The following is a 115,343-nucleotide window of genomic DNA, read 5'->3' as shown; positions in this document are numbered from 1 at the left end:
GAGCGGCACGACATGCTGCGCGCCACCGTCCACCGGGAGGGTTACCAGGTCACCGCCCCCCAGCGGCCGCGTTACCGCATCCAGGTCGCCGACCTCACCGGCCGCCCGGACGCCGAGGTCGAGGCTCACCTGGCGGCCACCAGGGCCGCCATGGACAGCCGCGTCTACGACCCGGAGAGCTGGCCGCTGTTCGAGGTGCGCGCCACCAGGACCGGCGGGCGCGACCTGCTGCACGTCTCCGTCGACTTCCTCATCACCGACTACCTCGGCATTCAGCTCCTGCTCACCGAGCTGAAGCGCCTCTACCTCGACCCGGACGCCGCACTGCCGCCACTGGACATCACTTTCCGCGACTACGTGCTGGCCATGCGGGGCCTGCGCGACAGCGCGGCCTACGAGCGCGACCGCCGCTACTGGGAGGACCGGCTGGACGACCTGCCGGGCGCTCCCGAACTGCCGCTGCGCGAGGACCGCGAGGCCCTGGCACGCGGCTCGTTCACCCGCCACCGGGTCACCTTCACACCCGGGCAGTGGCGAGGACTGCGCGAGCGGGCGGCGGCGCACGCGGTCACCCCCTCCACCGCCGTGCTCGCCGCCTTCGCCGAGGTCGTCGGCCGCTGGAGCCGCCAGCCCGCGTTCTGCCTCAACCTCACGCTGCTCAACCGGCAGCCCCTGCACCCGCAGGTCGGCTCGCTGGTCGGCGACTTCACCACGGTCAGCCTCCTGGAAGTGGACGGGGCCGCGGGCGGCAGCTTCGCCGCCCGCGCCGCCGCGCTGCAGCGGCGGCTGTGGGAGGACCTCGACCACCGGCTCTACTCCGGGGTCGAGCTGATGCGCGAGCTCGCCCGCCGCCGCGGCAGGGACGCCGCGCTGATGCCGGTCGTCTTCACCAGCACCGTGGGCCTCGGCGACGAGCACGAGGGCATGCGGGGCCTGGCCGAGGTGGTGTACGGCAGAAGCCAGACGCCGCAGGTGTGGATCGACTGCCAGGCCGTCGTCGAGGACGGCGTCCTGGAGGTCAGGGCGGACGTGCGCGACGGCGTCTTCCCCGACGGGCTCGTCGAGGACCTGTTCGGCGCCCTGCGCGTCCTCCTGGCCGAGCTGGCCGAATCCGGCGCCGCCTGGGAGTCGGCCTCGCCGGTCCGGTTGCCGGCCGGGCAGGCCGAGCGGCGTGAGCGCGCCAACGCGACCGCCGCTCCGCGCCCGGACGGACTGCTGCACGAGCCCGTCGTCGCGCAGGCGGCGGCGACCCCGGACGCGCCCGCCGTCATCACCGGGGAGCGCATCCTCACCTACGGCGAGCTGCTCGCCCGCGCCACCGCCGTCGCCGAGGGCATCCGGAACGCCGGGGACACCGGGGACGCGCCGGTCGCGATCCTCATGGACAAGGGCTGGGAGCAGGTCGCCGCGGTACTCGGCACCCTGCTCGCCGGCGGCGCCTACCTGCCCCTGGACACCGGGCAGCCGCCCGCCAGGCGCGAGCGCATCCTCGCCGACGCCGGGGTGACCACCGTGCTCACCCAGTCGTGGATCGGCGGGCGCCCGGCCGGAGTCCGCTGCCTGGACGTCGACACGCTGCCGCCCGCCCCCGCCCCCGCCCCCGCCTCCGCCCCCGCGAGCCCGGCCCGCCCGGACGACCTGGCCTACGTCATCTACACCTCCGGCTCCACCGGCGACCCCAAGGGCGTGATGATCTCCCACGGGGCCGCGCTCAACACCGTCGCCGACGTCAACCGCCGCTTCTCGGTCACCGCGGACGACCGCGTGCTGGGACTGGCGAGTCTCGGCTTCGACCTGTCGGTCTACGACATCTTCGGCCCGCTGGCCGTCGGCGGCGCGCTGGTGCTGCCCGACGCGGCCGGCCGCGGCGACCCGGAGCACTGGGCCCGGCTGATCGCCGCCCACGGGGTGACGGTGTGGAACTCCGTGCCCGCCCAGCTGCAGATGCTGGAGCACTACCTGGCCGCCCAGCCGGAGACAGACCTGTCCACGCTCAGGCTGGCCCTGCTCAGCGGGGACTGGATCCCGGTCACGCTGCCCCCGGCCGTCCGCGCCCGGCTGCCCCGGCTGAACCTGGTCAGCCTCGGCGGCGCGACCGAGGCGTCGATCTGGTCCATCTACCACCCGATCGGCGACCTGTCGCCGGACTGGACGAGCATCCCGTACGGCAGGCCGCTCGCCAACCAGACCTTCCACGTGCTCGACCGGGCGCTGCGCCCCTGCCCGGACTGGGTGGCGGGGGAGATCTACATCGGCGGGGCCGGGCTGGCCCTGGGCTACCTGGGCGACCCGGAGAAGACGGCGCAGCGTTTCATCCGCCACCCGGAGACCGGCGAGCGCCTCTACCGGACCGGCGACCTGGGACGCTACCGCGAGGACGGCGTGATCGAATTCCTCGGCCGCGAGGACAGGCAGGTCAAGATCCGCGGACACCGGATCGAACTCGCCGAGATCGAGGCGGCCATGCAGGAGCATCCGGCGGTCGCCGCCGCGCACGTGCTGGTGGACGGCGACGGGATGGAGCGCCGCCTGGCCGGTTTCGCCCGGCCCGCCCGCCGTGCCCCGTCGGAGACGGGCCCGGACGGATCGGCGCAGGAGCCGGCGCAGGAGCTGGCGGAGGAGCTGCGCGCGGCGGGGGCGCGGGCCGGGGACCCGCACACCGCGCACATCGACCGCGACGAGCTCATGGAGTTCATCGCCCGGCTGGACAGGGCCGCGGTCGTCGGCATCATGCGGGCCCTCGTCCGCCGGGGCCTGTTCGGCGAGCCGGGGGCCACGGCCACCGTCGAGGAGGTCATCCGGGCCACCGAGGCCGCCCCCCGCCACCACCGCCTGGTGCGCCGCTGGCTGCGCGTGCTGGAGAACGAGGGCTTCCTGGAGCGCGAGGGCGACGTCCTGCGCGCCGTACGCGGCGCCACCGCCGACGACCTCGACGACGCCTGGCGGGCGGTCGACGAGCTGCAACGCGAGGACAGCTACCCGGCCGACCTGATCGGCTACTTCAAGACCAGCACCGAGCACCTGCCCGAACTGGTGCGCGACGCGATGGACCCCCTGCCCCTGCTCTTCCCCGAGGGCCGCCTGGAGATCTCCGAGGCCGCCTACCGGGAGAACATCATCAGCCGCTACGTCAACCACGCCGCCGTGGAGATCCTGCGCCGCATCGCCGCCCGCCACGGCGGCGGCCTGCGGGTGCTGGAGGTCGGCGCCGGCGTCGGCGGCACCAGCGCGCAGATGATCCCCGCGCTCGCGGAGTACGACGTCGACTACCTGTTCACCGACGTGTCGCCGTTCTTCCTCACCGAGGCGCGCCGCCGTTTCGGCGACCGGCCGTGGGTGCGCTACGGCCTGTTCGACATCAACGAGGACGTCCGCGAGCAGGGGTACACGGCCAACGACTTCGACGTCATCCTCTGCGCCAACGTGCTGCACAACTCCCGCCACGCCGGCCGCGTGCTCGGCAGGCTCGTCGAGATGCTGCGCCCCGGCGGCTGGCTGGTCTTCATCGAGACCACCAAGGACAGCTACCAGATCATGACCTCGATGGAGTTCATGATGCCGGAGAAGGACCCGCGCAAGTGGGACTACGAGGACCTGCGCAAGGGCCTCGACCAGACCTTCCTCGGCCGCGACCAGTGGCTGGAGCTGCTGCGTGAGGCGGGCGCGGACGCCACCGTCTGCCTGCCGGGACCCGGCGACGTGACCGGCCCGCTCGGTCAGAACGTCTTCGCCGCCCGCTTCAAGGCCGACCGGCAGCCGCTGGACGTCGCCACGCTGGCCGGCCATCTGGCCGGGCGGCTGCCCGAGTACATGATCCCGGCGCACCTGCAGATCGTCGACGAGCTGCCGCTGAACCGCAACGGCAAGGTGGACGCCGCCGCGCTGCGCCGCTGGCTGCCGCGCGCCGCGGTGAACCGGGCGTCGGCGGGCGGGCCGCCGCGCGACGACCTGGAACGCGCGCTGGCCGCGGTGTGGGCCGAGGCGCTCAACGTGGCGCAGGTCAACCGCGACGACGACTTCTTCGACCTCGGCGGTGACTCCCTCGTGGTCGCCAAGCTGGCCGCCCTGCTGCGTGAGCGTGTCCCCGCCGCGTCCGGGATGCACTGGGACGACCTGGTCCGCCAGATCCTGCACCGGCCCACGGTGGCCGCGCTCGCCGAGGAACTGCGCCGGGGCGGCGCCCGGGAGGAGGACGGCGGACGCGTCGAGCGCCCGCCGCTCATCCCGCTCGGCGGCGGGCCGGAGGACGACGGCCCGCTGCGCGTGCTCGTGCACGAGGGCGGCGGCACCCTGGCCCCCTACCGCGCGCTGTCACGGCTCCTGGCGGCCAAGGGCGGCCGGCTGGCCGGGCTGGCGGTCACCGACGTGGACGCCTACCTGGCCGAGGAACCGCGTGGGCTGATCGAGCGCCGCGCCGCGCGCTACACCCGCGCGCTGCTCGACACCGGCACCGACTCCTTCCACGTGGTCGGCTACTGCATGGGCGGACTGCTGGCCACCGAGGTCGCCAGGCAGCTCACCGAGGCGGGCGCCCACGTCGCCGGCCTCACAGTGATCAGCAGCTACACGCTGCCCAGGATCATCGAGGACGAGCTCGTGGTGGAGTACGTCTTCGCCAAGGTGCTGGGCGCCGACCCGGCCGAGGCCGGTTACCCCGCCGACGAGCGGCTCATGTCGAAGGTCTTCGAGCTGCTCCTGCGCGAGGACCCGCGCCGGGTGCCGCCGGGACGCGTCACCGCGCTCACCGGCGAACTCGCGCCCGCGGCCGAGATCTTCCGCGCCCAGGCGGCCCGCCCGCAGGCCGAGCGGCTGGCGGCCATCGGCCGTGCCGCCGCCCGCGACGCCGCCCGCGACGCCGCCCGCGACGCCGGCGGTGAGGCCGCCGGCCATGGTGACCCCGGTCACGGCGACGCCGACATCGAGCGGCACATCGCCACCTCCTTCCAGGTGGTACGGCACAGCCTGCTCGCGGTCGGCTCGCACGATCCGGAACCGTACGCCGGTGACATCACCTTCCTGCGCCAGCTCGGCGACACGCACTTCCTGCCGTGGCTGCGCGACGACATGACCGGCTTCTGGCGCGAGCTGTGCCTGGGCGAGCTGCGGGTGGCCGACATCCCCGGCGACCACTTCAGCTGCCTGCAGCCGCCCAACGTGGAGGAGGTCGCCACCCTGCTGGCCGGAATCCCGGAGCGGTCATGACCATCGGGGTGATCGGATGCTACGGCGCGGTGGGCCGCGCGCTGGTGCGGCGCCTGCCGGAGCCGCTGCGGCTGGGCGGCAGAGACGCGGCCCGGGTCCGCTCCGTGGCCCGGCCCGGCGACGAGACCGTCACCGTGGACATCGCGGACGGCGCCCGGCTGGCGGAGTTCTGCGCCGGCTGCGCGGTCGTGGTGAACTGCGCGGGCCCCTCGGCCCGCATCCTCGACACGGTGGCCCGTGCCGCCCTGGAGGCCGGAGCGCACTACGTGGACGTGGCCGGTGAGCGGATCGGCCACGCCCGCCTGACGGACGCGGCCCGGTCCGCGGGACCGGCCTCCGCCGGTGCCCGCCGCGGGCGCGCGGCGGTGCTGGCCGCCGGGATGATGCCCGGCCTGTCCGCGCTGCTGCCCCGGGCCTTGGCCGCGGGTGCGGACCGGCCGGTCCGGCTGGTCGCCCGCGTCGGCGGCCGGGACCGTTTCACCCCGGCCGCCGCGCTCGACTACGTCGCCTCCCTGTCGGACGGTCAGGCCACGCCCCTGGCCGCCTGGCGCGGACACCAAGTGATCCGCGGCGCCCTGCGGCCCGCCGAGCGCGTGTCCCTGCCGTACTTCCCCGGCCGGGTCAGCGCCTATCCCTACCTGAGTGAGGAGACCGAGCGGCTGGCCCGCGCCGTCGGTCTGGCGGAGGTGGAGTGGTGGGGCGTCTTCGACGGTGAGCGGACCCTGCGCGCCCTGTCCGGAGCGCGGGACAAGGAGCCCGAACGGGCCGCCGAGGACCTGGAGCTGGCCGCCCGCCTCGACACCCTCGGGCGCGAGCCGTACTTCCAGCTCGCGTTCGAGCTCGACGGCAGGGTTCTGCTGGCCCACGCCGCCGACAGCTACGAGCTGACCGCCGCCCTCGCCGCCGTCGCGGCCCGCGAGGTCGCCGCCGGCCGCGTGCCGCCGGGCGTGTACGACGCCGCCGACGTGCTCGACCCGGCCCGCGTGCTGGACGAGCTGCGTGCCGACCACGCCGTGCGGATCGTCGGGCCGTCCGCCGCCCCCGACGGGGGGGTCGCGGAGACCGGGGAAGCCGAGCAGGTCGAGGAGGGAGTGCTGTGAGAGCGGACGGCGTCGCGGGAGCGGAGAACGCCGCGGGAGCGGAGAACGCCGCGGGAGCGGGGGGTGCTGCCGGCGGACGCCCCCGGGTGCTGGTCTGCGGCACCGGGTTCGGCCGGGTGCACCTGGCCGCCCTGACCGCGCCGGGATCGCCCTTCGAACTCGCCGGCATCCTGGCCAGGGGCGGCGAGCGCTCGCAGGCGTGCGCCGAGGAGGCCGGAGTGCCCCTCCACACCGGCGTCGAGACCGTGCCCGGCGACATCGACCTGGCCTGCGTGGTGCTCCTCGGCGACGTCAACGGCGGCCCGGGCAGCACGGTGGCCAGGCGGCTGATGGCGCGGGGCGTGCACGTCCTGCAGGAAGGGCCGCTGCTGCGCGACGAGCTGGCCGCCTCGCTGCGCGAGGCCCGCGCCCATCGGGTGATCTATCAGGTGAACAGCCACTACGTGCACTTGCCGTCGGTCCGGCGCTTCATCGCCGCCGCTCGCGTGCTCCGGCCGCTGTACGTCGAGGCGGCCTGTGGCGTGCAGGTCTCCTACCACCTGTTCGACATCCTCGGCAGGGCGCTGGGCGGCCTGCGCCCCTACGACCTGCCCGCACCCACCGGTTCGGGCCCTTTCCGGACGATCGACGGCACGCTGGCCGGCGTCCCCTTCACGCTGCGCGTGCAGAACCAGCTGCACCCCGCCGACCCCGACAACCACGCCCACCTGCTGCACCGCATCACCATCGGCGCGGAGGGCGGCACGCTCACGCTGGCCGACACCCACGGCCCGGTGTTGTGGTCGCCCCGCCCGCACCTGCCCGCCGAGGCCAGGAAGACCACCCGGCTGGATGCCGCGGCCGATCCCGGCCTCGACCTGCCCGCGACCACCGTGATCGGCCCCGCGGACGCCCCGGCGTACCGGGAGCTCCTCGCCACCGTCTGGCCGGAGGCCGCCCGCCGCGCGATCACGGACACCTGGAAAGCCGCGCGGGACAGGATCGATCCGCTGCGTTCTGGGCAGTATTACCTGTCGGTCAGCGGGGTCTGGCAGTCGATGGCCACCGCGCTCGGATTCCCCGAGCGGCTGTCGGGTCCGCCGCCCCGCCCGATGCCCGCCGACGAGCTGATCGCCGCCGCGAGAACGGAGCTGGAGGAACCACCGGCATGACGATCACGACCACCCGTCAGCGCGAGCTGTGGCTGCGGCCGCTGCGCACACAGGACGTGCCGAGACTGCGCCTGGTGTGCTTCCCCCACGCGGGCGGGGCCGCCGGCTTCTTCAAGACGTGGGGCGCGCGCCTGCCCGACGGCGTCGAGCTGTACGGCGTGCAGTACCCCGGCCGCCAGGACCGGCTGCGCGAACCGCCGGCCCGGACCATGGAGGAGCTGACCGAGCCGGTGACGGCCGCGCTGGCCGCGCTGGGCGAGGTGCCGCTCGCCCTGTTCGGCCACAGCATGGGCGCCGCCGTCGCGCACGAGACGGCCAGGACGCTGGAGGCCGCCCTCGGCCGCCCGCTGACCGGGCTGATCGTCTCCGGCCGGCCGGCTCCCGACCGGCTCCGCCGTACCGCCGTGCACCGCGGTGGCGAGCAGGCGCTGCTGGAGGACCTGCGCAGGCTGGGCGGCACGGCCGAGGAGGTCCTGCGGGACCCCGCGCTGCGCGAGCTGGTCCTGCCCACGATCGAGGCCGACTACCGGCTGATCGAGACCTACCGGCCGCGGGACACGGTGCCGATACGGACTCCGATCTGCGCCTGCGTCTCCGACGCCGACCCCGAGGTGGACCGCGACGAGGCGGCTGCCTGGGAGCGCCACACCACGGGACGGTTCCGGCTGCGGGTCTTCCCCGGTGATCACTTCTACCTGGTTCCGCAGGAAGACGCGTTGGTCGGGCAGGTGCTGTTGTGCTGCGGACTGCCCGGCCGCTGGCCCTCGACCCCGTGACCCCGGAACGGCACCCCCGTGATCCGGAACGCCACCCCCGTAACCCCGACACGAGAGGAGCACGCGAGATGACCATCGAGAAGGAACTGCGCGAGCTGGAGGAGAAGGGCTGGGCGGCCATCTCCGTCGGCAACGGTGCGTTCTATCGCGATCTGGTCACCGAGCGCACGATCTGCGTCGAGCCCGACGGGCTGCAGACCGGTCGCGAATTGGCCGACGACATCGACGCCAACAAGGCGCCGTTCGACGACTACCGGCTCGACGACGTCAAGGTGCTGCCGCTCGGCCACGAGTCGGCCCTGATCACCTACCGGGCCACGGTGCGGCTCAGCCAGTCGGACTTCTCCTTCCAGCTCTACATGACCAGCGTCTACGAGCGCAGCGGCAGTGCCTGGAAGCTCGTCTTCCACCAGCAGACCCCGGTGAAACAGGAGGACTGACGGGGCACGGATACCAGGGAGCACTGGCATGACGCCAAAGACGTAGACGGCTGACACGGAAGGCGGCGCGCATGTACGGAGGGGGAGTCGAGGTCGAGCACCTCCGCAAGGTTTTCGGCAGGAAGACGGCGGTGGAGGACGTCTCGTTCACCGTCGAGCCGGGTGCCGTGGTGGGGCTGCTGGGCCCCAACGGCGCGGGCAAGACCACGGTGGTGAACTGCCTGAGCACGCTTGTGCCGCTGGACGGCGGCCGCGCCTCGGTCGCCGGGCACGACGTGGCCGGCGACCCGGCGGGCGTGCGCGCGTCCATCGCGCTGACCGGTCAGTTCGCCGCCGTCGACGGCGTGCTGACCGGCCGGCAGAACCTCGTGCTGTTCGGCAGGCTGCTCAAGCTGGACCGCCGGGCGGCCGCCGCGCGGGCGGAGGAACTGCTGACCGCCTTCGGCCTGGGCGAGGCGGCCGACAAGCCCGTCGCCTCCTACTCCGGCGGCATGCGCCGCCGCCTCGACCTGGCGGCCAGCCTGGTGGTCAAACGTCCGGTGATCTTCCTGGACGAGCCGACCACCGGGCTGGACCCGGCCGGCCGCCAGGAGATGTGGGAGATCGTCTCGGGTCTCCGCGAGGAGGGCGCCACGCTGCTGCTGACCACCCAGTACCTGGAGGAGGCCGACCGGCTGGCCGACAGGATCGTGCTCATCGACCACGGCAGGGTGATCGCCGAGGGGACGCCCGGTGAGCTGAAGAAGCGGGTCGGCGGCCAGGTGTGCGAGGTGCGCGCCGAGCCGCGCGAGCAGGTGCTGCGGACGCTGCGGGAGCGGTTCGGCGACGTCGTGGAGTCCGGCGGCACGGTGACCGTGCGCGGGGCCGACTCCGAGACGCTGGCCGAGGTCGTCGCGGTGCTGCGCGAGGCCTGCGTCGAAGCCGACGACATACAGCTGCGCCGCCCCACCCTGGACGAGGTCTTCTTCGTGCTGACCGGCAGGGCGCCGGCCCGGCGGACCGGGGAGGAGGCCCGCTCGTGACGACCGGTACCGAAGCCGGCCTCGGCAACCTGTTCGGGCAGGGCCTGCTGCTGGCCGGGCGCAACATCAGGCTGAACTCGACGGCCGACACCATCAGCACGATGGTGGTCTTCCCGGTCATCTTCGTGTTCGGCTTCCTGGCGCTGTTCGGCAACCTGCTGGAGGCACGCGGCATCGTCTACGCCCAGTTCCTGCCCCCGGCCATCGTCGTGCAGTGGATGTTCTCCGTGGCCATCACCGCGGCCTTCTGCTTCGCCTCCGACCGCCGCAACGGCATGCTGGCCCGCTACCGCTCGCTGGCCATCAGCCGCGGCGCGGTCGTGGTGGGCAGGATGGCGGCCGACAGCGTGCGTGCGCTCCTGGCCATCGCGGTGATCATCGCGACCGGCTACGTGGCGGGCTTCCGTTTCCAGGCCGGGCTGCCGGCCGCGCTGGGCTTCGTGGCGCTGTCGGTGGGCTTCGCGCTCACGGTGTCCGCGGGCACCAGCGCGCTGGGGCTGGTCTCGCGGGACCCGGAGGCGGTCTCCGCCACGCTCCACGTCGTCTACCTGCCCCTGCTGATGATCTCCTCGGCCTTCGTGCCCGCCGACGCCTTCCCCGGCTGGATCGAGCCGTTCGTACGGCACCAGCCGGTCACCGCCGTGCTGGACGCGCTCCGGGCGCTGGCCGGGGGCGGACCGACGGCGGGACCCGTGCTGACGGCGGTGGCGTGGCTGGCCGGGCTGCTGGCGGTCTTCTCGGCCGCGGCCGTCCAGGCGTTCCGGAGGGCGACATGAGCACCATCACCGAGACGGGCCTGCTGGCCGGGCGCAATCTGCGGCGCTTCGCCAAGAGCCCGCAACTGGTCGCCGACGCGGTCATGTTCCCGCTGATCCTGCTCTTCCTGATGCTGCTGGTCTTCGGCGAGCTGGTCGGCGCGGCCACACACGGCGGCCGCTACATTGACCGGCTCGCACCGGTCATCGTGCTGTTCAGCGCCGCCTACGGCGCGGTCGGCACCGGCGTGGGCTTCTTCACCGACCTGCGCAGCGGCATCGTCGACCGGTTCAGGTCCATGAACATCAGCCGGTTGTCGGTGCTCGCCGGACGCATCGTCGGCGACCTGGTCCGGGCGGTGCTGGTGGCCGCGGTCACCACGGCGGTCGCCCACCTGGCCGGGTTCCGCTTCACCGGGGGACCCCTCGCCGTGCTCGGCTTCTTCGCGGTCGTCGCGCTGTTCGCCTGGATCTTCCTGTGGCTGGCGGTCGTGGTGGCCATGGCGGCCTCCAGCGAGCAGGCGGTCAGCGGGGCCCTCAACACGCCGGTGACGCTGCTGCTGTTCCTGTCGTCGGGGTTCGTGCCCGTCGAGCAGTTCCCCGGGTGGCTGCAGCCGGTGGTGCGGGCCAATCCGCTCTCGCTGGCCGGTGACGCGCTGGTCGGCCTCTCCGGCGGCGGCCCGGTCCTGCTGCCGGTGCTTTTCACCGGGGCGTGGGCGGTGGCGGCGACCGTGATATTGGTGCCGTTGGCCGTACGGCTCTACAAATGATTGACAAATGATTTGCCCGGACCTCCCCGAGGCGCTGGAAGCCTTTCCCGGAGAGGTCCGGGAAAGGCTTCCGAGGAGGTGGGGGAAAGGTCCGGCAAACCATTCAGCCGGCTTGCGTGAATTCGAGGAGCCGATATTCGATGTGCCCGTTTTCTGTGCCGCATTTCGCGGCGCGCAGCAGGGCGGGACGCCAGCCGTGCTCCGCCGCCAGGGCGTGCACGCGACGCTCGTCGCCCAGGTCGGTGAAGCCCAGCAGCAGCCTGCCGCCCGGCTCCAGGTGCGCCGAGGCGCCGCGGAAGAAGGCGGCGTGCGCGGCGTAGCCGGGGTCGAAGAAGGCCCGCTCCAGCGCGTCGGCTGGTTCGCCCTCGACGAAGTTGGAGTTCCAGTAGATGACGTCGAACCTGTCTTCGCCGGTCAGCGGCTCGAACATGTCACCGCGGGCGACGCGCACCACCGAGTCGACGCGGTGCCGCTCGGCGTTGCGCCGGGTGTTCTCCACGGCCGCCTCGCTGATGTCCAGGGCGGTCACCGAGGCGCAGCCGCGCAGCGCGGCCAGCACCGAGATGTAGCCGGTGCCGCTGCCGACCTCGCAGAAGGAGCCGTGCACGGGGTAGGGCAGCCACTCGGCGTACAGCGCCGAGGACTGCGACAGGTGGGGGGCGTAGACACCGGGCAGGAGGTCCCATTCCATGCCGAGCAGCTGGAATGTGCGGGGCGTGGTTATTTCCCGGTGACGGGTCAGGAGGGTGTATGCGAGTTCTTGCATGACGACGATTATAGGCAATAGAGTCTGAATGGCGAGAGAATGATTGGACATGAAATGCTGACACAGTTAGCGGCCGATCCGCTGCGTCAGTTCCTGCTCTGGGAGGAGGAGTGGCGGGCGGCCGATCCCCGGATGCCCCTCTCGGCCGTGCTGGCCACCGCCGACCACCACGGCCGCCCCTCGGCCCGCTGGGTGGACGTGGCCTACGTCGACCACGGCTTCGTCTACTTCACCAACCACGCCAGCCGCAAGGCCGCCGACGTCGCGGTCAACCCGGTGGCCGCGCTGTGCTTCGGGTGGCTCGACAGAGGCCGCCAGATCAGGGCCGAGGGCCCGGTCGTCCGGCTCGGCGAGGTGGAGTCCGACTCCCACTTCGCCACCCTGCCCCGCTCCCTCCAACTGCTGGCCTGGAGCAGCGACCAGAGCGCCGAGATCGACGACCGCCGGGTCGTGCGCGAGCGCTTCGACCTCCAGCGCGCCCGCTTCACCGGCCAGGAGATCCCGCGCCCCCGCCACTGGGGCGGTTACCGGCTGGTTCCGGAGGAGATGGAGTTCTGGCAGCGCAGGGCCGACGAGATCCAGGACCGCGTCCGTTACCGACGCCAGGACGAGGGCTGGCGTGCGGTGCGGATCGCGCCGTGAGGAGGACGTGATGACCCCCGGATGCGTACCCTGGCCCGCCGAGACCGCCCAGCGCTACCGCGAGCTCGGCCTGTGGACCGGCCGGACGCTCGACACCCTGGTGCGCTCCCACGGCGAGCGCACCGCTCTCGTCTGGGACGGCGGCCGCCGCACCTACCGTGACCTGGCCGACCGCGCCGCCCGCCTGGCCGTGGGGCTGCACGGCCTGGGGATACGGCGCGGCGACCGGGTGATCGTCCAGCTGCCCAACACCCCCGAGCTGATCGACACGCTCTTCGCGCTCTTCACGCTCGGCGCCGTGCCCGTGCTGGCGCTCCCGCCGCACCGCCACGACGAGATCGGCCATCTGGCCGCGCACACCGAGGCCGTCGCCTACATCGTCCCCGACGCGCACCAGGGCTTCGACCACCGTGAGCTGGCCCGCCGGATCAGCGGCCCGAAGCATGTGATCGTCGCCGGCGAGCCGGCGGAGTTCACGTCGCTGGCCTCCCTCTACGCAGGACCGCCGGGGTCCGCGGAGACCGGGGAGCTCGGGTTCGAGCCGCCGGAGCCGGGCGACGTGGCGCTGTTCCTGCTGTCCGGCGGCACCACCGGACGCTCCAAGCTCATCCCGCGCACCCACGACGACTACCTGTGCAACATCAGGCTCAGCGCCGCCAACGCCCGCCTCACCCCGGACGACGCCTACCTGGCCGCGCTGCCCGTCGCCCACAACTACGCGCTGGGCTGCCCCGGCGTGCTCGGCACGCTGTATGCGGGCGGCCGCGTCGTCCTCACCCGCACGCCCAGCCCCGACGACGCCTTCCCGCTCATCGAGAGCGAGCGCGTCACCGTCACCGGTCTGGTGCCGTCGCTGGCGCTGCTGTGGGCGGAGGCGGCGGGCTGGAGCCCGCACGACCTGTCCAGCCTGCGGCTGGTGCAGCTCGGCGGCGCCGCCGTCAGTCCCGAGCTGGCCCGCGCCGTCGGCGAGCGGCTCGGCCGGGTGCAGCAGTCCTACGGCATGGCCGAGGGACTGCTCAGCCAGAGCCCTCCCGACGACCCGCCGGAGCTGCTGGCCACGGTCCAGGGCAGGCCGCTGTCCGAGCACGACGAGATCCGCATCGTCGACGAGTCGGGCGCCGACGTGCCCGCCGGGCACTCCGGCGAGCTGCTGGTCCGCGGGCCGTACACGATCAGGGGCTACTTCCGCGCCGAGGAGCACAACGCGCGCTCCTTCACCTCCGACGGCTTCTTCCGCACCGGTGACCTGGCCCGCCGGACGGAGACCGGCCACCTCGTCATCTGCGGCCGGGTCAAAGACGTGATCAACCGCGGAGGCGACAAGGTGCCGGCCGACGAGGTCGAGGAGCACCTGCTCGCCCACCCGGGCGTGCGGGCGGCCGCCGTGGTCCCCGTCCCCGACCCCTATCTCGGCGAGCGCACCTGCGCCTACATCGTCGCCGACGGCCAACCGCCCACGCTCGCGGAGATAGGGGCCTTCATGCGGGAGCGCGGCGCGGCCGACTACAAGATCCCCGACCGCGTGGTCACCGTCCCCAGCCTCCCCCTCACGCCGGTCGGCAAGATCGACAAGGCCCGGCTGCGGAACGAGGCGTCGTGAGGGGCCCGGCTGTGGAGCGGGAGTCCGTGAACGGCACGGCCGCGCAGCAACCGGACTGGGGCGACCCGGTGCTGCTCGATCACGTCACCCGGACCCTGCACTCCGCGCCACCGCTGGTCACCGCGGCCGAGTGCGACCGGCTGAGCGCGGCCGTCGCCCGCGTCGGCCGCGGTGACGGTTTCCTGCTGCAGGGCGGTGACTGCGCCGAACGCTTCTGCGAGTCCGGACCCGCCGAGGTGCGTGCCAAGCTCGCGCAGCTGTACGGCCTGGCCGAGGTGATCCGGGCGGGCACCGGCTGCATGGCGATCCCGCTGGGCCGCCTGGCCGGGCAGTACGGCAAGCCCCGCTCGGCCTCGCACGAGCGCACCGCCGCCGGTGTCGTCGTCCCCTCCTACCGCGGCGACGCGGTCAACAGCCCCGCCGACGACCCGCGCGCCCGGCACCCGGACCCCGCGCGGCTGCTGCGCGCTCACGAATGCGCCCAGCGGGTGCTGCGGGTGGTGCGGGACTCCTGGGCCGGCAGGCCGGAGCCGGAGCGGGCCTACGTCTCCCACGAGGCGCTGCTGCTCGACTACGAGCGCCCGCTGCTGCGCGGCGGCTACGCCACCTCGGCGCACTCGGTGTGGATCGGCTACCGCACCCGGCAGCCCGGCGGCCCGCACGTGGCCTTCGCCCGCTCCGTCGCCAACACCGTCGGCGTCAAGATCGGCCCCGGTGTCACCCCCGCGGAGGCCGTACGGCTCAGCCGCCTGCTCAATCCCGAGAACAGGGACGGCCGGCTGGTCTTCATCGTGCGCCTCGGCAGCACCCTCGTACGCAGCCTCCTGCCGGAGATCGTGGGCGAGGTCGCCAGGCGGGGCAGGACGGTGGTCTGGTTGTGCGATCCGATGCACGGCAACACGACGCGCCTCGGCTCCGGGCCCAAGACCCGGCCGATGGAGGCGATCCTGGAGGAGGTCGTGGCATTCGTCCGCGTCATGCGCGCCCAGCGCGGGCACCCGGCCGGCCTGCACCTGGAGATGACACCCGAGGACGTCACCGAGTGCATCACCACGCCCAGGCCGTTCCGGCGCCCGCCCCCGCTGCCGCGCTACCGCACCGCGTGCGACCCCCGGCTGAACGCCGCCCAGGCCGCGGAGGTCGTCGAGCGCTTCACCGGCCTGGTGTGAACCCGTCAGGCGGGAAGGACGACCGGGCAGGCAACCGTGAGGAGGAAGGCATGAAGGAGGGGGAAGTGGCCTTCGACGGCATCCCGGGCAGGGCCTTCGAGTTCTACCGGGAACTGGAGGGCGACAACACGCGCGAATACTGGCACGCGCACAAGGCTGACTACGACAGCGCGGTGCGCGGGCCGCTCCAGGCGCTGCTGGCGGAACTGGAGGAGGAGTTCGGCCCGGCCAAGCTGTTCCGGCCGCAGCGCGACACCCGGTTCAGCGCCGACAAGTCGCCCTACAAGACCACACAGGGCGCCACCGTGGGCGGCGAGGGCTCCGCGGGGTACTACCTCCAGCTCGGTGCCGACGGCCTGTTCGCGGGCGCGGGCTTCCATCCCTTCTCCTCCGAGGCGCTCGGCCGCTACCGGAGCGCCGTCGACGACGACAAGGCGGGCCAGGAACTCCAGGCGATCGTGGACCGGCTGGAGAAGAAGGGCTTCTCGCTGGTCGGCGAGCGGATCAAGACCCGGCCGCGCGGCTGTCCGGCCGATCATCCGCGCGTCGGACTGCTGCGCTACACCTCGCTCGGCGCCGAGAAGCGCATCCCCAAGACCAAGGCCACCGGCAGGCAGGCGCTGCGGGAGGTGCGCGACGCCTGGCGCGAGCTCCGCCCCCTGGTGGACTGGTTCGGCGCCCACGCCTGAGCCCGCGGCGGCCGGGAGGACACGGCCGCCGCCGGGATGGGAGAAGGAGGCATGGCCCGCAGAGCAGTGGGCATATCTCCACACCGCTGAAGGGCGGTGAAATGATCGAAATCTGGCCGGGTGACCCTTATCCCCTGGGGGCCACCTACGACGGCGCGGGGACCAACTTCGCGCTCTTTTCCGAAGCCGCGGAACGGGTCGAGCTGTGCCTGTTCGACGAGGACAACGTGGAGACCCGAGTGCCCCTGACCGAGTGCGAGGGGTACGTCTGGCACGGCTACCTGCCGCGCGTCGGTCCGGGGCAGCGGTACGGCTACCGCGTGCACGGCCCCTACGACCCGCCGCGCGGGCGGCGCTGCAATCCCACCAAGCTCCTCATCGACCCCTACGCCAAGGCCATCGAGGGGGATGTGAAATGGGACGAGGCGGTGTACGGCTACCGCTTCGGGCGGCCGGACAGCCGCAACGACGCCGACTCGGCCCCGTTCGTCCCGCGCTCCATCGTGATCAATCCCTTCTTCGGCTGGGGGCACGATCGCCCGCCCGCCACGCCGTACCACGACACCGTGATCTACGAGGCGCACGTCAGGGGTCTGACGATCAAGCACCCGAAGATCCCGGAGCGGATCAGGGGGACCTACGCCGCCATCGGGCACCCGGAGATCATCGACCATCTGGTCGCGCTCGGGGTGACGGCGATCGAGTTGATGCCGGTGCACCAGTTCGTCAACGACCAGCACCTCGTGGAGCGGGGACTGACGAACTACTGGGGCTACAACACCATCGGCTTCTTCGCCCCGCACAACGCCTACTCCTCCAGCGGGCAGCGCGGCGGGCAGGTGCTGGAGTTCAAGGCCATGGTCAAGGCGCTGCACGAGGCGAACATCGAGGTCATCCTCGACGTGGTCTACAACCACACCGCCGAGGGCAACCACCTCGGCCCGACGCTGAGCATGCGCGGCATCGACAACGAGGACTACTACCGGCTCGTCGAGAACGACAAGCGCTACTACATGGACACCACCGGCACCGGCAACAGCCTGCTGATGCGCTCCCCCCACGTGCTCCAGATGATCATGGACTCGTTGCGCTACTGGGTGACCGAGATGCACGTGGACGGCTTCCGCTTCGACCTGGCCGCCACCCTCGCCCGCGAGCTGCACGAGGTGGACCGGCTCAGCGCGTTCTTCGACCTGGTCCAGCAGGACCCGGTGCTCTCGCGGGTGAAGCTGATCGCCGAGCCGTGGGACGTGGGGCCCGGCGGCTACCAGGTCGGTAACTTCCCGGCCCGGTGGACCGAGTGGAACGGCCGCTACCGCGACACGATCCGCGACCTGTGGCGGGGCGAGCCCGCCGCGCTGCCGGAGTTCGCCTCCCGGCTGACCGGCTCCAGCGACCTCTACCAGGACGACAGCCGCCGGCCGGCCGCCTCGATCAACTTCGTCACCTGCCACGACGGGTTCACCCTCACCGACCTGGTCTCCTACAACCACAAGCACAACGAGGCCAACGGGGAGGGCAACCGGGACGGCAGCGACGACAACCGGTCGTGGAACTGCGGCGCCGAGGGACCCGCGACGCTCGCCATCGAGTCGCTGCGCGAGCAGCAGAAGCGCAACTTCCTCACCACGCTCTTCCTGTCCCAGGGCGTGCCCATGCTCTCCCACGGCGACGAGCTGGGCCGCACCCAGAAGGGCAACAACAACGTCTACTGCCAGGACAACGAGCTGAGCTGGGTCGACTGGTCCGACATCAGGGAGAACTGGCTGCTGGTGGAGTTCACCCGCAAGCTCGCCAAGCTCCGCGCCGAGCACCCGGTCTTCCGCCGCCGGCGTTTCTTCTACGGCAGGCCGGTGCGCGGGTCGGAGGACGAGCTGAGCGACATCGCCTGGCTCACCCCGCAGGGCAAACGGATGACCGACTCCGACTGGAACGTCGGCTACGCCAAGTCGCTGGCCGTCTTCCTGAACGGCGAGGCCATCACCGAGCCGGACCGCAGAGGACGGCGGATCACCGACGACTCGTTCCTCCTGATGATCAATGCGCACCACGACGTCATCAAATTCACGATCCCGAAGGACTACGGCGAGATGTGGCTGACGGAGATCGACACGGCGATGCCGATCACGGTGGACACCCGGCTCTGCCGGGCGGGCGAGCGGGTGCCGGTGGTGGGCCGGTCGATGCGGGTGATGCGCCGTGTCTGACCCGATGTCTGACCCGATGTCTGACCCGACGACGGGCTCCGCGCCCGGTGCCGTGCCCGGCCACGCGGCGGATCCCGGTGCGGACCTCACGGCCGGCCGGCTCGCGGCCGCCGCGGGCCGGCCCGCCTCCACCTACCGCCTCCAGCTGACCCCCGACTTCGGGTTCGCCGAGGCGGCCGCGCTCGCCCCCTACCTGCGGGACCTCGGGGTCGGTCACGTCTACCTCTCGCCGATCCTGCAGGCCGTACCGGAGTCGAGGCACGGCTACGACGTCACCGACCATTCCCGGATCCGCGCGGAGTTCGGCGGGATCGAAGGGTTCCGGGAGATGGCGGGCGCGTTCTCGGCCCACGGGCTGGGGATCGTGGTGGACATCGTCCCCAACCACATGACGGTCCCGGTGCCGGAGTCGGGCAACGCCCAGCTGTGGTCGGTGCTCGCCGAGGGGCCCGCGTCGCCGTACGCCTCGTGGTTCGACATCGACTGGTCGGACGGGAAGGTGAACATGCCGGTGATCGGCGACGACACCGAGCCCGTCGCGGACGGCGACGTGCTGCGCTACCACGACCACGTCTTCCCCCGCCCGGACACGCACTACCGGCTGGTCGACTGGCGGAAGGGGCCGGGCTACCGGCGCTTCTTCGACGTGTCGTCGCTGATCGGGCTCCGGGTGGAGGACCCGGAGGTCTTCGGCGCCACCCACAGGGTGATCCTCTCGCTGGTCGGGGAGGGACTCGTCGGCGGGCTGCGGGTGGACCACCCCGACGGGCTGGCCGACCCGCGCGGTTACCTGGCCCGGTTGCGCGCCGCCTCCGGCGGGGTGTGGACGGTGGCGGAGAAGATCCTGGTCGGCGAGGAACGGCTCCCGGCCGACTGGGACTGTGACGGCACCACCGGCTACGACGTGCTCAACCGGATCACCGGGCTGTTCGTGGACCCGGCCGGAGCCGGTCCGCTGACCGATCTGTTCGTCCGGCAGACCGGCATGCCGCGCGACTACGCCGAGGTGGTCTACACGTCCAAGAAACAGGTCCTCGACCTGTTCTTCGGCGCCGAGCTCAACCGGCTGTCCGTGATCACCGGGGCCGGGCGCGACGTGCTCGCCGAGTTGCTGGCCGCGATGCCCGTCTACCGGGCGTACGCGGTGCCGGGGGAGCCCGTGCCCGCCGCCTCGGCCGCGATCGTGGAGGAGGCGGGCCGGATTGCCGCGAGGCGGCTGCCGGAGGGCGCGCCGGTCGAGGAGGCGGTGGAGAAGGTCCTGTACGGCCCGGCCGAGGCCGTGATCCGCTTCCAGCAGCTCTGCGGCCCGGTGATGGCCAAGGGCGTGGAGGACACCGCGCTCTACCGGTGGTACCCGCTGTCGTGCCTGAACGAGGTGGGCGGGGAGCCCGACCGGTTCGGCGGGACGGTGGAGGAGTTCCACGCGTTCTGCCGGGAGATGTCCCCGGGCACGATGACCACGCTCTCCACCCACGACACCAAGCGCTCGGAGGACGTGCGGGCCCGGCTGGCCGCGCTGTCGGAACTGCCCGGACGGTGGGCGGAGGCGGTCGGGGAGTGGTCGGCCAAGGTCTCCTTCGACCCGCTCCTGGACTATCTCGCCTGGCAGAACCTGATGGCCGCCTGGCCGATCGAGCCGGACCGCTTCTTCGACTACCTGTTCAAGGCGGCCCGCGAGGCCAAGACCTCGATCTCCTGGGTCAACCCCGACCCGGCCTACGAGGAAGGGCTGCGGGCCTTCACGAACCGGGCGATCGGCGAGTGCGGCCCCTCGATCGCGGAGTTCGCCGCCTCGATCGAGCCCTACGCGCGGTCCAACTCGCTGAGCCAGAAACTCGTCCAGCTCATGCTGCCCGGCGTCCCCGACGTCTACTGGGGCAACGAGATCACCGACTTCTCCCTGGTGGACCCGGACAACCGCCGCCCGGTCGACTTCGAGCTGCGCCGGCGGACGCTCGCCGGGTCGCGACCGGACGGGGGAGGATCCCCGGGGAGCGGGCGGGGATCCTCCTGGGACGAGGCCAAGCTGCTCGTCACGGGCCAGGCGCTGAACCTGCGGCGGCGGCTCGACCCCGCGGCGCCGTACATCCCGCTGGAGGCCGACGAGCACGCGATCGCCTTCGCCCGCGGGGAGCAGGCGGTGACGGTGGCGACCCGGCTCCCGGTGGGGCTGGAGCGGCGCGGAGGCTGGGGGAACCGCACGCTGACACTTCCGCACGGGCGCTGGCGGGACCTGCTGTCCGGCGCCGAGCACACCGGGCGCGTCCCCCTGGCCCACCTGCTGTCACACCACCCGGTCGCGCTTCTGGAGAGGGAGAGGGGATAACCGATGTTCGAGGTCTGGGCACCGGAGGCGGAGTCGGTCGAGGTGGAGATCGGCGGGGCCCGGCACCCCATGCGGCCCGGCCGGGGCGGCTGGTGGACGGCCGAGGTCCCGGGAGCCGGTCACGGTACGGACTACCGCTTCCGGCTGGACGGCGGCGACCCGCTGCCCGACCCGCGGACCCGCTGGCAGCCTGAGGGGATCTTCGGGCCGAGCCGGGTCTACGATCACGACCGGTTCGTGTGGAGCGACGACCTGTGGACCGGCCGGAGCCTGCCCGGCTCGGTCGTCTACGAGCTGCACATCGGCACCTTCACCCCGGCCGGGACCTTCGAGGCCGCGATCGAGAAGCTGGACCACCTGGTCGAGCTGGGGGTCGGCTTCGTGGAGGTCATGCCGGTGCCGCCGGTCCCGGGCAAGCGGAACTGGGGCTACGACGGGGTCGACCTGTGGGCGGTCACCGACAACTACGGCGGCCCCGACGGGCTCAAGCGCTTCGTGGACGCCTGCCACCGCCAGGGGCTCGGGGTGATCCTCGACGTCGTCTACAACCACCTCGGACCGTCGGGCAACTTCCTGGCCCCCTTCGGCCCCTACTTCCACTCCTCCGCCTCGTCCTTCTGGGGGCAGGCGGTCAACCTGGACGGTCCCGGCTCCGACGAGGTGCGCCGCTACTTCATCGGCAACGCGCTGCAGTGGCTGCGCGACTACCACATCGACGGGCTGCGCCTGGACGCCGTGCACGCGCTGCACGACACGCGCGCCACCCACTTCCTGGAGGAGCTGGCCGTCGAGGTGGACGCGCTGTCGGCCGCGCTCGGCCGCCCGCTGACGCTCATCGCCGAGTCCGACCTCAACGACCCCCGGCTGATGACCCCGCGCGAGGCCGGCGGGTACGGCCTGGCCGCGGCCTGGGACGACGACGTCCACCACGCCCTGCACGCGGCGGTGACCGGCGAGCGGCACGGCTACTACGAGGACTTCGCCGTGACGTCGCCGGCGTCCCTGGCCAAGGTGCTGACCTCGGCCTACTACCACGACGGGACCTACTCCGCCTTCCGCGGGCGCGGCCACGGCCGCCCGGCCCGGCACGTCCCCGGCCACCGGTTCGTCGTCTGCGTGCAGAACCACGACCAGATCGGCAACCGGGCCGAGGGCGACCGGGTGGACCCCGAGGCGCTCCGCCTGGCCGCCGGGCTCCTGCTGACCTCGCCGTTCACGCCCATGCTGTTCATGGGGGAGGAGTGGGGCGCGCGCACGCCGTTCCTGTTCTTCACCGACCACGTCGAGCCGGCGCTGCGGGAGGGCGAGGCCGACCGCAGGCGGCGGGAGTTCGTGGGCCACGGCTACGACGACTGGGCGGAGAAGGCGCCCGACCCGGGGGAGGAGATGACGTTCCTCCGTTCCAAGCTCGACTGGAGCGAGCTCGACGACCCCGCCCACCGCGCTCACCTCGACTGGTACCGGGCGCTGATCGCGCTGCGCCGCGCGCACCCGGACCTGTCGGACTCCCGGCTCGACCGGGTCCACGTGGAGTACGGCGACGCCTGGCTGGTCGTCCACCGGGGGGCCTTCCGGGTGACGGCCAACCTCGGCCGGGCCCCGCTCACGCTCCAGACCGAGCCCGCCGAGATCGTGCTGGCCTCCGACCCCGGCGTCCACCTGGGACCCGATCTCGTCCTCCCGCCCCGCTCCCTGGCGATCCTGCGCGTCTGACCGGTCGCCCACCCGGAGAGTGCAACCGCCGGGGACCGCGCCGGCGAAGAGACCCGTGTGAGCGATGGCGAACATTCCGGCTGTAGCGGATATTCCGAGGGGCGGGCGCGGTGCGGAGCGTGAGCGCGGCGGTGTGCGGGCGCAGGGGCAAGTGGGTGGTCCTGGTGGTCTGGCTGCTGCTGGCGGCCGGGGCGGGGATGCTCGGCGGCAGGCTGGAGGAGGTCCAGAGCAACGACCCGGCGTCGTTCCTCCCCTCCGGGGCCGAGTCCACGGTGGTGCAGGAGGCCCAGCGCCGCTCCGCGGCCGGGAACCAGGTCCCGGCGATCGTGGTCTACGAGGGGCGGCCGGTCGCCGAGGCCGCGACGGACGCCGAGCGGTTCGCGGCGGTGGAGGGGGTCGCCGGGCGGGTGTCGTCCCCGGCCCCGGCTCCCGGCGGGGAGGCCGTGCAGGTGGTCGTGCCGCTCGACGGGAGCGACTACGAGGTGCTGACCGCGGCGGTCGACCGGATCCGGGAGATCACCGGCGACCGCGCGTACGTGACCGGCCCGGCCGGGCAGAGCGCCGACACCATCGAGGTCTTCGGGTCGATCGACGCGACGCTCCTGGCGGCGACCTCCGCCGTGGTGATCCTGGTGCTGCTGCTCACCTACCGCAGCCCGCTGCTGTGGCTGATCCCGTTCCTCGCGGCGGGTGTGGCGCTGGCCTGCTCGCGGGCGGGCAACTACCTGCTGGCCGAGTACGCCGGCCTGACCGTGAACGGGCAGAGCGGCGGCATCCTGCTGGTGCTGGTCTTCGGCATCGCCACCGACTACGCGCTGCTGCTGGTCGCCCGCTACCGCGAGGAACTCGCCCTGCACGAGGACCGGCACGAGGCGATGGCCGCCGCGCTGCGCCGGGCCACCCCGGCGATCACGGCCAGCGCGGCGACCGTGGCGGCCGGGCTCTGCTGCCTGCTGGTGGCCGAGCAGAACGCCACACGCGGGCTCGGACCGGTCTGCGCGGTGGGAGTGGCCTGCGCGCTGGCCGCCATGCTCACCCTGCTGCCCGCGCTACTGGTGATCTTCCCTCGCGGGGTGTTCTGGCCGAGGGTCCCGGTGTACGGCGGCGCGGCCGAGACCGGTTCCCGGCTCTGGGACCGGATCGGCCGTGTGATCGCCCGCCGTCCCCGGACCACCTGGATCGGGACGGCCGCGGTCCTGGGCGGACTGGCGCTGACGCTGACGGCCGTGACCGTCGGACCGCTGGCCGAGGCCGACGCCTACCGAACCGTGCCCGAGTCCGTACGCGGCGCGCAGGTCGTGGACCGGTACTTCGGCACCGGCCAGGAGGGATCGCTGGTGGTGCTCGCCCCGGCGGACGAGGCCGAGCGGGTCGCGGCGGCGGTGGCCGCGGATCCGGGCGTGGAGCGGATCGGCGACCGGGGCGGGGACGGGCGGCCGGACAACACGGGCGGGCAGCCGGACGGCACGGGCGGGCGGCCGGGCGATGCCGCCGTGACCGTGGACGGCGGGGTCCTGCTCCGCGGCGCGTTGAAGGACGCACCGGACAGCCCGGCCGCCTACGAGACGGTCGAGCGGCTCCGGCAGATCCCCGGCGCGACGGTCGGCGGCACCGCCGCGGTCAACCTGGACGGAACCCTCGCCTCCGAACGCGACCTGCGGGTCGTCGTCCCCCTGATCCTGGGCGTCGTCCTGGTCATCCTGGTGCTCCTGCTGCGCGCGCTGGTCGCGCCGCTGCTGCTGATGGCAACCGTCGTGCTGTCCTTCGCGGCGGCACTCGGGGTGAGCGGCCTGATCTTCACGGAGCTGTTCGGCTTCGCCGCCGTGGACACCGGGGTGCCGCTGCTGGCCTTCGTCTTCCTGGTGGCGGTCGGCGTCGACTACAACATCTTCCTGATCACCCGGGTCCGGGAGGAGGCCGCACTCCGCGGCACCCGCGAGGCCGCCCTCGTGGGGCTCTCCGCCACCGGAGGAGTGATCACCTCGGCGGGTGTGGTGCTCGCGGCGACCTTCGCGGTGCTGGGCGTGCTGCCCCTGGTGGTCCTCGCCGAGCTGGGTTTCGTCGTCGCGTTCGGCGTCCTGCTGGACACCTTCGTGGTCCGCTCGGTCCTGCTGACGGCGCTGACGCTGGACGTGGGCCGGTGGATGTGGTGGCCGGACCGGCGGCTCACCCGGGTGCGGGAGGGCGGTTCCGGCGGCGCCGTACCGGAGACGGCGAAGAGCACGGCCGGCCGGTGGCGGTGAGGGGAACGGCCGGTCCGTAACGGACCGGCCGCGCCCGCGGCCCGTCCCGGGACGGCAGCGCGGGCGTCCGCGGCTCAGGCCGGGACGTGGTTGCGCAGGCGGAGCTCTTCCGGGTACGGGGCGAAGTACGTCTGGTCGCGGACGTACTCCTTGCCCTCGCCCCACGCGTCGTGCAGAAGCAGAGCCGTCGGCACGCTGAGGGCCACCCGTCCCTCCTGGTAGGAGGTGATGACCTTGTCCAGGTCGGCCCGCCGGGCCGGATCCAGGGAGTCGGCGATCATGCCCGCGCAGTGCTGGAGCGCGTTGACGTTGCGGCCGATGCTCGCCTTGTGGGAGAAGGCCGTCCGGAAGGCGTGGCCGTATCTGGTCGCGAGCTCCCGGCGGGTGAGCACGCCGGCCAGGGCCACGGCCCGGCCCGCCGTGTTGTAGGCGACGGGGTCGTGGGCGAGGAGCTGCATCTTGTGGCGGGTATGGAACTCGATCAGCTCGCGCGGGCCCCAGTCGCTCTCCAGGAACGCGCGCAGCCGGGCATGAGCGAAGATCCGCTCGACGAAGGTCTCGCGCAGCAGCGGGTCGTGCAGCCGCCCCTCGTCCTCCACGGGCAGCAGCGGGTGGGCGTCCATGATCCGGGCCGCGAACAGGCCCCGGTTCCTGCGGTCGGCCGCCATCTCCCCGGCGTAGATCGGGACGCCGTGGATGCCGCAGCTGGGGCTCTTGGCCTTGAAGACGTAGCCGTCCACGTCGAGGGTGCGGGCCCGCTCGGCGGCGAGGGCCGTCATCCGGGCGGTGTGGTCCGTCCGCGACTTCGTGGCGACGAGACGGGGACCCTCGGGAGAGCGCTCGAGATGGAGGCTCTCCCGAGGGGCGCCGAGGCCGATCTCCATCTCCGGGCAGATCGGTACCCAGTCGACATACGGGTCCAGCTCCCCGCTGAGGAACCGGTCCCGGCTGTGCCCGCCGTTGAAGCGCACCAGCTCACCGATCAGGCAGCTCGACACCGCCACGCGAGGCCTGACCTCGTCGGTGGGGGCGGTGGGAAGGCCGTTCATGTTGATCACACTTCCTTCAGGCCGACGTGGCGGCGAGGACGTTCGACAACCGGCGCAGGCCGCGTGAGGTGCGGGCCTTGACGGTGCCGAGCGGGACGCCGAGGAACTCGGCGATCTCCCGCTGCGTCAGCTCGCCGTAGTAGGCCAGCTCGATGGCCTGGCGCTGGGGTGCGGGCAGCTCGGCCAGCGCCCGGCGGAGCTGGTCGCGGTCGGCCACGCCGTCGTCGGTGGCCCGGCCGTCCGCGCCGGGCGGGTCGGCCACCGCCTCCAGCGGCACCGTCGGCAGGGTGCGCACCCGCAGGTGGTCGACCGCGCGGTTGCGCGCGATGCCGAGCAGCCACGCGGGCAGGCTCCGGGTCGGATCGAACCGGTGCCGGGAGCGCCAGACCTCGGCGAAAACCACCTGCCGCACGTCTTCCACGTCATACGGGGGCACGAGACGGCGCAGGTAGGCGCCGATGAGGGCGGAGTGGGTGCGGAGGCATTCCGCGAACGCGGCGTCGTCGCCGGCGGCGAGTCGCACGTTGAGGGTTTCCGCGGTCATGGCGACCTCCTCATAAAAACCTATTCAAAACTTATTCATACCGACTCCTCCTCCATGAACACAAGGCGCGCGCCCGGGCGGACACGGAAAGTGGACAAAATTGGGCGCGAGGATGGGGAAAAGCAGAGACGGGACAGATGGGGCAGGAGGGGTGAAGGCCGTTTCCCGGCCCGGGTGGCGGAGATCCGGGAGATCTCGGTTCAGGGCGCCGGGGACCGGAGGGAGGACCTGGGCCCAGGGCGGCGGAGACCGGAGGGGAACCCTCAGCTCAGGGCGGCGGAGATCCGGGTGAGGGCCTCACGGAACGAGGTGACGTGCGGGACCGACGGTGGCAACTCGCCCCACCATCCCGGGCCGCCCGCCATGACGCGGCTCGCCGGGCGTGACACCGGCAGCCCGCCGAGCGCTCCGGGATCACCGGTCGACGACTGCTGGGACCAGACGAACACCACCGCCGGGGCGAGGCGGCGCATGGCTCCGGCCAGCGCGGAGGAGGGCGTCCGGGCGCCCAGGACGCGCGTCTCGATTCCGTGCTCGGTGGCCAGCGCCGCGGCCAGCGCGTAGATCGGCAGGCTGTGCTGCTCGTCCTCCGCGCAGGCCAGCAGCACCGGCCGGTCGTTGACCGGTGCCCGGGGCGTCCTGGCCAACGGGAGCAGGGCGGCGAGCAACCGGTCGGAGAAGACGTGCTCGACCTCGACGGCGGCGCCGGTCGCGGCCTGCCGCGCGCAGATCGTCCCGAACACCGGGAGGACCAGGTGCTCCCAGGTCCACACGACCCCGTGCCGGGTCAGCGCGGCCGTGAGCCAGCCGGACAGGGACGAGCCGTCCAGCGCCATCGCGGACCGGGCCAGCATCGCGGGCGTCGGGATCTCGTGCCGCGGCTGCGGCACCGCAAGCCCATCGGGTACGGCGTCATCGCCGCCGATGGGATCCTCCCTGGAGGTCTCCTCGACGACCGCCGCGGCAGCCGCCTCCCGGGCGGCCACGGCAGCCGCCTCCCAGGCGGCCGGGACGCCCGCCTCCGCCCCGGCGGGCCGGGTCCGCAGCACCTGCCTCGCGGCGTCGGCGGCGGGGACACCGGTTTTGATCAACCGGTTCATCTCCTCCAGCCGCCTCAGATCACCGGAGTCGTAGCGGCGGTGCCCGCCGGGACTGCGGCGGCTCGGGCCGACGCCGTACCGCAGGTTCCAGGTGCGAAGCGTCGGGGCGGGCACGCCGAGCCGCCGTGCGACGGCGCCGATGCCGTAGCCCGGTTCGTCTTCACTGGTCGGTCGCTCGTCCATCGCTCTCGTCTTCCACGCCTGAACCGCGGGGGATCGCCCACACGCTCAGAACATTCTTTCGCAACCGGCTCCCCGGCGGATGCAACCGCGGACGAGCCGGTCGACGAAGAGCCTGGTGACGGACACCGTCATCGTCGAGCGGCTCGCCGGGTGGTCGCGGAGGGGCGACGCGGGCGGGAGGCCGCGACCGGGACGTCGGAGCCGGAGGGACGGAACTGTTCTAGAACCCCGTTCAGGCAGGCGTTCCGTGAGTTACGATCTGCGCCAGAGTGATCCTGGTGGGCGCGGCGTCGAGGCAGGTGCGTGTGAACGATCGGAACCCCTACGGCATCGACGTGAGTACGGCCAACGTCGCGCGGATCTACGACTACATGCTCGGCGGGAAGGACAACTTCGCCGCCGACCGCGCCGCCGCCGAGGAGATCCTCAGGGCGTTCCCCGAGTCGCGCGAGGGTGTCCGGCTCAACCGGGAGTTCCTCGGCAACGTGGTCCGCCACCTCGCCGAGGAGGCGGGAATCCGGCAGTTCCTCGACATCGGCGCCGGTCTGCCCACACAGAAGAACGTGCACGAGGTCGCGCACGAGGTGGACCCCGAGGCCCGTACGGTCTACGTCGACAACGACCCGGTCGTGTGCGTGCACGGCAGGGCGCTGCTCGCCAGCACCCCGACGGTCGCCATGGTCGAGGGCGACCTGCGCGATCCCGGGGAGATCTGGGCCGGGGCGACGCGGACCGGCCTGCTCGACCCCGGCAAGCCGGTCGCCGTGCTCATGGTCGCGATCCTGCACTTCCTTGACGACCCCTACGACGAGGTCGCCAAGGTGCGGGAGCTGATGGCCCCCGGCAGCTTCCTGGTGATCACCCATCTGTCGATGGCCGAGCGCCGGGCCAAGGACACCGACGCGGTGAAGAACGTCTACTCCCGGGCCAGCTCGGGCGTGGTGCCCCGGACGCCGGAGGAGATCCGGCGTTTCTTCGGTGACTTCGAGCTCCTGGACAACAGGAGGTTCATCGCGCCCAACGCGCTGGAGCGCATGGCGGTCCTCGGCGCGGCCGGGGTCGGCCGCAAGTCCTGAGAGCCCTGATGGGCTCCTGCGCGCCTTCGCCCGCCGCGCCCGCCGCGGCCGTCCGGGCGTCCGGGCGTCCCGCCACGTCGCCGCCCTCGCCAGCGCCCCTCGCCGGCGCCGACCGCGCGGGCGGACGGGCAGGCGGGCGGGTGGGGCGGGCAGGCGGAACGATTTGATCGCCGTACACGTCGCACAGGTGTGACCCCCTTCGACAGCACCGATGACGACCTGCGCGCCGCCCGTGAGAGAGCGCGCCGCCTGGAACGACTGACCGGGCAGCGTCGGGCCGTGGCCGCGCAGATCGAGGAGACGGAACAGCTCGTCGCCGAGCTCGAGGCGCGGCTGGCGAAGGAGGAGGGCGACGTCTCCCGCCTGGAGGAGGGCGGTTTCGCGGCGTTCCTGTCGGGCCTGGCGGGCTCCAGGCAGGAACGGCTGGCCCGGGAGCGGGCCGAGGCGCAGGCCGTACGGGAACGGCTGCGCGGGCAGCGGACCCGGCTGGAGTGGCTGCGCGCCGACCGGGTGACCGTGGAGAGCGCGCTGGCCGAGGTCGGCGGGGCGCGGGAGGAGTTCGACGCCCTGCTCAAGCGCAAGGAGCACCTGCTGGTGCAGTCAGGCGACCCGCGCGGCCGTGAGCTCGTCGAGCTCGGCCGGACCCTCGCCGACACCGTCGCGGACCTGCGGGAGCACGAGGAGGCCCACCGCGCCGGGGCGGTCGCGGCCGAGGCGATCGGCCGGGTCCTGCGCTGCCTCGGCGGCGCGCGCGGTGCGTCCACCTGGGACGTGATCGGCGGAGGCCTCATCGCGGACATGATGGAGCACGGCCACCTGCGGGACGCGGACGAGGCGGCCTGGCACGCCCAGCGGGCACTGGACGCCTTCGCCCGGGAACTGGCCGACATCGGCGTGCACGTCGCCCCGGCCCTGCCCGAGGTGGACACCCGCATGTTCGCCGACATGTTCTTCGACAACATCATCACCGACGCCCTCAAGCACCAGCGGGTCACCCGCACCGGCGAGGCCGTGGCCGAGATGGCCCGGTGGGTGAACGACACGATGGGCAACCTGGCCGCCCGCGGCACCGAACTGGCCGGTCGGCGCGACTCTCTCGTCGCCCGCAGACAGGACGTCCTGACGGGCTGAACCGCCGAGTCACCCCTGGGACGGGGGGCCTTGCCGGTGGACGCCGCGAAGGTGACAGGAGGGGCCGTTCCCGCGGTGGGAGGGGCCGGACCGTGGGCTCGGTGAGCTCCGCGGTCCGGCCCCTCGTCACCTGTCCGGATCAGTGGCCGTGACCGTGACCATGTCCGTCGTGGTCGTGGTCGTCATCCTCGTCCGAGGGGCCGTCGGAGGGCTCGACGCTCAGGATGGCCTCGCGGGGCTCGACCTGGTCGACGTGCTCGATCAGCGACAGGACGTGGTCCGGCTCGATCAGCCACTGCAGCGCGGTCGCGCCGGTCTCGTCGGCGGAGACCATCTCGGCCTGCTCCCGGCGCTCGTCGTCGTCCAGATCGGCGTCGGGGTGCTCGATCTCGCTCAGGGCGGCGGCCTGCAGGGCGCCGAGGTCCTGCACCTCCACCGTCAGCTCGACCGTCAGCCGGAGGTAGCGCTCGGTGCCCGAATCATCACTCATGGTGAGATATCCTAGTGCCCTCGGCGGCGTGAGATCAGCTTAGGGCAGTTTCCAGTCGACGGGTGCCACACCCAGCTGCTCCAGCAACTGGTTGGCCCGGCTGAACGGGCGTGAGCCGAAGAAGCCGCTGCGGGCGGAGAGCGGGCTCGGGTGCGCCGACTCGATGGCGGGGGTGTCGCCGAGCATCGGCACGAGCGAGCGGGCGTCCCGGCCCCACAGGATCGCCACCATCGGCTTGTCGCGGGCCACGAGCGCCTTGATCGCCTGCTCGGTGACCTCCTCCCAGCCCTTGCCGCGGTGCGAGGCGGGCTTGCCCGGCATGACGGTGAGAACCCGGTTGAGCAGCAGCACACCGTGCTCGGCCCACGGGGTCAGGTCGCCGTTGCTCGGCATCGGCAGGCCGAGGTCCTCGGTGAGCTCCTTGTAGATGTTGCGCAGGCTGCCCGGGATGGGGCGCACGTCGGCGGCCACGGAGAAGCTCAGGCCGATCGGGTGCCCCGGCGTCGGATAGGGGTCCTGGCCGACGATCAGCACCTTGACCTGGTCGAAGGGCTGTTTGAAGGCGCGGAGGACGTGCTCCCCGGCGGGGAGGTAGCCCCTGCCCTCGGCGACCTCCTTCCGGAGGAAGTCGCCCATCTCGGCGATCTTTCCTGCGACGGGTTCGAGGGCTTCGGCCCACCCGGGTTCCACGAGTTCGTTCAGCGGTCGTGCGGCCATGCTCGGCACCCTATCGGGATCTACCGACATTACGGGGAGGTACACGTCACTCCGCAGGATCCCGTGCGTGCACCGAGGACCACGATCCCGTGCGCCCGCCGAGAAGCACCCGGTCTCGGTGTCCGGATGCCGGGCAGGTCTCGCCGTCGGCCCCGATCTCCTCGATCATGTACGTGCTGCCCTGACCGCGGTGCGACCGTCGGCCGGGAGGCGGTGCGGCCGTCGGCCGGGAGGCGGGGACGGGCCTGAGCGAGGAGGGTCGATTGCGGAGTTCGAGGCGGCGACGGGTCGTGGTGTGGACGGCGGTCGCGGCGGCGCTGCTGGTGTTGTGCGGCGGGGTGGCGTGGAGCCTGACGCGGTTCGAGGCGCGTCGGGAGGCCCTGACCGCGCCGCCGGCCGATCTCATGATCCAGCCGGGGGTCTCCGCGGCCGAGGTGGAGGCGGTGAAGGACGGCCTGCGCGCGGCCGACCGTTATTTCAGGTCCGCCCTCGGCCGGGGAGTGGACGAGCGCGTGGAGGTCCGCCTCGCCCGTGAGCGGGGTTGCCGGTGGCCGATGAGCGCCACCGGTCCGGCCACCGCCTGGGCGGAGTCGCACTTCCTGTGCGTGAACACCATGTCGCCCACCTGGCGTGAGGTCATGGCCGGCGACCCCGCCGCGGCGCGCAGCATCGTCGCCCATGAGCATGTGCACAACCTGCAGGGGCAGGTCGGCTGCCGCAGATCCTCCGACGAACACGAGTGGCTGTGGTTGTTCGAGGGCATGGCCGTACACCTGGCCTACCAGGCCATGGTGGCCGAGGGCCGGTGGAAGGACGAGGAGGCTCTGAGCCAGATCCGCCGGTGGGGGGTGGACGACCCGCAGCTGGGAGCGCTGTCGGCCTACGAGCGTACGGGCGCCGGTGCGGGGGATCCGGCCTACGCCCTGTTCCACCTGGCGACCCGCTCGCTGGTCCAGCAGGCGCAAGGGCCCTCGTCCCTGCTGGCGTTCTGCCGCGAGGTCGCGCGGGGACGCCCGTGGCGCGAGGCGTTCGCCGGGGCGTTCGGGCTGTCGGTCGATTCCTTCTACGCCCGGTTCGAGCAGGAGCGGCAGCGGGTGGTCGGCCGCCGCTAGAAGGACCGCCGGTGGAAGAGCCGCCGGTGGAAGAGCCGCCGGTCACCGGGACGGCACGTGGTCCCCGCAACGGGTCCGAGCTCCGGTACGGGCCCGAGCTCCGGTACGGCCGCGTTGGAGGCTCCGCCCCCGGCGGTCCGTACCGGAGCTGCCCCCGCGAGTGCCCGGCGGCGGAGCATGCGCTCTCCGCCGCCGGGCACGCCTCATTTCACCGATCCCGACAACATTCCCTGCACGAAGTAGCGCTGGAAGGCGAAGAACAGGATCAGCGGAATGATCAGCGACAGGAACGCGCCCGGCGCGAGGATGTCGACGTTGGTTCCGAACTGCCGCATCTGGGACTGGAGAGCCTTGGTCATCGGCTGGTTCTCGGTGTTGGCGAAGACCAGGGCGACGAGCAGGTCGTTCCAGACCCAGAGGAACTGGAAGATCCCCAGCGAGGCGACCGCCGGCTTGGCCAGCGGGAACACCACGGTCGAGAAGATCTTCCACTCTCCCGCGCCGTCCATCCGGGCCGCCTCCAGCAGCGAGGCGGGGATGCCCGCGAAGAAGTTGCGGAGCAGGAAGATGGCGAAGGGGAGCCCGAAGGCGACGTGGAAGAGCACCACGCCGGGGATGGAGCCGAAGATGCCGAGGGCGCCGTACATCTTCGCGATCGGGATGAGCGCGATCTGGATCGGCACCACCAGCAGGGCGACCACCACCAGGAACAGCGCGTCCCTGCCGGGGAACTCCATCCAGGCGAACGCGTAGGCCGCCATGGCCGCGATGCCGATCACCAGGATCGTCGAGGGCAGCGCGATGAGCACGGTGTTCCAGAACGACGAGGTGAAGCCGCTGGACAGCAGGCTGCTGTAGCTGGACAGGGTCAGCTCGGCCGGCTTGGTGAACACGGTCCACCAGCCGCTGGAGTTGTTGGCGGCCTCCTGGCGGATGGAGACCACGAACAGGCCGAGGGTGGGGACCAGCCAGAAGATGCCGATCAGCACGAGCAGCACCTGGACCACGCCGCCGCCCACCCGGTCGACGATCCGGCCGAGGGTGCTGCGCGGCGGTGCGCCGAGAGTGGGGGCCGTCACTGGTTGTCCCTCCTGAACCGCCGGATGTTGAGGATCATGAAGGGCAGCACGAGGATCAGCAGGAAGATAGCCAGCGCGCTGCCCAGCCCCTGGTTCCCGCCGCCGCCGAAGGAGACCCGCCACATCTCCAGCGCGATGACGTTGGCGTTCGGCTGCACCGATCCCGGCGCGATGATGAAGACCAGGTCGAAGACCTTCAACGTGTTGATGATCATCGTGACGAGCACGACGAGCAGCACCGGGGAGAGCAGCGGGACGGTGATCCGGCGGAACACCTGCCACTCGGTGGCGCCGTCGATGCGGGCGGCCTCCAGCGCGTCACGCGGGATGGCCGAGAGCCCCGCCGCGATCAGCACCATGGCGAACCCGGCCCACACCCAGATGAACGCACCGATGATCGCCGGGGTGATCAGCGTCGGGCCGAGCCAGCTGAGGCCGTTGAAGGACGCCTCGAAGTTCGACTGCGGGAGCCGTACGACGTAGTCGCCCGGGGCCAGGCCGGTCAGCCGGAAGGTCCCGTCGGCCTCGGTGGTGGCCTCCGCCCTGACCGCGCCGTTCTGGACCGCCTCGACGGTCATCCCCGCCAGGCCCTTCTCGGTGCCGTCCACCTGGTTGGGCTGTCCGCCGCCGCCCTGGGTGAAGTCCACCCACACGGTCCCGGTCAGCTCGCCCGGGGCCGGCTGGGCGGCCTTCGCCGGGGCGGCCGAGGCGAGGCCGGCGGGCTTGACGCCGACCAGCGGGAGGAGCACGGGCTGTCCCGGCTGGGCGGGCTGCTTGGTCACCACCGCGCGGCCCTCGGCGGCGATCGGGGACTGGTCGCCGCCCCGGGGGCGGGCGTCCGGATACCCCTGACCGCCGCCGAACACGCCCGAGACCGAGGAGATCACGGCGTTGGCCACGCCGCGGTCCGGGTCCTGCTCATAGACCAGGCGGAAGATGACACCGGAGGCCAGCAGTGAGACCGCCATGGGCATGAACACGATCAGCTTGAACGCGGTCGCCCAGCGGATCCGCTCGGTCAGCACCGCGAAGATCAGGCCTATCACGGTGACCAGCAGGGGGGCGACCACGACCCAGATCAGGTTGTTCCTGATGGTGGTCAGGGTCGAGGCGTCGGTGAAGATCGTCGCGTAGTTGTCCAGGCCGACGAAGTCCCGTTCGTTGGCTCCGTAGAAACTCCGGTAGATGGAGTAACCGATCGGATAGAGCACCATCGCGCCGAGCAGCACCAGGCTCGGAAGCAGGAACAGGGCCGCCAGCGTCGGCCGCGGTCCCAGCCGGGAGCGCCGGGCCGGTGCCGGAACGGCCTCCGGGGCGGCGGGCCCGGCGGTCGCGACCTCCGGCTCGGCGGCGGGGACCAGCGGATCCTCGGAGCGGACGTCGGACAGTGCGGGATGCACCTTCCCGTCGTCACCGGCGGCGGGGGGAGCGTCGCCGGGCGTGGGGTCGGCGTCGCCGGATGCGTCGTGCGGTCCGGGGGAGGACCCGCGGGCGTGGCCGCCACGCGGGTCCTGCGGGCCGTCCAACCTGTCGGTCACGGCCGTCTCCCCTTACTTCCAGGCCTTCTTGGCCTCGGCCTCAAGCTGGCGCTGGATGCCCTTGACGTCGGACGGATTGCGCAGGAAGTCCTGAAGGAGCTTCCACTCGCCCTTGCCGTCGGTGCCGCCGAAGGCGCTGGGCGCGAGGTCGGACATGTCGTAGCGGACCGACTCACCCGCGGAGATGATCGTCTGAGCGAGCTGCTTGGTCAGGTCACTCGGGTAGTTGTCCGGGGAGACGTTGCGGTTGGGCGACAGGTAGCCGGGGAGCTTGGCCCAGATCTCGCCGCCCTCCTTGGAGGCGAGGAACTCCAGCAGCGCCATCGCACCCGGGCTGTCCTTCATCGCCACCGCGACGTCGCCGCCCAGCACGACCGGAGCGGTGTCGCCGGCCTTGGGGAACGGGAAGTACTTGGCCTCCTCGCCCAGCTTGGCGTCCGACTCCTCGGCCGTGGTGCCCACGAAGTCGGCCTCGATGATCATGGCGGCCTTGTCCTGGCCGTAGACCTGGGTCACGCAGCCGGGGAAGTCGGTCTGCAGGGCGCCGGAGCTGCCGCCGAGCATGAACTCCTGCTTGCCGAAGATCTGCGCCATCTTCTCCAGCGCGGTGGTCACGCTCGGGTCGGTCCACGGGATCTCGTGCTTGGAGAGCTTGGTGTAGTTCTCCGGCCCGGCGGTGGACAGGTAGACGTTCTCGAACAGGTCGGTCAGGGTCCAGCCGGACGCCCCGCAGAGGGCGAACGGCGCGGTCCCGGAGTCGGCGACGGTCTGGGCGGCCGTGATGAGCTCGTCCCAGGTGGTGGGCGGCTGCACCCCGGCGTCGGTGAAGGCCTGGTCGCGGTACCAGATGAGCGACTTGTGGGCGGCCTTCACCAGCACGCCGTAGACCTGGCCGTCGGCCGAGCCCAGCTCCTTCCAGTACGGGGTGTAGTTCTCGTCGAGCTGCTTGATCACCTCGGGGGTGAGCGGCTTGAGCGCGTCGTCGTCGGCGTACTGCTGGACCAGGCCGGGCTGGGGCAGGATCGCGACGTCCGGCGGGCTGCCGCCCTGGATCCGCGGCCCGAGGTAGGCGCCGGTGTCCTCACCGGTGGAGGAGTAGGTGACCTTGGCGCCGGTCTTGGCGGTGAAGGCGTCCAGCACCTTCTGGAAGTTCTCCTGCTCCGCCCCGGTCCACTTCGCGGCGACCTCGACGGTCTGGCCCTCCAGGGTCTTGCCCGCCGCGGGGGCGGAGGTGGCGCCGCCCGTCGCCGGAGAGGTGGGCTCGGCGGTCTCGCCGCCGCCGCCACCGCACGCGGCGAGCGCGACGGCGAGACCCGCTACGGTCGCCAGGGTGATGGTTTTGCGCATGTCGAACAGACCTCCTGTGCTTTCGTAACTCCCTGCGGGTCGGACCGGCGGGTTCGGCGGCTCGCCGGGCGGCTCCGGTCAGCGAGCCCGGATGATCTCGTTGAGCTGGTCTCTCATGGAAGCGACGACGTCGCCGCTGGACTCCTCGAAGGGCGGGATGAGCGCGTTGGAGACCGCGCTGGCGATCGCCAGGCTCACCTGGTCGTAGTTGGCGGTCGCCGGCCTCGGCGTGGCGGACAGGATGCTCTGCTTGAGGACCGGCAGGTAGGGGAAGCGTTCGATCAGGGCGGGATCGTCGTACAGCTCGGTCCACACGGGTGGGAACGAGCCCTCGGTGAGCACCCGCCGCTGGTTCTCCAGGCCGGTGAAGTAGCGGATGAACTCCACCGCCGACTTCTGCCGCTTGGAGTAGGCGCTGAGCGCGAGGTTCGCCCCGCCCAGCGAACTGGAGCCCGGCCCGTCGAGGCCGGGCAGCCTGGTGACGGCGAACTTCTCGCCGATCTCCGACTGGGTGGCCGGGCCGTAGGCGTGCGGCCAGTTCCGGGCGAAGGCCAGGCGGCCCTCCTGGAAGGCCAGTCTCGACTCCTCCTCCTTGAAGGAGAGCGACTCGGCCGGGATCCACCCCTCCCGGAACCCGTCCATGAGGAAGTCCAGACCGGTCTCCGCCTTGGCCGGGTCCATGGTCACCTGCGTGCCGTCCCGGCTGAGGATCGGCCCGGCGCCCGCCGACTGCACCGCCTCGGCGACGTTGACGGTCAGCCCCTCGTAGGCCAGGAACTGCCCGGCGTAGCCGCCGATGCCGTACTCGTCGTGCAGGGCGCGCGCCTGCTCGCGCAACTGCGCCCAGGTCGTGGGCGGGGTGAAGCCCTCCTTGGCGAGCAGGTCCTTGCGGTAGTAGAGCAGCCCGGCGTTGCTGGTGTACGGCACCGCCCAGAGCTTGTCCCGGTAGACGGCCGTGCCCACGGCCGGCTGCAGGAACCGGTCGAGCGGGAACAGGCTCCGGTCCAGCGGCACGATCCAGCCGGCGTCGGCGAACTCCGCCGTCCAGACCACGTCCAGGCCCAGCACGTCGTAGCGGTCGCTCTTCGCCTGGAGGTTGGCGACCATCTGCGCGCGCTGCTCGTCGGCGGCCTCGGGAAGCTCGAGCAGGGTGACCTGCTCGGCGGGATGATCCCGGTTCCACCGGTCGAGCAGCGGTTGCAGATAGGCGGTCGTGTCCCGCCCGATCACCAGGGTGAACGGGCCGCTCCCGCCGGACCGCGCCGTGAGCTCCGCGGGCTCCCCGAGGTCCGCGGGGTCCGTCTCGCCGGCCGCCCCCGCCGCGCACCCCGCCAGCGTGATCGCGGCGAGTGCGGCGAGAAGCAGACGATGCACCGACGACCTCCGGGTTTCGGGGCGGTTACATACGTGTTAGGTACCTGCATTCATGTTATGCACAGCGTTAATGTGGACGTCAACGGATGCATCCGTAACGCTCACATAACGTGAGCACGATGAGGAGGTGGGCGTGCGGCTGTTCCTGCTGGCGCTCCTCGCGAAGGAACCTGCCCACGGATACGAGCTCAAACAGGCGCTTGAACAGATCTTTGGCAGTGCCTACCCGTCACCGAACATCGGCCAGATCTACGTGACCCTGGGGCGTCTGGAGAAGGACGGCCTGGTACGCGCGGTGGACGTCGAACAGTCCAACCGGCCGAACAAGAAGGTCTACTATCTGACGGCCGCCGGCCGGGAGGCCCTCGACGCCTGGGCCGACGAGCCCACCGAGGGGCCGAGGGTCCGCGACGAGTTCTTCATGAAGCTCGTGCTGGCCCCGATGACCGGAGTCGCCGACCGGATGGCGTTGATCAATCGCCAGCGCCGCCACTACCTTTCGATCATGCGTGACCTCAACGGACTCGCCGAGCGGACCGCTCCGGAGGACCGGGTCGCGCTCCTGCTGATCGAGGGGGCCATGCTGCATCTCCAGGCGGATCTGGACTGGCTCGAACGATGCCAGGAGGATCTCAGCTGAAGCGGGGGGCGGACGAAGCGAGTGAGGAGGGGTGAGCGACCGATGAGAGCAGACCCCGTGGTCACCACCGTCAACCTCGTCAAGATCTACCAGAACGGCGGCGTGCCGGTGCCCGCCGTACGGGGGGTGGACCTGCGGGTGGAGCGGGGGGAGTTCGTCGCGATCATGGGCCCCTCGGGTTCGGGGAAGTCGACCCTGATCCATATGCTCGGCGGCCTGGACCCCCGGACCAGCGGCGAGATCTGGCTGGACGGCAAGCGGGCCGACACTCTCGGTGAGAGCGCCTGGGCGCTGCTCCGCCGGAAGAAGATCGGCTTCGTCTTCCAGTTCTTCAACCTGGTCGCCAACATGACCGTCGCGGACAACGTCGAACTGCCCGCGCTGCTGGCCGGGGCCTCCCCGCGCGAGGCCCGCGAGCGCCGGGAGCGGCTCCTCGACGCGCTCGGTCTCACCGGCTGCGCCGACGCCGCCCCCGCCCAGCTCGCCGGCGGTGAGCAGCAGCGGGTCGCGCTGGCCCGCGCCCTGGCCAACCGGCCCAGTCTCCTGCTGGCCGACGAGCCCACCGGCAACCTCGACAGCCGCAACACCCGCGACGTGCTGAAGCTGCTCGGCGAGGTCCACCGCGACGGGCAGACGATCATTATGGTCACCCACGACGCCCGGGTGGCGAGCCTCGCCGATCGTGTCGTCTCCCTCCTCGACGGCCAGATCGTCGACGACGGCGCCGTCGCCGCCCCCCGCCGCCGTCCCCGGGGCACCGCCGGCGACGTGGTCGAGCTGAGGGGCTGAGGCGGTGGGCACGGTCCGGGCCTCGGCGCGGTGGATCAGGGCGGACCTGCGGGCGCGGCGGGGACAGGCGATCCTCACCGTCCTCGCCGTGACCGGGATCGTCACCGCGCTGATCACGTCGGCGACCCTGCTGGAGGACGGGACCAACCCGTGGCGGAGGCTGTTCATCCAGACCAAGGGCGCGCACGTGTGGATCCACACCGAGGACGCGCCCGACGTCGCCGCGCTGTCACGGCTGCCGGGCGTGGAGCAGGTCGCCGGGCCGTACCGCACGGCGCCGGTGACCCTCGTGCTGGACGGGAAGAAGTCGCCGGTCGCGCTGCGAGAGGCGACCGCCGAACCGCCCCGGGTGGCCGCGCCGCTCGTCCGCGAGGGCCGCTGGCTCCGCCCCGCCGACGGCGGCGGCGTGGTCGCCGAGCGCTCCTTCGCCCAGGCGCTGGGCCTGCGGGTCGGTGACCCCTTCCCCGTCACCGCGCTCAGCGGCGCCTCCCACCCGCTGGTCGTGGTCGGTCTCGCCGACAGTTCCGACCAGGGCTTCTATCCCGAATGGACCCCCGGCCTCGCCTGGACCCTGCCGGAGACCCTCAACGAGATCGAACCGGCCCAGGGCCGCAGCGAGTCGGTCACCGGGCTGCGGCTGGCCGACGGCGAGGACACCCTCCCGGCCGTCCACGGCGCCGTCACCCTGCTCGACGAGCGGATCCAGCGCATGTCCACCTGGCGGGAGGTAAGCGCGTCCATGGAGCTGGACAACCGGCTGCTCGGTCTGCTGCTGGCGCTCTTCGGCACCGCCGGGCTGGTCGCCGCCGCCCTGGCCCTCGCCAACGCGACGGGTGGCCGGGTGCTGACCCAGACCCGGGACATCGCGACCCTCAAGTCCCTCGGCTACACCCGGGGGCAGGTCTTCGCGGTCCTCGTCACCGAGCACGGCGCGCTCGGCCTGCTCGGTATCGCCCTCGGCCTGGCCTGTGGCCGTCTCGTCGCGACCTTCACGCTCGACGGCCTGCCGATCCTGCCGCTCTCCCCGGTCCCGCTGCTCGCGATCACCGGAGGCACCGCCGCGGTGGTCCTCGTGGCCGTGGCCCTGCCCGCCTGGCGCGGCGGGCGCACCCCGCCCATCCCCGCCGCGCCCGCCGCCCCGCCCCGGGGACGCCTGTCGCGGCTGGCCCGGCTCGCCCTCCTGGTACGGCTCCCGCCCGCCCTCGTGCTGGGCACCCGCGACGCCTTCACCCGCAGGACCCCCGCGGTGCTGAGCGTCGTCGGCCTGGCCGTACCCATGATGATGATCACCATCGGCCTCGGCTGCTGGGCCACCCTCGACGACTTCCTGCGCCACCCCGAACGGGTCGGCCAGGCCGCTGCGCTCACCGTCCACCCGGGACGGCTCCCGGCCGAGGTCGCCGCCCGCCTGGCCGGAGCCGACCCGGACGTCGCGGCCGTCTACCCCGGGGCCGAGGTCTCCGCCCTGGAACCGGAGCAGACCCGGAGCGTGCTGGCCCGCGCGCTCGGCACCTCCGCCGAGCCGTACCCCTTCTCGGTGGTGGAGGGCCGGATGTTCGCCGCGCGCGGCGAGGCCGTCGCCGGCCAGGGGCTGCTCGACCTGCTGGGCGCGGAGATCGGCGACCGGGTGCGGATGACGGTCGGCGGCACGCCGCTGATCGTGCACATCGTGGGCCGGGTGGTGGAGCCCGAGCACGACGGGGAGGTCCTCTCCCTCGGCATCGACAGCCTCGCGGCCAAGGACGCCGTGCCGCCCCAGTTCTACGGCCTGGTGCTCAGGCAGGGCGCCGACCCCGCGACGGTCCGCGCCCGGCTGCTGGCCGCCTCCGGGGAGGCGCTGGAGGTACGGGCGGCGGTCAACCCGGCCGAGCGGCTCGCGGTGATCCGGGTGGTGATCGTGGCGCTGACCGTCGTCCTCGCCCTGCTGGCCCTGGCCAACCTGCTCACCGCCAGCGCCCTGGGCCTGCGCGACCACGCGCTCGACCTGGCGGTGCTCAAGGCCATGGGCCTCACCCCCCGGCAGGTGGCCGCCACCCTGGTGACCGGGACGGGGCTGCCGGCCGTGCTGGGAGTGGTGGCCGGTACGGCGGCCGGGGCCTCGGTGGTCGCCGGCCTGATCGACCTGCAGGGCCACACGAGCGGGGTGGGCGCGGGCATCGGCCGCACCCCGTCCGCGCCGACCCTCGCGATCGCCGCGGGCACGGTGATCGGGGCGGCCCTGCTGGTGGCGTTGATCCCCGCCCGCAGGGCCGCCCGGGCCCAGGTCCCGGTCACCGCCCGGTAGCGCCCGCCTCCACGGCGCCGCCGCGGACCGGCCGGATCACCGTTCCAGGTGGGTGAGCTGGAACCAGAAGAAGCCGTGACCCGGCAGGGTCAGCACGTACGGCGGGTCGCCGATCACCGGGAACGGCACCCCGCCGCGGGCCTCGACCGGGGTCATGCCCTCGTAGCGGCGCAGGTCCAGCTGGACCGGCTGCGGGTGCCCGGACAGATTGTTGACGCACAGCATCGTGTCGTCGCCGTCCTCGCGGACGAAGGTCAGCACCGCGGGGTTGTCCGACCACAGCTCGATGTAGGCGCCGGTGCCGAAGACCGGGTGCCGCCGCCGGATGCCCAGCATCTTCCGGGTGAAGTGCAGCAGCGACGACTCGTTCTTCTGCTGGGCCTCGACGTTGACCGCCTGGAAGCCGTAGACCGGGTCCATCACGGCCGGAAGGTAGAGCCGGCCCGGGTCGGCCGTGGAGAAGCCGGCGTTGCGGTCCGGGCTCCACTGCATCGGGGTGCGGACGGCGTCGCGGTCCTCCAGCCAGATGTTGTCGCCCATGCCGATCTCGTCGCCGTAGTACATGACCGGGGAGCCCGGCAGCGAGAGCAGCAGCGCGGTGAACAGCTCGATCCGGTCGCGGTCGTTGTCCAGCAGCGGGGCCAGGCGGCGCCGGATGCCCAGGTAGGCCCGCATACGCGGGTCCTTGGCGTACTCGGCGTGCATGTAGTCGCGCTCGTCGTCGGTGACCGTCTCCAGGGTCAGCTCGTCGTGGTTGCGTAGGAAGATGCCCCACTGGGCGCTGTCGGGCAGTTTCGGAGTCCGCGACATGATCTCCGAGATGGGTTCGCGGCTGCCGCGCCGTACCGCCATGAAGATCCGCGGCATGAGCGGGAAGTGGAAGGCCATGTGGCACTCGTCGCCGCCGGCGGCCGGGTCGCCGAAGTACTCCACCACGTCCTCGGGCCAGCCGTTGGCCTCGGCGAGCAGCACCCGGTCCGGGTAGAGCCGGTCCACCTCGGCGCGGACCCGCCGCAGGTAGGCGTGGGTCTCGGGCAGGCCGGAGCAGGTGGTGCCCTCGCGCTCGAACAGGTACGGCACCGCGTCCAGGCGGAAGCCGTCGATGCCCAGGTCGAGCCAGAACCGCAGCACCTCCAGCATGGCCTCCTGGACCGCCGGGTTGTCGTAGTTCAGATCCGGCTGGTGGTGGAAGAACCGGTGCCAGTAGTACTGCTTGCGGACCGGGTCGTAGGTCCAGTTCGACTCCTCGGCGCCGATGAAGATGATCGGCGCGTCGGGGTAGCGGGACGGGTCGTCGCCCCAGACGTAGAAGTCCCCGTAGGGGCCCTCGGGGTCGTGCCGGGACGCCTGGAACCAGGGGTGCCGGTCGCTGGTGTGGTTCATCACCAGGTCGGTGATGACGCGCATGCCCCGTTTGTGGGCCTGCTCCACCAGTTCCACGAAGTCCGCGAGATCGCCGAAGTCCGGCAGGATCTTCATGTAGTCCGAGATGTCGTAGCCGCCGTCGCGCAACGGCGACTCGTACAGCGGCAGCAGCCACAGGCAGTCCACGCCGAGCCACTGGAGATAGTCCAGCTTCTCGATCAGGCCGCGCAGGTCTCCCGTGCCGTCCCCGTCGGAGTCCTTGAAACCCCGGACCAGCACCTCGTAGAAGACCGCGCGCTTGTACCACTGGGGGTCCGCCGAGACGAAGTCCTCGGCAACCGCTTCGGGGTGGGGGGATGCGTTCATCGTTCACGCTCGCAGTGGAGAAGGGCAGGACGAAGTCACCCGGTGACCCGGCTGATGATGTGTTGGTGACCGCGCTGGAGGGAGCCGTCATCCCCACAGCTCCCTGCCCTCGGACAGACCGAATCCGCGATTCGGGCCGACCGTTCTGGCGCTTTCTGGGGCGAAACACTACCAGTCGGGCGCTCTGCGGGAGGGCTGATCAACAAGGAAGCTGGGGGAGGAGTAGGGGACGGCGAGGCGTGCCCGGCCCCGCAGGCCCCGTGCCTCCGAGGCGGCCGGTCCGGCGCTTCGCGAATCATCACGACTTCCGGCTTCCTTGTCCGGCGTGCAGAAGGAACCGGATCACCGGTATTTCGGTCCGACAGAATTCCTATTAATGGTGCATTTAAGTTAAAACTGCTCCATTTGATGAAATTTGGCTATTGTGGGTCATGTCTGGCCGGCCAGCCGCGCATCAAAAGGGATGGTTTACTTCACGGGGAGAACACATGCCGAATACGCGGCTGCACAGTAAGAGAATCACGGCTGCCGGTGGCGCCGCGCTGCTCCTGGTCCTGCTGGGATCCACCGCCGCGCAAGCCGCTCCACCGCCCGCCGACGAGTCCGCCTCCGGTAACGTCGTGCAGCTGGGGGAGCCCACTCCTCTGGGGACGTGTACGGGCCCCCTCTGTGGCAGGGTCAAGAACCACAGCAATTCCGACACGGATCTCTGGATCATCAACAACTGGCCGCCGGAGACGGCGAACGGTGCATTCGTGAAGCCCGGTGAGACTTCCACCAAATACTTCAAGGACACCGACGGCTTCTACATCCCCACCGGGTGCAAGGGGGTCCGTTCCTGGGCGCCCGATCTCAAGGGCGGCTACTGGTACAAGATCAATGATCTGCACTCCGGGACGGTCAAGGTCGACTGCTGAGGGGTGCCCCGGGTGACCGGTGGGGATCGGTGACCGGGGACCCGGGAGCGTGCACCGACCTCAGAGGATCATGGAGCCGCACCGGTGGGTTCACCGGTGCGGTCTCCACGTCCCGCAACGCCCGTCGCGTCCGCCGGGTCGGCCGGTGCGCGCCGTCAGCGTCTGCGGTGGCGGTAGAAGATCCACGCCCCCGTGCCGTAGGCGCCGAGGCCGAGCAGGATCATCATGGCGATCACCGGCCACTGGAACACCTCGGGCAGGTGGAGCGCGAGGAACCAGCTCCTGGTCCCACCATCGTTGATCTTGATTAGGGCCGGCACGACGCCCTGCGGGAACAGCGGGATCGCCGCGATCGTCATGCAGACGCCCACGATGATCCGCTCGCGCTTCGGCAGTTCGTCGAAGCCTCCCCCGTTCCCCCGGCTTCCCGGCCCGGCCGCGGGGCGCTTGCCCGTGCGCATCGTCTGCAGCAGCTCCGGCCCCCGGGCGTGCAGCCGCCGCTGGGCCAGCAGCCCGAAGCCCCACCAGCACAGGACGCCGGTCGCCACGCCGACGGCCACGCCCGCCCAGCCGTACAGCGCGACGGCCACCGCGGCCGGGGCCCCGGTGAGCGCGACCAGCGCCAGTACGGCGTAGGCCATGCCGGTCAGCGCGCCGTCGTCCTCGCTGACGCGCAGCGGGTTGCCGCCGCGCCGGTGCGGATCGGTTCCGGGGACGAGCGCGTAGACCGACATCAGCGGGACGATCCCGGCACCGCCGCCGAGCAGCGCGGCGGTGAGCGCGAGCACCATGGGCCAGGGACCGCCGGTCACCGCGGTGCAGGCCAGGGCCAGCGCCGCGGCCACCGGGCCCACGACCAGCAGCCAGGCCCGCTGCCTGCCCCGCACGTCGGCCGCGCCCGGGACCGTCAGGGTGAGCCAGAGCGCGGTGCCGTCGACGGCGTAGAGCCCGGCCGTCATGGCGGCGGCCATGACGATGAAGATCGGACCGGCCCAGGGCAGCATGGCGTCGATGCCCAGGACCAGCGGGGCGGCGGCGAAGAACACGCCGTAGGCGACGGAGAAGGTGAGCTGGTGGGTCCGGACCAGGTCACGCGACCAGGCGCGCAGTTCCTTGGCCACCACGGCGCCGGACGCGGTCGAGGCCGTCATGGGACGCCGGCTCCGGGCGGACGCCCGCGCCGCGCCCACCCGCCGGGTGAGCAGGGCGGCCCAGGTGGCCAGCAGCAGCGCGACGAGCACCGCCGTCGCACCCAGCACCAGGCCCGCGCGGCCCCAGTTCCCGGCGCCCGCCGCCTCGACCGCGGCCAGTCCCCACCCGGACGGCAGGTAGCGCAGGACCGCCGAGGCCTCGGGGGTGATCCCGCCCGCCTGGCCCAGGGCGATGACGAAGACCCAGCCCTGGCCGAGCGCGGCCAGGATCACGCCGTTGACGAGGCCGGTGCCGATCGCGCCCACGCGCGAGCGCAGGGCGATGCCCAGGGCGGCCACCGCGACCCTCGACAGCAGGACGAAGACCGCCAGCTGCAGGAGCGTCGCGGGGAGCGCCACCAGGACGGCGGCCGGGCCCCGCCGCACCCCGGAGACCGCGAGCCCGGTGAGAGCGAGCAGGCTGATCGCGGGCGCCACCCCGACGAAGGCCCCGACCAGCAGGCCGACGGCCAGACGGCGCGGGGGGAGACCGAGGAGGGTGAAGTACTCCGGGCGCAGCGTCTCGTCGCCTCCCCCGGAGAAGACCGGGCCGAGGATCCAGCCGAGCATCCAGACCGCGTAGGCCGCGGCGAGCAGGTCGCCGCTCTGGAACGCGGCGAACAGGGTGCCACCGGCGAGGACGAGCCCGAGCGTGCCGCCGGTGGCGACCAGGCCGGCCTTCTGCCCGCTCATCGAATGGCGCAGTACGGCCAGCTTCATGCCGGCCATGGTCCGGGCCGCGGTCACGGCAGTGGCCGCGGCCGGGGCCGGGGTCAGCGTGACAGCCATGAGAGCTCCTTCGTCCCGGTGCCGGCCGACCCGACGAGCCCGACGAAGGTGTCCTCCAGGGAGCGGCCGCCCCGGACCTGCTCCAGCGTCCCGGCGGCGGCCACCCGGCCGCCGTCGATCACCCCGACGTGGTCGCAGAGCTGCTCGACCAGGGCCATGACGTGGCTGGAGAGCACGATGGACCCGCCCCCCGCCACGAAACCCCGCAGAATGGTCTTGATCGTGGCCGCGGAGACGGGGTCGACGGCCTCGAAGGGCTCGTCCAGCACGAGCAGCCGGGGGGCGTGCAGCAGCGCGGTGGCCAGACCGATCTTCTTGCGCATGCCCGTGGAGTACTCGATCACGAGGGTCTTCTCCGCCACGTCCAGCTCCAGCACCGACAGCAGTTCCTCGGCGCGCTCGGCGACGACCGCCTTCGGCAGGCCGCGCAGCAGCCCGAGGTAGGTGAGCACCTCGCGCCCGGTCAACCGTTCCGGCATCGCCAGACCGTCGGGCAGCACACCGACCATCGACAGGGCGCGGGAGGGGTCGGACCAGACGTCCGCTCCGAAGATCCGGGCGCTGCCGCCGTCCGGGCGGAGCAGGCCCACGGCCATGGACAGGGTGGTGGTCTTACCGGCTCCGTTCTGCCCGACCAGTCCGTAGAACGAGCCCTGGGGGACGGTCAGGTCGACGTGATCGACCGCGATCTTCTCGCCGAAAGTCTTGGAGAGGCCGGTGATCTCAAGGGCTGGAGTCATGGGGGGCTTCCGGGTGCGGGGAGCAACACTGAGTACAGATAGGCCCAAAAGGGGCGGACCGGAAGCATTCGATCATGTATGGCCGGAAAGTGTCCAGCTCCTCTGCGGCCCGCCGCCGGTGCGGCGTTCGGGACGGTCCGGCCGGGCCGGGAAAGGGGTGGTCAGGCGGGGCGCGAAAGGGCCGGTCGTACATGACAGAGAGAGGGGAGGCCGGACGAAATGTCGGAATGTTATGATCTCCGCATGGTGGGAGTCCGGCGATTTATCCGCCCCCGGCTGGCCGTGTCAGCCGCTGGGGCGAATCGGCGTGCTCTGACCTGACTGAAGGCGGCATCCGCATCGGCGCCCGGCGGCGGGTCGGCCGGGGGAGATCTCCCCGTCCGCTGCGAACCGATCGGAATCACGATGCCTTCCACCCCTCCGTCCTCTGCTTCCCCTGCCTCCTCTGTCTCTTCTCGTCCCTCCTCTGTCTCTTCTCGCGCCGACGGCTCTCTCCGTCCCGAAGGCGGAAAGCCCCGCCCGGATGCCCTCAGCCCCGACGAGCTCGCTCGCGCGCTGACCATCCGCGACCTGAGCGACCCCGCCCACGGGGCGCACGCCGTTCAGCTGGTCGTCGACATCCTCGTCCAGGCCCTCCGGACGGCCGGGGGCAGCCGGGTCCGGCTGACGGGCCGGCCGGCTGGATTCCCGTGTCAGGTCAGGGCCCGGGAGCTGTGGTGGCGCGATCGTGCGTCGCAAACATGGCGTCAATCGCGCAATAACCGATTCGCGAGATCGTTGATGGATCCTTTTCGTCCTTGGCCGAGTTCGTAGTTCTGCAGGACGGTGACCGCCTCGCACGGGTCACCGGCCGGTGAGAGCGGTGAGGCCGGTGACGAGGGCGTCGATCGCGGCGGTGACCCGCTCGGTCGGCAGGGCGCCGAAGCCGACGAGGAATCCCGCGACCGATCGGGGCTCCTGGTAGGTGCGGCGCAGTGAACCGACCAGGACACCGTGCCGCAGCAGGGCCTGGCACACATTGGCCTGCGCCGCCGTCTCCGGACCGGCCACGGCCACGTGCAGTCCGGCCTGGACCGGCAGCGGCCGGTATCCCGCCGGGAGCCGGTCGAGCAGTTCGCGGTGGATGCGGTGGAAGCGCGTGGTGTAAGCCGCGCGCATCCGCCGCAGGTGGCGGCCGAGGTGGCCGGCGTCGATGAAGACGGTCAGCGCCTGCTGGGTGGCGAGCGGAGGACACCAGTCGACCGCCTGGCGCACGGTGGTGATGGCCGGTACCAGCGCCATCGGGGCGACCAGGAACCCCGTTCGCAGCCCGGGACTCAGAATCTTGCTGAAGCTGCCGATGTAGATCACGCGCCCGTCGCGGTCAAGGCGGTGCAAGGGCTCCAGCGGGCGCGCGGTGTGCCGGAACTCGCTGTCGTAGTCGTCCTCCACGACGGCCGCGCCGTGGCGGCCGGCCCAGCGCAGCAGCTCCAGCCGGCGGCGGCGGGACAGCACCACGCCGAGCGGGTACTGGTGGGAGGGGGTGACGTAGACCAGACGCGCATCTGATGGGATGGCGTCGACCACGATGCCGTGCTCGTCGACCGGCACGCCTGCCACCTCGACGCCGTGGCAGCGCAGCAGCTCCCGCACCGGCGGGTAGCCGGGTTCCTCCACGGCGGCCACGTCTCCGGGGGAGAGCAGGACTCTGGCCACGAGATCGACCGCGTGCCCGGTGCCGGCGGTCACCACCGCCTGGTCCGGCGTCATGGTGATGCCCCGCGAGCCGGCCAGCCAGCGCGTCAGAGCGGCGCGCAGGTCGGCGGTGCCGGTGGGGTCGCCGTACAGGGTCGGATCCTGCCGCAGACCGGCCAGCACGCACCGGCGCCACACGGCGGCGGGGAACAGGCGCGCGTCGATCCGGCCGGGCCGCAGCTCGAAGAGCGCCTCGGCCTGCGGGTCGTCGTCGTAGCGCCGCAGGGCCGCGCTGCGCGGCGTGGGGGCGAGCGCCCCGGGCGGCGGGCCTTGCAGGGACGGCCCGTACCCGGCGGCGACGACGGTACCGCCACCGGCCCGGCCCTCGGTGTAGCCCTCCGCGGCCAGCGCCCCGTAGACACCGGTGACCGTGGAGCGGGCGATGCCCAGTTCGGCGGCCACCGCCCGGGACGGCGCCAGCCGGTCACCCGGCCTCAGCCGCCCGTTCATGATCGCCTCACGGATCTGTTCGTACAACTGCCGGGTCAGGCTGCGCTCATCATCGGGATCGATGAACAGTTCCATCGCCCACTCCAACTTGGTCGGGTCGAGAGTGCCGTGCTTGGACCTGTTGAGGAGGCCGTGTTCACCGTAGCGTCGCGGGCGAAGACGGGGCAGCCCCCGAGGAGGGGAGGGCGGCGGGCCACGTATGCCGGAAAAGAGCTGATCCCCGGCCGCAGCCGAGGGAGTGCCGAGCACAGAGCAAGTCCGCAACGTTCGCCGAGGACGGCCCTCACGGCCGTCGCACAGGAGGGGGTCATGGACGTCGTCAGCACCGCCGAAGTCCCGGCACAGGAACGCTTCGCCTTCTGGCGCGAAGTGAGCTCCACCACCTGGGTGCCCTACGACGCGCGCTGTCCACCGCAGCTGCGACAGCGCTTCCAGGCGCAGATCGCCTACCGCCAGCTGGACCTGGTGCAGGCCACGCTGATGACCACGACGCCGTACGCCATCCGCCGCACCCCCCGGCTCATCCGTCAGACCGATCCGGAGATCTACAAGCTCGGCTGCACCGTGCAGGGTCACGGTGTGGTGGCCCACGACGACCACCAGGCCGTCTTCGGGCCCGGGGACCTGGTCCTGTACGACACCTCCCGCCCCTACCGGGCCGAGCTCGCGCCGGACGCCCCGACCAGCCAGATGCTGGTTCTGAAGTTCCCGCGCTCGTCGCTGCCGCTACCCTCGCGGGACCTGCGGCGCCTGTCCATGGTCCCCATCTCCGGCGCCCACGGAATCGGCGCGCTGACCTCGCAGTTCATGCTGCAGATCGCCAGGCGTCTGGATGAGCTCACCCCCTCCGACACCGCCCGGCTGGCTGCGCTGACGCTCGATGTCTTGACTGCGGCGCTGGCCGGCGCACTGGACGCTGACGGTTCGGTCCCACCCGAGAGCAGGCGGCGCGCATTGCTTGCCGAGATCCACGCTTTCATCCTGGCCCACCTCGGCGATACCCGCCTGAGCCCGGAGACGATCGCCGCCGCCCACCACATCTCGCTGCGCTCCCTGCACCAGCTGTTCCATACCGGCGGGCACACCGTCGCCGGCTGGATCCGTGAGCGTCGCCTGGAGCGATGCCGACGCGACCTAGCCGATCCCCGGCTGGCCACCCGCACGATCACCGCGATCGCAGCCCGGTGGGGCTTCACCAGCCCAGCGCACTTCAGCCAAACCTTCCGCAGCGCCTACAGCCTCTCGCCGCGCCAATTCCGCCATCAGTCCGCGATCCTGCACGAGGACTGAAAACCGGTGCACTCTGCCGAAAGACAGGGTCCGGGTACGGCTTGCATCCTCATGGTGAGAAGGAGAAGGAGCCCGGCCCCGAGGCCATCCGTTTTCCCAACCACCGGAATCACAACTCGATTCCGCGTCCGGGCAGGTGAAAGGTGGAGAGGATCGTGAGAGTAAAAATCGCGCAGACGGCGACGCCGCTCGCCGCTGCGATCGTGATGGCACTCGGTTCAGTCGCTTTCCCGGCGGAGGCGTACGCGGCAGGGAACGCCGCGGTGAAACCCGTTGGACGGAACGGGCCAGGCCCCATCGAGGTTCAGGAGGTCGTACGCCTTCCGGGCATCGCACATGCCGCCGCCGGATGGCTGATGTTGAGCAGCGGGACCACCGAGCGCACCATCTTCTACGATTCCTGTCAGCCTCCAAGGCAATATCAGTCGCAGCTGTTCTCAGTCGGTGCCTTCGACAACCGGCCTCCTCCCGGCTGCCAGGTGGTCCTGGTCAACCGGGAGGGCGCCGGCAAGGTGCTATGCGTAGGCCGTGGAAGCGTTCCCAACGAATTCCGTCAGTCGCAGATCGTGCGGATTCAGCCTGGAACCGCGCCGCCTTGCGGTTTCGGCTCATGATGAACCGTCTAAGGCGATCTGACTGGCGTGATACCGGCAGGAGCCCGGCAGGGTGCGGTCGCCGCGCTGATGTTGCATCTTCTCGGTGAACGAGATTCGTCACCCTCGGCTGAATCGGTCAACCCTTCCGGTCACGCGACTCCTGCCAACGGGCGGGCGTCAATCTCAAGATTTCATAAGCCGATCGAGGATCAGAGAGGAACCGGTCATCTCACAAGTACACCTCCGGGCGAGAATGGAGCGGTCAGTGAAGAAACGAACAGGCAAGATCGTCGGAAGCCTCGCAGTGTGCATGGCAGTCCTCGTGGCCATGCTGGGATTCGCGACTCCCGCTGGAGCCACCGAGTCGGGCTGCAATGGATGGGCCTGCGTCAAGGTATACGGAGACAGCACCTGGGTGAGCACCGTCGAAGCCAGAACGAACGGCCCTCTGGTCGTGCTCAGCTTCTATGGACATTTCCGCATCTGGGGCCCCGGCTTCGCCTTCAACACCCCGGACCAGAACAATTCATGGAGCATTCTCCATCAAAGGGCTATAAATCGCCATCTTCCCAACGGAAGCAAAGTCTGCAGTGAGGCATATCAAAAGAACTCCAACGGCACCTACACGCGCAGGGGGCTTCCCTGCGTAACCATCGTGCGATAAAAGCTGCACGATAGGGCGCAACTGTCGGGACTCCCATGGCCGGAGGGGGGATCGCTTGCGGTCCCCCCTCCGGCGTCGGCCGTAACCCGGTGTCGGCGCCCGGGCCTGCGCTCGGCGCCGTGGGAAATGATATGAATTTTTCGTGATGTGCCGGCCCTGCGGTCGCCCGGCCGTCGGGTGGACGGCCGGACTGGCCGCCCCTGCGTCCGGCAGGAAAAGGCGAAAAGTGAAAAATATTCGCTGACCGCCCTTCTCGCTGCCGTTGTCCTCGGCCGTTCCCTCTCTTGCCTGAAAGCGAGCGTCCGCTTACCCGCCCACCATGCAACCGTCGTAGGACGGAAAACGGCGAGGACGGCGACACCGGCGGCGGCACGCGGTATTTTCAGGGATGGGTGAACCCGTGGAATTCATTTCAAGGAGGTGCTGGATCCCCTCGCGTCACCGTCACCGTCCCCGGGTCCGGTCGTCGCCGGCAGGGCCGGCGCCCTGAGCACGGGCGGTTGACCGGCGGTGCGCCACCGGCCGGGCGGCGGGACGCCTCTCCGTCATCCTCTCCCTGTCATTTCGAAAGTAGTCTTTTTATGGCTTATCGGGCATACGGCATCATCAACGACACCGAAAAAGACGTGCTGGTGATGGGCGCGAAGCGGGCCGGCTTCCTGGCCGGCTTCCTGGTCTTCTTCGGGGGCAGGCTGGAGGACGAGGAACCGGGCAAGGACGCGTTCCTGCGGGAACTGGCCGAGGAGAGCCACAAGCGAGTCGGCTGCGCGTCCGACGACGTCCGCCGCTTCAAGGTGATACACACGATGGAGCCCGAGCCTGCCGACCTCATCTTCTTCCGCTGCGTCAATCCCACATACACGACCGGGGAGATACCGCACGGCGACGAAATGGGGTCGGTGGTCGCGGTCTCGGTCGACAAGCTGCTGAGCAGGCTTCCGGACGACCCCGGTGAGGTCACGCCCACGCTCGTCGCGAACATCCTGGTCGAGATCTACGGGGGCGGGGAAGACATAGCGTCATATCGGGCCTCGGGAATCATGCGGGCCCTGCGTGATTACCTCGTCAAATACTATTATCGGGAATAACCCGGTCATCCGGTCGCGTGCCGTTTCCGGCGTCGGCTCGACACCCGCCTGAGGCCGCGCCCGGCCCCGGCCGGTCCCCCGCGCCCGTCTCCGCGCGACCGCAGTGCTGACCGGGCAGGGAGCGTCCCTCACCGCCGGCGGCGGAGCCGTCTACGCTGCCACCGGGAGACGATTCGACGCACCGGGTCCGGCAGGGCCGAGGGGCGCGTCACACCTGGGAAGGCGGTCATGCTGATCAGAGCGGCGCGGGAGGACGAGGCCGGGCTCCTGAGCGAGCTGGCGGTCCGGTCCAAGGCCCACTGGGGTTATGACGAGGCGTTCATGGCGGCCTGCCGGGACGAGCTGGTGGTCCGGGCCTCGGAGGTCGCAGAGCGGCGCACCGTGGTGGCCGAAGGCGACGGCCGGGTCCTGGGCTTCGCCACGCTGGAGGGAGACCCGCCGGAAGGGGACCTGGGCATGCTCTTCGTCGAGCCCGCCACGATCGGCCGGGGCGTGGGCCGGCGCCTGTTCGAACACGTCACCGCCGCCGCGGCGGGCCTCGGCTTCACCCGCCTCACCATCGACGCCGATCCGAACGCCGAGCCGTTCTACCTGGCCATGGGGGCCACGAGGATCGGCGCGACCCCGTCGGAGTCGATCCCCGGACGGATGCTCCCGCTGCTTGAGATCACCGTCGACGGGTCACCCGCGTAGCAGGTGGGTGAGAGCGCCGGCCAGGTCCGGGTGGCGGAAGGCGAATCCGGCCTCGGTGAGCCGGGCCGGGAGGCAGCGGCGCCCGGTGAGCGCGAGGGCCGGGTCGGTGCGCAGGACCCGGGCGCCCAGCCGTACCAGGAACTCCGGCGTCGGCGGCGCGGGCGGGCGGCCCAGGACCCGGCGGAAGGTGCGCATCAGCTCGGCGTTGCGCACCGGCGAGGGACTGGTGGCGTGCAGGACGCCGCTCCAGGCGGGATCGTCGATGACGAGGCGGACGACGGCCTGGAAGTCGTCGATGTGCAGCCAGCTCACCCACTGGCGGCCGCTGCCCACCCGCCCTCCCAGACCCCATCGGGTCAGGCCGGTCAGCCGGTTCAGCGCGGGGGTGTCACGGTCGAAGACGACGGCGGTGCGCAGGATGACCTGCCGGTCGCAGGGCACGCCGGCGGCGGCGGCCTCCCAGGCGCGGGCGACCCCGGCCATCTGGGGCGGGCCCTCGGCGGGCGGGGAGGTCTCGGTGAGGACGGTCTCGCCGCCCTCGCCGTAGATGGCCAGGGTGCTGAGCTGGATCCACAGGGCGGGCGCGCCGTTCGCGGCGGCCTCGGCCAGGGCACGGGTCGGCCCGACCCGCGAGCGGGTGAGCAGGTCGATGTTGGCCGGGGTGGGCGGCCGGTCGACGATCTCGCCCGCCAGGTTGATGAGTACGGCTCCGGCCAGCTCGCCGGCCAGGTCACCGTCCCAGCCGATCTGCCGGTGGGGGCCGGTGGCGGCAGGCCGCCGGGTGAGCACGACGGGTTCGTGGCCGCGGGCGGCCAGATCGGCGCAGAGACTGCGCCCGAGCGCCCCGGTGCCTCCGGCCAGCACAATCTTCATGCTGGCGAGTATCGCGCAGCACCGCCGGGGGGCCGACGGCGGGTGGGCCCCGCTCCGCGATCCGATCAAAGGTGATCGGCGGTGACGGGACGCGACGGCCGGGCCGGGCCGGGCTGTCCGGTCCGGATCGCCCGGTGCCGTACGGGGTCAGTCCCAGGGCGGGGTGAGGTCCGGGAGACGGTCGGCGTAGTCGCCCAGCCAGGCGCCGAACAGCACCAGGCTGCGCACCCAGAACCGGTCGTTCCAGCCGTTGAAGCGGGCCAGCGCGTCCGGCCCCTCGGCGACCACCTCGTGCAGCCGCTCCGACAGCAGCGACGGCACCGTCCGCGCGACCCGGGTCAGCATCTCGTGCCCGTAGGCGCGGGCGGGCGCGGCGGCCGAGCGGAGCGGGACCCGCTGGAGCGGCTGCTTGACCACGTTGGTCGAGGGGAGCGCGGCCACGCGCGGGTTGGCCGTGTGCAGCAGCTCGCGGTAGAACTTCCCGCCGTCCTTGCGGGCCACGCCCACCGAGAGGGCGGCGTCGAAGAAGTCGGGGTGCATGAACGGCGCCGCGAACGACACCTCGGGACCGACCAGGTTGACGGCGGAGCGGGCGATGCCCCGGGCGGTGCGGGTGTGCAGGACCGACAGCGGCAGCTCGGCCCGGTGCCCGTTGAGCGGGGAGGTCGCCTGGGTGAACGCGGTGCGCACCGACGAGGTGATCCACTCCTCCGCCTGCTCGGACAGGAACGGCACCGACGGGGCGCCCAGGGCGAGCGACCCGAGCAGCGCGGCCTTCCGCTCGGCCTGCGTGGAGGCGGTCAGCGCGGCCCCGCTGACCATGAAGTTCTTCAGCAGCGGACCGCCGGCCAGGCCGTCCACCAGGGTCCGCCCGGCCCGGTGCACCTCGCGGGCGAACGGCGCGTACCAGGCGTGGTGCGGGGTCAGGAACTCCAGGCGGCGGGCGACGGCCAGGGCGTCGGCGGGATAGGCCGCCGGATCCTGGTCGATCACGCGGTGCCGTACCCCGAGCTCACGCGTGATCGCCTTGGCGAAGGCGATGTCGGTGTCGGTGCCGTCGTCCGGGCTGGTCGTCCACGACTCGACGTCCGCGCCCCGGGCCACGGCCACCGAGCACAGCAGCCGCGAGTCGTAGCCGCCGCTGACCGGCACCAGCAGCGGGCGCCCGTCGAACTCCTTGTAGACCTCGTGCAGGATCTCCAGGAGCTCTCCGGCGGTCCGTCCCGCCTCGACCGGCTCCTCGCGCAGCCAGCGCGGGAGCCGCCGGTCGGTGGAGAGCCGCTCGGCCCGCTTGTCCCAGACCAGGGCGCTCGCCCCGGCCAATCGCCTGACCTGCGTGTACGGAGTGTCGTCGCGGAGCGGGAAGGTGACCTGGATGATCGCGGCCCAGGCGTCCCAGTTGATCTCGTACGGCGTGCGCGCGAGGGAGAGCAGCGGCTCCAGCAGGGAGGAGAAGTAGACCGCCTCGCCCTGGACCAGGTAGTAGACGTCCACCAGGCCGAGCCCGCCGGCGTGGAGCGTGATCCGCTCGCCGTCGTCGATCAGCCCGGGAGTCTCGTAGGTCTCCGCCACGGTGATCCACGGCGCCGCGCCGCCGGGACGGCGCTCGCCCCAGGAGAACGCCCACGGGCCGGCGTCCTGGGCGGCGCTCTCGGCGAGGCTCGCGGCGGGCCCCCGGCCCGGCCCTTTGGCGTACGGCGGCAGCGGGGACGAGCTGAACAGCGCCGCGCCCGGGGTCCGCAGCGCGGGCCGGACGCGGGGCCCGGCCTCGCGCAGGGCCGTCAGGGCACCCTCGTCGAGCCGGCCGATGCCGCCGCAGACGTACGGCCTCACATTGAACGTCGGCCACTGCACCGTGCTGACTCCTCCGTGTCGCGATTGTCCAAAGGGTATCCTTTGCGCGGCTCAGGACAATCGGAGGACGACGTGGCGGGCGAGCAACTCGAGAGCACGCGGCAGGCGCTGCGGGAGGCCATGGCCCAGGCGGAGCGGGCCGCCGAGCTGGCCAGACTGCTCGACGCGGCGCAGGCGAGGGCCGCGGAGGCCGAGCGCGCGGCCGAGGAGGCGCGCGTCCTCCAAGAGCGGCTGAAGGAGACCGAGAGCCGTCTGGAGGCGGCTGAGGCGGTCGAGGGCAAACTCCGCCGGGATCTGGCCGAGCAGCGGTACCAGGCCGAGGTGGCCCGGTGGAAGCTCTCGTCGGTGCAGATGGCGCGCTGGTCCCGGATCGGTGACGCGATCAAGACGGGCAAGAGCAACCCGGTGCGGCTGGCGCGCGGCCTGCGCGGCGCGGCCAAGCCCGCCAAGCGCCCGGTCGCGCCCAAGCGCCAGCCCGTGGCGCAGCCGAAGAGCGAGGCGAGGCAGGTTCCCGGAGCGGCCTTCCAGGCCACCGCGACGACCCGGACGGTCGGCGGGAAGTCCGTCAAGCTCAAGCCCTTCCGCATTCCCACCGGCCCGAACACCCGCCCGCACCTGACCGCGGCGGTCGTCGCCGAGCCGCACGCCGAGGCGCTGCTGCGCTACGAGTGGCGGCAGACCACCGGGTTCACGCCGCGGGACTTCACCCGTGTGCTGGCCGCCGAGGTGCCGCACCTGCTGCTGGTGGAGTCGGTCACCGAGGGGCCGTGGGCCGAGGAGCTGCGGGACCGGGACGGCGGGTTCAGCGGCCTGCGCTCCCTGCTGGCATGGTGCGCCGAGCGGGGCATCCGTACCGTCTTCTGGCACACCCACGGCGAGGTCGCGGACTTCGCCCCGGCCGCCGCGCTGTTCGAGCACATCGTCACCGCGCTGCCCGCGACGGTCGGCGCGTGGGGCGCCGCGCTGGCGGCCGGGGAGGCCGAGCGGGGGCCGGGGCGCCGGGAGCCGTCCCTGGGGCTGCTGCCCTTCGCGATCCAGCCGCGTGTGCACAACCCCCTGCCGCTGGCCGGGGACCGGTTCGACCGGGTGCTCACCCTGGAGGAGCTGCTCCCCGCGCACCTGTCGTATCCGGACGTGCTCACCTCCTACCGCTGGCCCAGGGCCGTGGACTGCCCGCCCGGGACCGAGCTCTGGCGGATGGCGGAGCTGGCCGCCTGCGGCACCCCGATCGGGACCGAGCCCGACGAGCGCCGGGCGCACGTCGCCCTCCGGCAGGCCTACACCTCCGGCACGATGACGCAGAAGGTCGACGAGCTGCTCGACGCCATCGGCCTGCCCAGCGCCCGCGCGACGCTGAACATCTCGGTGATCATGATTGACCGGGGCGACCTCGACCACACGCTGGCCCAGGTCGCGCCGCAGAAGGGCGTCGTGCAGCTGGTGCTGCTGTCGGACGCCCCCGACGCCGAGGCCAGAGCCCGCGCCGCCGTGTCCGAGCGGGTGGACGTCGCGGTCCGCCGTACCGACCCGGAGCTGTCCCTGGGGAGCATGCTCAACCGCGCGCTGGACCTGTGCGAGGGCGATCTGGTGGCGGTCATGGACGGCCAGGACGCCTACGGTGAGCACTATCTGACCGACCTGTCCCGCGCCTTCCTGTTCACCACCGCCGACATCGTCGGCAAGGCCGCGTACATCGCGCATCTGCGGGACGTCGCCGCGACCGTGCTGCGCCATCCCGCCGCCGAGTACTCCTACGTTCCCGACGTCGCCGGGGCCACCCTCCTGGCCCGCAGGACCGTGCTGCGCTCCATCGGCTTCGCCGACGTCTCCGAGGGCTGGGACGAGGTGCTGATGCGGCAGTGCCGGGCCGACGGGATCAAGGTCTTCTCCGCCGACCGGTACGGCTACGTCCGGCTCCGTGACCAGGACCGCTGGCTGCTCGGCTCCTCCCAGCTCGTCGCGTACGGCCCCGCCGAGCCGCACGCCTTCGTATAGAGGGCCGGGCAGGGAGTGACCCCCGGCCGTCTCGGCGAGATCCTCGGAATGCCGCCCACCCCGCAGGGGACGTGGGCCGGGGAGGCGCTCTACGTCTCCCCGGCCGCGCTGCGCCGGGGTGAGCCGCCGGAGGAGCTGGCCGGGCGGGTGCGCGCGCTGCCCGGGGTGGCGGCCGTACGGGTCCGGGCCAACGGCTTCCTGGAGATCGCGGTGGCCGTTCCCGGGGAGCTGCTGGAGGAGATCGGCCCACCGGCCGGCGGGACCGCCGGAGAGCCGCCGTGGGCGTTCTCCCCGGGGACCTGGGAGAACCCGGGCTTCGTCGTCGGCTACGCCCACGCGCGGGCGGTCGCCGTCCAGCGCTGGGCCGCCGAGCTGGGCGTGCCGGGGGAGTTCCGCCCGGAGGCGCTGTCCGGGAGCCGGGATCGGGCGGTGCTCAGGCTCCTGGCGGAGGTCCCGGGCCGGCGGGTGAGCCGCGACCCGGGCTGGGCGGCCTACGCCGAGCAGCTGGCGCTGGCCTACCACGACGCCTTCGAGCGGGCTCCGGCGCTGCCGGTGGGCGATGAGGAGCCGTCGGCGCTGCACGCGGCGCGGGTGCGGCTGGCACGGGCCGTACGGGACGTGCTGGCGGAGGCGCTCGGAGCGCTCGGCCTGGAGGCGCCCGTCCGGGTGTGACGGGGTGACGTCCGCCCGCCGGCGGTCGATTCGTCATGGTGTCAGCCACCGGACTCCGTAGTCCTGCCGGAGCAGAACGAGTTCTCCGGTCTCCGCGTAGACGGCGGACAGCGTGTTCCGGTACGTCGCGGTCGTCCGCCCCCGCTGGTCGACCAGTTCGGCGGTGCCGTCGTGGACGACGGCGAAACGCCTGCCGGAGGGATCCGCCCGGACCTGCGCCTCGGCGGGGAGATCGCGGGCCCAGGTCTGCGCGCCCGAGGTGTCCACGCCGCGGATGGCCGTGAACGGTCTGCCGGACTCGTCCTTCCAACGGGAGACGATTACGGCGCTCTCCCGGCCGGCGGCGCATTCGCCGGGTACCTCCAGGTCGGTTCTGAGCGGTACCGTGCGCTCGCGCCCGAGTACCAGGCGGGGTGTGTCCCCGAGGAGCACGGACAGTTCGCCGTCGCCGGCCGTACAGGCGCCCCAGGTCCTCGCGGCGGGCAGCCCGCCGCGGAGCAGGCGCCAGCCGTCGCGGTCACGGCCGAACCACAGCACCCGGTCGGTGGCCACCGCGAGCGCGGTCGTCCGGCCCGCGTCTTCGACCCAGAGCACGTCCGCCGTCAGGGGTACCGGTACCCGGACGGGCTTGCCGGCCGGGCGGATCAGGCGCAACCACCCCGCTCCGCCGGCAGGCCCTTCGGCGATCACGGAGTCGGAGGCGGTGCGTGCGGTCAGGATCCGGCGGATGGGGGAGGAGGACTTTCCGAAGGGCCGAACGCTCGCTCCGGTGCGTGTCCAGGGGGCGGGGTCGGGGCCGGTGGGCTTCCAGGTCCCGGAGAAGACCGCGTCCGGGCAGCGCGCCAGGCAGAGGGCCTGGGCGCCGCTGTGGAAGGCCCTACGGTCCTGCCAGGCCCGCTGCCCCGTCCGGGTGAGGCCGAGGAACGATTCGCTCCGCGGGTCGAGCACGATGGCCCCTTCGCGGGACGCGGCGACCAGTACCGGAGCGGGTTCGGGGACGGGCGGGCGAGGCGGGGCGGCGACCGGCGCGGGGGTGCAGGCGACGAGCGCCAGCAGGGCGGCCGGCAGGGCGGCGGCGGTCCGGACCGTCGTTCTTAAGATCATGATCGTCTCCGGTGGGACCGGACGCGGGGGCCGGGTCCCGGCCCCCGCGTTCACAGAGCGTGCGGGATCAGACGCTGTTGGTACGGCCGGAGCAGCGCGGGTCGTTGCCACGGCGGTCGAAGACGAAGGTGAAGTCGGCGTGGACCTTGGCCCTGCGGGGGACCGCTTCGTTCAGGGAGATCCCGCCGGTGCCCTTCCTGACGTTGTCCCCCGAGACCCACTTCCAGAGCGTCCGGTCGGATCGGCCGTTGAGGTGCTCCCGGAGCCGGAGGGTGACGTTGTTCCGGTCCCGCAGGCCGGGGCCGCCGAGATACCAGTTCATCCGGTTGAAGATGTCGTTGCGGCCCCTGGTGTAGTAGTAGGCCTTGAGATTGCCGTAGTTGCCGCGGGCGGCCGAGCAGTTGCCGCTGAGGTTCAGGCTCGCCGCGGTGGCGGCGGCCTCGGCGGCGACCGGAGCGGTCTGCGGGGCGGCGGCGTGGGCAGTGGTGGCCGCCACGCCCGTCGCGAGCACCCCGGCGACGAGCGCGGTGCTCAGTTTCGCGTTCAGTCCCATGTCGTTTCCTCTCTTGTCGTGCGGATGAGAGGAAGGTAGGCCGGGGCGTGTTGAGGGGATGTTGAGGATTTGTCAGGCCTGGGCGAGCACGTCCAGAGCCTCGCTCCTGCCCCGGTCGTCGCCGACCTCCTCGAAGATCTTCTGTGCTTCCCCGGCCAGGTCCCGCGCCCGGTCGGTGGCGTCCTCCGCGAGGTTGACGCGTGCGAGCGCCAGCAGCGCGTGAGCGTTGAGCAGCCGGTCGGAGAGGCGTACGGCGATGCCTCTGGCCGTCTCCGCCGTCTCCCTGGCATCGGAGGTCAGGTTCTGCGCGAGCTGTACGGCGGCCAGCTCGACCAGCGCGTCGGCCTGGCGGAGCCGGTCGCCCAGGCCGGCGAACAGCTCCGCCGACGCGGCCAGCCGGTCCGCGGCCTCGTCCATGCGCTCACCGCGCTTCAGCGTGACGCCGAGGGCGTGGAGCGTCTCCGCGGCGTCCCTCGGGTTCTCAGCGGAGTCGAGGCACCTGGTGAGGGTGAGCAGGGCTCTGCCCACCTCGCCGAGTTCGAGTTGGACATGGCCGAGCCTGCGTCTGACCCGTGCCAGGTCTCCGCCGCCGCCCTCCCGCAGGAAGATGCCGAGGGCGAGCCTGAGGCGGTCGTGGGCCAGGTCCCAGCGCCGTTCCGCGCGGTGCAGGTCACCCTGGTCGCGCAGGATCAGCGCCTCACCCCGGACGTTCCCCGCGCGCCGGGCGGCATCCAGCGCGGTCTCGCTCACGTGACGCCAGTCGTCGAGGAAGCGGTGCCGTTCGAGGAACGGCGTGAGCAGGTGCGCGAGCCTCCAGCACTCATCGTCCAGCGCCGCCCCGTGCAGGTCGGCGACGAGGCCGGTCAGGAATGCCCGCTCGGCGAGCAGCCACTCGACCGATTCACGGATGTCCCCGGTGGCGGATGCCGTCCGGAGATCGCCGGAGACCAGGGAGAAGCGTGAGGCCTGAACGCGGGCCATGGCCACGGCGAAAAGGTCGGACAGGACATCGGGGACGGACTTCTCGTCCAGGAGTTCGCGGGCGAACAGCCGGGTCAGGTGGTGCAGCCGGTAACGCGCCTGACCCGCGACGTCGATCACATGCGTCTCCAGCAGGCCCGCCTCCACCAGCGTCTCCGCTCCGCCGCCGAGCCGGGCGGCCACCCAGTCGGCGACGTCGGGGGCCGACAGCGCACCGAGTGACCGCAGCGTACGGCGGGCCGTCTCCGGCAGCCCGTCGTATCCGATGGAGAACACGCTGCGGAGGGTCTGGTCACCCGCGTTCAGTCTGTCGAGCCGGTTACGCTCGTCCTCCAGCAGGCCTACCAGGTAACCGGCGGTCCAGTCGGGCCGGGAGGCCAGCCGGGACCCCGTGATGCGCAGCGCGATGGGCAGCCCGCCACAGATGTGGACGAGTTTCGACACATCCTCCCGGTCGGACCCCCGGTCGGGGCCGATCAGTTTCACCAGCAGGTCCTTCGCGGAATCGTCGTCGAGCACGCCGACCGGCACCCGGGTGGCACCGGTGAGGCCGCCGAGCGCGGACCGGCTCGTCACCACTGTGGGACAGGCCGTCAGCAGCGGCCGGACCTGGGCCTCGTCCGCGGCGTTGTCGAGCAGCACGAGCAGCCGCCGGTTGGCCGTGTACGTGCGCAACAGCCGCTCGCGCTGGTCGACGGTGGCGGGAACGGCCTGGGCGGGGCAGCCGAGCCAGCGCAGGAAGTCCTCCAGCACCGCCGCGGGCGAGGCCGTCTCACGCATGTCCGCGTACAGGATCCCGTCGGGGAACGACTCCCGGTGCCGCCACGCGGCGTGGAGGGCAAGCGCCGACTTGCCCACGCCCACGGGGCCATGGACGACGACCTGCCCACCTATCACCCGGTCGATCAGGTCCTGCCGGTCGGTGAAGTGGGACACGTCGTGGGGCAGGAGCACCGGCGGGCCCGCGGAGACGTGCAGGGAGGCGTCGTCGTGGAGCATCCGGTGGTAGAGCAGCTGGAGCCCGGGGTCGGGCTCGATGGCGTGTCCGTCGTCGAGTTCGTCGCGCAACGCCGAGTAGGCGGCCAGGGCGTCCACCCGGCGTCCGCTGCGGTAGAGCGCGAGCATGTACTGGCCGCGGAAGCGCTGCCAGAGGGGGTATCGCCGCACCAGGTTCCGCAGCTCGGCGAGGGTCTCACGGTGGCGGCCCGCGTCCAGGTCGAGACCGATGCGGCGTTCGAGCGCCAGCAGACGCAGTTCTTCCAGTTCCTCGCGGAGCCGTCCGGTCTCGGCCCAGCGCTCGGCGTCGGGATCCACGTCCGCCAGCACGGGTCCCCGCCACAGGGCGAGGGCCTCGACCAGGTCGTCGCGCCTCCCGCTCGCCACGAGCCGCCGGAAGCGGTCGACGTCGAGCTGGTCCTCGCCGATGGCCAGCGTGTAGGTCCCGGAGACCGTGGTGATCACGTCTTTGCCGATCAGCTGCCGGAGCTGACCGATGTACCCGCGCACGAGGGAGTCGGAGCGCTCGCCCCCCTCACGCGGCCACAGCAGCGCGCGCAGCCGTTCCACGGTCAGCGGGCGGCGGGCGTTCAGGATGAACACCGTCAGCAGATCCCGGTGCTTGGGTGCGGTCGGGGTGCGATCCTGCGTACCGTCCCGCACGTCGAGCGCGCCCATAATGCGAAATTCCACTACGGATTCCCCGGTACGGTAGGCGATCCATTATTTGATCGATCAGAATCCCATATCTGATGGATGCTCTCACTCCTTCTGACCCCTACCGGTTGGGACGCTACTGGCTGGCCGGGCGGCTCGGCTCCGGCGGTCAGGGCGTGGTCTACGAGGCGTACGGCGAGGCGGGCGAGCGCGTCGCGGTCAAGGTGCCCAGGGCCGACGACCCCGCCTCCAGGGCCCGGCTGGCCAAGGAGGCCGCGGCCGCCCAGCGGGTGGCCTCGTTCTGCACGGCCAGGATCATCGAAGTCAGGACCGACGTCGCCCGGCCGTACATCGTCAGCGAGTACGTCCCCGGTCCCAACCTGCGGCAGGTGATCGCCGAGGAGGGGCCGTACCGGGGTGACGCGCTGCGGCGGCTGGCGATCGGGGCCGCCACCGCACTGACCGCCATCCACCAGGCCGGGGTGGTGCACCGCGACCTCAAACCCGACAACATCATCCTCGGTCCGGACGGGCCACGGGTGATCGACTTCGGTCTCGCGCGGGAGACCGGCCCCACCACGACCGGGCCCCTCATGGGCACCCCCGCCTACATGGCGCCCGAGGTCCTGGCGGGCCGCGGCGCCACGGCCGCCGCCGACGTCTGGGCGTGGGGACTGGTGGTGCTGTTCGCCGCCTCGGGGCGGGACGCCGTACGGGGTGAGGATCCCGCGGCCGTCATGACCGCCGTGCTCGATTTCCGTCCCGACACGGGCGGCCTGGCGGAACCCCTCGCCGCCCTCGTGACGGCGGCGCTCTCACGCGACCCCGCCGACCGGCCCGCGGCCAGGGACCTGCTGCTCGCCCTGCTCGGCGAGGTGGAGGGCGACCGGCTGCTGGACGAGGGCGGGAGCGTCGCCGCCCCGCTCGCCGGGACCGCGGATCCCGACCTGGGCACGATCGCCGAGGCCCTCTTCGAGGAACTCTCCGAGAGCGAACGGGCGGCGGCGCCCGACGTCTTCCTGCGGATGGTCGGCGGCGACGGGACGATCAGGCAGGTCTCCCGGGAGGAACTCGCCGGAACCGAGGCGGTGGACTCCCTGCTCGCCCTGTACGGCGCGGCGGGACTGGTCACCGCGGAGGACTCGGCGTACACGCTGGCCAGACCCGCCCTGATCCAGGCCTGGCCGCGGTTGCGGCAGTGGGTGACGGACAACCGCGAGGGCCTCCCCGTACACCGGCGGCTGACCGAGGCCGCCCGGTTCTGGGACGACCACGGCCGCAAGCCCGGCGACCTGCTGCACGGCTCCAACCTCGACAGGACGCTGCGGTGGGCCGCCGCGGAACGCAGGGACATCACGCTGCTCGACCTGGAGCGCGCGTTCCTCGACGCGGCGGCCGGGCAGTCCCGGCGTCAGTCCCGGCGCCGGGGCCTGCTCGCCGCCGCGCTCGCCGTCCTGCTGGTGGCGGCGCTGGGGGCGCTCGGGCTGGCCGAGTACCGGCGCGGGATCTCCGACCGCCAGCGCGACGAGGCGACCGCCCGATCGCTCGCGCTGCGCGCGGCGGGCCTGCGCGAGACCGATCCCCGGCGGTCGATGCTGCTGAGCGTGGCGGCCTACCGCCTGGCCCCCTCACTGCCAGAGACCCGCGGGGCGCTGTACGAATCGCTGGGGCAGCGCACCGTCGGCATGTTCACCGATCCGGACATGAGCGCCGACACCGTGTACACCGCCAGTCGGGACGGGCGCGTCCTGGTCAGCGTCCGCGGCGGGCGGGTGAGGCTGTGGGACGTGCGTGAAGGCAGGCAGACCCGTACGTTCTCCGGAGTGAGCCCGACCGCGAGAGAGGCGGCGCTCAGCCCGGACGGGACGACTCTGGCGATCCAGGATGACGACCGCGTGCGATTGTGGGACGTCGCGACCGGTGGGACGGTCGGAGAGGCGTTCGCCCCGGGAGCTTCCCCCGGCGGCATCGAACAGCTGCGGTTCGACCCCGGGGGACGGCTGCTCGGCGTCCCCGACGATGAACGCGAGGGCCGGCTGCGCTGGTGGGACGTCGAGAGCGGGACGCGCGTGCGCATGGACGCGGTCAATGCGGACGGCACCCTGGGCATCGCCTTCTCCACGGGGAGCGGTAAGGCGGAGTTGTGGGACTTGACCGACAACCGGCGGATCGCGGCTGACTGGCTTCCCGCGAAGAAGCTGATCGGGCAGGCGGAGTTCAGCGGTTCCACATTGGCGGTGTCCGAGTTCCTCCCCGAACTGGGCAATTTCAGTCTCCGATTCTGGCGGGTGCCCTCCGGGACGGCGCTCGCCGCTGATGGAACAGGTGCACAGAGGGGGGCGCCGGGCGAGGTGGGGCAGCGCTTCGCCCTCGGTTTCGGCGGGAAGTTCGTCGCCTCGTGGAGGGACAGGCACCTGCTCGTCCTCCGGCTCGCGGACCAGCAGGTCGTTCTCATCCAGGATTTCCCGGACGTCGTCGATGACGTGCACTTCGACGAGGAGGACCGGGTCATCAGGCTGAGCACGGGCACGGGAGAGATGCGCTCCGTCGATGTGGCCTTCCTGTTCGACCGGCCCGTGCAGCCCGCCTCCGCAGACGGTGTCGTCAGGCTCAGTTCGGACGGCCGGGTGCTCGCCGTTCACGCCGACGACGAGCTCCGTCTCTGGGACGTGCCGGGCGGCAGGCCCATCGGGACTCCCAGGACGGTGCCCGGTACGGCGCTCGCGTTCAGCTGGGACGGCAGGAGAGTGGCCGCGGGAGGTGACAGGCGGGTCGTCGTCCTCGACGCCGTCACAGGTAGGGAGATCAGCGATATAACGGTTGCGAATCCGAAGGCGCGCCTGGTGTCGGGGCTGGCACTGAGCCCTGACGGCACCGCGCTGGCCGTCGCCTCGGGGGAGAGCCCCGAGCCGTGGCAGACCTTGCCGATCGAGTTGTGGAACGTGGACCGGCCCTCGGTCACCAGGGCGACGGTGACCGGATCGGAGGATATGAGCTACCGGCCGGACGGGAAGCTCCTGGTGACGGAGATCTCACCGGAACTCAGGCTGGCGGAGCCGGGCAGCGGCACGCCGGTGGAGCGGCCGGGCGGGCTGGGCAGCCTCGCCGACGGTCCCTATGCCTTCAGCCCCGACGGACGGCTGGTCGCCATCGGCCTGCATGACCGGCTGCTGGTCTGGCGGGCGGACTTCACCGGTCCCGTCGGACGGCCGTTCACCGCCGTTCCGGCGTCCGAAGCGTACGTCCTCGCCTGGTCGCCGGACGGCCGCACCATCGCTGCGTACGAGAGCGCCGACCGGATCCGGCTGTGGGACGTCGAAGACCGACGGCCGCTGGGAGTGCTCTTCGAGGGATGGGGCCCCGAGAACGGCTTCGCAGACAGCGCGTCGCTGGCTTTCAGCGCCGACGGCCGGACCCTCTACAGCGCGACCCCGGACGGGTTCGTGCGAGGGTATCCGCTGGACGGCGAGCGGGCGGCGGCGGCGGTCTGCGAACGGGTGGGCCGGACGCTCACCGCCGCGGAGTGGCGCGACGACGTACCGGATCGTGAGCCGATCGAAGTGTGCGGCACCCAGTAGATTGGGATGAATCATCCAGAACGCGGGGAGGGCCAGTGAGCGGTCCGCGGGACTGGTCCCCCGGCGAGGTCCCGCGCAGAGGTGCGATCCGGCGGATCCTCCCGGTCCTCCTCGTCTTCGCCGTGATCGTCGGCGGAGCGGTCTGCCTCCGGTCTGACCTGCAGAACCTGCTCGGCACGGCGCCCGGATCGGCCAGGGCGGAGGTGGCGGCCCACCGCTTCTACACCGGCAGCGGGCCGCTCGGCGGCCGGTGCGAGGGGCTGCCGGAGGAGCTCGGCGCCGACACCGGCGCGACGCTGAACGCGCTGGCGCACTGCCTGGACCGCACGTGGAGGGCCGCGCTGGAGCCGGCCGGGATCGACTACGAGGAGCCCGAAGAGGTACGGCTGGTCGGCTCTCCCGAGGAGGCGGCCTGCGGGACCGAGGACTTCGACTGGGCCGGGATCTACTGCGGGGGAGAGGGGATCGTCAACGTTCTGGTCGAGGACGACCCCGATTCCCCCGACGGCCGCGAGATCTTCCCGATGATGTTCACCCTCGCCCACGAGTACGCCCACCACGTCCAGGCGGTCGTCGGCATCTCCGCCCAGGACGGGTCGGAGGTCTTCGACGAGGCGTGGTCCCGGAGGCTGGAACTGCAGGCGGACTGCCTGGCCGCGGCGACGCTTCGCGACGTCCAGCCGTACCTCCTGAACGACCTGCGCCGGTCGCTGGCCTACGGTACGGAGACGGGCGCGACGGAGGAGGTGGCCGCGGAGCGGCGTGACTCCCACGGCTCGTTCCGCAGCAGCGCCCTGTGGATGCTGCGCGGTCAGAAGGCGGGCAGCGCCGGGGCCTGCAACACCTGGAAGGCGCCGGAGAAGGAAGTCTCGTAGCCGGAGAAGCCCTCCCGGGGCTGTCCCCGAGGTCTCCCGGCGTCGGCCGTTCTCGACCGTCAGATGCTTCTGTGACGCCAAAATATGCGGTACATCTTGTGCAAATCGTGAAAAGTTCGCGTGCTGCGGGGTGATCCTGTCTCGCCAGGTGGGCACTCGTCCCACGGGGATCAGCGCTTCCGATAGCCTCCTTTGGGTGAGTCGATTCGTCCACCCCGCCGGTGACCGGCACGCCGAAGTGCTGCCCGAGGACCGGCCCCCGCACGCGCCCGCCGACCTGAACGTCCTCGACCCGGCGATCTGGCCGCGAACGTCGGGCCGCTCCGACGGCGCCGTCACGATCGGCGGCGTCGATGTCAGAGACCTGGTCGCCGAGTACGGCACGCCGCTCTACGTGGTGGACGAGGAGGACTTCCGCTCCCGCTGCCGCGACTACCGGGCCGCCTTCACCGACGGCGAGGTCCACTACGCGGGCAAGGCGTTCCTCTGCCGCGAGGTCGCCCGCTGGATCATGCAGGAGGGCCTCGGCCTCGACGTGTGCAGCGCCGGCGAGCTCGCCGTCGCGCTGAGCGTCGGGTTCCCGCCCGAGCGCATCACCATGCACGGCAACAACAAGTCGCTCGCCGAGCTGGAGCGGGCCGTCGAGGCGGGCGTCGGGCACGTCGTGGTCGACTCCTTCGAGGAGATCGCCCGGCTCGGCTTCCTGGCCGACAAGCACGGCAGGCGGCCCAAGGTCATGATCCGGGTGACCGTGGGCGTGGAGGCCCACACCCACGAGTTCATCGCCACCGCCCACGACGACCAGAAGTTCGGCCTCTCCCTGAACAGCGGCGCCGCGGCCGAGGCCGCCCGCCGCATCCTCGCCCTGCCCCAGCTGGAACTGGTCGGCCTGCACTCCCACATCGGTTCGCAGATCACCGACACCGCCGGGTTCGAGGTGGCCGCGAGCCGCCTGGCCAAGCTCCTGGTGCAGATCAAGGAGGAGCACGGCGTCGTCCTGCCCGAGCTCGACCTCGGCGGCGGGTACGGCATCGCCTACGTCGAGGGCGACGAGACGCTCGACGTGAAGGAGATCGCCGACAGCCTGCGCGAGATCGTCGCCAAGGTGGCCCGGTCCGCGGACCTGCCGGTCCCCACGCTCACCGTCGAGCCCGGCCGGTCCATCGCCGGGACCGCGGGCGTGACGCTCTACGAGGTCGGCACGATCAAGGACGTCGAGGGCCTGCGCACCTACGTCAGCGTCGACGGCGGCATGAGCGACAACATCCGGACCGCGCTCTACGGCGCCGACTACACCGCGCGCCTGGCCTCCCGGGAGAGCGACGCGGAGCCGATGCTCTCGCGCCTGGTCGGCAAGCACTGCGAGAGCGGCGACATGGTCATCCGCGACCTGTGGCTCCCCGGGGACCTGGCCCCCGGGGACCTGATCGCCGTCGCCGCGACCGGGGCCTACTGCCGTTCGCTCGCCAACAACTACAACTACCTCCCCAAGCCCGCGGTGGTCGCGGTCAAGGACGGGACGTCCCGCGTGATCGTCCAGCGGGAGAACGAGGATGACCTGCTGAGAGGCCAGCTGTGAAACAGACCGCAGGCAGACCGCTGAAAGTCGCGCTGCTCGGCTACGGCGTCGTCGGGTCCCAGGTGATCCGGCTGATGCGCGAGCAGGCCGCCGACCTCGCCGCCCGGATCGGCGCCCCGCTGGAGCTGGCGGGCGTGGCCGTACGCCGTCCGGGCCGGGTACGGAGCGTCGAGGTGGACCCCTCACTGATCACCACCGACGCCGAGGCCCTGGTGACCCGGGAGGACGTCGACATCGTCGTCGAGGTGATCGGCGGCATCGAGCCCGCCCGCTCGCTCATCCTCGCCGCGATGAACAGCGGCAAGTCGGTCGTCACCGCCAACAAGGCGCTGCTGGCCGAGGACGGCGCGACGATCCACGCGGCGGCCCGGGACAACACCGTGGACCTGTACTTCGAGGCCGCCGTCGCGGGCGCGATCCCGCTGATCCGGCCGATGCGCGAGTCCCTCGCCGGAGACCACGTGCACCGCGTCCTCGGCATCGTCAACGGCACCACCAACTACATCCTCGACAAGATGGACTCCTCCGGGGCCTCGTTCTCCGAAGCGCTGGAGGAGGCCCAGGCGCTGGGATACGCCGAGGCCGACCCCACGGCCGACGTCGAGGGCTTCGACGCCGCGGCCAAGGCCGCGATCCTGGCCGGGATCGCCTTCCACAGCCGGGTGACGGCCGCCGACGTGCACCGCGAGGGCATCACCGAGATCACCGCGGCGGACGTGGCCGGCGCCAAGGAGATGGGCTACGTCATCAAGCTGCTGGCGATCTGCGCGCGCTCGGAGGACGGGCGCTCCTTCGGCGTCCGGGTGCACCCGGCGATGATCCCCAGGACGCACCCGCTCGCCGGGGTCCGCGAGGCCTACAACGCGGTCTTCGTGGAGGCCGAGTCCGCCGGGCGGCTCATGTTCTACGGTGCGGGCGCCGGGGGCGCGCCGACCGCCAGCGCGGTGCTGGGCGACATCGTGGCCGTGGCGCGCAACCGACTGGCCGGCACCTGCGGCCCGGAGGAGTCGACCTACGCCGACCTGACCGTTCACCCGATGGGCGAGACCGTCACCCGCTACCACGTCTCCCTCGACGTGGCCGACAAGCCGGGCGTGCTCGCCCGGGTCGCCGAGATGTTCGCCAAGCAGGACGTCTCCATCCAGACGGTCCGTCAGGAGGGACTCGGCGCCGACGCCCAGCTCGTCCTCGTCACCCACCGGGCCAGCGACGCCGCCCTCTCGGCGACGATCGAGGGCCTGCGCGAGCTGGACATCGTGCGCGACGTGGTGAGCGTCATGCGCGTCGAGGGCGAGGACGCCTCGTAGGACCCCGTACGGCGGCGGCCGTGCCCGCCGGACGCCGGATTGCTGCGATCATGGCGGCATGGCAGATATTCCGGACAACGGTAGGCGGCTGACCCGGCAGGAGGTCTCCGACGCCGTCGGCGACCTGGGCTGGCGATACGTCCTGGGGGCCCTGCAGACGTCGGTACGGGCGCCGTCGCTGCGCCGGGCGGTCGACGTCGCCGCCCGCGTGACGGAGGCGGCCGGCGACGGCGCCGACGGCAGTCTCTGGATGGACGTGCGCGCCGACCGGCTGGTGCTGACCCTGCAGTCGCTCGCCGCGGCGACGGTGACCCCCGCGGAGGTGGAGCTCGCCCGCGTGATCTCCGAGGCCGTACGGGAGCTCGGACTGCGGCCCGGCCCCGAGGTCGCGAGCGCGGAGACCCGCTCGGTCCAGCTGGTCGAGATCGCGATCGACGCGCTCGACATCTCTCGCATCCGCCCTTTCTGGAAGGCGGTGATGGGGTACACCGACGAGGCCGGCGCCTCGGGGCCGCAGGACGCGATCGTCGATCCTCTCCGTCACGGCCCGGCGATCTGGTTCCAGCAGATGGACGCGCCGCGCCCGCAGCGCAACCGCATCCACCTCGACATCTCCGTCCCGCACGACGAGGCGCCGCATCGCATCGGGGCCGCGCTGGAGGCCGGGGGCGTGCTGCTGTCCGACGAGGCGGCGCCGTCCTTCTGGGTGCTCGCGGACGCGGAGGGCAACGAGGCCTGTGTGACGACCTGGCAGGGCAGGGACTGAACCGCTTGGTGTGGGGTTGGTATGGGGACGGTCTGGCAGGCGCCATGGATAGGTATGGTGCTTTCGTAGTACTGATCCCGCCAGGCCGTCCCGCCCGCCCCCGGGCGCCCGGCCCGCACCCCGAGCTCGGAGGGACGCCCCATCGTGAAGCCCGTGTATCCGGCAGGGATCCTGGTGGCGCTGGCCGTGGCGGTCCTCCCCGGGACTCCGGCCCAGGCGACGGACGCCAAGCCCCGGACGATCGTGGCCCTCACCTTCGACGACGGTGACGCCACGCACCTGGCGGCCGCCCGCATGCTCCAGAAGCGGGGCATGCGCGGAACCTTCTACATCAACAGCGGGACCGTCGGCGGGGAGGACAAGCTCACCGGCCGCCAGCTGGCGGCGATCGCCAAGGCGGGGCACGAGATCGGCGGGCACACGCTGAACCACACCCGGCTCACCGAGCTCCTGCCCGAGCAGCAGCGCGCGCAGATCTGCGACGACCGCCGCGCCCTGATGAAACGGGGCTACAAGGTCACCACCCTCGCCTACCCCTTCGGGGTCGCCGACGCCGATGCCAGGAGGACGGCGCGGCTGTGCGGGTACGGCGCGGCCCGCCAGGTCGGCGGCCTCAAGCAGTGGGGATGCCCCGGCTGCCCCGCGGCGGAGACGCTTCCTCCGGCGGACCGCTGGGCGATCCGCACGCCGCGCTCCTTCGAGGAGGACACCGAGGTCCGCCAGATGAAGCAGCTGGTGCTGAACGCCGAGAAGGCCGGGGGCGGCCTGGTCCCCCTGGTCTTCCACCGCGTCTGCGACGACTGCGGCCTCTACTCGACCCCGCCGGAGCGGCTGGGCGAGTTCCTCGACTGGCTGGCGAGCAGGAAGAGCCGCGGGACGGTGGTCAGGACCATGGCCGAGGTGGCCGGCGGCAAGCCCAGGCCCGCGCCCGGGAACTGAGTCCCGGGTCCGCGCGGGGGCCGGCCCTCCGGGGCGCAGCCCAGAGACCGGGCCCAGGCTCACGCGAGGGCCGGACGGTCGGCCGGACGGTCAGGCCGGACGGTCAGGAGCCGCTCCAGAGACGCCGGAGCCGGTTGCGGGTGCGCCGCAGCAGGGAACGCTGGGCCGCCCGCCGCAGGGCCACCGCCTCCAGGCGGCGCTGCTCGGCCTTGTCCCGCCACCGGGCCGTGTCGCGTTCCCCCTTGGCCACGGCCGCGCGGAGCTCCCGCACCTCGGCCTTGAGCGCCGCGACCTGACGCCGGGCCCGCTCGGCCTCCTTCCCGCGCGCCTCGGCCTCGGCACGCCAGCGGGCGGCCTCGCGGTTGCGGTTGGACGCCCACGAGGGGTAGGCCCTGGCGGCGGGGCGGAACGTCCACGACTCGCCGTCCAGCCAGGCCATGCCGTACAGGTCGGCGATCACGTCGTCCGGGGACTCGCCCTCGCGGGCGACGAGCGCCGCCCTGGCCACCGCGGCGGTCCGTTCCAGCCGGGCCGCCACCACCCCTGACTCGTTCTCGTCCAGGGCGACGAGCAGCAGACCGGCGCCGTCCTCCTCGGCCCGTTCGATCAGCGACCCGAGGGTGTCCGCGCCGGGCACCCAGCCCGCCGGACAGGTGAGGCGGAACGGCGCGGGGGCGGGGGCGGGCTCGTCGGCGAAGACGACGCGGCCGTCATGGGCGTACTGGGCCCGGAGCAGCCGCAGGTCGAGCAGGGGATCGTCGAGCGGGGTCCGGAGCCCGCCGGCGGGTGACGACAGCGACGACAGCGACGACAGCGACGACAGCGACGACAGCGACGACCAGGGGCCCGTCACGGTGACCCGGACGTCCGGCAGGGCGCTCGCCAGCGCCCCGTCCACGCTCGCGCGCACGTCCTCGAACGAGGCCTCCCGGGCGTCCACCACCACCTCGACGTACGGCACCAGCCACTGGCGGCCCGGGTCCGTGCGCAGGTGGCGCCGGTAGGGGATCCGGTCGGCGACGAACGGGGCGGTGTACCGCCGGACCTCGGCGCCGCGCCGCATCGCCGTGGTCGTCCCCAGGTGCCAGGCGAGGGCCTCGGCGTCGGGGACGAACACCGCCCCCGCCTGGGTGAGCCGGTAGCCGAGGTCGGTGTCCTCGCCCAGCGTCAGCGAGGGGTCGTACCCGCCGGCGGCGCGCAGCAGCCCGGCCGGGGCCGAGACCGTCGCGCCGACGTGGATCCGGTGCAGCAGGGCCTCCGGCGCGTCGCGGAAGCCGCGGTACCCGGCGACGAGCCGGTCGATCCAGTCGTGCCCGTTGTCGGGATCGAGCTCGAAGAGGGAGTCCGCCCCGCCCTCGGCGACGGCGGTCCGGACTCCGGCGGGCACGGGAAGGGTTGCGGCGAGGGCGTCCCCGGCGTCGCCGGACGGGGGCCCGCCCGCGGCGGTGAACCGCAGCGTGCCCGTGACCACCAGGTAACCGGCCAGGTGGTGCCAGCGCATGTGCGCCTCGACGTGCTCCCGGTAGGGCACGACGTCGGCGTCCATCCGGTGGATCACCTCGCCGCCGACGGCGGCCGTACCGCACTCCAGGGCCCGGGCGACGCCCCCGTCGCCGGGGGCGGCGCGGACGAGGCGGGTGTGCTCGGGGGCGATCTCCGGGATCCGGAGCGGGGGAGTGCTGCCGTCGTCCACGACGACCACCTCCAGCAGGTGGCCGGGGTAGGACTGGGCGGACAGGGCCGCCAGGGTCAGGTCGAGCTTGTCCTGGCCGCCGCGGGCGGGGATCACCACGCTCACCGGCAGGCGCGGACGCCACTGCCCGAGCGCGGGCGGATCCAGCACGCCGTAGTCGTTGCCGGGGATGCGGGGCTCGGGCCTCCCCCCGGCGTCTCCACGACCGGTCATGAAATCCCCTCCGCCGGCCTCACGACCCCGGTGACGACCTCGGCGAGCCCGATCACGGAGCCTCCCCCGGGAGTTCCATGAGCGCGTTGGGCCGGAAACCGCGCCACTGGCGCTTGTTGCGCCGCAGGAACGTGCCGATCGGCTCGCGCCAGGTGTGGCCCGCCACGTTGCCCCGCCGCAGGATGTACCCCAGCCCGTGGGTGCGGTAGATCTGCCCGCCCGCGGCCTGTACGGCGTGCTGGAACTGGGCGTCGACCGTGCCCGGCAGCGGCCGGAAACCGCCCACCGCCTCGAAGGCCGAGCGCTCGGCGAAGATCGTCCCTCCGGCGATGAAGTTGGTGATCTGCTCGGTGATCTGCTCGCGGTGCACGGTCACGCCGATCGAGGCCAGGTAGACGAACTCCGGGACCGTGCCCACGACCTCCGCCCCCGAGTAGGAGTGCGCCAGGAGCAGGTCGGACAGGAAGTCCGGGCCGTACCAGTCGTCGTCGTCCATCTTCAGCAGGTACGACCCCGAGGCCCTGGCGGCGGCCTCGTTGAGCACCTCCCCGAACACGGTCCGCCCCTCGGCCTCGAACACGGTGACCGGCCGCTCGAAGGACGCCAGCGCCGCCGCCACCTCCGGATGACCGGCGGGCACCCCGTGCAGGGCGAGGATCACCTCCAGCTCCGCGCCACGCTGCCGGCCCACCTGCTCCAGCGCGAAGCCCACCATCTCCGGGCGGCGGGTGGCCAGCAGCACCGAGGTCAGGGGGGCGGGCGCGGAGGGCGCGCCCAGCTGCTCCCAGCGGGTGCGGACGCCGTGCGTGCGCAGGGCCTCGCGCCGCAGCCGGACGCTGTACTCCTCCCGCACCAGGTCGTCGCCGAGGTCGTCCTCGCCCACGGATGTGATCAGCCGGATCAGTTCCGGCCCGAGCGCGCCGGCCCAGGCCGGTACGGCCTCCGAGAGGAGGGGGACACCGGCGGCGGCCAGCCCGGTGACGACCCGCAGCGCGGCGACGGGCCCGGTGTGGCTGCGTCCCCAGTCCACGCGTACCCCGCGGACCTGCCTGATCCGGCTGACGTCGACGTCGGTGACGCATCCGGAGGCGGCGAACCGGGTGAGCGTCCGGTCCTCGCAGGCGACGGCCCAGCGGCCGGTGTCGAGGGACAGGTCGGCCATGCCGAGCGCGGGAACGGTGACGAACCCCGTCGGGTTGACCGAGCGGTCGTCCACCGGCGGCACGGCGCGCGGGTCGGACAGGTCCGCGAGGCCGGTCCTGAGGATCTCGTCCCCGCCGGGGCGGCCGAGCCGCTCCCAGCTCACCAGCTCGGCCAGGGGGCGCTCCACCGGCACCTCCTCGCCCTCCCACGGCTCGGCGTCCTGATCGGTGGTGCGCAGGACCACGTCGCCGCCGCGTGCGCCGAACCGGTCGGGGACGGGCCCGCTCACGTCCGCCGGGGCCGCGTTCGGATCGCCGGGACGCCAGTGCGCCGCTCCGGGGCCCGCCAGCGCGGCCACCGGCGCCGCGACGGCGTCCAGCCGGTACCCGGCGAAGGCCCGGGCCGTCGCGGCCACGGTCCGGCCCGCGGGGACGGGCTTGGTGAAGCGGGCGTCCACCACCCACGTGGACGCGCCCGGCCGGTACACGCGCAGCTCGGTGAGGGCGCGCCAGCGGTGGGCGGGGGTCGGCGACAGGACGGGCGCGGTGTACCAGGGGGGCGTCTCCGCCACCGCCACGATGACCCGCGAGGCCGCGGGGAGCAGCGCCTGTACGGTGGCGGCCCTGCGGATGTCGGTCGGCGTCCGGGCGAGGACCACGACCTCGGCGGCGTCCTCCCCGGCCGGGGGCGCGCCCGTGAGATCCCCGTCCAGGTCCACCACCCGGTACGGTTCGAGCCCGGCGAGCGTTTCGAGCCCGGCGCAGTAGACCACCACGTGCCGTCCGCCGCGCTCCTCCGCCGCGCGGACGAGGTCGATCAGACGGGGCACCGGCCGTTCGTCCGGCCGTTCGTCCGGTCGTGACATCAGCCGGTCTTCCTCTGCCGCATGGCCGAGGTGATGAGCCCGCGCAGGTGCCCGCGCGACCGCTCCTCCTCCAGCCGCCCGATCTCCGCGCGCAGCCGTTCGGTCTCGGCACGCAGGGACTCCACTTCCTGCCGCAGGCGCTGCGCCTCCCTGCGCGACCTCTCCGCGCCGGCCCGCCACTTCGCGGGGTCGCCCGACAGGGGCCCGGCCTCCTCGGCGGTCGTCACGCCGAACTCCTCCGCGCTCACCCAGAACGAGCCGAACAGCTCGTGCACCAGGTCGTCCAGGTCGTCCAGGTCTTCCGAATCGTCCAGGGCATCCGAATCATCCAGATCATTCAGATCGCCAGGGTCGTTCAGATCGCCAGGGGAGCCGTCCGCCACCAGCGCGGCCCTGGCGAAGGCCGCCGCACGCTCCAGCCGCATGGACTCGACCCCGTCGGGGCCCTCGTCCAGCACCACGTTCAGCAGGCCGTACCCCTCCCGCTCGGCCAGCCGTACCAGCTCCGCGAGGCTGTCGGCCCCGAGCACCCGCCCGGCCGGGCAGGTCAGCCGGAACGGCGCGGGGGCCGGGGTCGGCGCGGTCTCCCCGGCGAAGGAGACCCGGGGCTCGTGGGCGTAGAGGTTGCGGACCAGGCGCAGGTCGAGCAGCGGATCGTCGAGGGACGGGTGGCGCCCCCCGGTGAGGTCGCGCCACGGCCCGAGCACGGTGACGGCGACGTCGGGCAGGGTCCCGGCGAGCGCGGAGTCCACGCTCGCGCGCACGTCCTCGTAGGAGGCGCCGCGGGCGTCCACGACCACCTCGACGTACGGCACCAGCCAGTTCCTGCGCGGGTGGGCGCGCAGCCAGCGCAGGTCGGGGATGAGGTCGGGCAGCAGCGACCAGTTGTGCCGGTGCACCTCCTTCTCCCGGCGCATGACCGTGGAGGGGCCGAGATGCCAGGAGCGGGCCTGCGGGTCGGGCACGAAGACCGCGCCCGCCTGGGCGAGCCGGTAGCCGAGATCGGTGTCCTCGCCCATGGTGAGCGCGGTGTTCAGCCCGCCTACCGCGCGCAGCAGGGCGGCGGCGACGGAGGCGGTGGCGCCGGAGTGGAGGCGGTAGGCGCCCGCGCCCGCGTCCCGCAGCCCCCGGGTCTCGGCCAGGACTCCCGCCCGGTAGGCGTGCGGGCTCGCCTCGTCGAACAGCGCGGCCGCGGCGCCGCTCCCGACGGCGGCGAAGACCTCCTTCGGGGAGGGGGCGGTCCCCTCCGGGGTGAACAGGACGTCGCCGAGCACGACCGTGTAGGGGGCGAGGTGGTGCCAGCGCATGTGCGCCTCGATGTGCTCCCGGTCGAGGATCATGTCGGAGTCGACCCAGTGCACCACGTCGCCGCTCGCGGCCGACGCGCCGGTCTGGCGGGCCCAGCCCCGGCCCCACCGGCCGTCCGGGACCCGCACGATCCGGGTGTTCGCTGGGGCGAGGCCGGGCACGCGCAGGGCGGGAGAGCTGCCGTCGTCGGCGACGATCACCTCGATCAGCCGCGCGGGGTAGCTCTGCGCGGCCAGCCCGGCGAGCGTGCGCTCCAGCGCGTCCTGGCAGTCGTGCGCGGGGATCACGACGCTGACCGTCAGCCTGGGCCGCCAGTCGCCGAGGGCGGCGGGCCGCAGCGGCCCGTAGTCGTTGTGCCGGATCCGCGCCGTCATGCTCCGTCCCGGCGGCCCGCCCGAACGTCGGTCCCGGCGGTCCCGGCGGTCCCGGCGGTCCCGGGCATCCCGGAGGCGATCCGGGGGAGGAGGTCGTCGACCAGCTCTTTCATCTCCTGCCGCAGGGACATCGCGTGGAGCCGCTCCTCGCCCAGCGACGCCAGGATGGCCCGCAGGTCCTCGTCGTGCCGGTGACGTTCCCGCCCGAGTGACTCGGCGATCTCGCCGATCCGGGAGTCGAGCCGCTCGACCGCGGCGGCGACCTGGGCGATCCCGGTCTCGCATCGCTTGGTCCTGGCGTCGGCGCGCAGGGCCTTGCCGTCGACTCTGCGGATCTCCGTGACGATGAGCAGCTGGACGCCGAGCAGGACGGCGGCCATGCCGAGCAGCGCGGCGACGGCGGGGGAGACGGCGCCGGCACTCGCCAGCGTCACCAGGGCGATCAGTATCACGGACCCGGCGGCTGCGGCCAGGATCAGCAGTTGTCGCGGCGTGGGCATCCGTGTCGGCACCTTTCATGCTCTCTTCGTCATCACCCGCCGATGGGGGAACTCACGGGACTTATCCACTGCCCGGAGATGGATACATCATTAAATGTAACGTTTGAAACTATATGAGCTCTCCGTGGTTGCTGAGAGTCGCCTTCCGAGATCGCCGCGGCCCAGGCGGGAGAGGTGGGGGATGGGTTCCGGATGTGCTAGAGGCTCCCATTACGGTCATGCGGAATCCGCGGGAGCGGGATGGCCGGCGCTCCGGAGACCGGCGGCTCCGGTGTCGCCGGCGGGCGATTCCAGCTGGGCATTTCAGATCAAGATACTGTCCGATCTTGGTTAAGGTAGGCATTTATGTGGCGAGATGCCGCCACAACGGATGAAGCAGGCAGGAAACAAGCTCTATGGCAGCTGTTGTCGATCTCGGTCTCCCGGAGGCCGGGCTGGAACCTGTGGGTTTCCTGCGAATTTCACCCGATGGGGCGGGGAACCTGCGCTGGGAGGACGGCCGGTGGACCGTCGAGGACGACTCCCTCGCCGCGGTGCGGGCCCGGCACGGCCTGCGCGTTCACTGGCCCGAGAACGCCGTCGATCTCACCGCGCTGCTCGATCTCGCCGCCGCGGGCGTCCCGCTCCACGCTGATGAGGTCCCGGCCTGGGCCGTACGGGCCGATCCGGTGCTCGCGCGGCTGCTCGCCGCGGACGGCTGGTTCGGCCGGGAGCCCCGGGACACGCCGAGCTGCACGGTGAACCTGCGCCGGGAGGAGCACAGCGTGCGCCTGCGCAGGCACGGGCTGGCGCGCAGAGAGCGGGCGGGACGGGGACGGCCGGACCGCGAGCGGGGGCGCACCCCGAAGGTCAGCGTCGTGATGGCGAGCATGCGCCCGCACTTCCTGGAGACCGCGCTCGCCCAGATCGCCCGCCAGCGCGGCGTGGAGGCCGAGATCCTGCTGGGCCTGCACGGCGTCCCGGCCGGCCACGAGGCGGTACGGCGGGCGGTCGCGGCCTGCCCGCTCCCGGTCACGATGGTCGAGGCGGACGCCGGGACCCCCTTCGGGGAGGTGCTCAACCTGGCCGCGTCCCGGGCGACGGGCGACTACGTCGCCAAGTGGGACGACGACGACTGGTACGGCCCCGATCACCTGGCCGACCTCCTGCTGGCCCGCTCCTACTCCGGGGCCGACATCGTGGGGACCGCCGCCGAGTTCTTCTACCTGGAGCCGCTGAACGTCACCGTCCGGCGCACCGACTACACCAGCGAGGTCTGGTCCGACCACGTGGCCGGGGGCACGATCCTCACGGACCGGGAGGGGTTCCGGCGGGCCGGCGGCTTCCCCGGCCTGCCCGCGGGGGTCGACGCCGCCTTCCTGAAGGCCGCCCACGCCGCCGGGGCGCGGATCTACCGGACCCACGGGCTGGGCTACGTGCTGCGCCGCTCGGTGAGCGCCGAGCACACCTGGCGGCTCTCGCTCGCCCACTTCCTGCGCGTCGCGTCGAACCAGTGGCGGGGATTCCGCCCCAGCCTGATTCTGGAAATGTCATGACAGCACGGATCGTGGGCAACGACTACCGCAGCCTCACCCCGCCCGAACTGGGCGCGTGGACGCCGTCGCTGCGGGTCAGCGTGATCATCCCCGCCTACGGCGGCCAGGACAAGCTCGACCTGGTCCTGGCCGGACTGGCCGCGCAGACCTACCCCGCCGGCCTCACCGAGGTCATCGTGGTGGACAACGGCAGCGACCCGCCGCTGCGCCTGCCCGGGATCCGTCCCCGCGACACCCGGCTGATCGTCTGCCCGGTCCCCGGACGGGCCCACGCCCGCAACGCCGGGCTCCGGGCCGCGGGCGGCGACGTGATCCACTGGCTGGACTCCGACGTGGTCCTGGACCGCCGCGCGGTCGAGGCGCACATGCGCTGGCACCACGCGGCGCCGTACCTCGCCGTGACCGGGTACATCCGCTTCACCCCGGCGGACCTGCCCGCCCCCGAGGCGGTCGCCGCCGCCGACGACCTGGCCGAGCTCTTCGAGCCCGCCGAGCCGCACGCCTGGCTGGTGGACCTGATCGAGCGGACCGGCGGCCTCACCGACAACCAGGCCCGCGCCTTCAGCCTCCACGTGGGCGGCGCCACCTCGGTCAACGCCGCGCTGCTCGCGCAGGCCGGGCCGATGGACACCGACCTGATCCTCGGTCAGGACACCGAGATGGGCTACCGGCTGGCCCAGGCGGGCGCGGTGTTCGTCCCCGAGCCGCTGGCCCGCGCCTTCCACCTGGGCCCGACCATGCGGATGCGGGACAAGGCCCCGATCGACCGGGTGAGCCACGCCTTCGTCGCCGACCGGATCCCGTCCTACCGCTGGTTGCGCTCCCACCCGAACCGGCGGTGGAAGGTGCCGTACGTGGAGGTGGTCGTCGAGGCCGGGCACGATCACCGGCTCGGCTACGAGGAGGTCCGCGCGACCGTGGACGCCGTGCTCGCGGGCACCGTCCCCGACGTCGCGGTGACGATCATCGGTCCGTGGGACGAGGTCCGGGACGAGGGACGCGCGCCGCTGACGAATCCCGATCTGGACCTGGTGCTGATCCGGGGGCACTACGCCCACGAGTCCCGGGTGCGGACGGCCGGTGCGCCGTCGGGGGAGGCGGCGCCGTACCGGCTCAGGCTGCCCGCGGGGTGGGTGCCGGGGGAGGACGGCCTGGCCGGCCTGCTCGACCTGGCCGCGGACGGGGGATACGGCCTGGTGTCGGTGCTGCTGGCGGAGGGCCCGGGCCGCGAGATCGTCACGGCGCGGCTGGAACGCACCGCCGCGTTCGCCCGCGCGGCGATCGTGCGCCGGGACGGCGAGGACCTCGACGACGCCGTGGAGGAGACCTTCGGGACCCTCTGGGTGGACGGCGGCGCCTACGGCTTCGCCCTCGGCGCCCGGCCGATCACCGGCCGCCGCGGCGCCCACCGGGCCCGGGCCGAGGCCGAGGCCGAGGTGGCCCGCCTCACCAAGGAGGTCGAACGGCTCCGCGGGCAGGTGGACCGGTGGCGTGACGACGCCGGACGCTGGCGCAGGAGCGCGGTGGAGCTCCGGCGGGAGGTCGGCACGCTCCGCAGGGAACTGACGGCGGCCAGGAGAGTCCTGCGGCGAGGGCTGCTCTCCTCCATGAAACGGGCGATCACCCGCCGCCTGTGACGGCGCGACGCCCGCGCCCGGCGGGCGGCCCGGTCAGTCCGCGCGGATGGCGTCCCGGAGGCGGGAGAGCAGCGAGGGCGGTTTGCGCGGCGCGGGACCGGCCGATCCCCGGTTCCCGGGAGTGCGCCTGTCCGGATCGGGTTTCTTCGCCTCACGGACTCCCGTCTCAGGGACTCCTGTCTGAGGGACTCCGGCCTCCGGTCTCCTGCCCTCCTCCCGCGCCGGGTCGTCCGGGCGCGGGGCCTTCACCGGTGCCTTCTCCGAAGCCTTCTCCGCAGGACCCGTCCGGGTCACCGGCCGGGAGGGCCAGAACTCCTGCGGGGCGCCGTGCCGTACGCCGTGGGTGCGCTCGATCGAGGCGACCACGTCGTCCGCACCGTCCGCGCCCAGCAGGCGGGCCCGGCCCAGCGCCTCGGTGCGCTCCAGCGTGGCCGGGCCGTGACCGGGGAGATCGACGATCAGGAGCCCGGCCCGGTCCCCCTGGAGCGCGGAGATCATCTTCTCCAGCGACCTGTGCTCCAGCGGGACCGAGACCGGGCCCGTGTAGCGGAACGGGATCGGCGCCGGGCTCGGGGAGACCTCGTCGGCCAGCCGTACCCGCTCGTCGTGGGCGAAGTGCTCGCGCATCAGGCGCAGCTCGAACGCGGGGTCGCGGAGCACGGGGCGGCGCCCCGGGGGCAGCGACGACCACGGTGCGACGAGGGTGACCACCACGTCGGTCACCGACCCCTCCAGCGCCGCGTTCACCGCCTCGCGCACCCGCTCCAGGGCGGCCCCGCCCACGTGCAGGACCACCTCGACGTACGGCACCAGCCAGCGGCGCCCCCGGTCCTTGCGCAGGTCCCTGCGGAGCGGCACCCGGTGGGCCAGGTACGGGGCGACCGCGCGGACGACCCGCTCCCGGTCCCGCCGCTGGGCGGGCAGCCCGAGGTGCACGGCCCCGGCCTCCATGTCGGGGATGAACACCACGCCGTGCTGGGCCAGCCGGTAGGCGAACTCGGTGTCCTCGCCCCGCAGCACGTCCGGGTCGATCCCGCCCACGGCGTGGAACGTCTCGCGCCGCATCGACACCGTGGGGCCGGTGCACACGTGGTAGGGGTTGCGGCTGGCGCGCAGCCCGTCGGTGCGGGCGATGGTCTGCTCGGTGGAGCTGGCCAGCGCAGCCGACAGGTCGACGACCGACTCCAGCGAGCCCGCGCGCACGGCCTCGTACACCTCGCCGGGCTCCAGCGCGGGCTCCTCGACGAATTTCTTGGCCCCGATGGTCACCAGGTGGCCGGCCAGGTGGTGCCAGCGGGCCAGCGCCTCGATGTGCTCGCGGCAGATGAGCATGTCGGCGTCCAGGCGCTGCAGGACGTCACCGCCGGCCAGGGACGCCCCGGTGTTGACCGCGTGCGCGATACCCCAGCCGCCGGGGTCCGCGGTGACGATCCGGGTCTCCTCCGGGACGATCTCCGGCAGGCGCAGCGGCGGGTCGCTGCCGTCGTCCACCACGATCACCTCCATGAGGTGATCCGGATATGTCTGCGCGGCCAGGGCGGCGAGGGTCAGGTCGAGCCGGTGCTGCCCGCCGTGGGCCGGGATGACCACGCTCACCGAGAGAGAGGGAGCCCACTCGCCGAGTGCGGGAGGGCACAGCGGTGAGTAGTCGTTGTGCCGGATCGGGGGCAGGTCGTTCGCTGCTCCGCCCGTCATGATGTCGCGCCCCTCGTTCGCGTTGTCGCTTGTCAGAACCTTGACCATATTCGCTGTTGTTGAGTGTTCCCTGTGTGGACGACGCCTGAGATGTCCATCTGGTGGACGCCGCATCCCGCCGCCGAGACCATTGGCCGTAGACTCTTTGCCCAACATCGCAGGTAGAACGCGCACGGCCGGGTCCTGCGCGGGAGGAGCAATCATGACCAGGGCGTGGCGTGGCCTCATCGAGGAGTATCGCGACCGGCTTCCGGTGACCACGGCGACGCCCGTTGTCACCCTCCTGGAGGGGGGCACGCCGCTCGTCCCGGCGCACCGGGTCTCGGCGCTGACCGGCTGTGACGTGTACCTGAAGGTCGAGGGACTGAACCCGACCGGCAGCTTCAAGGACCGCGGCATGACGATGGCCATCAGCAAGGCCGTCGAGGAGGGCGCCAAGGCCGTCATCTGCGCCTCCACCGGCAACACCAGCGCCTCCGCCGCCGCCTACGCGGTCCGCGCGGGCCTGACCTGCGCCGTGCTCGTGCCCCGAGGCAAGATCGCGATGGGCAAGCTGGCCCAGGCGCTGGTCCACGGCGCGAAGCTGCTCCAGGTCGAGGGCTCCTTCGACGACTGCCTGGAGATGACCAGGAAGCTCTCGGAGAACTACCCGATCGCGCTGGTCAACTCGGTGAACCCGTTCCGGCTCCAGGGCCAGAAGACCGCGGCCTTCGAGATCGTGGACGCCCTCGGCGACGCGCCCGACATCCACTGCATCCCGGTCGGGAACGCCGGCAACATCTCGGCCTACTGGATGGGCTACACCGAGTACGCCGGGGACGGCATCGCCACCAGGACGCCCCGGATGTTCGGCTTCCAGGCGAGCGGCGCCGCGCCGATCGTCAACGGCGCCCCGGTGACCCACCCGCACACGATCGCGACCGCGATCCGCATCGGCAACCCCGCCTCCTGGCAGCTGGCCGAGGCCGCGCGCGACGAATCCGGCGGCGTCATCCAGTCCGTGACCGACCGGCAGATCGCCGCCGCCTACAAGCTCCTGGCGCAGGAGGAGGGCGTGTTCGTCGAGCTGGCCTCGGCGGCCAGCGTGGCCGGCCTCCTCCAGGCCCACGAGCAGGGCCTGGTCGATCCCGGCCAGCGCATCGTCTGCACGGTGACCGGCAACGGCCTCAAGGACCCCGACTGGGCCATCTCCGGTGCCCCCACCCCGCTGACGATCCCGATCGACGCCCACGCCGCCGCGACCGCCCTCGACCTCGTCTGACCCGCCGGACCGAGCCGTTCCGGCGCTCGGCGTCCGCCTCGGCCGGATCGGGCCGTCTCGGTGGCAGGCGTCCGCCCCCGCCCGCCGAGCCGGCGTCCCTCTGCCGGCGCCGGTACGGCGGGTCGCGTCACGGCGGCTCCCGGCGCCGCCGTACGGCGAGCAACAAGGAGATACATGACCGACAGCACGGTGGTCGTCCGCGTACCGGCGACCTCGGCCAACCTCGGCCCCGGGTTCGACACGCTCGGATTGGCCCTCGCCCTCTACGACGAGGTCGAGGCCACCCTCTTCGAACCCGCCTCGACCTCCTCGACCTCCTCGAACGGGAGGGTCGCGATGGTCTCCGTGGAGGGCGAGGGCACCGGTGAGCTCGACCTCGGGGAGGGCCACCTCATCGTCGCGACGATGCGCAAGACCTTCGACCGGATGGGCCTGCCGCAGCCCCGGGGCATCCGGCTGCGCTGCCGCAACCGCATCCCGCACTCGCGCGGACTCGGTTCCTCCTCGGCCGCGATCTGCGCCGGGATCGTCGCGGCCCGTGCCCTGGCGGCGGCACCGTACGCCGCGCAACCCCGCCCGGACGGCCCCGCGTTCAGCTATGAGGGGAATCCGGCGGAGCGCGCGTTCACCGACGACGACGCCTTCGCCCTCGCCACCGAGATCGAGGGGCATCCCGACAACGTCGCCCCCTGTCTGGCCGGAGGGCTGACGATCGCGTGGATGGAGCAGCCGGGCGTCCCGCGTATGGTGAAACTGGTTCCACACACGGATGTCAGGCCGGTGGCGCTCATCCCTCGGCACCGCCTGTCCACGGAGGTCGCCAGGGGGCTGCTCCCCGAGCAGGTCCCGCACACGGACGCCTCCGCGAACGCCGGGCGGGCGGCACTGCTGATCGCGGCGCTGACCGGACGGCCGGAGCAGGACCTGCTCATGGCCGCGACAGAGGACCGGCTGCACCAGGATTACCGCGCTCCCGCCATGCCGCAGACGGCCGAGCTGGTCAAGCGCCTGCGCGGAGCGGGCGTCCCGGCGGTCGTCTCGGGGGCGGGTCCCACGGTTCTTGCGTTTCCGGCAGCGGATACGCAGGATTTGATCGCACCGGAAGTGGGTACTGACTGGCACATCCAGCCACTGGATGTCGAGACCCACGGTGCGTGCGTCGTTTCTCCCGAGACACGCTGATACCTCTGCGACCTTCAGGGAATAGCTGTGTGCGCTGGTGATGTTAGGCTGATAGCCGCACCAGGTGCCCCCGTTTCGGGTGCGTGCTTGTCAGCCACACATCGTCGTACCACGCCTCGCTCCGTGAGGTGCGGGCGCCACAGTGGTTTCCCCGAATCCGTCGCCTCCGAATGGCCCACATTCGGTTGGGGCTGTCAGAGACGGCGTTTCAGGGGACATGCGCGTTCGAACCATCTCGACATCTGGTTGCCGGTAGCGATCCGGGGGGTGTCCTCCAAGCCCCACCGTCGATGAGCCTCGATGGTGACGGCGTGGATACGCCTTTCTCCGACAGCGGCGGCGGCTCCCACGAGCCGTCGAGGATCGTGACGTGCAACCCGGCCCGGTCTGTCCCACCGGGCCGATCGCACCACCGGGACGATTGGCCGATCGTGGCCACGCCCGACCCCTGGGAAGGACCCATTAGTGAGCGACACCACCGAACTCCTCTCCGACGCCAACGGCGCCCAGCCGGCGGCCGGCGACACCCCCACCCGCGCCGTGAAGCGTCGTCGCTCCGGCACCGGCCTGTCCGCCATGGTGCTGCCTGAGCTGCAGGCCATGGCGACGAGCCTTGGCATCAGCGGGACCGGGCGGATGCGCAAGAGCCAGCTGATCGCGGCCATCCAGGAGAAGCAGGGAGTCTCCGCGGAGAGCGCCCCGGCGCCCGCCGCGGTCCAGGAGGCTCCGGCCGCCGCCGAACCGGCCGCCGAGCGCCCCACTCGCAGCCGCCGGGAACGTTCCCGGGCCGCTGCTCCCGCCCCCGCCGCCGAGCCCGTGTCGGCGCCCGAGCCGGTCGCGGCGCCCGAGCCGGTGGCCGCCGCCGCTCCCGTCGTGGAGCAGCCGTCCGAGGCCGGCCAGGCCGAAGGCCGTTCCGAGCGTGGCGAGAGCCGCCGTGACCGCCGTGGCCGCGGCGAGCGTCGCGAGCGCGGTGAAGGCCGCGAGCGTGGCGAGGGCCGTGAGCGTGGCGAGGGCCGTGAGCGTGGCGAGGGCCGCGAGCGTGGCGAGGCCCGCTCCGACCAGCGCGCCGCCGACGCGGGCCAGGGCCGCGGAGACCGCGCCGAGCGGACCGAGCGCGGTGACCAGAACCGCGGCACGCAGGGCCGTACCGACCAGCACGGGGCCGGCGGGGAGGACGACGACCGTCGTGGCCGCCGCGGCCGGTTCCGGGAGCGCAACCGCCGCGGCCGTGACCGCTTCGACGGCAACGAGCCCGTGGTGGGCGAGGACGACGTCCTGATCCCGATCGCCGGAATCCTGGACATCCTCGACAACTACGCGTTCGTCCGGACCAGCGGCTACCTGCCCGGCGCCAACGACGTCTACGTGTCGCTGGCCCAGATCCGCCGGCACGGCCTGCGCAAGGGCGACGTCGTCACCGGTGCCGTCCGCCAGCCGCGCGACGGTGAGCGCCGCGAGAAGTTCAACGCGCTCGTCCGCCTCGACACGGTCAACGGCATGGACCCGGAGCAGGCCCGCCAGCGGCCCGACTTCAACAAGCTCACGCCGCTCTACCCGCAGGAGCGCCTGCGCCTGGAGACCGAGCCGAACATCCTGACGACCCGGATCATCGACCTGGTCGCCCCGATCGGCAAGGGCCAGCGCGGTCTCATCGTCTCCCCGCCCAAGGCGGGCAAGACGATGGTGCTCCAGTCGATCGCCAACGCGATCACCCGCAACAACCCCGAGTGCCACCTGATGGTCGTCCTCGTCGACGAGCGTCCGGAAGAGGTCACCGACATGCAGCGGTCGGTGAAGGGCGAGGTCATCCACTCGACCTTCGACCGTCCCGCCGAGGACCACACCACGGTCGCCGAGCTCGCCATCGAGCGGGCCAAGCGCCTGGTGGAGCTGGGTCACGACGTCGTCGTGCTGCTCGACTCGATCACCCGCCTGGGCCGCGCCTACAACCTGGCCGCCCCGGCCTCCGGCCGGATCCTGTCGGGTGGTGTCGACTCCACGGCGCTCTACCCGCCCAAGCGCTTCTTCGGTGCCGCCCGCAACATCGAGAACGGCGGCTCGCTGACGATCCTCGCCACGGCGCTGGTGGAGACCGGTTCCAAGATGGACGAGGTCATCTTCGAGGAGTTCAAGGGCACCGGCAACGCCGAGCTCAAGCTCAACCGCTCCCTCGCCGACAAGCGGATCTTCCCCGCGGTGGACGTCGACGCGTCCGGCACCCGCAAGGAGGAGATCCTCATGTCGAAGGACGAGCTGCAGATCGTCTGGAAGCTGCGGCGCGTGCTGCACGCCCTGGACATGCAGCAGGCTCTGGAACTTCTCCTGGAGAAGATGAAGGAGACCAAGTCCAACGCGGAGTTCCTGCTCCAGGTGCAGAAGACGACGGTCAACTCCGACCGCGACTGACCCGTCGTCCCGTACGGGAAACGCCCGGTGGCCTCGGCCACCGGGCGTTTCGCTTGCCCGTGCTCATCCGTGTTCATCATCGTTCATCGGCGTTCATCGGCGTTCATCGGCGCCGTCTGTCCGCGCCGTTCGCGGGCGCCTGCCGTGCCGCCGCGCGGTCCGTACGGCCTGCGCCCGGGGTTGGGGACGCACACCGTGCGGCTCCGCGCGCCGCGGATCCCGCTCCCCTAGCGGACGTCGACGTACTCGTAGCCGGACGTGGAACCGTGGGTCTTGCTGGTCCCGCCGACGACGGCCCGCCAGTAGGCGTCGAACCTCGGCTTGACCGTCTTGCTGAACTTGCCGGTGCTGCTCGCCTTGACGTAGTAGGCGAACTTCCAGCTGCCGCCCTTCTTCTTGTAGTACAGCCCGACCGTCTTACCGGAGTAGGCCGAGTAGCCGCGGTAGACCTTGCCGAACAGGCGGACGGACGTGCCCTTCCTGACCTTGTTGGCGGAGACGTCGAAGGAGACCCTGGACTTGGTCTTCTTCTTGGAGGAGCTCTTCTGGACGTAGAAGGTGTCGGCCTTCTCGGTCTTCAGGTCCTGGCCGCCGCGCGAGGCCACCAGCTCCAGCGTCCAGCTTCCGGTGGCGTAGGAGGTGTCGAAGGAGGTGGTGGTGTGCCAGGCGTTGCCGCTGCCCTTGGTCAGGGTCACGTCGACGGAGTCGGCCTCGTCGTCGCTGTAGAGCTTGCCCTTGACCGAGGAGGCGCCGATGACGTTCGCGCGGACCTTGACCTCGGTGTCCTCACCCGACCGGAGGACGACCGGGTCGGTCACCGCGGCGGAGACGAACTTGACCTGCGGGTCGACCGTGATCTCCGCGGAGCACGCCTTGTTGTCGGCGCTGAGGTTCAGCGTCCACTTGCCGTCCTTGTCGGCCTTGGCGATCTCGAACTCCGCCGTGACCTTGACCTCGGGCAGCGCCTTCTTGAGATCGTCGTCCGCGACGGCCGGCGGGTCGGGCAGCTTCGAGACGGTGAGCGAGGCCTTCGCGTTGTCCGCCTTGGTCAGATCACCGGTGACGGAGGTGAAGGAGTAGACGGCCTTCTTGTCGGCGGTCCGCTCCCAGGTCCCGTCAGCGTTCTTCTTGAAGGGGCTCTTCAGGACGGCGGTGACCGTGACCTTGTTGTTCTTCTCAAGGGGGACGAACGCGTCGGTCCATTCGACCTTGCTGAACTCGTCGCTCTTCGAGCACTCGGTGGCGGCGAGTGCGGTCGTCGGTACGAGAGCGGTGGCCACGCTCCCGGCGAGGACGGCGGCCCCCGTAGCGGTCGCGAGGAGCAACCGCATTCCCTTCCTCATCATTAATCCCCTTAGTTGGGTAAAGAAGGTGGAAAAGTTACAGTTCGGGCATGGGAGCCTAACGGTGCGGAAGTGGCACGTCTATGGGAATCGATCAAGTCCCTGGGAATGCCTCGTGGGCTGAAGTGGTTGCAGCATCTGGCACACTGGTTACCGAACCGCAGCGGTTCCGGTTCCCGCCCGCGCGCACTCCGGTGTGCCTCAGCGCGCACGCCACTCTCGGCGAGACGCAGTGGCGACCCGGCGACCGCGCACTGGAGAGGACGAAAGCCATGAAGCCCGACATTCACCCGGAGTACGTCACCACTCAGGTGACCTGCACCTGCGGTAACACCTTCACGACCCGCAGCACGGCCAAGACCGGTTCGATCCACGCCGACGTGTGCTCCGCCTGCCACCCGTTCTACACGGGCAAGCAGAAGATCCTGGACACCGGCGGCCGCGTGGCGCGCTTCGAGAAGCGCTTCGGCAAGAAGCCCGCGGGCAAGTAGCCCTCGTCCCGACGCCGGCTCGGCGTGTCCCCCGTTCCCGGGGGACCCGCCCGGGTCGGCGTTCGTGGTGATAAGGCAGGGTAAAAGGGCTCTCCAAGGAAGAAGGACGTGCGGTGAACCTCGACGAGCTGCTCAGTGAGTACGCCGAGCTGGAACTCAAGCTCGCCGATCCCGCCGTGCACGCCAACCCGACGCAGGCACGCACGTTCGGCCGGCGCTACGCCGAGCTGACTCCGGTCATCGCCACCTACCGCGAGCTGGAGAGCGTCCAGAACGACCTGGCCACCGCCCGGGAGCTGGCCCCGGAGGACGAGGCGTTCGCCGAGGAGGCCAAGGAGCTGGAGGCTCGCGTCCCCGAGCTGGAGAACAAGCTCCGCCACCTGCTCATCCCGCGTGATCCCAACGATGACAAGGACATCATCATGGAGATCAAGGCGGGTGAGGGCGGTGAGGAGTCGGCCCTGTTCGCCGGCGACCTCCTGCGGATGTACCTCCGCTACGCCGAGCGGGTCGGCTGGAAGACCGAGATCATCGACATGACGGCCTCCGACCTGGGCGGATACAAGGACGTCACGGTCGCGCTGAAGGCCAGGGGCGACGAAGGCGTCTGGTCGAGGCTCAAGTTCGAGGGCGGCGTCCACCGCGTGCAGCGCGTGCCGGTCACCGAGTCGCAGGGCCGCATCCACACCAGCGCGGCGGGCGTGCTGGTCTACCCTGAGGCCGAGGAGGTCGACGTCCAGATCGACCCGAACGACCTGCGCATCGACGTCTACCGGTCCAGCGGCCCCGGCGGCCAGAGCGTCAACACCACCGACTCGGCCGTGCGCATCACGCACCTGCCGACCGGGGTGGTCGTCTCCTGCCAGAACGAGAAGAGCCAGCTGCAGAACAAGGAGTCGGCCATGCGCATCCTGCGGGCACGGCTGCAGGCCCTCGCCGAGGAGGAGGCCAACGCCGCGGCGATGGCCGAGCGCAAGTCCCAGATCCGTACGGTCGACCGCTCCGAGCGCATCCGCACCTACAACTTCCCCGAGAACCGCATCTCCGACCACCGCACCGGTTTCAAGGCCTACAACCTCGACCAGGTGCTGGACGGCGACCTGTCGGCCGTCATCCAGTCCCTGCTCGACGCAGAGATGGCGGAGAAGCTCGCGGCCCACTCCTAAGGCCAACGCACAGAACGCGCCCATGACCCTTCTGCTGGACGAGATCGCCCTCGCCACCGCCCGGCTCGCCGAGGCCGGTGTGCCGTCGCCGCGCACCGACGCCGAGGAGATCGCCGCCTACGTGCACGGCGTGCGGCGCAGCGAGCTGCACACCGTGGCCGACGCGGACTTCGACGCGCTGTTCTGGGAGGGCATCGCCCGGCGGGAGGCCCGCGAGCCGCTCCAGCACATCACCGGGCGGGCCTATTTCCGTTACCTGTCCCTGGAGGTCGGCCCCGGCGTGTTCGTCCCGCGCCCGGAGACCGAGGTCGTGGCGGGATGGGCCATCGAGCGGCTGCGGGAGATGGACGTCGCCGCTCCGGTGGTCGTGGACCTCGGCACCGGCTCCGGCGCGATCGCGTTGTCCATCGCCCAGGAGGTCGCCCTGGCCACGGTGCACGCCGTCGAGGTCGATCCGGACGCCTACCGGTGGGCCAAGCGCAACATCCTGGAACACGGCCAGGGCCGGGTGCACCTGCACCCCGAGGACCTCGCGGACGCCCTTCCCGAGCTCGACGGCCAGGTGGACCTGGTCATCTCGAACCCGCCCTACATCCCGCCGGGGGCGATCCCGCGCGATCCCGAGGTGCGTGACTACGACCCGTACCGCGCGCTGTACGGCTCGGGCGAGGACGGCCTGAACGAGGTCAGGGCGGTGGAGCGGACCGCGAGGCGGCTGCTGCGGCCCGGGGGCTTCGTCGCCGTGGAGCACGCCGACCAGCAGGGCACCCCGGTCTACCTGATCTTCTCCGAGGAGAACGGCTGGCGCGACGTGCGCAGCCGCCAGGACCTCACCCGCAGAGACCGGTTCGTCACCGCTCGTTTCGGCCAGGAATAGCCGATCAGGGGCGGCGGACCGAATAGGATGGCGTCCCGTGAGCCGACGATATGACTGCGCCGACGCGGAGCAGAGGGCCGCGGGGCTGACCGACGCCGCCTCCGCCGTACGCCAGGGCGAGCTGGTGGTCCTCCCGACCGACACCGTCTACGGCATCGGCGGTGACGCCTTCACCCAGTCGGCCGTCGCCCGCCTCCTGGAGGCCAAGGGGCGCGGCCGGGACATGCCGGTGCCCGTCCTGGTCGGCACCGTGCGGGCGGCCAACGCCCTGGTGGAGAACCTGGGACCGTACGGTCAGGACCTCATCGACGCCTTCTGGCCCGGTCCGCTCACTTTGATCTGCCGGGCGAACCGCTCCCTCTCCTGGGATCTGGGCGACACCAAGGGCACCGTCGCGCTGCGCATGCCGCTGCACGCCGTGGCGCTCGACCTGCTCAAGGAGACCGGGCCGATGGCCGTCTCCAGCGCCAACCGCTCCGGGGCGCCCCCCGCGACCACGGCCGCCGACGCGGAGAAGCAGCTCGGTGACTCGATCTCGGTCTACCTCGACGGGGGGCCCTGCGCCGACGACGTCCCCTCCACGATCCTCGACCTGACCACGGCCGTGCCCCGGCTGCTGCGCAAGGGGGCGATCCCGGTGGAGAAGCTGCGCGGCGTGGTCGGCTACGTGGCGACGGACGCCGGTCCGGAGACCGGCGACTGACGCGCGTCCAGCCGGTCAGCGTACGGTTTCCACCTCGTTGCCGCTGTCGGTCTGGCTCACGTAGACATCGGCCTGGTCGTCCCGGATCGCCGCGCTGAGCGCGCGGACCTGTGGCATGTCCAGATACACGACGCTCTGCTTCGACTCCGTGCCGGTTCCCTTCACCGGCATCGTGAGGTAGTCGAGGGAGGCGAGGTCGGCCATGTCGATCAGCCGCGACCTGAGCAGTCCCGCGGTGACCCCCTCGTCGACGCTCAGGGACCTGGCCGCCGTGCGCAGCAGGTCGTTGACCTTGACGGGGTTGGCCAGCGTCTCCGCGGTGAGGACCTTGTCGGCGATGGACTTCAGCAGTGCCTGCTGGCGTTTGATCCGGTCGAAGTCGCCGCCGGGCAGGTTGGCCCGCTGGCGGACGAAGAGCAGCGCCTTCTCGCCGTTGAGGTGCTGGCGGCCCGCCTGCCAGGTGACGCTGTTGTACGGGTCCCGTACCGTCTCGGCGATGTCCACGTGCACACCGCCGACCGTGTCGACGACCGAGGCGAACCCCTGGAAGTCGATCGCGGCGTAGTGGTCGATCCGGACGCCGGTGAGCTTCTCGACCGTCCTGATCAGCAGGGCGGGACCGCCCCACGAGAAGGCCGCGTTGATCTTCGCCTTGCCCTTGCCGGGAATGGTGACCCAGGAGTCCCGGGGGATCGAGACGACGTACACGCGGTTGTGGGCCTCGGAGAGGTGGACCAGCATGATCGTGTCGGTGCGCTGCTGCCCGGGCCGCCAGAGAGAGTTCCCGGCGTCCTTGCCGGTCGTCGCGGTCTCCGAGCGGCTGTCGGTCCCGACGAGCAGCCAGTTCTCTCCGACGCCCACCTCCGGCGGCGGCCGGTCCGCCTCAAGGGTGGGTATCGCATCGGGGAGGCGGGTGATGTCGCTGTCGAGACTGGCCTGGAACATGTAGAGCGCCCCGGCGCCGCACGCCCCCATCAGGCCGCCTGTGATGCAGACGATCAGTAGTAGCCGCAGGACGCGACGACGCATTGCGGTGGCCCCTATCGAGTCCGGTACAGCCGGCCAGCCGGGTGAGGTGAAACTACGCGAACTGCCGATACTGTACGGCTCACCGGTACCACGCGGCACTGTCACACGGCACTGTCGGCGCGACGACCGGCCTTCCGATCTCCGCCGTGGCCTATACCGGATGATTATCATCATGACGGGAGGCCGTCTCCCCGGTAGCGTGAAGTGGGCCGACACCCCCCGGGAGACGCCCATGGGAAAGTTCGACGGGATGGACCCCGAGCTGGTCCGCGAGTTGCTGGCCGAGGTGAAACAGGCCGCCGAGCAGATGCGGACGGTCGAGGGCCGCGTCACCCGGCTCATGAGCGGGGCCGGCCTCTCCTCCCAGTCCGCCCACCGCCCCGTGCAGGTGGCCGAGGCGTGCGACGCCCTGGTGAAGGACGTCTCCGGGCGTGTCGTCCTGCTGGAGAAGAAGGCCGATCAGAAGGAGACATCCGGCGGGCCGCGGGTCGAGGACCAGTCGGCGGACGACCCTCCGAAGCCCGAGCCCAAGGACTCCGCGCCGGAGCCGAAGCCGGAGCCCAAGGACTCCGCGCCGGAGCCGAAGCCCGAGCCCAAGGACTCCGCGCCGGAATCGAAGCCCGAGCCCAAGGACTCCGCGCCGGAGCCGAAGCCCGAGCCCAAGGACTCCGCGCCGGAATCGAAGCCCGAGCCCAAGGACTCCGCGCCGGAGCCGAAGCCCGAGCCCAAGGACTCCGGGCCGGAGCCGAAGCCCGAGCCCAAGGATCCGCCGCCGGACGGATCCCGGGACGACGACCTCATGGACACGCCCCGGAAGGACCACCCCGACGACATCGACCAGAGCGGCGATCCCAAGCCCCAGGTCGTCATGGTGGACGGGGTGAGGGTGCTGCAGATCCCGCTCGACCCGCCGACCGCGGCGGAGGTCGAGACGTTGCTGCGGAACATCGAGGGTGTCCCGCCCATGGACATGCCCTCCGTGGAGGGCGACCCCGAGGCCGTGGACGGGCCGCCCGGCCAGGTCGAGCCGGGCGAGCCGCTCCCCACCGCCAAGCCCGACAGCCCCGTTGTCGAGACCGCGGGACCCGCCGACGACGAGGCGATCCAGCCGCCGAGGGCCGAGGGTGAGGTCCGACCCGGTGACACGACGCCCGGTGACACGACGCCCGGCGACACGACGCCCGGCGACTCCGGCGCGCAGGAAGATTCGGGTACTCAGGGCGAATCCGGCGGTTCCGGTGGTTCCGGGAGTGGTGACGATTCCGGAGGCTCCACGGCACCGTGGGCGACCGACGGCGGCGACGTGGTCTCGGTCGAGGCGAGGCCGCTGGACCCGGACGCGCTCAGGACGCTCGTCGACAACGTGCGCGAGATCGAGCCGCTGGACATGCCGGACGTGCGGGTGCCCGACGGGGAGACCTGGGGTGAGGGACCCTGGGCGCCCATGGACATCAGGCCGGACGGCCCGGCGGGCGATGTGGAGCCGGGCGAGCCGCTCCGGCCCATCCCGCCCCCGGGCGGGTCGTCAGGCGCAGAGTCGGCGTGAGGAGCCGTTGAATGTACGCAGACCCGCCCGCCCCGCAGCCGCTCCAGCCGGGGGAGACACCGCCCGCGCCGGACTCCGCGGGCTCCGCGCTGCTCGGCCCCGGCGCGGCCGTTACCTGGGAGTTCAACCCGGAGTACCAGCGGCTGGTCACCCTGTGGGGACAGGTGCTGCCCCTGCTGGAGACGCTGACCACCTCCCTGGACAAGGCCTACCAGATGTCCAGGAGCCGCGATGTCTGGGACGCCCCGGTGGGGGAGCGCTACGTGCGGGACCTGGTGGAGTGGCGGGCCCGCCTCGGCCAGTACCGGCAGGCGATCCTCACCTCGATCAGCGACCAGGCCGCCGACACGCCCCGCTGGGTGCCGGTCAACACCGGGGCGCCGCACGCGTTCTCCTGAGACGCGTTCTCCCGGGGGCGGGCGTTCTCCCAAAGGTGGGTCCGCGTCCCGAGAGGTGTCCCGTGAAGGACTCTCCGGGGCGTTCTGTTAAGACCTCGCCAGGCGACCCGCCCTGACATGGGATAACGAGGGCGTGCGGGCTTAGAGTGGAGAGGAGTCGTCCGCCCGCCGCCGAACGGAGTAAGGCGATGAGTCCTGGGAGCCCCAAGAGCCCCGTGCCGTACTACGGGCCCGACTTCAGCCTTCTGCTCCGGCAGGATCCCGAGATCGCCGGAGTGCTCCTCGACGAGCTCGACCGGCTGCGCGGCGGGATCCAGCTCATCGCGAGCGAGAACCTCGCCTCGCCCGCGGTGCTGGCCGCGCTCGGCTCGACCCTCACCAACAAGTACGCCGAGGGATACCCCGGCCGGCGTTACTACGGCGGGTGCGAGGTCGTCGACCGGGCCGAGCGGCTCGCGATCGACCGGGCCCGGAAGCTGTTCGGCGCCGAGCACGTCAACGTGCAGCCGCACTCGGGCGCCTCGGCCAACCTGGCCGCCTACGCCGCGCTGCTCCAGCCGGGTGACACCGTGCTGGCCATGGAGCTGTCGCACGGCGGGCACCTCACCCACGGATCGAAGGTCAACTTCTCCGGCCGCTGGTTCGACATCGTGGCGTACGGCGTGCGCCGGGACACCGAGCTGATCGACTATGACGAGGTCAGGGCGCTGGCGCTGCGCCACCGGCCCAAGATGATCATCTGTGGTGCCACCGCCTACCCGAGGGAGATCGACTTCGCGGCCTTCCGGGGGGTCGCCGACGAGGTCGGCGCGTGGCTGCTCGCCGATGTCGCCCACACCATCGGGCTGATGGCCGGAGGGGCGCTGCCGTCCGCGGTGCCGTACGCCGACGTGGTGACCTTCACCACGCACAAGGCGCTGCGCGGTCCGCGGGGCGGCGGGATCATGTGCACGGCGGAGCTGGCGGCGAAGATCGACCGGGCGGTGTTCCCGTTCGTCCAGGGCGGCCCGCTGATGCACGCGGTGGCGGCCAAGGCGGTCGCGTTCGGGGAGGCGCTGCGGCCGGAGTTCGCCGACTACGCCCGCCGGGTCGTGGACAACGCCCGGACGCTGACCGACGCGCTGGCCACCGAGGGACTCCGGCCGGTCTCCGGCGGCACGGACAGCCATCTGGCCCTGATCGACCTGCGCGACGCCGGGGTGTCGGGCGCGCTGGCCGAGCAGCGGTGCGCCGCCGCCGGGATCACCCTGAACCGCAACGCCATCCCCTACGACCCCGAACCGCCCACGGTGACCTCCGGCATCAGGGTGGGAACCCCCTGCGTGACCACGCAGGGCATGGGACAGGAGGAGATGAAGGAGGTGGCCACGATGATCGCGCGGGTCGTGCGCGAGCCCGACGCGGCGGGGGAGGTCAGGGAGCGGGTGGCGGAGCTGACGCGCATCCATCCCGCATATCCCAGCGAATTATGAGGCGCTCTGTGCAGTTTTCCGGTCACAGCTGGCCGGTCCATCCGCGAAACTAGGTCCGTGCGCGAATACCTACTGACGGCTCTCGTCGCGGCGGCGGCGACCTATCTGCTGGTCCCGCTGGTGCGCGTCTTCGCCATCCGCATCGGGGCGATGCCCGAGGTCCGCGACCGGGACGTGCACACCACGCCGACCCCGCGTCTGGGTGGCCTGGCCATGTACGGCGGGCTGGTGGCGGGCCTGCTGGTGGCGGCGAACCTGCCGTACGTGGGGGGGAAGCTGGGGCTGGCGGCCGATGACCTGGCGGGGGGGAAGACCGTCACCGCGCTGATCCTGGCGGGCGGCCTGATCACGCTGACCGGATTCCTGGACGACTGGTGGGGCATGGACGCCCTGATCAAACTCGCCGGGCAGATCGGCGCGGCGGGTGTGCTGGCGGCCTTCGACGTCACCCTGCCGTGGATCCCGCTGCCCAGTGACATGGGTGGCATCTACGCCCTCGACTCCAGGTTGAAGCCGCTGGTCACGATCCTGGTCGTGGTCGTCATGATCAACGCCGTCAACTTCGTCGACGGGCTGGACGGGCTGGCCGCCGGGATCGTCGGCATCGCCGCCATGGCCACCTGGATCTACGCCATCAGCCTCTCGGCGACCTTCGGCAACACCAGCATCAACGCCACGGCGACGATCGCCGCGGTCCTCATCGGCATGTGCCTGGGTTTCCTGCCGCACAACTTCCATCCGGCGAAGATCTTCATGGGTGACACCGGGGCGATGCTCATCGGCCTGGTCCTCGCCTCCACGATGATCACGATTACGCCGCTCGACCTGGACAGCATCAACTCCTTCCCCGTCATCCTGCCGCTGCTGGTCCCGGTCGCGATCCTGGTCCTGCCGCTGCTCGACCTGATCACGGCGGTGATCCGGCGCACCTCCAACGGCCTGTCGCCGTTCGCCCCCGACCGCGGCCACCTGCACCACCGCCTGCTGGACATCGGGCACTCGCACCGCCGCAGCGTCCTGATCATGTACGCCTGGACGTCCCTGTTCGCCTTCGCGGTCGTGGCGATGTCCATCGAGGGTGTCCCGCTGATCCTGTTCCCGCTGACCGTGCTGCTGGCCGTCGGCGTGCTGGTGGCCATGGCGCTGCCGCGCCTGCGCTCGCGCCGCAACGGCGGGGGCGCGCGCGCCACCGGACGCCACGCGCGTCCCGCCGAGGGTCCCGGCCGGGACCAGACCGTCGTCCCGCTCCCTCCGGAGGCCGTGTCCCCGGGGGCCGTGTCCCCGGGGGTCATCCGCCCGGTCTCCCCGCAGCCGCCGCACCCTCAGCCCCAGCCGGCGCAGCCGCTGCAGCCGCAGCCCCAGTCGGCGCAGGTCCCTCACCCGTTCCCGGCGGAGCCCCCGTTCCCGCGGGCCGTCCCGCCGTTCTCGCCGGAGCCGCCGCGCCCGGGGACGCCCGGGGCGGGTGACGACACGGCGGTGCTCTCCTCCCTGCCCGATCTGTCACTCAGCGCGCTCAGGCCGGGTTTCCCGCCCTCCGAGACCTCACGCTGAAACCTGGGACGACGTGCTGAACACGTCCCGGCAACCTCTTGATCGTTTACTTGAAACGGCAGGTAAAGGCGCTCTTCCAAGAGCTTGTGATAGCTTTCACTAGCAGGCGCTGAACAGTACGAGGCCTGCTGAGTAGCAATCGCTCGCTTGATAACAGTCACCTGGAGTGTCGATGCAGGCCAACGACATGAGCCTCCTGAAGGGGGCCGCGATCCCCACCGTCCTGGCGGGGCTGGCCGTGGTCGTGGTCGCGGCTCTGGTGGCCGGCGGGAAGGGCGCGCTGGGCGCCGCGATCGGGCTACTGGTCGTCTCGGCGTTCTTCACCCTCGGACTGGTCGCGGTCTCCTATGCCAGCCGCGTCTCGCCCATGATGATGATGACCGCCGCGGTGGTGACCTACGCGGTCAAGATCCTGGCGGTCATGGCGATGCTCAAAGCCTTCGAGGACGCCACCGCGTTCGAGCCCAAGGCCTTCGGCTGGGCCGCCATCGTCTGCACCCTGGCCTGGACCATCGGCGAGGTGCGCGGCTTCATGAAGCTCAGAATGTTCTACGTCGACCCGGAGGGCAAGGTCCCGGGCCAGGGTGATCCCCGATGAGGGCTAAGCTTTCCCTGGATGCGGTGGGGCCCGATATGACTAGCCCTTATCACGCCTGCTATCGTCGTGGCCGCGATGAGCGAGAAGAAAATCCGGCCCGAGGACGACGGCCGCGACTTCGCCAACGCCGCCTGGTCGGTCCCCAGCTATCTGCTCTCCGGGATGATCCTGTACGGCGGTGCGGGCTGGTTGCTGTCCAAGTGGACCGGCGTGGTCGCCTTCACTCCGATCGGGCTGATTCTCGGTGTCGCTCTCGCCGTCTACCTGGTCTACCGGAAGTACGGCCGCTAGTCCTCGGCTGCGGCCGGCTCGCCGACGAAGCCATTTCGATCCACTACCACGTTGAAGGGACCGCCGCGTGAGTACGCTGACGCTCCTCACCGCTCCCGAGGACAAGTTCACGCCTCCGGGGCTGGAACTCTTCGACCTTCCTCCGATCATCGCCGGCGTCACCTGGTTCACCAAGCCGGTGCTCCTCGCGCTGCTGAGCTCGCTGATCGTCATCGCCTTCTGCTGGGCCGCCTTCGCCAAGCCGAAGCTCGTGCCCCGGGGCGTGCAGAACGTCGCCGAGATCGGCTACACGTTCGTCCGAGACCAGGTCGCCCGGCCCTTCCTCGGCAAGGACGCCGACCGGTGGATGGGCCTGCTGCTGAGCATCTTCTTCATGGTCTGGATCTGGAACCTGATGGGCGTCATCCCCGTCATCCAGTTCCCGGTCGCCTCGCACATCGCCTTCCCGGTCGTGCTGGCGCTGAGCATCTACATCCTCAAGATCTACCTGGGCATCAAGCACCAGGGCCCGATCGGCTACTTCAAGAACATGATGTTCCCGCCGGGCCTGCCCAAGCCGATCTACGTGCTGCTCGCGCCGATCGAGTTCCTCTCGAACCTGATCATCGCGCCCTTCACGCACGCGGTGCGACTGTTCGCGAACATGTTCGCCGGCCACATCATCCTGGCGTTCTTCAGCCTGGTCGGCTTCTGGTTCCTCTTCGAGAAGCTCACCCCGCTGGGCGCCCCGCTCGGCGTGATCGGCGTCGTCATGACGATCGCCATGACCGGCTTCGAGATGTTCATCCAGTTCCTGCAGGCGTTCCTCTTCGCGATGCTCGCCGCGATGTACATCGGCAACTCGCTCCACGCCGAGCACTGACCCGAGCACCACGACCTACCTCGAATATCCAGACCGGTGGAGGGCATCCACCGGCCGATCAGTAAAGGAAGACAACAATGGGCATCCTCGCTGAGGTCACCGGCTCCCTCGGTTCCATCGGCTACGGTCTCGCCGCGATCGGCCCCGGCATCGGCGTGGGCATCATCTTCGGTCAGGGTGTGCAGGCCATCGCCCGCCAGCCCGAGGCCTACGGTCTGATCCGCCAGAACATGCTGCTCGGCTTCGTTCTCACCGAGGCGCTGGCCCTCATCGGTCTCGTCGCGCCGTTCATGTTCGGCCGGTAAGACCGGAACATCTCTGACGGAAGGCTGCACCAATGATCACAGCAGCTTCGCTCGTGGCGGCGGAGGGGAACAACCCGCTCATCCCGCACGTCTACGAGCTGGTCGTCGGCATCTTCGCCTTCGCTGTCGTCGTCCTCGTTGTCGGCAAGATCCTCACTCCCCGGATCCAGAAGACTCTGGCCGAGCGGACCGAGGCGATCGAGGGCGGCATCCAGAAGGCGCAGGACGCCCAGGCCGAGGCCCAGGCGCTGCTCGCGCAGTACAAGGAGCAGCTCGCCGAGGCTCGTCACGAGGCTTCCCGCCTGCGTGAGGAGGCCCGTGAGCAGGGCGCTCAGATCAAGGCGGAGCTCCGCGAGGAGGCGCAGGCCGAGGCCCGCCGCCTCATCGAGGCCGCGCACGCCCAGATCGAGGCGGACCGTCAGCAGGCGTTCGCCCAGCTCCGCGCCGAGATCGGTCGCCTGTCGACCGACCTGGCGGGCCGCATCGTCGGTGAGTCCCTGGAGGACGAGGCACGTCAGCGCCGTACCGTCGACCGCTTCCTCGAGGAGCTTGAATCGAGCAGCGCGGCGGTCCGATGAGAGGCTTGAGCAGGGCTTCGCTGGCCGAGGTCGAGGAGCGCTTCAACGCCGTCGCGGGGAGCGCGGACCTCGGCACGCTGGCCGACGAGCTTTTCGCGGTCGCCGACCTGTTCGACCGTGAGCACGGGCTCCGCCGGAGCCTGTCCGACGCCGCGCGCCCGGCGGAGCAGAAGGCCCAGACCATCCGGATCCTTCTGGAGGGCAAGGTCGGCGCCGCCGCGCTGGAGACGGTCGTCGCGGCCGTCTCCGCCAGGTGGGCGCGCTCCGGCGACCTGGCCGACGTGCTGGAGCGTCTCGGCGTGGTCGCCGCCTCGGCCGAGGCCGAGGCGCAGGGCAGGCTCGACGACGTCGAGGACGAGCTGTTCCGGTTCGGGCGCATCGTCGCCGGGAACCTGGACCTGCACCGGACGCTGACCGACCCGGCGGCGCCCGTGCAGGCCAAGCGGGAGCTGCTCACCACCCTGCTCGGCGGCAAGGTCGGCCCGTCCACGCTCCGTCTGGTCACGCAGCTCGTGGTGCATCCGCGAGGACGTAGCCTGGACGGTGGGCTGGAGGAGTTCGGCAGCCTGGTCGCCGCCCAGCGACAGCGTCTCGTCGCGGTGGTGCGCAGCGCCGTCGCTTTCTCCGAGGAGCAGAAGCAGCGCCTGGCCGCGTGGCTGCGCACCTCGTACGGCCGCGACGTTCACCTGAACGTCGAGGTGGATCCGCGAGTGATCGGTGGGTTCTCGGTCCGCATCGGGGACGACCTCATCGACACCACCATCGCGGGACGAATCGAAGAAGTCCGCCGCCGGTTGGCCGGCTAGGCGAATAGGGAGACAGAAGAGAGATGGCGGAGCTTACGATCCGGCCGGACGAGATCCGGGACGCGCTTGAGCGCTTCGTCCAGGCGTACGAGCCGGAAGGCGCCGCGCGCGAGGAGATCGGGACCGTCGTCGACTGCGGCGACGGCATCGCCCATGTCTCCGGCCTTCCCTCGGCGATGGCGAACGAGCTGCTGGAGTTCGAGGACGGCACGCGTGGTCTGGCACTGAACCTGGACGTCCGGGAGATCGGTGTCGTTATCCTGGGCGACTTCAGCAAGATCGAGGAGGGCCAGTCGGTCCGCCGCACGGGTGAGGTCCTCTCCGTGCCGGTCGGCGACAACTTCCTCGGCCGCGTGGTCGACCCGCTGGGCAACCCGCTGGACGGCAAGGGCGCCATCGAGGCCGAGGGCATGCGCGCCCTCGAACTCCAGGCCCCCTCCGTGGTCCAGCGCCAGCCGGTGAAGGAGCCGCTGGCCACCGGCATCAAGGCGATCGACGCCATGACCGCGATCGGCCGGGGCCAGCGTCAGCTGATCATCGGTGACCGCGGCACCGGCAAGACCGCCATCGCCGTGGACACCATCCTCAACCAGCGGGAGAACTGGCTCTCCGGCGACCCGGCGAAGCAGGTCCGCTGCGTCTACGTCGCGGTCGGCCAGAAGGGCTCGACGATCGCGCAGGTGAAGGGCCGCCTGGAGGCGGCGGGCGCGATGGAGTACACCACCATCGTCGCCGCCCCGGCCTCCGACCCGGCCGGCTTCAAGTACCTCGCCCCCTACACCGGTTCGGCCATCGGCCAGCACTGGATGTACCAGGGCAAGCACGTTCTGATCGTCTTCGACGACCTGACCAAGCAGGCCGACGCCTACCGCGCCGTCTCCCTGCTGCTGCGTCGCCCGCCGGGCCGTGAGGCCTACCCCGGCGACGTCTTCTACCTGCACTCGCGTCTGCTGGAGCGCTGCGCCAAGCTCTCCGACGACATGGGCGCCGGTTCGATGACCGGTCTGCCGGTCATCGAGACCAAGGGCAACGACGTCTCGGCGTTCATCCCGACCAACGTCATCTCCATCACCGACGGCCAGGTCTTCCTTGAGACCGACCTGTTCAACGCCGGTGTGCGCCCGGCCATCAACGTCGGTATCTCGGTCTCCCGAGTCGGCGGCTCGGCGCAGACCAAGGCGATGAAGAAGGTCGCCGGCACGCTCCGTCTCGCCCTGTCTCAGTACCGCGACCTGGAGGCCTTCGCGGCCTTCGCCTCCGACCTGGACGCGGCCTCCAAGGCCCAGCTGGAGCGCGGTCAGCGCCTGGTCGAGCTGCTCAAGCAGCCGCAGTACAGCCCCTTCCCGGTGGAGAAGGAGGTCGTCTCGATCTGGGCCGGCACCACCGGTGAGCTCGACGAGGTCCCGGTCGAGGACATCCGCCGCTTCGAGGCGGAGTTCCTGGACTACCTGAGCCGTGAGCACAAGGGTGTCTTCGACGGCATCCGCGAGACCAAGGACCTCTCGGACGACGCGATCACGACCCTGAAGGACGCGATCACCCAGTTCAAGAAGGGCTTCGAGACCTCCGCGGGTGAGCTGCTGATCAACGACGAGCCGGTCGCGGCCCTCGGTGCCGACAAGGTCGGCCAGGAGAAGATCACCAAGCAGATCCGCACGAACGAGAAGAAGTAGCCGATGGGTGCCCAGCTAAGACTGCTGCGGCGGCGGATCAAGTCGGTCAAGTCCACGGCGAAGATCACGCGCGCCCAGGAGCTCATCGCCTCCTCGCGCATCGTGAAGGCCCAGCAGCGGATGCAGGCCGCGGTGCCGTACGAGCGCGAGATCATTCGCGCGGTGACGGGCGTGGTCAGCAACACCGCCAGCGTCGACCACCCGCTGACCGTGGCGAGGGAGACCCCCCGCCGGGCGGGTGTGCTCATCGTCACCAGCGACCGCGGGTTCTGCGGCGGCTTCAACGCCAACGTCCTGCGTGAGGCCGAGGCCCTCGGCGGCCTGCTGCGGAGCAGGGGCATCGAGCCGGTGCCCTACGTGGTGGGACGCAAGGGCATCACCTGGCACAGCTTCCGGGGACGGGAGATGGGCGGCCAGTGGGGCGGGTTCTCCGACAGCCCCGCCTACGCCAACGCCAAGGAGATCGCCGACGTCCTCATCTCGGCGTTCTCGGCCGAGGAGATCGACGAGATCCACGTCGTCTCGACCGAGTTCGTCTCGATGCTCACGCAGAACGTCGTGGTCAAGCGGATCCTGCCGCTGGAGGTCGAGGAGACCGCCGAGAAGCCGGAGACGCCGCTGCCCTACTTCGAGTTCGAGCCCACCGCGGGCGACGTGCTCGACTCGCTGCTCCCGCGGTACGTGGAGTCGCGCGTCTTCAGCACGCTGCTCCAGTCGGCCGCCTCGGAGCACGCCGCGCGCCGCCGGGCCATGAAGTCGGCGACCGACAACGCCAACGAGCTCATCCGCGTGTTCACGCAGCAGATGAACCAGGCTCGCCAGGCCGAGATCACCCAGGAAATCAGCGAGATCGTCGGTGGCGCCAACGCGCTGGCTGACGCCGCAGCGGGGAAAGAGTGAAATGACTGCAGAGACTGTGGAGAACGTCGCGACCGGTGTGGGCCGTGTCGCCCGGGTCACCGGTCCCGTCGTCGACGTGGAGTTCCCCGTCGAGGCGATGCCCGACATCTTCAACGCCCTGAACGTCGACGTCACCGTCGGCGGCGAGACCAAGACCCTGACCATGGAGGTCGCCCAGCACCTGGGTGACAACCTGGTCCGGGCCATCTCCATGCAGCCCACCGACGGCCTGGTCCGCGGCGCGGCGGTCTCCGACTCCGGCGCGCCGATCTCGGTGCCGGTCGGCGACGTCGTCAAGGGCCACGTGTGGAACGCGCTCGGCGAGTCCCTGGACGTGCCGACCGCCTCCCTGAAGGTCACCGAGAAGTGGGGCATCCACCGCCCCTCCCCGGCCTTCGACACCCTCGAGTCCCGCACCGAGATGCTGCCCACCGGCATCAAGGTCATCGACCTGCTCACCCCGTACGTGAAGGGTGGCAAGATCGGTCTGTTCGGCGGCGCGGGCGTCGGCAAGACCGTTCTGATCCAGGAGATGATCCGCCGCGTCGCGCTGAAGTTCTCCGGAACCTCGTGCTTCGCGGGCGTCGGCGAGCGTACCCGTGAGGGCAACGACCTCTGGCTGGAGATGGAGGAGGCGGGCGTCCTCAAGGACACCGCGCTCGTCTTCGGCCAGATGGACGAGCCGCCGGGCACCCGTCTGCGCGTCGCGCTCTCCGCCCTGACCATGGCGGAGTACTTCCGTGACGTGCAGAAGCAGGACGTGCTTCTGTTCATCGACAACATCTTCCGGTTCACCCAGGCCGGTTCCGAGGTCTCCACCCTGCTCGGCCGCATGCCGTCCGCGGTGGGTTACCAGCCGACCCTGGCCGACGAGATGGGTGTCCTCCAGGAGCGCATCACCTCGACCCGCGGTCACTCGATCACCTCCATGCAGGCGATCTACGTCCCCGCGGACGACATCACCGACCCGGCCCCGCACAACGCGTTCGCGCACCTCGACGCGCAGACCGTTCTGTCCCGGCCGATCTCGGAGAAGGGCATCTACCCCGCGGTGGACCCGCTCGACTCCAGCTCGCGGATCCTCGACCCGCAGGTCGTCGGCGAGGAGCACTACCGCGTCGCCCAGGAGACCAAGCGGATCCTGCAGAAGTACAAGGAGCTGCAGGACATCATCGCGATCCTCGGTATCGACGAGCTCTCCGAGGAGGACAAGGTCACCGTCAACCGGGCCCGCCGCATCGAGCGCTTCCTGTCGCACCCGATGTACGCCGCCGAGGCGTTCACCGGCCAGCCGGGTGAGTTCGTGCCGCTGGACGAGACCATCGCGTCCTTCAAGGGTCTGTGCGCCGGCGAGTACGACCACCTGCCCGAGCAGGCGTTCTTCATGGTCGGCGGCATCGAGCAGGCCATCGCCAAGGCCAAGGAACTCTCCCGCTAGTCGCCTTCGGTGCCGGTACGGCCCCGGCCGTACCGGCACCCGGTTCGAAAGGAACGGATCCGAAAGTGGCGAAGCTGCGAGTAGGCGTCGTCTCGCCGGAGCGGGAGCTCTGGTCCGGTGAGGCCGACATGGTGATCGCCAAGACCATCGACGGCGAGATCGGCATCATGCCCCAGCACGCTCCCGTGCTCGGCGTCCTCGTCGAGGGCGGCGTGCTGACGGTGAAGCGCGGCGGTGGCGAGCCCGACCTCGTCGCCGCGGTCCACGGGGGGTTCCTCTCGGTGGCGAACAACGAGGTGTCGATCCTGGCCGAGGTGGCCGAGCTCGGCTCCGAGGTGGACGTCGCCCGTGCGAAGAACGCGCTGGACCGGGCGCAGGCCTCCGTCGAGGTCGGCCAGGAGAGCGCGGACGCCGCCGCCGACGCCAAGCGCGCCAGGGCACGGCTGCGCGCGGCAGGCGAGGAAGTCGGATAGGTTCTGCTCCTGAGCGGTACGGGTTTTGGGGGCGGACATGACGGTGCCTGACATGCTCATCGTGGCGGTGCTGCTGCCCGTCCTCCTGCTGGCCCTCCGCATAGTGGTGCTCACCCGCTCCCGGGGTTCGGTGCTGTGCTGTCTGCGCCCGGTACCCGGGAAGCGGGGCTGGCGGCTGGGCGTCGCCCGCTACGCCGGAGAGCGCCTCAACTGGATCCCGCTCATAGGTCTGCTGCCGAGGCCGCGCCACGTCATCGTGAGGCGCGGCCTCGTGGTTTCCGGACGGCGCCGGATCGGGTCCGGCGAGTTCTTCGGTTTCCTGGAGGGCGTGACGGCTCTGGAGTGCGAGAGCGGAACGTTCCGCTTCGAGCTGGCCGCGGGCTACCGCGCGCTGACCGGCTTCGTCGCCTGGCTGGAGTCCGCCCCGCCCAGCGCCCACCTCGACGTCGTCTGACCCGGCGCTCAGCGCCGGGCCGACGGGGTCAGCGGGTGCCGCCGGGCTTCCAGAGGATCTCGTCGCCGGCCGCCGCGATCCGGCAGAGGATGAACATCAGGTCGCTCAGCCGGTTGAGGTACTTCGCGGTCAGCGGGTTGACGTCGTCGTGGGCCTCCAGCGCCGCCCAGACGGTCCGCTCGGCGCGGCGCACGACCGTCCTGGCCACGTGGAGCTGGGCGACGGCCGGGGTGCCCCCGGGGAGGATGAAGCTGCGCAGCGGCTTCAGGCGCTCGTTGAACTCGTCGCAGCGGGCCTCCAGCCACTCGATGTAGGAGGGCTCGACGCGCAGCGGCGGGAACTCGGGGTTCTCCGTGACCGGGGTGCACAGGTCGGCGCCGACGTCGAACAGCTCGTTCTGGATCCGGGTGAGGACGGCGGCGACGTCCTCGTCGAGCGTGCCGGACGCCCCGGCCATCGACAGGGCCAGGCCGAGGGCGGCGTTGGCCTCCTCCACGTCCGCGTAGGCGGCCAGGCGCGGATCGGTCTTGCGGGTGCGGCTCATGTCGCCGAGCGCCGTGGTGCCGTCGTCGCCGGTCCTGGTGTAGATCTTGGACAGCACCACCGGGTTGTCTCTGTCAGCTCGCGTCATGGGGTCAGCGTAGCGGGCAAAAAATTCGTCTGATCACCCCCGCGATGGACAATATGCTGCATCAATGGCTTCTGGTTCTTACCTGCGATTTCCCCATATATCTGGCGAAACGCTGACGTTCGTCGCCGATGACGACGTGTGGACGGCTCCCGTTGAGGGAGGGCGGGCCGGGCGCCTGTCCGCCGACCGGGCCCCGGCGAGCCATCCCCGCCTCTCGCCGGACGCGGCGAAGGTCGCCTGGACGAGCGTGCGCGACGGCGCCCCCGAGGTCTTCCTGGCCGACCTGGACGGCGGATCGGTCGAGCGGCTGACCTACTGGGGCGACCCCCGGACCCGCAACCGCGGGTGGACCCCGGACGGCCGGGTCCTCGCGATCAGCGCGACCGGCCAGCCGTTCGGCTCCAAGACGGCCGCGTACGTGCTGGACGGCGGCGGGGCCGAGCGGCTGCCGTACGGGCCGGTGACCGACCTGGCGGTCACCGAGCGGGCGACGGCGTTGCTGACCGCGTCGCTCCACCGCGACCCGGGAACGTGGAAGCGCTACCGGGGCGGTACGGCGGGCCGCGTGTGGATCAGGCAGGGGGACGGCGGCGAAGGCGGCGAAGGCGGCTTCACCCGGGTCCTGGCCGACCTGGACGGCCACTTCGCCAACCCGATGATCGTCGGTGACCGCCTGGTCTTCCTCTCCGACCACGAGGGCGTGGGGAACCTCTACTCCACCGCGCTGGACGGCACCGGCCTGCGGCGGCACACCGACCACGACGCCTTCTACGCCCGGCACGCCGGCACCGACGGCACCCGGATCGTCTACCAGCACGCCGGCGACCTCTACCTCCTCGACGGCCTGGAGGCCGAGACGCGCCGGCTGGACGTGCGGCTCGGCTCCCCGGTCCGGGGCCGGCAGCCGTACCCGGTCAACGCCGCCAGGAAGCTGCGGGACCTGGCCGTGGACGCGACCGGGCGGGCCAGCGTGGTGGAGGTCCAGGGCACGGTGCACTGGCTCACCCACCGGGACGGCCCGGCCCGGCAGCTCAGTTCGGGGCTCGCCGCGGGCAGCCCCCGCCTCCTGGGCGAGGACCAGGTCGTGTGGGTCGTCGACGACGGCGGGACGCAGTGGCTGGAGATCGGCCCGGCCGGGGGCGGGGAGACCCGCAGGATCGCCGAGGGCAGGCTGGGCGAGGTCGGCGACCTGGCTGTCGCGCCCGACGGGAGCACGATCGCGGTGGCGGCCCGGGACGGGCGGCTGCTCCTGGTGGACGTGGCCTCCGGCGAGGTGGTCGAGCTGGCCCGCGCCAACGGCCAGGTCGACGGCATGGCCTGGTCCCCGGACTCCGCCTGGCTGGCCTGGTCGCACCCGGAGGCGACGCCGCTGCGCCGGATCCGGCTGGCCCGGACGGCGGACCGGGTGATCCACGATGTGACCGACGGCCGCTTCGTGGACGTCTCACCCGCCTTCACCGGTGACCATCTGGCGTTCCTGTCGCGGCGCGGGTTCGACCCGGTCTACGACGCCCACTCCTTCGACATGTCGTTCCCGTACGGCTACCGCCCCTACCTGGTCCCCCTGACGGCCGCCGCCCCCTCGCCCTTCGCGCCCAGCGTCGACGGCCGCCCGGTGGGCGAGCCGGGCGGTGACAAGCGCGACGGCGGCGAGGGCGGCGACGGGAGGAAGGCCGAGGCCCCGATCACCGTGGACGTGGAGGGCCTGGCCTCCCGCATCGTGCAGGTGCCGGTGCCCGAGGGCCGCTACTCGACACTGCGCGCGGTCAAGGGAGGGTTCGTCTGGTTGCGCGAGCCGCTGGCCGGAGAGCTCGGTGAGGACCGGGGCGACCTGGCGGGGGAGGCGCCCAGGCCCGCGCTGGACCGCTACGACCTGGCCAAGCGCACCTGCGAGGAACTGGTCGACAAGCTCGACTGGTACCGGGTCAGCGGTGACGGCACCCGCCTGGTCGTCTGGGACAAGGGCACGCTCACCGTCCGCCCGGCCACCGGCAAGAACGGCGACGACGACGTGACCGTGGACCTGTCGCGGATCCGGGTCACCGTCGACCCCGCCGTCTACCGGCGGCACGCCTTCGCCCAGCTGGGCCGCAGGATGCGGGCCGACTTCTGGGTGGAGGACATGGCGGACGTCGACTGGGACGGTGTGCTGGAGCAGTACCGGCCGTTGGTGGACCGGGTCTCCACCAACGACGACTTCGCCGACCTGCTCTGGGAGACGGTCGGGGAGCTCGGCAGCTCGCACGCCTACGTCATGGCCGCGCCCTGGGGCGTCCCGGCCTCCGACGGGGTCGGTCTGCTCGGCGCGGACCTGTCCCGCGACGAGGAGGGCCGATGGCGGGTGGACCGGGTGCTGCCCGGCGAGTCGTCGGACGTGCACGCCCGCTCCCCGCTGGCCGCGCCCGGCGTGGCCGTACGGCCGGGCGAGACGGTGCTGGCCGTCGACGGCCGCCCGGTGCCGCCGGAGGGGCCCGCGCGGCTGCTGGTGGGCGCCGCGGACAAGCCGGTCGAGCTGACCCTGGGCGGCGGGCGGCGGGTGGTCGTCACGCCGCTCCGCGATGACCGGCGGCTGCGCTACCAGGACTGGGTCGCCGGCCGCCGGGCGCTCGTCCGGGAGCTGAGCGGCGGGCGCCTGGGCTATCTGCACATCCCCGACATGGTCGCCGAGGGCTGGGCGCAGTTCCACCGGGACCTGCGCCGGGAGATGACCTTCGAGGGGCTCGTCGTGGACGTCCGGGACAACCGGGGCGGCCACACCTCCGAGCTGGTCATCGAGAAGCTGATCCGCCGCGTCATCGCCTGGGACCTGCCCCGGGGCCTGTCGCCCATCACCTACCCCGAGGACGCCCCGCGCGGCCCGCTCGTCGCGGTCACCGACCACAACGCCGGGTCCGACGGGGACATCGTCACCGCCGCCTTCAAGATCCACAAGCTCGGCCCGGTGGTCGGGACCCGGACCTGGGGCGGTGTCATCGGCATCGAGGACGAGCACCGCCTGGTCGACGGGACGTCCTTCACCGTGCCGAGGTACTCGTTCTGGTTCGAGGGGCTCGGCTGGGGCGTGGAGAACTACGGGGTCGACCCGGACGTCGAGGTGGACATCACCCCCGACGACTGGGCGGCCGGGCGCGACCCGCAGATCGAGGAGGCCGTACGGCTGGCGCTGGACGCCCTGGCGGAGCGTCCCGCGGTGACCCCGCCCGACTCCGCCACCCGTCCCTCCCGGCGCCGCCCGGCCCTGCCGCCCCGCCCGTGAGGCACCGGTGCCGTCTCCGGGGCCTGCGCGGGCCCCGGGGACGGCACCGGGATGACAAATGTCATCCGGACCGCCCGCGAGATCCATATTTCTCCGGTGATATCCACGACTACCTGCACGCGAGCCGGTAGATCATGATTTTTCCCATGAGAACACGACAGCTTGCGGACGCGACCGGCGCCGGATCCGCCGGCCTCGAGAACGTGATCGAGGTTGGCGGGCTCCGGCAGAAGTACGGTGACTTCGAGGCCGTGCGCGGCGTCTCCTTCACCGTCCCCCGGGGGGAGGTCTTCGCCCTGCTCGGCACGAACGGGGCCGGGAAGACCACCACGATGGAGGTCCTGGAGGGGTACACGCCCGCCACCGACGGCACCGTCCGGGTCCTCGGCCTCGACCCGATCCGGCAGCAACGCCAGCTGCGCCCCCGCATGGGGATCATGCTGCAGGAGGGCGGTTTCCTCGGCGACCTCACCGTGGCCGAGACCGTGGACCTGTGGAAGGGCATGAGCGAGGACGCCGGGCGCCCGGTCACCCTGTCCGGCAGCACCGAGCTGCCGGGCGGGTTCACCCTCATGGGCACCCGCATCCGCCGGGTGGACCGCGCGACCATGGGCGCGCTGGAGCTGGTGGGCCTGGAGAAGAAGGCCCGCGTCAAGGTCAAGCAGCTCTCCGGCGGCCAGAAGCGCCGGCTCGACCTCGCGCTGGCGGTGCTGGGCTCGCCCGAGGTGCTCTTCCTGGACGAGCCGACCACCGGGATGGACCCCGAGGCGCGCCGTACCACCTGGAAGGTCGTGGAGAACCTGCGGGACGCCGGTACGACGGTGCTGCTGACCACGCACTACCTGGAGGAGGCCGAGCGCCTGGCCGACCGGCTGGCCATCATGCACGAGGGCCGGATCCACACCCACGGCACGGTCGAGGAGGTGGTGGCCACCTCCGGTGACATGATCACCTTCCGGCTGCCGGGCACCTCCTGGACCTTCGGGGACCTGCCCGCGCTGGACGGCGTCCCCCCGGTGCTGACCTACGCCGGCGGAGGCACCGAGGTCGGCTACACGCTGACCGGCGCCGACACCGCGACCCGCGCGCACGCCGCCCTGCGCCCGCTGATGACCTGGGCCGACGCGCACGGCGAGACCCTGGAGCGCCTGGCCGTACGCCGCGGAACCCTTGAGGACGTCTTCATGCGGATCGTGGGGGAGGCCGGGCTGTGAGGCGCGACGCGACCGCAGCAGTGAGCGGAGTGATCCGCGAGGACGAGCAGACCGCACGGCGGACGACGAGGAGTGGTGGAGTGATGAGGACCGACGTTCTGCACGCCGTGCGGCTGGCACGGGTCGACCTGGCCCTGGTCGGGCGGAACACGACTGTGCTGTTCAACGTGCTGCTGATGCCGCTGCTGCTGGCCGCCGTCTACACCTCGTTCCCGACCGGGGACATCGCCGGGATCGACGGCGAGCTGTTCGTGCTGACCGGCGTCCCCGGGCTGATGCTGGCCTTCGCGGTCTTCATCAACCTGGTCAACTCCTTCACCGCCCGCCGCGAGGAACTGGTGCTCAAGCGGCTGCGCGGGGGCCAGCCGTCGGCGGCGGCGGTGATGGCGGGCAGCGGGCTCAGCGCTCTGGCGCTCTTCCTCTTCCAGGTGCTGCTGCTGGGGGTCTGGGTCCACCGCTCGGAGGGCGTCCTGCCGGCCAACGTGCCGATGATCGTGGTCGCCGCGGCGCTGGGAGTCGCGGTGTTCGGCCTGATCGCGGCGGCCTTCTCGGGCCTGACGCCGAACGCGGAGATGGCGCAGATCACGGTGCTCCCGGTGCTGCTCGTCATGATGGTCGCCGCGCCGATCGCCTTCCCCGCCGAGGTGCTGCCCGGCCCGCTGGCGGTGATCTCGGGCCTGCTCCCGGTCACCCCGATCGTGGAGATGATGCGCACCGGCTTCCTCGGCGCGGACCACTTCTCCGACGGCGGTGAGAAGCTGACCATGATCGAGCAGTGGGTGGCCGCGCTGCCCTCGATCGGAATCCTGCTCGCCTGGGTCGCGATCGGCGCGGTGCTGGCCCGGTGGTTGTTCCGGTGGGAGCCCCGGCACAGCTAACGTAAACGCCGATGTCGACAAATACTGACAAAAAGGGGACGGGGCGCATCGGGCGCCTCGTCCCCTCGGCCGTCCCCCGGCTGCCGCTGCGCCGCAAGAGCCGCTCCCAGGTGGAGCGGTTGCGCCGGCTGACCTTCTGGATGCTGAGCATCGGCGCCTTCCTGCCCTGGGTCGGATCCCTCGGCTGGTTCTCCCGGGCCACCGCGACAGAGCCGGTCCCCCTGGTGATCGCGGGGGTTCTGGCGCTGATCCCCTTCAGCCTGCTCCAGGTGCGCATCGTCAGGGCCGCGATGGACGGCACCACCGCGAACCGGGAGATCGCCGTCTCGGGCGTGATCGCGCTGGCCGTGCTGGTGACCCAGAACGGGCATCTCTGGGCCTGGGGGATGGTCGCCCTGGCCTGGGCGACGGGCGCGGCGCTGCTGCTGAGCCGGTCCGGCACCTTCCTCGCCACCCTCGGCTCGACCGCAGCGGGGCTGTACCTGCTCTGGCCGGGCGCGCCGGACTCCCCGGAGGCTCTGGCGATCTACTCGGACCAGGAGGGCTTCGGCGCGGTGGTCGGCGGCTATGTCGGGATATCCCTGGTCCTTCCGTGGACGAACCGGTTCCAGCTCTGGTTCTGGGAGGTGGTCCGGGCGGCCGAGGCCGGCAAGGAGGCCAAGGCCCGGCTGGCGGTGACCGAGGAGCGGCTGCGCTTCGCCCGCGACATGCACGACCTCGTCGGGCACAGCCTCTCCGCGATCGCTCTCAAGAGCGAGGTGGCCGTCAAGCTCGCCCGGGCCGACGCCGAGCGGGCCGCCGCCGAGATGGAGGAGGTCCGCGGGCTGGCCAGGGAGGCGCTGAAGGAGATCCGCACGGCGGTGCGCGGCTACCGTACGGTCGACCTCGACGCCGAGCTGCGCAGCATGACGGCGGTGCTGGAGGCGGGCGGGATCCGCTGCGTGCTCCGGACGCCGCAGGAGGAGGTGCCCGAGGAGCTGGCCACGCTGCTGGCGTGGGTGGTCCGTGAGGGCACCACCAACGTGCTGCGGCACAGCACGGCGACGCGCTGCCGCATCTCCATCGCCCTCCAGGACGGTACGGCGGTGCTGGAGATGGTCAACGACGGGGTGAAGGAGATGAACGGCCGGGGCGGCACCGGCCTGGCCGGGATGGCGGAGCGGGTGGCCGCCTCGGGCGGTTCGGTGACCGCGGGGGCGGACCGCTCCGGGGAGTTCAGATTGCGGGCGACGATCCCGCTGGAGGAGATTCGATGATCCGGGTCCTGCTGGCCGACGACGAGCACCTGATCCGCGGGGCGATCGCCACGCTGCTCGGACTGGAGCCGGATATCGAGGTCGTGGCCCAGGTCGCCCGGGGCGACCTGGTGGCGCAGGCCGTACGGGAGAACGCGCCCGACGTGATCGTGCTGGACATCGAGATGCCGGGCATGGACGGGCTGAGCGTGGCGGAGGCGCTGCCCGGACAGGCGATGCTGATGCTGACCAGCTTCGGGCGGCCCGGATACCTGCGGCGGGCGCTGGCCGCCGGGGTGCGCGGCTTCGTCCCCAAGGACGCCTCCTCCGACGAGCTGGCGACCGCGATCCGCAGGGTCCACTCGGGCGGGCGCTACCTCGACCCGGAGATGGCCGCCTCGGCGATGATGGCGGGGGAGAGCCCGCTGACCGACCGGGAACGGGACGCGCTGGCCCAGGCGGCCGGGGGCGCGTCGGTGGGGGAGATCGCCAAGACGCTCCACCTCACCGAGGGCACCGTCCGGAACTACCTGTCCAGCGCGATCACCAAGCTGGGTGCCACCAACCGGATCACCGCCATCCGGGCCGCCCAGGAGAAGGGCTGGCTGTGACGGGCCGGGCCGGTCAGTTCCCCAGCGACCGCCGGTAGATGTGCACGGCGGTCTTGACCACCTGATCGACCGAGGGCGGGTCGTCGGCCAGCACCCACTCGATGAGCAGCTCCTGGAGGGCGCCGATCATGCCGAGTACGAGCAGGTGCGGGTCGGCCCCGTCGGTGTCGGGAGCCTCGATGAGGTTGGTCTCGATGATCTGGGTGAAACCCGCCACGGCCGCCTGCCGGGAGGAGGTCAGGCAGTCGCCGGCCCGCCGTACCTCCAGGTGGAGGATCCGGGCCCGGCGCGGCTCCTCGGTGACGAACTGGATGTACGCCGCGACGCCCGCCTCGATCCGGCCGAGCAGTGTGTTCGGGGCCTGCTCGACGGCCTTGGAGACCACCGCGAGGTTGTCGCGCACGCACCGGTTGTACACCACCTGCATCAGTTCCTCGCGTCCGGTGAAGCACTCGTAGAACGCGCGGTTGGAGATGCGGGCGACGGCGCACAGCTTCTCGATGGTGGTGTCCGGGAAGCCCAGGTCCGCGTAGAGGCTGTAGGCCGCGGAGATGAGCCGCTCGCGACGCTCCTGCAAACGCTCCTCTGCTGACATTCCCCGATAAGAACGTCCACCCATGTCAACTCCTCGCTGCGGGTGGGGAGTTGACAAACGCATTAGATATCACTTCCACTCCACGATCCTGCTCCCTGGAACCCCCAATTATGGGTGCAAGATCCCTTTTGTGGAAGAGTAAAGGTGTTATTGCTTGCGTCGCCCGTGCAAGAAGCTCACAAGTCTGACAAGACGGTCAAGCTCGGCTTGCCCTCGGGAGAACGATGTGAGATTCATTCCGGGGAGTGCGAAGCGCTGGCGGGAGACGCCCTTGGGCCGGGAGAACTCCCGCAGCCCGTCCGCGCCGTGGATCCGGCCGAAGCCGGAGTCGCCCAGCCCGCCGAAGGGCAGCGCGGGGATGGAGGCGAAGGAGATGACCGAGTTGATGGCGGTCATCCCGGTGCGCATGCGCCGGGCCAGGTCCATGGCCCGGCGCCGGTCTCCGGAGAAGATCGTGCCGGCCAGGCCGTAGGCGCTGGCGTTGGCCCGCTCCAGCGCCTCCTCCGCGTCGGCGACGCGCTT

At 71.8% G+C, this 115,343-nt stretch carries 92 protein-coding genes and 1 pseudogene (2 of these 93 only partly in view); 64 read left to right on the top strand and 29 right to left on the bottom strand.

What is annotated here, in order from left to right; genetic code table 11:
* The 8 genes from IEZ08_RS09745 to IEZ08_RS09710 form a co-directional block, all read left to right on the top strand.
* Nucleotides 1-5,202 carry the 3' portion of a non-ribosomal peptide synthetase gene (locus IEZ08_RS09745; protein ID WP_189242019.1) on the top strand. 357 nt of this gene lie to the left of the window's left edge, so only the last 5,202 of its 5,559 coding nucleotides appear in the window; its start codon lies off the left edge, out of view; the stop codon is at nt 5,200-5,202.
* Nucleotides 5,199-6,302: a saccharopine dehydrogenase NADP-binding domain-containing protein gene (locus tag IEZ08_RS09740; protein ID WP_068921584.1), complete on the top strand. Its 1,104-nt coding sequence runs from the start codon at nt 5,199-5,201 to the stop codon at nt 6,300-6,302. Before IEZ08_RS09745 ends, IEZ08_RS09740 begins: the two co-directional genes overlap by 4 nt.
* On the top strand, nt 6,299-7,453 hold the full coding sequence (locus tag IEZ08_RS09735; RefSeq protein ID WP_189242018.1) for a Gfo/Idh/MocA family oxidoreductase: 1,155 nt from the start codon (nt 6,299-6,301) through the stop codon (nt 7,451-7,453). Before IEZ08_RS09740 ends, IEZ08_RS09735 begins: the two co-directional genes overlap by 4 nt.
* Nucleotides 7,450-8,229, top strand: a complete 780-nt coding sequence (locus IEZ08_RS09730) for a thioesterase II family protein (RefSeq protein ID WP_068921585.1) — start codon at nt 7,450-7,452, stop codon at nt 8,227-8,229. Before IEZ08_RS09735 ends, IEZ08_RS09730 begins: the two co-directional genes overlap by 4 nt.
* A gap of 68 nt (nt 8,230-8,297) precedes the next feature.
* Complete coding sequence (locus tag IEZ08_RS09725) at nt 8,298-8,669, top strand: nuclear transport factor 2 family protein (RefSeq protein ID WP_068921586.1); 372 nt, start codon at nt 8,298-8,300, stop codon at nt 8,667-8,669.
* A 71-nt stretch (nt 8,670-8,740) separates the two neighbouring features.
* The gene (locus tag IEZ08_RS09720) at nt 8,741-9,691 is read left to right on the top strand and encodes a daunorubicin/doxorubicin resistance ABC transporter ATP-binding protein DrrA (protein WP_068921587.1); all 951 of its coding nucleotides are present in this window, start codon (nt 8,741-8,743) and stop codon (nt 9,689-9,691) included.
* On the top strand, nt 9,688-10,467 hold the full coding sequence (locus IEZ08_RS09715) for an ABC transporter permease (protein ID WP_068921588.1): 780 nt from the start codon (nt 9,688-9,690) through the stop codon (nt 10,465-10,467). The genes IEZ08_RS09720 and IEZ08_RS09715 overlap by 4 nt, the downstream gene beginning before the upstream one ends.
* A complete protein-coding gene (locus tag IEZ08_RS09710) occupies nt 10,464-11,216 on the top strand; it encodes an ABC transporter permease (protein WP_189242017.1) in 753 nt (250 codons plus the stop codon). Before IEZ08_RS09715 ends, IEZ08_RS09710 begins: the two co-directional genes overlap by 4 nt.
* 103 nt (nt 11,217-11,319) lie before the next feature.
* On the opposite strand, the gene IEZ08_RS09705 is transcribed toward IEZ08_RS09710, so the two are convergent.
* Nucleotides 11,320-11,982: a methyltransferase gene (locus tag IEZ08_RS09705; protein ID WP_068921590.1), complete on the bottom strand. Its 663-nt coding sequence runs from the start codon at nt 11,980-11,982 to the stop codon at nt 11,320-11,322.
* Nucleotides 11,983-12,036: 54 nt separating this feature from the next.
* Here IEZ08_RS09705 and pdxH point away from each other — a divergent pair, with 54 nt between their 5' ends.
* The 8 genes from pdxH to IEZ08_RS09665 all read left to right on the top strand — a co-directional run bounded on the left by pdxH (nt 12,037) and on the right by IEZ08_RS09665 (nt 24,571).
* Nucleotides 12,037-12,624: a pyridoxamine 5'-phosphate oxidase gene (gene pdxH, locus IEZ08_RS09700; RefSeq protein ID WP_229803015.1), complete on the top strand. Its 588-nt coding sequence runs from the start codon at nt 12,037-12,039 to the stop codon at nt 12,622-12,624.
* Between the two features lie 10 nt (nt 12,625-12,634).
* Nucleotides 12,635-14,224 carry a (2,3-dihydroxybenzoyl)adenylate synthase gene (locus IEZ08_RS09695; protein WP_189242016.1) on the top strand — a complete coding sequence of 530 codons (1,590 nt, stop codon included), beginning with the start codon at nt 12,635-12,637 and terminating at the stop codon, nt 14,222-14,224.
* On the top strand, nt 14,221-15,393 hold the full coding sequence (locus IEZ08_RS09690) for a 3-deoxy-7-phosphoheptulonate synthase (protein ID WP_229803014.1): 1,173 nt from the start codon (nt 14,221-14,223) through the stop codon (nt 15,391-15,393). Before IEZ08_RS09695 ends, IEZ08_RS09690 begins: the two co-directional genes overlap by 4 nt.
* A gap of 50 nt (nt 15,394-15,443) precedes the next feature.
* Complete coding sequence (locus tag IEZ08_RS09685; RefSeq protein ID WP_068921591.1) at nt 15,444-16,082, top strand: DUF2461 domain-containing protein; 639 nt, start codon at nt 15,444-15,446, stop codon at nt 16,080-16,082.
* 101 nt (nt 16,083-16,183) lie between these two features.
* Nucleotides 16,184-18,289: a glycogen debranching protein GlgX gene (glgX, locus tag IEZ08_RS09680; RefSeq protein WP_189242015.1), complete on the top strand. Its 2,106-nt coding sequence runs from the start codon at nt 16,184-16,186 to the stop codon at nt 18,287-18,289.
* Nucleotides 18,290-18,305: 16 nt separating this feature from the next.
* The gene (treY, locus tag IEZ08_RS09675) at nt 18,306-20,615 is read left to right on the top strand and encodes a malto-oligosyltrehalose synthase (protein WP_084779609.1); all 2,310 of its coding nucleotides are present in this window, start codon (nt 18,306-18,308) and stop codon (nt 20,613-20,615) included.
* 3 nt (nt 20,616-20,618) lie between these two features.
* Nucleotides 20,619-22,328 (top strand): malto-oligosyltrehalose trehalohydrolase, encoded by a 1,710-nt coding sequence (treZ, locus tag IEZ08_RS09670; protein ID WP_068921592.1) that lies wholly within the window; start codon nt 20,619-20,621, stop codon nt 22,326-22,328.
* Nucleotides 22,329-22,438: 110 nt separating this feature from the next.
* Nucleotides 22,439-24,571 carry an MMPL family transporter gene (locus IEZ08_RS09665; protein WP_229803013.1) on the top strand — a complete coding sequence of 711 codons (2,133 nt, stop codon included), beginning with the start codon at nt 22,439-22,441 and terminating at the stop codon, nt 24,569-24,571.
* Between the two features lie 74 nt (nt 24,572-24,645).
* On the opposite strand, the gene IEZ08_RS09660 is transcribed toward IEZ08_RS09665, so the two are convergent.
* The 3 genes from IEZ08_RS09660 to IEZ08_RS09650 form a co-directional block, all read right to left on the bottom strand.
* On the bottom strand, nt 24,646-25,620 hold the full coding sequence (locus IEZ08_RS09660) for a YbgA family protein (protein ID WP_189242014.1): 975 nt from the start codon (nt 25,618-25,620) through the stop codon (nt 24,646-24,648).
* A 16-nt stretch (nt 25,621-25,636) separates the two neighbouring features.
* Nucleotides 25,637-26,164 (bottom strand): RNA polymerase sigma factor, encoded by a 528-nt coding sequence (locus IEZ08_RS09655; RefSeq protein WP_068921593.1) that lies wholly within the window; start codon nt 26,162-26,164, stop codon nt 25,637-25,639.
* A gap of 263 nt (nt 26,165-26,427) precedes the next feature.
* Nucleotides 26,428-27,447 carry a MerR family transcriptional regulator gene (locus IEZ08_RS09650; protein ID WP_068921594.1) on the bottom strand — a complete coding sequence of 340 codons (1,020 nt, stop codon included), beginning with the start codon at nt 27,445-27,447 and terminating at the stop codon, nt 26,428-26,430.
* A 305-nt stretch (nt 27,448-27,752) separates the two neighbouring features.
* On the opposite strand from IEZ08_RS09650, the gene IEZ08_RS09645 reads away from it, so the two are divergent.
* The gene (locus IEZ08_RS09645; protein ID WP_068928427.1) at nt 27,753-28,523 is read left to right on the top strand and encodes an SAM-dependent methyltransferase; all 771 of its coding nucleotides are present in this window, start codon (nt 27,753-27,755) and stop codon (nt 28,521-28,523) included.
* Between the two features lie 189 nt (nt 28,524-28,712).
* Entirely contained in the window at nt 28,713-29,654 is a 942-nt protein-coding gene (locus IEZ08_RS09640) for a hypothetical protein (RefSeq protein ID WP_189242013.1), read from the top strand.
* 139 nt (nt 29,655-29,793) lie between these two features.
* On the opposite strand, the gene IEZ08_RS09635 is transcribed toward IEZ08_RS09640, so the two are convergent.
* Nucleotides 29,794-30,144: a hypothetical protein gene (locus IEZ08_RS09635; protein ID WP_189242012.1), complete on the bottom strand. Its 351-nt coding sequence runs from the start codon at nt 30,142-30,144 to the stop codon at nt 29,794-29,796.
* 39 nt (nt 30,145-30,183) lie between these two features.
* Entirely contained in the window at nt 30,184-30,861 is a 678-nt protein-coding gene (locus tag IEZ08_RS09630) for a uracil-DNA glycosylase (protein WP_068921597.1), read from the bottom strand.
* A gap of 263 nt (nt 30,862-31,124) precedes the next feature.
* Between IEZ08_RS09630 and IEZ08_RS09625 the strand changes: the two genes are divergently transcribed.
* On the top strand, nt 31,125-31,973 hold the full coding sequence (locus IEZ08_RS09625) for a hypothetical protein (RefSeq protein ID WP_141703643.1): 849 nt from the start codon (nt 31,125-31,127) through the stop codon (nt 31,971-31,973).
* 203 nt (nt 31,974-32,176) lie between these two features.
* On the opposite strand, the gene IEZ08_RS09620 is transcribed toward IEZ08_RS09625, so the two are convergent.
* The 4 genes from IEZ08_RS09620 to IEZ08_RS09605 form a co-directional block, all read right to left on the bottom strand.
* Entirely contained in the window at nt 32,177-33,052 is an 876-nt protein-coding gene (locus IEZ08_RS09620; protein ID WP_068921599.1) for a carbohydrate ABC transporter permease, read from the bottom strand.
* Nucleotides 33,049-34,590: an ABC transporter permease gene (locus tag IEZ08_RS09615; RefSeq protein ID WP_229803012.1), complete on the bottom strand. Its 1,542-nt coding sequence runs from the start codon at nt 34,588-34,590 to the stop codon at nt 33,049-33,051. Before IEZ08_RS09615 ends, IEZ08_RS09620 begins: the two co-directional genes overlap by 4 nt.
* A 12-nt stretch (nt 34,591-34,602) precedes the next feature.
* The gene (locus IEZ08_RS09610; protein ID WP_068921600.1) at nt 34,603-35,937 is read right to left on the bottom strand and encodes an ABC transporter substrate-binding protein; all 1,335 of its coding nucleotides are present in this window, start codon (nt 35,935-35,937) and stop codon (nt 34,603-34,605) included.
* A 78-nt stretch (nt 35,938-36,015) separates the two neighbouring features.
* Nucleotides 36,016-37,311 carry an ABC transporter substrate-binding protein gene (locus IEZ08_RS09605; protein WP_068921601.1) on the bottom strand — a complete coding sequence of 432 codons (1,296 nt, stop codon included), beginning with the start codon at nt 37,309-37,311 and terminating at the stop codon, nt 36,016-36,018.
* A 133-nt stretch (nt 37,312-37,444) separates the two neighbouring features.
* Here IEZ08_RS09605 and IEZ08_RS09600 point away from each other — a divergent pair, with 133 nt between their 5' ends.
* The 3 genes from IEZ08_RS09600 to IEZ08_RS09590 are packed head-to-tail and all read left to right on the top strand — an operon-like array spanning nt 37,445 to nt 41,024.
* The gene (locus IEZ08_RS09600) at nt 37,445-37,951 is read left to right on the top strand and encodes a PadR family transcriptional regulator (protein WP_068921602.1); all 507 of its coding nucleotides are present in this window, start codon (nt 37,445-37,447) and stop codon (nt 37,949-37,951) included.
* 42 nt (nt 37,952-37,993) lie between these two features.
* Nucleotides 37,994-38,740 (top strand): ABC transporter ATP-binding protein, encoded by a 747-nt coding sequence (locus IEZ08_RS09595; RefSeq protein ID WP_068921603.1) that lies wholly within the window; start codon nt 37,994-37,996, stop codon nt 38,738-38,740.
* A gap of 4 nt (nt 38,741-38,744) precedes the next feature.
* A complete protein-coding gene (locus IEZ08_RS09590; RefSeq protein ID WP_068921604.1) occupies nt 38,745-41,024 on the top strand; it encodes an ABC transporter permease in 2,280 nt (759 codons plus the stop codon).
* A gap of 36 nt (nt 41,025-41,060) precedes the next feature.
* On the opposite strand, the gene treS is transcribed toward IEZ08_RS09590, so the two are convergent.
* Nucleotides 41,061-42,755 carry a maltose alpha-D-glucosyltransferase gene (gene treS / locus IEZ08_RS09585; protein ID WP_068921605.1) on the bottom strand — a complete coding sequence of 565 codons (1,695 nt, stop codon included), beginning with the start codon at nt 42,753-42,755 and terminating at the stop codon, nt 41,061-41,063.
* A 488-nt stretch (nt 42,756-43,243) separates the two neighbouring features.
* Here treS and IEZ08_RS09580 point away from each other — a divergent pair, with 488 nt between their 5' ends.
* Nucleotides 43,244-43,672 carry a hypothetical protein gene (locus IEZ08_RS09580; protein ID WP_068921606.1) on the top strand — a complete coding sequence of 143 codons (429 nt, stop codon included), beginning with the start codon at nt 43,244-43,246 and terminating at the stop codon, nt 43,670-43,672.
* 155 nt (nt 43,673-43,827) lie between these two features.
* Here the strand turns inward: IEZ08_RS09580 and IEZ08_RS09575 are convergent, their stop codons facing one another.
* From IEZ08_RS09575 to pdxR, 3 genes are all read right to left on the bottom strand, one after another.
* A complete protein-coding gene (locus IEZ08_RS09575) occupies nt 43,828-45,651 on the bottom strand; it encodes a hypothetical protein (protein WP_068921607.1) in 1,824 nt (607 codons plus the stop codon).
* Nucleotides 45,636-46,391: an ABC transporter ATP-binding protein gene (locus tag IEZ08_RS09570; RefSeq protein WP_068921608.1), complete on the bottom strand. Its 756-nt coding sequence runs from the start codon at nt 46,389-46,391 to the stop codon at nt 45,636-45,638. Before IEZ08_RS09570 ends, IEZ08_RS09575 begins: the two co-directional genes overlap by 16 nt.
* 843 nt (nt 46,392-47,234) lie before the next feature.
* On the bottom strand, nt 47,235-48,650 hold the full coding sequence (gene pdxR, locus IEZ08_RS09565; protein ID WP_068921609.1) for a MocR-like pyridoxine biosynthesis transcription factor PdxR: 1,416 nt from the start codon (nt 48,648-48,650) through the stop codon (nt 47,235-47,237).
* Between the two features lie 234 nt (nt 48,651-48,884).
* Between pdxR and IEZ08_RS09560 the strand changes: the two genes are divergently transcribed.
* The 4 genes from IEZ08_RS09560 (at nt 48,885) to IEZ08_RS09545 (ending at nt 52,906) form a co-directional block, all read left to right on the top strand.
* Complete coding sequence (locus IEZ08_RS09560; protein WP_068921610.1) at nt 48,885-49,865, top strand: AraC-like ligand-binding domain-containing protein; 981 nt, start codon at nt 48,885-48,887, stop codon at nt 49,863-49,865.
* A gap of 155 nt (nt 49,866-50,020) precedes the next feature.
* Nucleotides 50,021-50,479 (top strand): hypothetical protein, encoded by a 459-nt coding sequence (locus IEZ08_RS09555; protein ID WP_141703645.1) that lies wholly within the window; start codon nt 50,021-50,023, stop codon nt 50,477-50,479.
* Nucleotides 50,480-51,706: 1,227 nt separating this feature from the next.
* Entirely contained in the window at nt 51,707-52,213 is a 507-nt protein-coding gene (locus IEZ08_RS09550; RefSeq protein ID WP_141703647.1) for an NUDIX hydrolase, read from the top strand.
* Between the two features lie 228 nt (nt 52,214-52,441).
* Nucleotides 52,442-52,906, top strand: coding sequence for a GNAT family N-acetyltransferase (locus IEZ08_RS09545; RefSeq protein WP_189242011.1), 465 nt, complete (start codon nt 52,442-52,444; stop codon nt 52,904-52,906).
* Here the strand turns inward: IEZ08_RS09545 and IEZ08_RS09540 are convergent.
* Both IEZ08_RS09540 and IEZ08_RS09535 read right to left on the bottom strand, forming a co-directional pair.
* Nucleotides 52,895-53,779, bottom strand: a complete 885-nt coding sequence (locus IEZ08_RS09540; RefSeq protein WP_189242010.1) for an epimerase — start codon at nt 53,777-53,779, stop codon at nt 52,895-52,897. The two genes, IEZ08_RS09545 and IEZ08_RS09540, sit on opposite strands and share 12 nt — an antisense overlap.
* 147 nt (nt 53,780-53,926) lie before the next feature.
* Nucleotides 53,927-55,633, bottom strand: a complete 1,707-nt coding sequence (locus IEZ08_RS09535; protein ID WP_068921614.1) for an asparagine synthetase B family protein — start codon at nt 55,631-55,633, stop codon at nt 53,927-53,929.
* Between the two features lie 72 nt (nt 55,634-55,705).
* On the opposite strand from IEZ08_RS09535, the gene IEZ08_RS09530 reads away from it, so the two are divergent.
* Nucleotides 55,706-57,628 (top strand): glycosyltransferase family protein, encoded by a 1,923-nt coding sequence (locus IEZ08_RS09530; protein WP_084779613.1) that lies wholly within the window; start codon nt 55,706-55,708, stop codon nt 57,626-57,628.
* Nucleotides 57,629-57,643: 15 nt separating this feature from the next.
* On the top strand, nt 57,644-58,300 hold the full coding sequence (locus IEZ08_RS09525) for a DALR anticodon-binding domain-containing protein (protein ID WP_068921615.1): 657 nt from the start codon (nt 57,644-57,646) through the stop codon (nt 58,298-58,300).
* Nucleotides 58,301-58,333: 33 nt separating this feature from the next.
* On the opposite strand, the gene IEZ08_RS09520 is transcribed toward IEZ08_RS09525, so the two are convergent.
* The 3 genes from IEZ08_RS09520 to IEZ08_RS09510 all read right to left on the bottom strand — a co-directional run bounded on the left by IEZ08_RS09520 (nt 58,334) and on the right by IEZ08_RS09510 (nt 62,627).
* On the bottom strand, nt 58,334-59,404 hold the full coding sequence (locus IEZ08_RS09520; protein WP_068921616.1) for a hypothetical protein: 1,071 nt from the start codon (nt 59,402-59,404) through the stop codon (nt 58,334-58,336).
* A gap of 67 nt (nt 59,405-59,471) precedes the next feature.
* A complete protein-coding gene (locus IEZ08_RS09515; RefSeq protein ID WP_068921617.1) occupies nt 59,472-59,957 on the bottom strand; it encodes a hypothetical protein in 486 nt (161 codons plus the stop codon).
* Between the two features lie 72 nt (nt 59,958-60,029).
* A complete protein-coding gene (locus IEZ08_RS09510; protein WP_141703649.1) occupies nt 60,030-62,627 on the bottom strand; it encodes an AfsR/SARP family transcriptional regulator in 2,598 nt (865 codons plus the stop codon).
* Between the two features lie 59 nt (nt 62,628-62,686).
* On the opposite strand from IEZ08_RS09510, the gene IEZ08_RS09505 reads away from it, so the two are divergent.
* The 6 genes from IEZ08_RS09505 to IEZ08_RS09480 all read left to right on the top strand — a co-directional run bounded on the left by IEZ08_RS09505 (nt 62,687) and on the right by IEZ08_RS09480 (nt 71,635).
* Nucleotides 62,687-66,169 (top strand): serine/threonine-protein kinase, encoded by a 3,483-nt coding sequence (locus IEZ08_RS09505; RefSeq protein WP_189242009.1) that lies wholly within the window; start codon nt 62,687-62,689, stop codon nt 66,167-66,169.
* A 35-nt stretch (nt 66,170-66,204) separates the two neighbouring features.
* Nucleotides 66,205-67,044 (top strand): neutral zinc metallopeptidase, encoded by an 840-nt coding sequence (locus IEZ08_RS09500; protein WP_068921620.1) that lies wholly within the window; start codon nt 66,205-66,207, stop codon nt 67,042-67,044.
* Nucleotides 67,045-67,240: 196 nt separating this feature from the next.
* The gene (lysA, locus tag IEZ08_RS09495) at nt 67,241-68,623 is read left to right on the top strand and encodes a diaminopimelate decarboxylase (protein ID WP_068921621.1); all 1,383 of its coding nucleotides are present in this window, start codon (nt 67,241-67,243) and stop codon (nt 68,621-68,623) included.
* Complete coding sequence (locus tag IEZ08_RS09490; protein WP_068921622.1) at nt 68,620-69,930, top strand: homoserine dehydrogenase; 1,311 nt, start codon at nt 68,620-68,622, stop codon at nt 69,928-69,930. Before lysA ends, IEZ08_RS09490 begins: the two co-directional genes overlap by 4 nt.
* A gap of 58 nt (nt 69,931-69,988) precedes the next feature.
* Nucleotides 69,989-70,696: a VOC family protein gene (locus IEZ08_RS09485; RefSeq protein WP_068921623.1), complete on the top strand. Its 708-nt coding sequence runs from the start codon at nt 69,989-69,991 to the stop codon at nt 70,694-70,696.
* A 144-nt stretch (nt 70,697-70,840) separates the two neighbouring features.
* On the top strand, nt 70,841-71,635 hold the full coding sequence (locus IEZ08_RS09480; protein ID WP_176728401.1) for a polysaccharide deacetylase family protein: 795 nt from the start codon (nt 70,841-70,843) through the stop codon (nt 71,633-71,635).
* 103 nt (nt 71,636-71,738) lie between these two features.
* On the opposite strand, the gene IEZ08_RS09475 is transcribed toward IEZ08_RS09480, so the two are convergent.
* Genes IEZ08_RS09475 through IEZ08_RS09460 form a run of 4 tightly spaced genes read right to left on the bottom strand, consistent with a single transcriptional unit; the run spans nt 71,739 to nt 77,731 of the window.
* Nucleotides 71,739-73,541, bottom strand: coding sequence for a glycosyltransferase family 2 protein (locus IEZ08_RS09475; protein ID WP_189242008.1), 1,803 nt, complete (start codon nt 73,539-73,541; stop codon nt 71,739-71,741).
* 52 nt (nt 73,542-73,593) lie between these two features.
* Entirely contained in the window at nt 73,594-75,549 is a 1,956-nt protein-coding gene (locus IEZ08_RS09470) for a glycosyltransferase (protein ID WP_189242007.1), read from the bottom strand.
* Nucleotides 75,549-77,231: a glycosyltransferase gene (locus IEZ08_RS09465; protein ID WP_189242006.1), complete on the bottom strand. Its 1,683-nt coding sequence runs from the start codon at nt 77,229-77,231 to the stop codon at nt 75,549-75,551. The genes IEZ08_RS09470 and IEZ08_RS09465 overlap by 1 nt, the downstream gene beginning before the upstream one ends.
* Nucleotides 77,228-77,731 (bottom strand): hypothetical protein, encoded by a 504-nt coding sequence (locus IEZ08_RS09460; RefSeq protein ID WP_189242005.1) that lies wholly within the window; start codon nt 77,729-77,731, stop codon nt 77,228-77,230. Before IEZ08_RS09460 ends, IEZ08_RS09465 begins: the two co-directional genes overlap by 4 nt.
* 395 nt (nt 77,732-78,126) lie before the next feature.
* Between IEZ08_RS09460 and IEZ08_RS09455 the strand changes: the two genes are divergently transcribed.
* The gene (locus IEZ08_RS09455; RefSeq protein WP_068921628.1) at nt 78,127-79,266 is read left to right on the top strand and encodes a glycosyltransferase family 2 protein; all 1,140 of its coding nucleotides are present in this window, start codon (nt 78,127-78,129) and stop codon (nt 79,264-79,266) included.
* Entirely contained in the window at nt 79,263-80,903 is a 1,641-nt protein-coding gene (locus IEZ08_RS09450) for a glycosyltransferase family 2 protein (RefSeq protein ID WP_189242004.1), read from the top strand. Before IEZ08_RS09455 ends, IEZ08_RS09450 begins: the two co-directional genes overlap by 4 nt.
* A gap of 33 nt (nt 80,904-80,936) precedes the next feature.
* Here IEZ08_RS09450 and IEZ08_RS09445 read toward each other — a convergent pair whose 3' ends face one another.
* On the bottom strand, nt 80,937-82,646 hold the full coding sequence (locus IEZ08_RS09445) for a glycosyltransferase family 2 protein (protein ID WP_229803011.1): 1,710 nt from the start codon (nt 82,644-82,646) through the stop codon (nt 80,937-80,939).
* Nucleotides 82,647-82,800: 154 nt separating this feature from the next.
* Here IEZ08_RS09445 and thrC point away from each other — a divergent pair, with 154 nt between their 5' ends.
* The 3 genes from thrC to rho all read left to right on the top strand — a co-directional run bounded on the left by thrC (nt 82,801) and on the right by rho (nt 87,447).
* The gene (gene thrC / locus IEZ08_RS09440) at nt 82,801-83,859 is read left to right on the top strand and encodes a threonine synthase (protein ID WP_068921630.1); all 1,059 of its coding nucleotides are present in this window, start codon (nt 82,801-82,803) and stop codon (nt 83,857-83,859) included.
* A 174-nt stretch (nt 83,860-84,033) separates the two neighbouring features.
* Entirely contained in the window at nt 84,034-85,041 is a 1,008-nt protein-coding gene (locus IEZ08_RS09435) for a homoserine kinase (RefSeq protein WP_189242003.1), read from the top strand.
* A 465-nt stretch (nt 85,042-85,506) separates the two neighbouring features.
* A complete protein-coding gene (gene rho, locus IEZ08_RS09430; RefSeq protein WP_068921632.1) occupies nt 85,507-87,447 on the top strand; it encodes a transcription termination factor Rho in 1,941 nt (646 codons plus the stop codon).
* A gap of 227 nt (nt 87,448-87,674) precedes the next feature.
* On the opposite strand, the gene IEZ08_RS09425 is transcribed toward rho, so the two are convergent.
* The gene (locus IEZ08_RS09425) at nt 87,675-88,778 is read right to left on the bottom strand and encodes a hypothetical protein (RefSeq protein ID WP_068921633.1); all 1,104 of its coding nucleotides are present in this window, start codon (nt 88,776-88,778) and stop codon (nt 87,675-87,677) included.
* A gap of 284 nt (nt 88,779-89,062) precedes the next feature.
* Here IEZ08_RS09425 and rpmE point away from each other — a divergent pair, with 284 nt between their 5' ends.
* The 4 genes from rpmE (at nt 89,063) to IEZ08_RS09405 (ending at nt 92,027) form a co-directional block, all read left to right on the top strand.
* Nucleotides 89,063-89,281, top strand: coding sequence for a 50S ribosomal protein L31 (rpmE, locus tag IEZ08_RS09420; protein ID WP_068921634.1), 219 nt, complete (start codon nt 89,063-89,065; stop codon nt 89,279-89,281).
* A gap of 113 nt (nt 89,282-89,394) precedes the next feature.
* Nucleotides 89,395-90,447, top strand: a complete 1,053-nt coding sequence (gene prfA / locus IEZ08_RS09415; RefSeq protein ID WP_068921635.1) for a peptide chain release factor 1 — start codon at nt 89,395-89,397, stop codon at nt 90,445-90,447.
* 22 nt (nt 90,448-90,469) lie between these two features.
* Complete coding sequence (gene prmC / locus IEZ08_RS09410; protein ID WP_068921636.1) at nt 90,470-91,324, top strand: peptide chain release factor N(5)-glutamine methyltransferase; 855 nt, start codon at nt 90,470-90,472, stop codon at nt 91,322-91,324.
* A gap of 37 nt (nt 91,325-91,361) precedes the next feature.
* On the top strand, nt 91,362-92,027 hold the full coding sequence (locus tag IEZ08_RS09405; protein ID WP_068921637.1) for an L-threonylcarbamoyladenylate synthase: 666 nt from the start codon (nt 91,362-91,364) through the stop codon (nt 92,025-92,027).
* Nucleotides 92,028-92,042: 15 nt separating this feature from the next.
* On the opposite strand, the gene IEZ08_RS09400 is transcribed toward IEZ08_RS09405, so the two are convergent.
* Nucleotides 92,043-93,056: an LCP family protein gene (locus IEZ08_RS09400; protein ID WP_176728402.1), complete on the bottom strand. Its 1,014-nt coding sequence runs from the start codon at nt 93,054-93,056 to the stop codon at nt 92,043-92,045.
* 232 nt (nt 93,057-93,288) lie between these two features.
* Between IEZ08_RS09400 and IEZ08_RS39430 the strand changes: the two genes are divergently transcribed.
* The 15 genes and pseudogenes from IEZ08_RS39430 to IEZ08_RS09325 all read left to right on the top strand — a co-directional run bounded on the left by IEZ08_RS39430 (nt 93,289) and on the right by IEZ08_RS09325 (nt 106,401).
* Nucleotides 93,289-94,602 (top strand): hypothetical protein, encoded by a 1,314-nt coding sequence (locus IEZ08_RS39430; RefSeq protein ID WP_229803010.1) that lies wholly within the window; start codon nt 93,289-93,291, stop codon nt 94,600-94,602.
* Between the two features lie 11 nt (nt 94,603-94,613).
* Nucleotides 94,614-95,000 (top strand): hypothetical protein, encoded by a 387-nt coding sequence (locus IEZ08_RS09390; protein WP_068921639.1) that lies wholly within the window; start codon nt 94,614-94,616, stop codon nt 94,998-95,000.
* A gap of 188 nt (nt 95,001-95,188) precedes the next feature.
* Nucleotides 95,189-96,472 (top strand): serine hydroxymethyltransferase, encoded by a 1,284-nt coding sequence (gene glyA / locus IEZ08_RS09385; protein ID WP_189242002.1) that lies wholly within the window; start codon nt 95,189-95,191, stop codon nt 96,470-96,472.
* A 57-nt stretch (nt 96,473-96,529) separates the two neighbouring features.
* Nucleotides 96,530-97,690 (top strand): annotated as a pseudogene (locus IEZ08_RS09380) (MraY family glycosyltransferase); the annotation flags it as partial.
* A gap of 505 nt (nt 97,691-98,195) precedes the next feature.
* On the top strand, nt 98,196-98,621 hold the full coding sequence (locus tag IEZ08_RS09375; RefSeq protein ID WP_068921641.1) for a Cg1360 family ATP-synthase-associated protein: 426 nt from the start codon (nt 98,196-98,198) through the stop codon (nt 98,619-98,621).
* 75 nt (nt 98,622-98,696) lie between these two features.
* The gene (locus IEZ08_RS09370; RefSeq protein WP_068928434.1) at nt 98,697-98,912 is read left to right on the top strand and encodes an AtpZ/AtpI family protein; all 216 of its coding nucleotides are present in this window, start codon (nt 98,697-98,699) and stop codon (nt 98,910-98,912) included.
* Between the two features lie 67 nt (nt 98,913-98,979).
* Nucleotides 98,980-99,774 carry a F0F1 ATP synthase subunit A gene (gene atpB, locus IEZ08_RS09365; RefSeq protein WP_068921642.1) on the top strand — a complete coding sequence of 265 codons (795 nt, stop codon included), beginning with the start codon at nt 98,980-98,982 and terminating at the stop codon, nt 99,772-99,774.
* A gap of 77 nt (nt 99,775-99,851) precedes the next feature.
* Nucleotides 99,852-100,079, top strand: a complete 228-nt coding sequence (atpE, locus tag IEZ08_RS09360) for an ATP synthase F0 subunit C (protein ID WP_068921643.1) — start codon at nt 99,852-99,854, stop codon at nt 100,077-100,079.
* A gap of 32 nt (nt 100,080-100,111) precedes the next feature.
* Nucleotides 100,112-100,657, top strand: coding sequence for a F0F1 ATP synthase subunit B (locus tag IEZ08_RS09355; RefSeq protein WP_068921644.1), 546 nt, complete (start codon nt 100,112-100,114; stop codon nt 100,655-100,657).
* Complete coding sequence (locus IEZ08_RS09350; RefSeq protein WP_068921645.1) at nt 100,654-101,463, top strand: F0F1 ATP synthase subunit delta; 810 nt, start codon at nt 100,654-100,656, stop codon at nt 101,461-101,463. The genes IEZ08_RS09355 and IEZ08_RS09350 overlap by 4 nt, the downstream gene beginning before the upstream one ends.
* Nucleotides 101,464-101,486: 23 nt before the next feature.
* A complete protein-coding gene (gene atpA / locus IEZ08_RS09345) occupies nt 101,487-103,136 on the top strand; it encodes a F0F1 ATP synthase subunit alpha (RefSeq protein WP_068921646.1) in 1,650 nt (549 codons plus the stop codon).
* Nucleotides 103,137-103,139: 3 nt separating this feature from the next.
* A complete protein-coding gene (locus IEZ08_RS09340) occupies nt 103,140-104,036 on the top strand; it encodes a F0F1 ATP synthase subunit gamma (protein ID WP_068921647.1) in 897 nt (298 codons plus the stop codon).
* Between the two features lies 1 nt (nt 104,037).
* Nucleotides 104,038-105,474, top strand: coding sequence for a F0F1 ATP synthase subunit beta (gene atpD / locus IEZ08_RS09335; protein WP_068921648.1), 1,437 nt, complete (start codon nt 104,038-104,040; stop codon nt 105,472-105,474).
* 65 nt (nt 105,475-105,539) lie between these two features.
* Nucleotides 105,540-105,947 (top strand): F0F1 ATP synthase subunit epsilon, encoded by a 408-nt coding sequence (locus IEZ08_RS09330; RefSeq protein ID WP_068921649.1) that lies wholly within the window; start codon nt 105,540-105,542, stop codon nt 105,945-105,947.
* Between the two features lie 37 nt (nt 105,948-105,984).
* A complete protein-coding gene (locus IEZ08_RS09325; protein ID WP_229803009.1) occupies nt 105,985-106,401 on the top strand; it encodes a DUF2550 domain-containing protein in 417 nt (138 codons plus the stop codon).
* 28 nt (nt 106,402-106,429) lie between these two features.
* Here the strand turns inward: IEZ08_RS09325 and IEZ08_RS09320 are convergent, their stop codons facing one another.
* A complete protein-coding gene (locus IEZ08_RS09320) occupies nt 106,430-107,032 on the bottom strand; it encodes a cob(I)yrinic acid a,c-diamide adenosyltransferase (protein ID WP_189242000.1) in 603 nt (200 codons plus the stop codon).
* A 64-nt stretch (nt 107,033-107,096) separates the two neighbouring features.
* Between IEZ08_RS09320 and IEZ08_RS09315 the strand changes: the two genes are divergently transcribed.
* The 5 genes from IEZ08_RS09315 to IEZ08_RS09295 all read left to right on the top strand — a co-directional run bounded on the left by IEZ08_RS09315 (nt 107,097) and on the right by IEZ08_RS09295 (nt 114,226).
* Complete coding sequence (locus IEZ08_RS09315; protein WP_189241999.1) at nt 107,097-110,288, top strand: S41 family peptidase; 3,192 nt, start codon at nt 107,097-107,099, stop codon at nt 110,286-110,288.
* A 146-nt stretch (nt 110,289-110,434) separates the two neighbouring features.
* Nucleotides 110,435-111,502, top strand: a complete 1,068-nt coding sequence (locus IEZ08_RS09310) for an ABC transporter ATP-binding protein (protein WP_068921653.1) — start codon at nt 110,435-110,437, stop codon at nt 111,500-111,502.
* 83 nt (nt 111,503-111,585) lie between these two features.
* Nucleotides 111,586-112,380: an ABC transporter permease gene (locus IEZ08_RS09305; RefSeq protein WP_068921654.1), complete on the top strand. Its 795-nt coding sequence runs from the start codon at nt 111,586-111,588 to the stop codon at nt 112,378-112,380.
* Between the two features lie 11 nt (nt 112,381-112,391).
* Nucleotides 112,392-113,636 carry a sensor histidine kinase gene (locus IEZ08_RS09300; protein ID WP_084779621.1) on the top strand — a complete coding sequence of 415 codons (1,245 nt, stop codon included), beginning with the start codon at nt 112,392-112,394 and terminating at the stop codon, nt 113,634-113,636.
* Entirely contained in the window at nt 113,633-114,226 is a 594-nt protein-coding gene (locus IEZ08_RS09295; protein ID WP_068921656.1) for a response regulator transcription factor, read from the top strand. The genes IEZ08_RS09300 and IEZ08_RS09295 overlap by 4 nt, the downstream gene beginning before the upstream one ends.
* A 13-nt stretch (nt 114,227-114,239) precedes the next feature.
* Here IEZ08_RS09295 and IEZ08_RS09290 read toward each other — a convergent pair whose 3' ends face one another.
* Together IEZ08_RS09290 and IEZ08_RS09285 are read right to left on the bottom strand one after the other, a co-directional pair.
* Complete coding sequence (locus tag IEZ08_RS09290; RefSeq protein ID WP_229803008.1) at nt 114,240-114,803, bottom strand: TetR/AcrR family transcriptional regulator; 564 nt, start codon at nt 114,801-114,803, stop codon at nt 114,240-114,242.
* Between the two features lie 165 nt (nt 114,804-114,968).
* A protein-coding gene (locus IEZ08_RS09285; protein ID WP_068921658.1) for an aldehyde dehydrogenase family protein crosses the window boundary here: on the bottom strand, nt 114,969-115,343 show its 3' end. The gene runs 1,110 nt beyond the window's last position; the window shows 375 of its 1,485 coding nt (coding positions 1,111-1,485); the start codon falls outside the window, past its right edge; it ends in the stop codon at nt 114,969-114,971.

The organism is Planobispora rosea, from assembly GCF_014648175.1.
Taxonomy (GTDB): Bacteria; Actinomycetota; Actinomycetes; order Streptosporangiales; family Streptosporangiaceae; genus Planobispora; species Planobispora rosea.
Note: the sequence above shows the minus strand (reverse complement) of the source record. Positions and strands in the feature narration are given on the sequence as shown.

Bases quoted from the DNA above. Each gene is read 5' to 3' on its own strand.
- IEZ08_RS09740 (WP_068921584.1), top strand. From the start codon at position 5,199: ATGACCATCGGGGTGATCGGATGCTACGGCGCGGTGGGCCGCGCGCTG.
- IEZ08_RS09730 (WP_068921585.1), top strand. From the start codon at position 7,450: ATGACGATCACGACCACCCGTCAGCGCGAGCTGTGGCTGCGGCCGCTG.
- IEZ08_RS09725 (WP_068921586.1), top strand. From the start codon at position 8,298: ATGACCATCGAGAAGGAACTGCGCGAGCTGGAGGAGAAGGGCTGGGCG.
- IEZ08_RS09720 (WP_068921587.1), top strand. From the start codon at position 8,741: ATGTACGGAGGGGGAGTCGAGGTCGAGCACCTCCGCAAGGTTTTCGGC.
- IEZ08_RS09710 (WP_189242017.1), top strand. From the start codon at position 10,464: ATGAGCACCATCACCGAGACGGGCCTGCTGGCCGGGCGCAATCTGCGG.
- IEZ08_RS09705 (WP_068921590.1), bottom strand. From the start codon at position 11,982: ATGCAAGAACTCGCATACACCCTCCTGACCCGTCACCGGGAAATAACC.
- pdxH (WP_229803015.1), top strand. From the start codon at position 12,037: ATGCTGACACAGTTAGCGGCCGATCCGCTGCGTCAGTTCCTGCTCTGG.
- IEZ08_RS09695 (WP_189242016.1), top strand. From the start codon at position 12,635: ATGACCCCCGGATGCGTACCCTGGCCCGCCGAGACCGCCCAGCGCTAC.
- IEZ08_RS09685 (WP_068921591.1), top strand. From the start codon at position 15,444: ATGAAGGAGGGGGAAGTGGCCTTCGACGGCATCCCGGGCAGGGCCTTC.
- glgX (WP_189242015.1), top strand. From the start codon at position 16,184: ATGATCGAAATCTGGCCGGGTGACCCTTATCCCCTGGGGGCCACCTAC.
- treY (WP_084779609.1), top strand. From the start codon at position 18,306: ATGTCTGACCCGACGACGGGCTCCGCGCCCGGTGCCGTGCCCGGCCAC.
- treZ (WP_068921592.1), top strand. From the start codon at position 20,619: ATGTTCGAGGTCTGGGCACCGGAGGCGGAGTCGGTCGAGGTGGAGATC.
- IEZ08_RS09660 (WP_189242014.1), bottom strand. From the start codon at position 25,620: ATGAACGGCCTTCCCACCGCCCCCACCGACGAGGTCAGGCCTCGCGTG.
- IEZ08_RS09655 (WP_068921593.1), bottom strand. From the start codon at position 26,164: ATGACCGCGGAAACCCTCAACGTGCGACTCGCCGCCGGCGACGACGCC.
- IEZ08_RS09650 (WP_068921594.1), bottom strand. From the start codon at position 27,447: ATGGACGAGCGACCGACCAGTGAAGACGAACCGGGCTACGGCATCGGC.
- IEZ08_RS09635 (WP_189242012.1), bottom strand. From the start codon at position 30,144: ATGAGTGATGATTCGGGCACCGAGCGCTACCTCCGGCTGACGGTCGAG.
- IEZ08_RS09630 (WP_068921597.1), bottom strand. From the start codon at position 30,861: ATGGCCGCACGACCGCTGAACGAACTCGTGGAACCCGGGTGGGCCGAA.
- IEZ08_RS09610 (WP_068921600.1), bottom strand. From the start codon at position 35,937: ATGCGCAAAACCATCACCCTGGCGACCGTAGCGGGTCTCGCCGTCGCG.
- IEZ08_RS09595 (WP_068921603.1), top strand. From the start codon at position 37,994: ATGAGAGCAGACCCCGTGGTCACCACCGTCAACCTCGTCAAGATCTAC.
- treS (WP_068921605.1), bottom strand. From the start codon at position 42,755: ATGAACGCATCCCCCCACCCCGAAGCGGTTGCCGAGGACTTCGTCTCG.
- IEZ08_RS09580 (WP_068921606.1), top strand. From the start codon at position 43,244: ATGCCGAATACGCGGCTGCACAGTAAGAGAATCACGGCTGCCGGTGGC.
- IEZ08_RS09575 (WP_068921607.1), bottom strand. From the start codon at position 45,651: ATGGCTGTCACGCTGACCCCGGCCCCGGCCGCGGCCACTGCCGTGACC.
- IEZ08_RS09570 (WP_068921608.1), bottom strand. From the start codon at position 46,391: ATGACTCCAGCCCTTGAGATCACCGGCCTCTCCAAGACTTTCGGCGAG.
- pdxR (WP_068921609.1), bottom strand. From the start codon at position 48,650: ATGGAACTGTTCATCGATCCCGATGATGAGCGCAGCCTGACCCGGCAG.
- IEZ08_RS09560 (WP_068921610.1), top strand. From the start codon at position 48,885: ATGGACGTCGTCAGCACCGCCGAAGTCCCGGCACAGGAACGCTTCGCC.
- IEZ08_RS09550 (WP_141703647.1), top strand. From the start codon at position 51,707: ATGGCTTATCGGGCATACGGCATCATCAACGACACCGAAAAAGACGTG.
- IEZ08_RS09545 (WP_189242011.1), top strand. From the start codon at position 52,442: ATGCTGATCAGAGCGGCGCGGGAGGACGAGGCCGGGCTCCTGAGCGAG.
- IEZ08_RS09540 (WP_189242010.1), bottom strand. From the start codon at position 53,779: ATGAAGATTGTGCTGGCCGGAGGCACCGGGGCGCTCGGGCGCAGTCTC.
- IEZ08_RS09520 (WP_068921616.1), bottom strand. From the start codon at position 59,404: ATGATCTTAAGAACGACGGTCCGGACCGCCGCCGCCCTGCCGGCCGCC.
- IEZ08_RS09515 (WP_068921617.1), bottom strand. From the start codon at position 59,957: ATGGGACTGAACGCGAAACTGAGCACCGCGCTCGTCGCCGGGGTGCTC.
- IEZ08_RS09505 (WP_189242009.1), top strand. From the start codon at position 62,687: ATGGATGCTCTCACTCCTTCTGACCCCTACCGGTTGGGACGCTACTGG.
- IEZ08_RS09485 (WP_068921623.1), top strand. From the start codon at position 69,989: ATGGCAGATATTCCGGACAACGGTAGGCGGCTGACCCGGCAGGAGGTC.
- IEZ08_RS09475 (WP_189242008.1), bottom strand. From the start codon at position 73,541: ATGACCGGTCGTGGAGACGCCGGGGGGAGGCCCGAGCCCCGCATCCCC.
- IEZ08_RS09470 (WP_189242007.1), bottom strand. From the start codon at position 75,549: ATGTCACGACCGGACGAACGGCCGGACGAACGGCCGGTGCCCCGTCTG.
- IEZ08_RS09465 (WP_189242006.1), bottom strand. From the start codon at position 77,231: ATGACGGCGCGGATCCGGCACAACGACTACGGGCCGCTGCGGCCCGCC.
- IEZ08_RS09460 (WP_189242005.1), bottom strand. From the start codon at position 77,731: ATGCCCACGCCGCGACAACTGCTGATCCTGGCCGCAGCCGCCGGGTCC.
- IEZ08_RS09455 (WP_068921628.1), top strand. From the start codon at position 78,127: ATGGCAGCTGTTGTCGATCTCGGTCTCCCGGAGGCCGGGCTGGAACCT.
- IEZ08_RS09450 (WP_189242004.1), top strand. From the start codon at position 79,263: ATGACAGCACGGATCGTGGGCAACGACTACCGCAGCCTCACCCCGCCC.
- IEZ08_RS09445 (WP_229803011.1), bottom strand. From the start codon at position 82,646: ATGGTCAAGGTTCTGACAAGCGACAACGCGAACGAGGGGCGCGACATC.
- thrC (WP_068921630.1), top strand. From the start codon at position 82,801: ATGACCAGGGCGTGGCGTGGCCTCATCGAGGAGTATCGCGACCGGCTT.
- IEZ08_RS09435 (WP_189242003.1), top strand. From the start codon at position 84,034: ATGACCGACAGCACGGTGGTCGTCCGCGTACCGGCGACCTCGGCCAAC.
- IEZ08_RS09425 (WP_068921633.1), bottom strand. From the start codon at position 88,778: ATGCGGTTGCTCCTCGCGACCGCTACGGGGGCCGCCGTCCTCGCCGGG.
- rpmE (WP_068921634.1), top strand. From the start codon at position 89,063: ATGAAGCCCGACATTCACCCGGAGTACGTCACCACTCAGGTGACCTGC.
- prmC (WP_068921636.1), top strand. From the start codon at position 90,470: ATGACCCTTCTGCTGGACGAGATCGCCCTCGCCACCGCCCGGCTCGCC.
- IEZ08_RS09400 (WP_176728402.1), bottom strand. From the start codon at position 93,056: ATGCGTCGTCGCGTCCTGCGGCTACTACTGATCGTCTGCATCACAGGC.
- IEZ08_RS39430 (WP_229803010.1), top strand. From the start codon at position 93,289: ATGGGAAAGTTCGACGGGATGGACCCCGAGCTGGTCCGCGAGTTGCTG.
- IEZ08_RS09390 (WP_068921639.1), top strand. From the start codon at position 94,614: ATGTACGCAGACCCGCCCGCCCCGCAGCCGCTCCAGCCGGGGGAGACA.
- glyA (WP_189242002.1), top strand. From the start codon at position 95,189: ATGAGTCCTGGGAGCCCCAAGAGCCCCGTGCCGTACTACGGGCCCGAC.
- IEZ08_RS09375 (WP_068921641.1), top strand. From the start codon at position 98,196: ATGCAGGCCAACGACATGAGCCTCCTGAAGGGGGCCGCGATCCCCACC.
- IEZ08_RS09370 (WP_068928434.1), top strand. From the start codon at position 98,697: ATGAGCGAGAAGAAAATCCGGCCCGAGGACGACGGCCGCGACTTCGCC.
- atpE (WP_068921643.1), top strand. From the start codon at position 99,852: ATGGGCATCCTCGCTGAGGTCACCGGCTCCCTCGGTTCCATCGGCTAC.
- IEZ08_RS09355 (WP_068921644.1), top strand. From the start codon at position 100,112: ATGATCACAGCAGCTTCGCTCGTGGCGGCGGAGGGGAACAACCCGCTC.
- IEZ08_RS09350 (WP_068921645.1), top strand. From the start codon at position 100,654: ATGAGAGGCTTGAGCAGGGCTTCGCTGGCCGAGGTCGAGGAGCGCTTC.
- atpA (WP_068921646.1), top strand. From the start codon at position 101,487: ATGGCGGAGCTTACGATCCGGCCGGACGAGATCCGGGACGCGCTTGAG.
- IEZ08_RS09340 (WP_068921647.1), top strand. From the start codon at position 103,140: ATGGGTGCCCAGCTAAGACTGCTGCGGCGGCGGATCAAGTCGGTCAAG.
- atpD (WP_068921648.1), top strand. From the start codon at position 104,038: ATGACTGCAGAGACTGTGGAGAACGTCGCGACCGGTGTGGGCCGTGTC.
- IEZ08_RS09325 (WP_229803009.1), top strand. From the start codon at position 105,985: ATGACGGTGCCTGACATGCTCATCGTGGCGGTGCTGCTGCCCGTCCTC.
- IEZ08_RS09320 (WP_189242000.1), bottom strand. From the start codon at position 107,032: ATGACGCGAGCTGACAGAGACAACCCGGTGGTGCTGTCCAAGATCTAC.
- IEZ08_RS09315 (WP_189241999.1), top strand. From the start codon at position 107,097: ATGGCTTCTGGTTCTTACCTGCGATTTCCCCATATATCTGGCGAAACG.
- IEZ08_RS09310 (WP_068921653.1), top strand. From the start codon at position 110,435: ATGAGAACACGACAGCTTGCGGACGCGACCGGCGCCGGATCCGCCGGC.
- IEZ08_RS09305 (WP_068921654.1), top strand. From the start codon at position 111,586: ATGAGGACCGACGTTCTGCACGCCGTGCGGCTGGCACGGGTCGACCTG.
- IEZ08_RS09300 (WP_084779621.1), top strand. From the start codon at position 112,392: ATGTCGACAAATACTGACAAAAAGGGGACGGGGCGCATCGGGCGCCTC.
- IEZ08_RS09295 (WP_068921656.1), top strand. From the start codon at position 113,633: ATGATCCGGGTCCTGCTGGCCGACGACGAGCACCTGATCCGCGGGGCG.